The 103,728-nt window shown below is 71.3% G+C and carries 111 protein-coding genes and 2 pseudogenes; 40 read left to right on the top strand and 73 right to left on the bottom strand.

Going from position 1 to position 103,728, the window contains the following annotated elements:
• Nucleotides 1-451: 451 nt before the first annotated feature.
• A complete protein-coding gene (locus tag PV419_RS35100) occupies nt 452-901 on the top strand; it encodes a PTS glucose transporter subunit IIA (RefSeq protein ID WP_319695857.1) in 450 nt (149 codons plus the stop codon).
• Between the two features lie 97 nt (nt 902-998).
• Nucleotides 999-2,669, top strand: coding sequence for a phosphoenolpyruvate--protein phosphotransferase (gene ptsP, locus PV419_RS35095; RefSeq protein ID WP_319695855.1), 1,671 nt, complete (start codon nt 999-1,001; stop codon nt 2,667-2,669).
• 133 nt (nt 2,670-2,802) lie between these two features.
• Here ptsP and PV419_RS35090 read toward each other — a convergent pair whose 3' ends face one another.
• Both PV419_RS35090 and PV419_RS35085 read right to left on the bottom strand, forming a co-directional pair.
• Nucleotides 2,803-3,756 (bottom strand): hypothetical protein, encoded by a 954-nt coding sequence (locus tag PV419_RS35090; RefSeq protein WP_319695853.1) that lies wholly within the window; start codon nt 3,754-3,756, stop codon nt 2,803-2,805.
• A 22-nt stretch (nt 3,757-3,778) separates the two neighbouring features.
• Nucleotides 3,779-5,152 (bottom strand): MFS transporter, encoded by a 1,374-nt coding sequence (locus PV419_RS35085; RefSeq protein ID WP_319695851.1) that lies wholly within the window; start codon nt 5,150-5,152, stop codon nt 3,779-3,781.
• A 59-nt stretch (nt 5,153-5,211) separates the two neighbouring features.
• On the opposite strand from PV419_RS35085, the gene PV419_RS35080 reads away from it, so the two are divergent.
• The gene (locus PV419_RS35080) at nt 5,212-6,531 is read left to right on the top strand and encodes an aminotransferase class I/II-fold pyridoxal phosphate-dependent enzyme (protein WP_319695850.1); all 1,320 of its coding nucleotides are present in this window, start codon (nt 5,212-5,214) and stop codon (nt 6,529-6,531) included.
• An 82-nt stretch (nt 6,532-6,613) separates the two neighbouring features.
• Here PV419_RS35080 and PV419_RS35075 read toward each other — a convergent pair whose 3' ends face one another.
• Nucleotides 6,614-8,644 carry an acetoacetate--CoA ligase gene (locus PV419_RS35075; RefSeq protein ID WP_319695848.1) on the bottom strand — a complete coding sequence of 677 codons (2,031 nt, stop codon included), beginning with the start codon at nt 8,642-8,644 and terminating at the stop codon, nt 6,614-6,616.
• Nucleotides 8,645-8,835: 191 nt separating this feature from the next.
• Here PV419_RS35075 and PV419_RS35070 point away from each other — a divergent pair, with 191 nt between their 5' ends.
• Together PV419_RS35070 and PV419_RS35065 are read left to right on the top strand one after the other, a co-directional pair.
• Nucleotides 8,836-11,331, top strand: a complete 2,496-nt coding sequence (locus PV419_RS35070; RefSeq protein ID WP_319695847.1) for a glycoside hydrolase family 31 protein — start codon at nt 8,836-8,838, stop codon at nt 11,329-11,331.
• A gap of 96 nt (nt 11,332-11,427) precedes the next feature.
• Nucleotides 11,428-12,234, top strand: a complete 807-nt coding sequence (locus PV419_RS35065; protein ID WP_319695845.1) for a M15 family metallopeptidase — start codon at nt 11,428-11,430, stop codon at nt 12,232-12,234.
• A 52-nt stretch (nt 12,235-12,286) separates the two neighbouring features.
• Here PV419_RS35065 and PV419_RS35060 read toward each other — a convergent pair whose 3' ends face one another.
• From PV419_RS35060 to PV419_RS35045, 4 genes are all read right to left on the bottom strand, one after another.
• Nucleotides 12,287-13,099: an ABC transporter permease gene (locus PV419_RS35060; RefSeq protein ID WP_319695844.1), complete on the bottom strand. Its 813-nt coding sequence runs from the start codon at nt 13,097-13,099 to the stop codon at nt 12,287-12,289.
• Nucleotides 13,100-13,138: 39 nt separating this feature from the next.
• Nucleotides 13,139-14,005, bottom strand: coding sequence for an ABC transporter permease (locus PV419_RS35055; RefSeq protein ID WP_319695842.1), 867 nt, complete (start codon nt 14,003-14,005; stop codon nt 13,139-13,141).
• Nucleotide 14,006: 1 nt separating this feature from the next.
• Entirely contained in the window at nt 14,007-15,179 is a 1,173-nt protein-coding gene (locus PV419_RS35050) for an ABC transporter substrate-binding protein (RefSeq protein ID WP_319695840.1), read from the bottom strand.
• Nucleotides 15,180-15,296: 117 nt separating this feature from the next.
• Nucleotides 15,297-16,349 carry an ABC transporter ATP-binding protein gene (locus PV419_RS35045; protein ID WP_319695839.1) on the bottom strand — a complete coding sequence of 351 codons (1,053 nt, stop codon included), beginning with the start codon at nt 16,347-16,349 and terminating at the stop codon, nt 15,297-15,299.
• Between the two features lie 146 nt (nt 16,350-16,495).
• Here PV419_RS35045 and PV419_RS35040 point away from each other — a divergent pair, with 146 nt between their 5' ends.
• Nucleotides 16,496-16,945 carry a Zn-ribbon domain-containing OB-fold protein gene (locus PV419_RS35040; RefSeq protein ID WP_319695838.1) on the top strand — a complete coding sequence of 150 codons (450 nt, stop codon included), beginning with the start codon at nt 16,496-16,498 and terminating at the stop codon, nt 16,943-16,945.
• Nucleotides 16,942-18,144, top strand: a complete 1,203-nt coding sequence (locus tag PV419_RS35035; RefSeq protein ID WP_319695837.1) for a lipid-transfer protein — start codon at nt 16,942-16,944, stop codon at nt 18,142-18,144. Before PV419_RS35040 ends, PV419_RS35035 begins: the two co-directional genes overlap by 4 nt.
• A 13-nt stretch (nt 18,145-18,157) precedes the next feature.
• On the opposite strand, the gene PV419_RS35030 is transcribed toward PV419_RS35035, so the two are convergent.
• The 5 genes from PV419_RS35030 to PV419_RS35010 all read right to left on the bottom strand — a co-directional run bounded on the left by PV419_RS35030 (nt 18,158) and on the right by PV419_RS35010 (nt 22,890).
• Nucleotides 18,158-18,439, bottom strand: coding sequence for a metal-sensitive transcriptional regulator (locus tag PV419_RS35030; RefSeq protein ID WP_319695870.1), 282 nt, complete (start codon nt 18,437-18,439; stop codon nt 18,158-18,160).
• A 137-nt stretch (nt 18,440-18,576) separates the two neighbouring features.
• Nucleotides 18,577-19,170, bottom strand: a complete 594-nt coding sequence (locus tag PV419_RS35025) for a GTP-binding protein (protein ID WP_319695835.1) — start codon at nt 19,168-19,170, stop codon at nt 18,577-18,579.
• Complete coding sequence (locus tag PV419_RS35020) at nt 19,151-19,549, bottom strand: DUF742 domain-containing protein (RefSeq protein ID WP_319695833.1); 399 nt, start codon at nt 19,547-19,549, stop codon at nt 19,151-19,153. The genes PV419_RS35025 and PV419_RS35020 overlap by 20 nt, the downstream gene beginning before the upstream one ends.
• Before the next feature lie 15 nt (nt 19,550-19,564).
• Nucleotides 19,565-19,990 (bottom strand): roadblock/LC7 domain-containing protein, encoded by a 426-nt coding sequence (locus PV419_RS35015; RefSeq protein ID WP_311726776.1) that lies wholly within the window; start codon nt 19,988-19,990, stop codon nt 19,565-19,567.
• Nucleotides 19,987-22,890 (bottom strand): nitrate- and nitrite sensing domain-containing protein, encoded by a 2,904-nt coding sequence (locus PV419_RS35010; protein WP_319695831.1) that lies wholly within the window; start codon nt 22,888-22,890, stop codon nt 19,987-19,989. The genes PV419_RS35015 and PV419_RS35010 overlap by 4 nt, the downstream gene beginning before the upstream one ends.
• A 362-nt stretch (nt 22,891-23,252) precedes the next feature.
• On the opposite strand from PV419_RS35010, the gene PV419_RS35005 reads away from it, so the two are divergent.
• Entirely contained in the window at nt 23,253-23,672 is a 420-nt protein-coding gene (locus PV419_RS35005; protein WP_319695830.1) for a hypothetical protein, read from the top strand.
• A gap of 89 nt (nt 23,673-23,761) precedes the next feature.
• Here the strand turns inward: PV419_RS35005 and PV419_RS35000 are convergent, their stop codons facing one another.
• From PV419_RS35000 to PV419_RS34965, 8 genes and pseudogenes are all read right to left on the bottom strand, one after another.
• On the bottom strand, nt 23,762-29,281 hold the full coding sequence (locus tag PV419_RS35000) for a hypothetical protein (RefSeq protein WP_319695828.1): 5,520 nt from the start codon (nt 29,279-29,281) through the stop codon (nt 23,762-23,764).
• Nucleotides 29,282-29,377: 96 nt separating this feature from the next.
• Nucleotides 29,378-30,316 (bottom strand): hypothetical protein, encoded by a 939-nt coding sequence (locus PV419_RS34995; RefSeq protein WP_415925439.1) that lies wholly within the window; start codon nt 30,314-30,316, stop codon nt 29,378-29,380.
• A 349-nt stretch (nt 30,317-30,665) separates the two neighbouring features.
• Nucleotides 30,666-32,198 (bottom strand): hypothetical protein, encoded by a 1,533-nt coding sequence (locus tag PV419_RS34990; protein ID WP_319695826.1) that lies wholly within the window; start codon nt 32,196-32,198, stop codon nt 30,666-30,668.
• Between the two features lie 112 nt (nt 32,199-32,310).
• Nucleotides 32,311-32,544: pseudogene (locus tag PV419_RS34985) on the bottom strand (DUF2891 family protein); the annotation flags it as partial.
• A 46-nt stretch (nt 32,545-32,590) separates the two neighbouring features.
• Complete coding sequence (gene pcp, locus PV419_RS34980; RefSeq protein ID WP_319695867.1) at nt 32,591-33,235, bottom strand: pyroglutamyl-peptidase I; 645 nt, start codon at nt 33,233-33,235, stop codon at nt 32,591-32,593.
• Nucleotides 33,236-33,271: 36 nt separating this feature from the next.
• Complete coding sequence (locus PV419_RS34975) at nt 33,272-34,240, bottom strand: DUF979 domain-containing protein (protein WP_319695824.1); 969 nt, start codon at nt 34,238-34,240, stop codon at nt 33,272-33,274.
• The gene (locus PV419_RS34970) at nt 34,237-34,959 is read right to left on the bottom strand and encodes a DUF969 domain-containing protein (protein ID WP_319695822.1); all 723 of its coding nucleotides are present in this window, start codon (nt 34,957-34,959) and stop codon (nt 34,237-34,239) included. The genes PV419_RS34975 and PV419_RS34970 overlap by 4 nt, the downstream gene beginning before the upstream one ends.
• A 132-nt stretch (nt 34,960-35,091) precedes the next feature.
• Nucleotides 35,092-35,814 (bottom strand): GntR family transcriptional regulator, encoded by a 723-nt coding sequence (locus tag PV419_RS34965; RefSeq protein ID WP_319695820.1) that lies wholly within the window; start codon nt 35,812-35,814, stop codon nt 35,092-35,094.
• Nucleotides 35,815-35,941: 127 nt separating this feature from the next.
• On the opposite strand from PV419_RS34965, the gene PV419_RS34960 reads away from it, so the two are divergent.
• Genes PV419_RS34960 through PV419_RS34950 form a run of 3 tightly spaced genes read left to right on the top strand, consistent with a single transcriptional unit; the run spans nt 35,942 to nt 38,300 of the window.
• The gene (locus PV419_RS34960; RefSeq protein WP_319695818.1) at nt 35,942-36,709 is read left to right on the top strand and encodes a 5-oxoprolinase subunit PxpA; all 768 of its coding nucleotides are present in this window, start codon (nt 35,942-35,944) and stop codon (nt 36,707-36,709) included.
• Nucleotides 36,706-37,434: a 5-oxoprolinase subunit PxpB gene (gene pxpB / locus PV419_RS34955; RefSeq protein WP_319695816.1), complete on the top strand. Its 729-nt coding sequence runs from the start codon at nt 36,706-36,708 to the stop codon at nt 37,432-37,434. The genes PV419_RS34960 and pxpB overlap by 4 nt, the downstream gene beginning before the upstream one ends.
• Nucleotides 37,431-38,300, top strand: coding sequence for a biotin-dependent carboxyltransferase family protein (locus tag PV419_RS34950; RefSeq protein ID WP_319695814.1), 870 nt, complete (start codon nt 37,431-37,433; stop codon nt 38,298-38,300). The genes pxpB and PV419_RS34950 overlap by 4 nt, the downstream gene beginning before the upstream one ends.
• Before the next feature lie 34 nt (nt 38,301-38,334).
• On the opposite strand, the gene PV419_RS34945 is transcribed toward PV419_RS34950, so the two are convergent.
• Nucleotides 38,335-39,030, bottom strand: coding sequence for a TetR/AcrR family transcriptional regulator (locus tag PV419_RS34945; protein WP_319695812.1), 696 nt, complete (start codon nt 39,028-39,030; stop codon nt 38,335-38,337).
• Between the two features lie 131 nt (nt 39,031-39,161).
• On the opposite strand from PV419_RS34945, the gene PV419_RS34940 reads away from it, so the two are divergent.
• A complete protein-coding gene (locus tag PV419_RS34940; protein ID WP_319695810.1) occupies nt 39,162-39,614 on the top strand; it encodes a nitroreductase family deazaflavin-dependent oxidoreductase in 453 nt (150 codons plus the stop codon).
• 52 nt (nt 39,615-39,666) lie between these two features.
• Here PV419_RS34940 and PV419_RS34935 read toward each other — a convergent pair whose 3' ends face one another.
• Entirely contained in the window at nt 39,667-40,905 is a 1,239-nt protein-coding gene (locus tag PV419_RS34935) for a geranylgeranyl reductase family protein (RefSeq protein WP_415925438.1), read from the bottom strand.
• Nucleotides 40,906-41,085: 180 nt separating this feature from the next.
• Here PV419_RS34935 and PV419_RS34930 point away from each other — a divergent pair, with 180 nt between their 5' ends.
• Nucleotides 41,086-42,531, top strand: a complete 1,446-nt coding sequence (locus tag PV419_RS34930) for a dipeptidase (protein WP_415925442.1) — start codon at nt 41,086-41,088, stop codon at nt 42,529-42,531.
• 195 nt (nt 42,532-42,726) lie between these two features.
• Here the strand turns inward: PV419_RS34930 and PV419_RS34925 are convergent, their stop codons facing one another.
• The 3 genes from PV419_RS34925 to PV419_RS34915 form a co-directional block, all read right to left on the bottom strand.
• Nucleotides 42,727-43,761: an NUDIX hydrolase gene (locus tag PV419_RS34925; protein ID WP_319695806.1), complete on the bottom strand. Its 1,035-nt coding sequence runs from the start codon at nt 43,759-43,761 to the stop codon at nt 42,727-42,729.
• 384 nt (nt 43,762-44,145) lie between these two features.
• A complete protein-coding gene (locus PV419_RS34920) occupies nt 44,146-46,032 on the bottom strand; it encodes a serine/threonine-protein kinase (protein ID WP_319695804.1) in 1,887 nt (628 codons plus the stop codon).
• Between the two features lie 153 nt (nt 46,033-46,185).
• Nucleotides 46,186-47,142 carry an ROK family protein gene (locus PV419_RS34915; protein WP_319695803.1) on the bottom strand — a complete coding sequence of 319 codons (957 nt, stop codon included), beginning with the start codon at nt 47,140-47,142 and terminating at the stop codon, nt 46,186-46,188.
• A 153-nt stretch (nt 47,143-47,295) separates the two neighbouring features.
• Here PV419_RS34915 and PV419_RS34910 point away from each other — a divergent pair, with 153 nt between their 5' ends.
• A complete protein-coding gene (locus PV419_RS34910) occupies nt 47,296-48,342 on the top strand; it encodes a LacI family DNA-binding transcriptional regulator (protein WP_319695802.1) in 1,047 nt (348 codons plus the stop codon).
• 169 nt (nt 48,343-48,511) lie between these two features.
• Nucleotides 48,512-48,928: a hypothetical protein gene (locus PV419_RS34905; protein ID WP_319695801.1), complete on the top strand. Its 417-nt coding sequence runs from the start codon at nt 48,512-48,514 to the stop codon at nt 48,926-48,928.
• Nucleotides 48,929-48,972: 44 nt separating this feature from the next.
• On the opposite strand, the gene PV419_RS34900 is transcribed toward PV419_RS34905, so the two are convergent.
• The gene (locus PV419_RS34900; protein WP_319695799.1) at nt 48,973-49,359 is read right to left on the bottom strand and encodes an SHOCT domain-containing protein; all 387 of its coding nucleotides are present in this window, start codon (nt 49,357-49,359) and stop codon (nt 48,973-48,975) included.
• Between the two features lie 196 nt (nt 49,360-49,555).
• On the opposite strand from PV419_RS34900, the gene PV419_RS34895 reads away from it, so the two are divergent.
• Nucleotides 49,556-50,188, top strand: coding sequence for a GAP family protein (locus PV419_RS34895; RefSeq protein WP_319695797.1), 633 nt, complete (start codon nt 49,556-49,558; stop codon nt 50,186-50,188).
• 79 nt (nt 50,189-50,267) lie between these two features.
• Here PV419_RS34895 and PV419_RS34890 read toward each other — a convergent pair whose 3' ends face one another.
• From PV419_RS34890 to PV419_RS34870, 5 genes are all read right to left on the bottom strand, one after another.
• Nucleotides 50,268-51,659 carry a hypothetical protein gene (locus tag PV419_RS34890; RefSeq protein ID WP_319695795.1) on the bottom strand — a complete coding sequence of 464 codons (1,392 nt, stop codon included), beginning with the start codon at nt 51,657-51,659 and terminating at the stop codon, nt 50,268-50,270.
• A 120-nt stretch (nt 51,660-51,779) separates the two neighbouring features.
• Complete coding sequence (locus PV419_RS34885) at nt 51,780-53,072, bottom strand: DUF6986 family protein (protein ID WP_319695793.1); 1,293 nt, start codon at nt 53,070-53,072, stop codon at nt 51,780-51,782.
• A gap of 161 nt (nt 53,073-53,233) precedes the next feature.
• On the bottom strand, nt 53,234-54,196 hold the full coding sequence (locus PV419_RS34880) for an electron transfer flavoprotein subunit alpha/FixB family protein (RefSeq protein WP_319695791.1): 963 nt from the start codon (nt 54,194-54,196) through the stop codon (nt 53,234-53,236).
• Nucleotides 54,197-54,285: 89 nt separating this feature from the next.
• Complete coding sequence (locus PV419_RS34875; protein ID WP_319695790.1) at nt 54,286-55,083, bottom strand: electron transfer flavoprotein subunit beta/FixA family protein; 798 nt, start codon at nt 55,081-55,083, stop codon at nt 54,286-54,288.
• Nucleotides 55,084-55,281: 198 nt separating this feature from the next.
• The gene (locus tag PV419_RS34870; RefSeq protein ID WP_319695788.1) at nt 55,282-55,620 is read right to left on the bottom strand and encodes a thioredoxin family protein; all 339 of its coding nucleotides are present in this window, start codon (nt 55,618-55,620) and stop codon (nt 55,282-55,284) included.
• A 272-nt stretch (nt 55,621-55,892) separates the two neighbouring features.
• On the opposite strand from PV419_RS34870, the gene PV419_RS34865 reads away from it, so the two are divergent.
• Nucleotides 55,893-56,621, top strand: a complete 729-nt coding sequence (locus PV419_RS34865; protein ID WP_319695786.1) for a lysophospholipid acyltransferase family protein — start codon at nt 55,893-55,895, stop codon at nt 56,619-56,621.
• A gap of 90 nt (nt 56,622-56,711) precedes the next feature.
• On the opposite strand, the gene PV419_RS34860 is transcribed toward PV419_RS34865, so the two are convergent.
• From PV419_RS34860 to PV419_RS34850, 3 genes are read right to left on the bottom strand one after another with little or no spacing between them, the layout of a single operon-like run.
• Nucleotides 56,712-57,803 (bottom strand): threonine aldolase family protein, encoded by a 1,092-nt coding sequence (locus PV419_RS34860; protein ID WP_415925437.1) that lies wholly within the window; start codon nt 57,801-57,803, stop codon nt 56,712-56,714.
• A complete protein-coding gene (locus tag PV419_RS34855; protein WP_319695784.1) occupies nt 57,782-58,567 on the bottom strand; it encodes an SDR family oxidoreductase in 786 nt (261 codons plus the stop codon). Before PV419_RS34855 ends, PV419_RS34860 begins: the two co-directional genes overlap by 22 nt.
• 44 nt (nt 58,568-58,611) lie before the next feature.
• Nucleotides 58,612-60,018, bottom strand: coding sequence for a DUF6421 family protein (locus tag PV419_RS34850; RefSeq protein ID WP_319695782.1), 1,407 nt, complete (start codon nt 60,016-60,018; stop codon nt 58,612-58,614).
• A 262-nt stretch (nt 60,019-60,280) separates the two neighbouring features.
• On the opposite strand from PV419_RS34850, the gene PV419_RS34845 reads away from it, so the two are divergent.
• Nucleotides 60,281-60,964 carry a glycerophosphodiester phosphodiesterase gene (locus PV419_RS34845; RefSeq protein WP_319695780.1) on the top strand — a complete coding sequence of 228 codons (684 nt, stop codon included), beginning with the start codon at nt 60,281-60,283 and terminating at the stop codon, nt 60,962-60,964.
• 37 nt (nt 60,965-61,001) lie between these two features.
• Here PV419_RS34845 and PV419_RS34840 read toward each other — a convergent pair whose 3' ends face one another.
• Nucleotides 61,002-61,556 (bottom strand): GNAT family N-acetyltransferase, encoded by a 555-nt coding sequence (locus PV419_RS34840; protein WP_319695779.1) that lies wholly within the window; start codon nt 61,554-61,556, stop codon nt 61,002-61,004.
• Between the two features lie 99 nt (nt 61,557-61,655).
• Between PV419_RS34840 and PV419_RS34835 the strand changes: the two genes are divergently transcribed.
• A complete protein-coding gene (locus PV419_RS34835) occupies nt 61,656-62,048 on the top strand; it encodes a VOC family protein (protein ID WP_319695777.1) in 393 nt (130 codons plus the stop codon).
• 166 nt (nt 62,049-62,214) lie between these two features.
• A complete protein-coding gene (locus tag PV419_RS34830; protein ID WP_319695775.1) occupies nt 62,215-63,354 on the top strand; it encodes a winged helix DNA-binding domain-containing protein in 1,140 nt (379 codons plus the stop codon).
• Here the strand turns inward: PV419_RS34830 and PV419_RS34825 are convergent.
• On the bottom strand, nt 63,351-64,226 hold the full coding sequence (locus tag PV419_RS34825) for a hypothetical protein (protein ID WP_319695773.1): 876 nt from the start codon (nt 64,224-64,226) through the stop codon (nt 63,351-63,353). The two genes, PV419_RS34830 and PV419_RS34825, sit on opposite strands and share 4 nt — an antisense overlap.
• 134 nt (nt 64,227-64,360) lie before the next feature.
• Here PV419_RS34825 and PV419_RS34820 point away from each other — a divergent pair, with 134 nt between their 5' ends.
• Nucleotides 64,361-64,960, top strand: a complete 600-nt coding sequence (locus PV419_RS34820; RefSeq protein ID WP_319695771.1) for a GNAT family N-acetyltransferase — start codon at nt 64,361-64,363, stop codon at nt 64,958-64,960.
• On the opposite strand, the gene PV419_RS34815 is transcribed toward PV419_RS34820, so the two are convergent.
• Complete coding sequence (locus PV419_RS34815) at nt 64,919-65,044, bottom strand: hypothetical protein (RefSeq protein WP_319695770.1); 126 nt, start codon at nt 65,042-65,044, stop codon at nt 64,919-64,921. The genes PV419_RS34820 and PV419_RS34815 overlap by 42 nt on opposite strands.
• 59 nt (nt 65,045-65,103) lie before the next feature.
• Entirely contained in the window at nt 65,104-66,060 is a 957-nt protein-coding gene (locus PV419_RS34810; RefSeq protein WP_319695768.1) for an SDR family NAD(P)-dependent oxidoreductase, read from the bottom strand.
• A gap of 158 nt (nt 66,061-66,218) precedes the next feature.
• On the opposite strand from PV419_RS34810, the gene PV419_RS34805 reads away from it, so the two are divergent.
• Together PV419_RS34805 and PV419_RS34800 are read left to right on the top strand one after the other, a co-directional pair.
• On the top strand, nt 66,219-66,806 hold the full coding sequence (locus PV419_RS34805; protein WP_319695766.1) for a DUF5134 domain-containing protein: 588 nt from the start codon (nt 66,219-66,221) through the stop codon (nt 66,804-66,806).
• A gap of 354 nt (nt 66,807-67,160) precedes the next feature.
• A complete protein-coding gene (locus PV419_RS34800; RefSeq protein ID WP_319695764.1) occupies nt 67,161-67,808 on the top strand; it encodes a GntR family transcriptional regulator in 648 nt (215 codons plus the stop codon).
• A 133-nt stretch (nt 67,809-67,941) separates the two neighbouring features.
• On the opposite strand, the gene PV419_RS34795 is transcribed toward PV419_RS34800, so the two are convergent.
• Entirely contained in the window at nt 67,942-68,376 is a 435-nt protein-coding gene (locus PV419_RS34795; RefSeq protein WP_319695763.1) for a hypothetical protein, read from the bottom strand.
• Between the two features lie 157 nt (nt 68,377-68,533).
• Here PV419_RS34795 and PV419_RS34790 point away from each other — a divergent pair, with 157 nt between their 5' ends.
• The gene (locus PV419_RS34790; RefSeq protein ID WP_319695761.1) at nt 68,534-68,806 is read left to right on the top strand and encodes a winged helix-turn-helix domain-containing protein; all 273 of its coding nucleotides are present in this window, start codon (nt 68,534-68,536) and stop codon (nt 68,804-68,806) included.
• Nucleotides 68,807-68,836: 30 nt separating this feature from the next.
• Nucleotides 68,837-69,016, top strand: coding sequence for a hypothetical protein (locus tag PV419_RS34785; RefSeq protein ID WP_319695759.1), 180 nt, complete (start codon nt 68,837-68,839; stop codon nt 69,014-69,016).
• A gap of 34 nt (nt 69,017-69,050) precedes the next feature.
• Here the strand turns inward: PV419_RS34785 and PV419_RS34780 are convergent, their stop codons facing one another.
• Both PV419_RS34780 and PV419_RS34775 read right to left on the bottom strand, forming a co-directional pair.
• Nucleotides 69,051-69,272: a hypothetical protein gene (locus tag PV419_RS34780; RefSeq protein ID WP_319695757.1), complete on the bottom strand. Its 222-nt coding sequence runs from the start codon at nt 69,270-69,272 to the stop codon at nt 69,051-69,053.
• Between the two features lie 2 nt (nt 69,273-69,274).
• Nucleotides 69,275-69,529: a hypothetical protein gene (locus tag PV419_RS34775; RefSeq protein ID WP_319695756.1), complete on the bottom strand. Its 255-nt coding sequence runs from the start codon at nt 69,527-69,529 to the stop codon at nt 69,275-69,277.
• A gap of 138 nt (nt 69,530-69,667) precedes the next feature.
• Here PV419_RS34775 and PV419_RS34770 point away from each other — a divergent pair, with 138 nt between their 5' ends.
• Nucleotides 69,668-69,895 (top strand): hypothetical protein, encoded by a 228-nt coding sequence (locus tag PV419_RS34770; RefSeq protein ID WP_319695754.1) that lies wholly within the window; start codon nt 69,668-69,670, stop codon nt 69,893-69,895.
• On the opposite strand, the gene PV419_RS34765 is transcribed toward PV419_RS34770, so the two are convergent.
• The 4 genes from PV419_RS34765 to PV419_RS34750 form a co-directional block, all read right to left on the bottom strand.
• Nucleotides 69,807-70,487 (bottom strand): DUF6233 domain-containing protein, encoded by a 681-nt coding sequence (locus PV419_RS34765; protein WP_319695862.1) that lies wholly within the window; start codon nt 70,485-70,487, stop codon nt 69,807-69,809. The genes PV419_RS34770 and PV419_RS34765 overlap by 89 nt on opposite strands.
• Before the next feature lie 141 nt (nt 70,488-70,628).
• On the bottom strand, nt 70,629-71,078 hold the full coding sequence (locus PV419_RS34760; protein ID WP_319695861.1) for a lamin tail domain-containing protein: 450 nt from the start codon (nt 71,076-71,078) through the stop codon (nt 70,629-70,631).
• A 592-nt stretch (nt 71,079-71,670) separates the two neighbouring features.
• Nucleotides 71,671-72,708, bottom strand: coding sequence for a tyrosine-type recombinase/integrase (locus tag PV419_RS34755; protein WP_319695752.1), 1,038 nt, complete (start codon nt 72,706-72,708; stop codon nt 71,671-71,673).
• Nucleotides 72,705-72,980, bottom strand: a complete 276-nt coding sequence (locus tag PV419_RS34750; protein ID WP_319695751.1) for a hypothetical protein — start codon at nt 72,978-72,980, stop codon at nt 72,705-72,707. The genes PV419_RS34755 and PV419_RS34750 overlap by 4 nt, the downstream gene beginning before the upstream one ends.
• A gap of 157 nt (nt 72,981-73,137) precedes the next feature.
• Between PV419_RS34750 and PV419_RS34745 the strand changes: the two are divergent.
• The 3 genes and pseudogenes from PV419_RS34745 to PV419_RS34735 form a co-directional block, all read left to right on the top strand.
• Nucleotides 73,138-73,275: pseudogene (locus PV419_RS34745) on the top strand (DUF4236 domain-containing protein); the annotation flags it as partial.
• Nucleotides 73,276-73,380: 105 nt separating this feature from the next.
• Nucleotides 73,381-73,665 (top strand): hypothetical protein, encoded by a 285-nt coding sequence (locus PV419_RS34740; RefSeq protein ID WP_319695872.1) that lies wholly within the window; start codon nt 73,381-73,383, stop codon nt 73,663-73,665.
• Between the two features lie 2 nt (nt 73,666-73,667).
• Nucleotides 73,668-73,967 carry a hypothetical protein gene (locus PV419_RS34735; protein WP_319695750.1) on the top strand — a complete coding sequence of 100 codons (300 nt, stop codon included), beginning with the start codon at nt 73,668-73,670 and terminating at the stop codon, nt 73,965-73,967.
• Nucleotides 73,968-74,032: 65 nt separating this feature from the next.
• Here the strand turns inward: PV419_RS34735 and PV419_RS34730 are convergent, their stop codons facing one another.
• The 5 genes from PV419_RS34730 to PV419_RS34710 form a co-directional block, all read right to left on the bottom strand.
• Nucleotides 74,033-74,695, bottom strand: coding sequence for an HNH endonuclease family protein (locus PV419_RS34730; protein WP_319695748.1), 663 nt, complete (start codon nt 74,693-74,695; stop codon nt 74,033-74,035).
• 97 nt (nt 74,696-74,792) lie between these two features.
• Entirely contained in the window at nt 74,793-75,482 is a 690-nt protein-coding gene (locus tag PV419_RS34725; RefSeq protein ID WP_319695747.1) for a collagen-like protein, read from the bottom strand.
• Nucleotides 75,479-75,745, bottom strand: coding sequence for a hypothetical protein (locus PV419_RS34720; RefSeq protein WP_319695745.1), 267 nt, complete (start codon nt 75,743-75,745; stop codon nt 75,479-75,481). Before PV419_RS34720 ends, PV419_RS34725 begins: the two co-directional genes overlap by 4 nt.
• A 34-nt stretch (nt 75,746-75,779) precedes the next feature.
• The gene (locus PV419_RS34715) at nt 75,780-76,031 is read right to left on the bottom strand and encodes a hypothetical protein (RefSeq protein ID WP_319695743.1); all 252 of its coding nucleotides are present in this window, start codon (nt 76,029-76,031) and stop codon (nt 75,780-75,782) included.
• 14 nt (nt 76,032-76,045) lie between these two features.
• The gene (locus tag PV419_RS34710; RefSeq protein ID WP_319695742.1) at nt 76,046-76,840 is read right to left on the bottom strand and encodes an N-acetylmuramoyl-L-alanine amidase; all 795 of its coding nucleotides are present in this window, start codon (nt 76,838-76,840) and stop codon (nt 76,046-76,048) included.
• A gap of 183 nt (nt 76,841-77,023) precedes the next feature.
• Here PV419_RS34710 and PV419_RS34705 point away from each other — a divergent pair, with 183 nt between their 5' ends.
• Genes PV419_RS34705 through PV419_RS34665 form a run of 9 tightly spaced genes read left to right on the top strand, consistent with a single transcriptional unit; the run spans nt 77,024 to nt 82,081 of the window.
• Nucleotides 77,024-77,476, top strand: a complete 453-nt coding sequence (locus tag PV419_RS34705) for a hypothetical protein (protein WP_319695740.1) — start codon at nt 77,024-77,026, stop codon at nt 77,474-77,476.
• Nucleotides 77,473-77,664 carry a hypothetical protein gene (locus PV419_RS34700; protein ID WP_319695738.1) on the top strand — a complete coding sequence of 64 codons (192 nt, stop codon included), beginning with the start codon at nt 77,473-77,475 and terminating at the stop codon, nt 77,662-77,664. Before PV419_RS34705 ends, PV419_RS34700 begins: the two co-directional genes overlap by 4 nt.
• Entirely contained in the window at nt 77,657-78,649 is a 993-nt protein-coding gene (locus tag PV419_RS34695; RefSeq protein ID WP_319695736.1) for a glycosyltransferase family 4 protein, read from the top strand. Before PV419_RS34700 ends, PV419_RS34695 begins: the two co-directional genes overlap by 8 nt.
• Nucleotides 78,646-79,701 (top strand): NAD-dependent epimerase/dehydratase family protein, encoded by a 1,056-nt coding sequence (locus tag PV419_RS34690; RefSeq protein WP_319695734.1) that lies wholly within the window; start codon nt 78,646-78,648, stop codon nt 79,699-79,701. Before PV419_RS34695 ends, PV419_RS34690 begins: the two co-directional genes overlap by 4 nt.
• Nucleotides 79,702-79,748: 47 nt before the next feature.
• Complete coding sequence (locus PV419_RS34685; protein ID WP_319695732.1) at nt 79,749-80,390, top strand: hypothetical protein; 642 nt, start codon at nt 79,749-79,751, stop codon at nt 80,388-80,390.
• Nucleotides 80,390-80,914 carry a class I SAM-dependent methyltransferase gene (locus tag PV419_RS34680; RefSeq protein ID WP_319695730.1) on the top strand — a complete coding sequence of 175 codons (525 nt, stop codon included), beginning with the start codon at nt 80,390-80,392 and terminating at the stop codon, nt 80,912-80,914. The genes PV419_RS34685 and PV419_RS34680 overlap by 1 nt, the downstream gene beginning before the upstream one ends.
• Entirely contained in the window at nt 80,911-81,273 is a 363-nt protein-coding gene (locus tag PV419_RS34675; RefSeq protein ID WP_319695728.1) for a DUF6221 family protein, read from the top strand. Before PV419_RS34680 ends, PV419_RS34675 begins: the two co-directional genes overlap by 4 nt.
• Nucleotides 81,270-81,866 (top strand): glycosyltransferase family 2 protein, encoded by a 597-nt coding sequence (locus PV419_RS34670; protein ID WP_319695726.1) that lies wholly within the window; start codon nt 81,270-81,272, stop codon nt 81,864-81,866. Before PV419_RS34675 ends, PV419_RS34670 begins: the two co-directional genes overlap by 4 nt.
• Before the next feature lie 8 nt (nt 81,867-81,874).
• Entirely contained in the window at nt 81,875-82,081 is a 207-nt protein-coding gene (locus tag PV419_RS34665) for a hypothetical protein (protein ID WP_319695725.1), read from the top strand.
• A gap of 76 nt (nt 82,082-82,157) precedes the next feature.
• Here the strand turns inward: PV419_RS34665 and PV419_RS34660 are convergent, their stop codons facing one another.
• From PV419_RS34660 to PV419_RS34555, 22 genes are all read right to left on the bottom strand, one after another.
• Entirely contained in the window at nt 82,158-82,352 is a 195-nt protein-coding gene (locus tag PV419_RS34660) for a hypothetical protein (protein ID WP_319695723.1), read from the bottom strand.
• Nucleotides 82,353-82,364: 12 nt separating this feature from the next.
• On the bottom strand, nt 82,365-83,426 hold the full coding sequence (locus PV419_RS34655) for a hypothetical protein (protein WP_319695721.1): 1,062 nt from the start codon (nt 83,424-83,426) through the stop codon (nt 82,365-82,367).
• On the bottom strand, nt 83,419-83,937 hold the full coding sequence (locus tag PV419_RS34650; protein WP_319695720.1) for a hypothetical protein: 519 nt from the start codon (nt 83,935-83,937) through the stop codon (nt 83,419-83,421). Before PV419_RS34650 ends, PV419_RS34655 begins: the two co-directional genes overlap by 8 nt.
• Nucleotides 83,938-83,942: 5 nt before the next feature.
• Nucleotides 83,943-86,798 (bottom strand): hypothetical protein, encoded by a 2,856-nt coding sequence (locus tag PV419_RS34645; protein WP_319695718.1) that lies wholly within the window; start codon nt 86,796-86,798, stop codon nt 83,943-83,945.
• 2 nt (nt 86,799-86,800) lie between these two features.
• Nucleotides 86,801-87,997, bottom strand: coding sequence for a hypothetical protein (locus tag PV419_RS34640; RefSeq protein ID WP_319695716.1), 1,197 nt, complete (start codon nt 87,995-87,997; stop codon nt 86,801-86,803).
• On the bottom strand, nt 87,997-91,647 hold the full coding sequence (locus tag PV419_RS34635; RefSeq protein ID WP_319695715.1) for a phage tail protein: 3,651 nt from the start codon (nt 91,645-91,647) through the stop codon (nt 87,997-87,999). The genes PV419_RS34640 and PV419_RS34635 overlap by 1 nt, the downstream gene beginning before the upstream one ends.
• A 6-nt stretch (nt 91,648-91,653) precedes the next feature.
• Nucleotides 91,654-91,848 (bottom strand): hypothetical protein, encoded by a 195-nt coding sequence (locus PV419_RS34630; protein WP_319695714.1) that lies wholly within the window; start codon nt 91,846-91,848, stop codon nt 91,654-91,656.
• 95 nt (nt 91,849-91,943) lie between these two features.
• On the bottom strand, nt 91,944-92,339 hold the full coding sequence (locus PV419_RS34625; protein ID WP_319695712.1) for a hypothetical protein: 396 nt from the start codon (nt 92,337-92,339) through the stop codon (nt 91,944-91,946).
• A gap of 9 nt (nt 92,340-92,348) precedes the next feature.
• A complete protein-coding gene (locus tag PV419_RS34620) occupies nt 92,349-92,909 on the bottom strand; it encodes a hypothetical protein (protein WP_319695710.1) in 561 nt (186 codons plus the stop codon).
• A complete protein-coding gene (locus tag PV419_RS34615) occupies nt 92,906-93,079 on the bottom strand; it encodes a hypothetical protein (protein WP_319695708.1) in 174 nt (57 codons plus the stop codon). The genes PV419_RS34620 and PV419_RS34615 overlap by 4 nt, the downstream gene beginning before the upstream one ends.
• Before the next feature lie 7 nt (nt 93,080-93,086).
• The gene (locus tag PV419_RS34610) at nt 93,087-93,539 is read right to left on the bottom strand and encodes a hypothetical protein (protein WP_319695707.1); all 453 of its coding nucleotides are present in this window, start codon (nt 93,537-93,539) and stop codon (nt 93,087-93,089) included.
• Nucleotides 93,539-93,913, bottom strand: a complete 375-nt coding sequence (locus PV419_RS34605) for an HK97 gp10 family phage protein (RefSeq protein WP_319695706.1) — start codon at nt 93,911-93,913, stop codon at nt 93,539-93,541. Before PV419_RS34605 ends, PV419_RS34610 begins: the two co-directional genes overlap by 1 nt.
• A 101-nt stretch (nt 93,914-94,014) precedes the next feature.
• Nucleotides 94,015-94,350 (bottom strand): hypothetical protein, encoded by a 336-nt coding sequence (locus tag PV419_RS34600; protein ID WP_319695704.1) that lies wholly within the window; start codon nt 94,348-94,350, stop codon nt 94,015-94,017.
• On the bottom strand, nt 94,347-94,793 hold the full coding sequence (locus tag PV419_RS34595; protein ID WP_319695703.1) for a hypothetical protein: 447 nt from the start codon (nt 94,791-94,793) through the stop codon (nt 94,347-94,349). Before PV419_RS34595 ends, PV419_RS34600 begins: the two co-directional genes overlap by 4 nt.
• Nucleotide 94,794: 1 nt before the next feature.
• The gene (locus PV419_RS34590) at nt 94,795-95,166 is read right to left on the bottom strand and encodes a hypothetical protein (protein WP_319695702.1); all 372 of its coding nucleotides are present in this window, start codon (nt 95,164-95,166) and stop codon (nt 94,795-94,797) included.
• A 2-nt stretch (nt 95,167-95,168) separates the two neighbouring features.
• Nucleotides 95,169-96,086, bottom strand: coding sequence for a phage major capsid protein (locus PV419_RS34585; protein ID WP_319695700.1), 918 nt, complete (start codon nt 96,084-96,086; stop codon nt 95,169-95,171).
• Nucleotides 96,087-96,219: 133 nt separating this feature from the next.
• On the bottom strand, nt 96,220-96,978 hold the full coding sequence (locus tag PV419_RS34580; protein WP_319695698.1) for a phage scaffolding protein: 759 nt from the start codon (nt 96,976-96,978) through the stop codon (nt 96,220-96,222).
• A gap of 38 nt (nt 96,979-97,016) precedes the next feature.
• Nucleotides 97,017-98,054, bottom strand: a complete 1,038-nt coding sequence (locus tag PV419_RS34575) for a hypothetical protein (protein ID WP_319695696.1) — start codon at nt 98,052-98,054, stop codon at nt 97,017-97,019.
• A complete protein-coding gene (locus PV419_RS34570) occupies nt 98,054-99,598 on the bottom strand; it encodes a phage portal protein (protein ID WP_319695694.1) in 1,545 nt (514 codons plus the stop codon). Before PV419_RS34570 ends, PV419_RS34575 begins: the two co-directional genes overlap by 1 nt.
• 45 nt (nt 99,599-99,643) lie before the next feature.
• Nucleotides 99,644-101,194, bottom strand: coding sequence for a hypothetical protein (locus PV419_RS34565; RefSeq protein WP_319695693.1), 1,551 nt, complete (start codon nt 101,192-101,194; stop codon nt 99,644-99,646).
• Between the two features lie 2 nt (nt 101,195-101,196).
• Entirely contained in the window at nt 101,197-101,439 is a 243-nt protein-coding gene (locus PV419_RS34560; RefSeq protein ID WP_319695691.1) for a hypothetical protein, read from the bottom strand.
• Entirely contained in the window at nt 101,436-101,987 is a 552-nt protein-coding gene (locus PV419_RS34555) for a hypothetical protein (protein ID WP_319695689.1), read from the bottom strand. Before PV419_RS34555 ends, PV419_RS34560 begins: the two co-directional genes overlap by 4 nt.
• A gap of 117 nt (nt 101,988-102,104) precedes the next feature.
• Here PV419_RS34555 and PV419_RS34550 point away from each other — a divergent pair, with 117 nt between their 5' ends.
• Nucleotides 102,105-102,371, top strand: coding sequence for a hypothetical protein (locus PV419_RS34550; RefSeq protein ID WP_319695688.1), 267 nt, complete (start codon nt 102,105-102,107; stop codon nt 102,369-102,371).
• Nucleotides 102,372-102,393: 22 nt separating this feature from the next.
• On the opposite strand, the gene PV419_RS53490 is transcribed toward PV419_RS34550, so the two are convergent.
• Nucleotides 102,394-102,888 (bottom strand): HNH endonuclease, encoded by a 495-nt coding sequence (locus PV419_RS53490; RefSeq protein ID WP_415925441.1) that lies wholly within the window; start codon nt 102,886-102,888, stop codon nt 102,394-102,396.
• A 394-nt stretch (nt 102,889-103,282) separates the two neighbouring features.
• Between PV419_RS53490 and PV419_RS34545 the strand changes: the two genes are divergently transcribed.
• Complete coding sequence (locus tag PV419_RS34545; RefSeq protein ID WP_319695686.1) at nt 103,283-103,495, top strand: hypothetical protein; 213 nt, start codon at nt 103,283-103,285, stop codon at nt 103,493-103,495.
• Nucleotides 103,496-103,728: the final 233 nt, after the last annotated feature.

Raw genomic sequence — 103,728 nt, 5'->3', positions numbered from 1 at the left:
ACCGTACGGGGTATCAACATATCTGGCGTTGACTTTTAGCACGCTGTTGAGTTCTCAAGGAACGGACGCTTCCTTTGAAACCGTTTCACCGGTCTCTCCGGGCGCTTCCCTTCGGTGTTTCACACGCTATCAGACCGATTTCGTTTCTCCGAATCCGTGCTTTTCGCGGACATGCGAAAGCTGATCCGAAGATCTGTCGTCAGGTGACTGATGGCGCTGCCTCGACCTGGATGTGTCCGCAGTAGACTGAGGCGCTTCATCCGGGGCAGGGGTACGACAGTACAACCCTCGCGCAGCCGTGGCAAATCGATTCGGTGCCCCATAGGTGTCCTTCGGCCTGCACAGCTTGTGCGGAATCCGCAGTTCCTATGACTTACGCTTCTGGGCAGTGCGCTGCCCAGGACGGGCGGTGACAGCGCGTGACGATCTTTCCACCCCTGGGAGGCTTCCTATGACCACCGTGACCTCCCCGCTCGCCGGGCGTGTGATCGGACTCGCCGCGGTGCCCGATCCGGTGTTCTCCGGGGCGATGGTCGGTCCCGGCACCGCGGTCGACCCCGTACTCGAGCCGTCCGTGGCGGTGGCACCGGTCGACGGCATCGTCGTCTCTCTCCATCCCCACGCGTTCGTCGTCGTCGATGAGAAGGGGCACGGTGTGCTCACCCACCTCGGTATCGACACCGTTCAGCTGGGCGGCGAGGGATTCGAGCTGTTGATCAACAAGGGTGACACCGTGCGGCGCGGCGACCCCGTGGTGCGGTGGGACCCCGCGGCCGTGGTGGCCGCCGGGAAGTCGCCAGTCTGCCCGGTCGTGGCGCTTGAGGCCACCGCCGAGTCGCTGGCGGACGTCAGTGCGGATGTGGATGTGAAGTCGGGCGACACTCTCTTCAGCTGGACATGAGCTCAGCGCCGGTCGGAGCCGGTCTGATCGGCCGTTACGGCGAGTAGACAACCACCGCGGCGGGTGATCCCGTCGCATCGAACCGGAGACGGGTGTGATGGAGACAACGCTGCGAGGCGTCGGCGTGAGCCACGGGGTGGCGATCGGCGAGGTCCGGCACATGGGGACCGCGGTCCTGGAGCCGCCGGCGAAGCAGATTCCGTCGGACGAGGCGCCGCGCGAGCAGGGGCGTGCCCGCCAGGCGGTTGAGGCTGTGGCGGCCGATCTGATGGCGCGCGGCAATCTGGCGGGCGGCGAGGCGCAGGCCGTGCTCGAGGCACAGGCCATGATGGCGCAGGACCCGGAGCTGATCGCCGATGTCGAGCGGCGCATCGCGGTGGGCAGCACCGCCGAGCGCGCGGTGTACGACGCCTTCGCCGCCTACCGGGCTCTGCTGGCCGGGGCCGGTGAGTATCTGGCCGGGCGGGTGGCCGACCTGGACGATGTACGGAACCGGATCGTGGCCCGGCTGCTGGGGGTGCCGATGCCCGGTGTGCCCGACAGCGATGAGCCGTATGTGCTGATCGCGCGGGACCTGGCCCCCGCCGACACGGCGCTGCTCGACCCGACCCTGGTGCTCGGGTTCGTGACCGAGGAGGGCGGGCCGACGAGTCACAGCGCGATCCTCGCGCGCGCCTTGGGTGTGCCGGCGGTGGTGGCGCTGCCCGGCGCCGGTGAGCTGGTCGAGGGAACCCTGATCGCCGTCGACGGCAGCACGGGAGAGATCTTCGTGTCCCCGAGCGCGGAGAAGCAGGCCGAGCTGGCCCGGGCCGCGGAGGAGCGGAAGGCCGCGCTGGCCGCGTCCTCCGGGCCGGGGGCGACATCGGACGGGCACAAGGTGCCGCTGCTGGCGAACATCGGCGGCCCAGCGGATGTCGCGGCGGCCGTGGAGGCCGGTGCCGAGGGTGTGGGGCTGTTCCGCACGGAGTTCCTCTTCCTCGACGACAGCACCAAGGCACCGTCGGAGGAGAAGCAGGTCGAGGCGTACCGCAAGGTGCTGGAGGCCTTCCCCGAGGGCCGAGTCGTGGTGCGGGTCCTGGACGCGGGCGCCGACAAGCCGCTGGACTTCCTCACCCCGGCCGACGAGCCGAACCCGGCGCTGGGGGTGCGGGGGCTGCGAACCCTGCTCGACCACCCTGATGTGCTGCGGACGCAGCTGACGGCGCTGGCCGAGGCCGCGGCGGGGCTGCCGGTCTACCTGGAGGTCATGGCCCCGATGGTGGCCGACCGGATCGACGCCAAGGCGTTTGCCGACGCGTGCCGGGAGGCGGGGCTGCGGGCCAAGTTCGGCGCGATGGTGGAGATTCCGTCCGCCGCGCTGCGGGCGCGCTCGATCCTCCAGGAGGTGGAGTTCCTGTCGCTGGGCACCAATGACCTGGCGCAGTACACCTTCGCCGCTGACCGCCAGGTCGGCGCGGTGTCGCGGCTGCAGGACCCGTGGCAGCCCGCGCTGCTCGATCTGGTGGCCGCTTCGGCCGAGGCCGCGCAGGCCGAGGGCAAGAGCTGCGGTGTGTGCGGGGAGGCCGCGTCGGATCCGCTGCTCGCGTGCGTGCTGACCGGCCTGGGCGTCACCAGCCTCTCCATGGGCTCCGCGGCGATTCCGTATGTGCGCGCCACACTGGCCAAGCACACGCTCGCCCAGTGCGAGCGGGCGGCTGCCGCGGCCCGCGCGGCGGACACCGCCGAGGACGCGCGCGTCGCCGCGCAGGCGGTGCTGTCCGGCGAGTGAGCCGGTGATGTGAGGCCTGTCCCCCAGGGGGCGTCCCGCCGCGGGTATGTGCGGCGGGGCGCCCCCTGTGCGTCTGTGTGTGTCTGTGCGCCTCTGTCTCTGCGCCTGTGTCTGTGTGTCTGTGGCGTGTGGGTCATTCCCCTTCCGGGTCAGCGGGCTCCGGTTCCCTGGGGCCGCCGTCGTCCGAGCCGTCCGGGGCGTCCGGGCCGGGCAGCGGGATGCCCGGCCGGTACTCGACGCCGTGCTCGGGCGGCACGGGCTCACCGGTGTCCGCGTCCGTGCAGTACGCGCTGAAGACCTCCGCCTCGCTCAACGGCCGCAGCCAGCCCTGCTGCAGCGACCAGCCGCGGACCGTGTCCGGGGTGCCGGGCACGGTGGTGCGCAGCACGACGCCGCCAGGGCTGTCCGTGGCGATCCCGCAGGCCAGCACGGTGCTGAAGATCAGCGCCTCGGTGCCGTCGAGCTCCACCGGCCGCTCCCCCGTCGCTTCCGCGTGCACCACGGCCACGAGCGGGGCACCGCTCGCCGGAACGCTGCACACCACGTGGTGGCGGCCGGGCCCGGCCGCCGTGAGCAGTCGCCGCAGCGCGGTCCGGGCGCGGCGGAACGCGGCGTGGCCCGGGTCGTCGGAGCACCCGCAGCCACCCGCGCGGGACAGCAGGGCCGTGGCGTACTCCCAGGTGGCCTGCTGCTCGGCCGCGCCGATGAGCCGCTGGAGAAGCTGGTCGAGCGGCTGGCCCTCGTAGGTCACGGTCGGGCCCGCGGCGGCCACCTCGGCCGTATAGCGGGTGCGGGCGGCGGAGGTGTCGGGGTCGATGCCGGAGTCCGCGCAGAACTCCTCGTACTCGACCGGGTCGAACAACGCGATGGACGTATGCACGCCTTGTGACGCGAGCATCCGCAGCAGCCCCTCCGTCTGCCGCAGATACGCGGTGTGGTCGTCGAAGGCGAACGACACGTAACGCCGCATGGCCGCGAAGTCCTCCTCGTCGGCCAGCAGCGCCACGGTGCTGGGCGCTTCTCTGCGCAGCGCGCGCCGCGCGGTGCGCTCCCTCCGGTGCGTGCCGCCTTGTGTGGTGTGCGCCATGTTTCCCCCTGAGCGCAGTCGATCAGTGCTCACTCACCGTAACCGGGGGCACTGACAACGCTCCGTCGCCGCGGTCTTGGACCAGGTGGCGCTGGGCTCCGCAGACCACGGCGAGGCCCGCGCCGAAGCCGAGCCAGCCCAGTGGACCGGACGCGATCGCCGCGGTCACCACCAGCGGACCCGCGCTGCGCTGGGCGGCCTGGGCGAGGCCGTGCACGCCGAGGTACGCGCCTTGGGCGGTGGGCGGGGCGAGGGCGACGGACAGTTCCCAGGACACGGTGGCGTGCAGCATCTCCGCGACGGTGAACGCGGTGGCGGCGACGACCAGCGCCGCGGTGGCGGCCCAGGGCGCGTGGACCACCGACGCGGCCAGTGCGGCCCCGCCGGTCAGGAAGGCCACGGCCAGGGGCCGGAGGGTGTTGCGGGCGGCGTGCGGCGTGGCCCCGAAGCGTGCGAGGGGAACCTGGAAGAGCACGACGAGCACGTTGTTGAGGACCAGCAGCAGGGGCACCAGCTGGTGCGGGGCGCTGGTGGCGGTCACGGCCCACAGGGGGAGGCCGATCTTGAACACGGAGTCGTCGAGGAAGAGGACGATTTCGCTGGCGGTGTAGGCGAGGTAGCGGCGGTCCCGCCAAGGGTTGGGCGCGCGGGTGGGGGCGGCCGCCCGCGCGGGGGCAGGATCGGAGCCGGGGGCCGGATCGGAGCCGGGATCGGTATCGGGTTCGAAACCGGGCTCGGGTTCGGATTCGGGGTCGGTCTTCGGCGCGGGTGCGGTGTGGGTGACGACGCGTGAGTGCGAGGGCGGCTCCGCGCAGCGCAGGGTGAGCAGGGCGGAGGCGACGAAAGAGAGGGCGTCGCCGACCAGGAGCCAGCGGTAGACGGCGACGGTGCCCACGGTGAGCGCCGCGGCCGCCGCGAGCCCGCCGACGGCCCATCCGCTGTTGGAGACGGTGCGGTTGATGGCCTGGTAGCGGGCGCGGTCGGGGCCCGCGACGCGGGTCGCGTACAGCTTGGTGAGGACCGAGGACGCCCGGTCGCCGAGGCTGCCGACCGCCTGGATGACCAGGAGCAGGCGCAGATCCGCGGTAGTGAGGAGTGCGAGTGAGGCGGAAGCGCGCACGGCCTGTACGAAGACCAGGAGCGGGCGCAGCGGGACGCGGTCGGCGAGGAGGCCGCCGAGGGGCGGGCCCGCGATGCCGATGGCGCCGGAGACGGCGAGCAGAAGGCCGATCTGGGCGGTGGTGAGGCCTACCGCGTAGGTGAAGTAGAGGACGGCGGTGGCTGCCCACAGCCCTGAGCCGACCCGGTCGACGAAGGTGACCAGGAGCATGCGGCGGCCGTCCGGGCCGCCGGGTATGCGCTTGAGCAGATTGGTGAGACGGCGTTGCCCGGTCACCCTGTCCCCCCTTGTTTCAGACCTTGACCCGAGTTTTGTATTGGTACAGAATTCTTTATGTGGCGATACAATATGGGATCACGGGTGACACAGCCAAGGGGATTGCCGCGTCGATCGAGCAGGGAGTCGTGGAGGGCGCGCTGCCTCCAGGCACCGTTCTGCCCCCGGTACGCCGCCTCGCCGAGCGGCTCGGGGTCAGCCCGGGCACCGTCGCGACCACGTACAAGGAGCTGCGGCGGCGCGGGATCGTGGTGACGCAGGGGCGCGGCGGCACGGTCGTCGCCGAGGTGCCCGCGGTCGCCTCGCGCCGACCGCCGCCGGTGCCCGAGGGGCTGCGCGACCTGGCCGGCGGCCATCCCGACCCCGCCTTCCTGCCCACCCTCCCGGCGCCCGTCCGGCTTTCCCCCGGCGCCCGCTCGCACCGCTCGCGGCCCCGGCTGGCCGCCCTGGAGGAGCTCACCCGCGCCTGGTACGAGCGCGACGGAGTCCCGTCCGGGCAGGTCACCTTCGCGCACGGCGCGCTCGACTGTGTCGCCCGGCTGCTGTCGGTCGAGCTGCGACCCGGCGACGCGGTGGCGATGGAGGACCCCGGATACCATCATCTGCTCGACCTCGTCCCCGCCCTCGGGCTGCGGAGCGTGCCGGTGGCGGTGGACGACGAGGGGATGCGGCCGGAGGCGCTCCGGGCGGCGCTGCGGGCCGGGGTGCGCGCGGTGGTGTGCAGCCCGCGGTCGCAGAACCCGTACGCCGGGTGCTTCTCGGCGGAGCGGCGGGACGCGCTGCTGGAGGTGCTGGGCGCCGCGTCGGAGGTACTGGTGGTGGAGAACGACCACGCCTCCGAGGTCGCGGGCGCGCCGCTGCACACCCTGACCTCGGGCGGCCTGGCGCGGTGGGCTCAGGTGCGCACGGTCTCCAAGCACCTGGGCACGGACCTGCGGTGGGCCGCGCTCGCCTGCGACCGTACGACGCTGGCGCGCCACGACGGCCGGATGCTGCTGACCTCGGGCTGGGTGAGCCATGTCCTGCAGGAGACCGTGGCGCGGCTGATGACCGACCCGGCGACCGAGGATCTGGTCGTCGAGGCGCGCTCGGCCTACGCGCGGCGGCGCGCGGCCCTGGTCGCTGAGTTGAGCGGGCGCGCGATCGCCGTGCACGGGGCGAGCGGGCTGAATGTGTGGGTGCCGGTGCGGGACGAGGCGGCGGTGGTCAACGGGTTGCGGACGCGCGGGTGGTGGGTCGCGGCCGGGGCCCGGTTCCGACAGGCGTCGGGGGCCGGGGTACGGATCACCACGGCGGGGCTGGAGGCGGCCGAGGCCGCGCGGGTGGCGGCGGACTTCGCGGCCGTGCTGGGCGAGTCGCAGCCGACGTACGGCGGGTGAGGGGGCGGTGCCGGTACGGCCGGAGCCCGGCGGCACCCGTACCGTACCCGTACCCCCACTCACCCCGCGGCGTCCGGCGTCGTCAGGCGTCCGGCCGGGTCGGCCTCTCGTGCGCCAGGCGCTCGTAGAAGCGCAGCAGCTCCACGTTGTCGACGGAGCCCGGGTTGACGGCCTTGTCCAGGGTGGTGCCCTGCAGCAGGCGCTTGACCGGCACCTCGATCCGCTTGCCGGTGAGGGTGTGGGGCACGCCGGGCACCTCGATGATCTCGTCGGGGACATGGCGCGGGGAGAGCTGTTCGCGGATGGTGCGCTTGATGCGGTCGCACAGCCCCGCGTCGAGGGTGGCGCCCGGCGCGAGGTGGACGAACAGCGGCATCCAGTAGCCGCCGTCGGGCTGCTCGACGCCGATGACGAGGGATTCGCGGATCTCGGGGAGGCGCTCGACGGCCTCGTAGATGTCCGCGGACCCCATCCGTACGCCCTGCCGGTTGAGCGTGGAGTCGGAGCGGCCGTGGATGACGACCGTGCCGCGCGAGGTGAGGGTGATCCAGTCACCGTGCCGCCAGACCCCGGGGAACATGTCGAAGTAGCTGTCGCGGTAGCGGCTGCCGTCCGGGTCGTTCCAGAAGCGGACCGGCATGGACGGCATGGGTTGGGTGACGACCAGCTCGCCGACCTCGTCGAGCACCGGCTCGCCGCTCGGGTTCCAGGCCTGCAGATCCGTGCCGAGACCCGGGGCCTGCAGCTCCCCGATGTGGACCGGGAGGGTGGGGGCGGCGCCCGCGAAGCAGCTGCAGACGTCCGTGCCGCCGCTGACCGAGGCGATCCACATGTCGCCCGTACTGGCGGCGAACTCGTCGTGGATCCAGCGGAAGCCGTCCGGCGGCAGCGGGGAGCCGGTCGTGGCCACACAGGCGACGCGCGAGAGGTCGAAGTCGCGGGCCGGGCGGACTCCGGCCTTGCGGCAGGCCATGACATAGGCCGCCGAGGTGCCATAGAGCGTGGTCCGGGTGCGCTCGGCGATACGCCACTGGGCGGCGGTGTCCGGGTAGCCGGGGCTGCCGTCGTAGAGGACGACGGTGGTGCCCACCAGCAGGCCCGACACCAGGAAGTTCCACATCATCCAGCCGGTGGAGGTGTACCAGAAGAACCGGTCTCCGGGGCCCAGGTCACAGTGCAGGCCGAGCTGTTTGAGGTGCTCGATCAGGATGCCGCCCTGGGACTGGACGATCGCCTTGGGCAGTCCGGTGGTGCCCGAGGAGTAGAGCACCCACAGCGGGTGGTCGAACGGCACCCGCTCGAAGACCGGTTCCGCCGCCTCGCGCACCACGGTGTCCCACTCCAGCGCGCCCTCGGGGGCGGGCGTGCCCAGCAGCGGGATGTGGACGACGGCGCGCAGGGTGGGCAGTTCGCGGCGCAGCTCGGCGACGGTCTCGGTGCGGTCGTGTTCCTTGCCTCCGTAGCGGTAGCCGTCCACGGTGAACAGGACCACCGGCTCGACCTGCTGGAAGCGGTCCAGGACGCTGCGCGCGCCGAAGTCGGGGGCGCAGGAGGTCCATACGGCGCCGACGGCGGCGGTGGCCAGGAGCGCGACGACCGCCTGCGGGATGTTGGGGAGGTAGCCGCTGACCCGGTCTCCGGGGCGTACGCCCAGCCGGCGCAGCTCGGCGGCGACCGCGCCGACCTGGCCGCGCAGCGCGGCCCAGCCGACGGGGCGCGGCTCATGGCTCTCGTCGACGTGGAGCAGCGCGGGTTCGGCGGCGCGGGCGGGGTCCTCGGCGGCGCGCAGCGCGTGCTCGGCGTAGTTGAGGGTGGCGCCGGGGAACCACTGGGCGCCGGGCATGGCGGCGTCGGCGAGCACGGTGTCGTACGGGGTGGTGAAGCGCACCTCGAACCACTCGGCGACCGCCTGCCAGAAGCGCGTCAGCTCCGTCACGGACCATCGGTGCAGCGCCGCGTAGCTCGCCGCCTGGTCGCCGGGGTCGGGCGCGGGGGCGCCGTGCCGCTCGGCGGCCCAGGTGTGGAAGCGGGTGAGCTGGGCCCGGGCGATCCGCTCGGGGCCCGGCTGCCACAGGGGTCGCGGCAGGTGGTCTGGGTGCGCTGCGGTGGTCATCTGTCGGCTCCCGGCTCCCGGTGGTGCGTGCGGCTACGCGTGGTGTGTCCGTGCAGGACGATGCCATGTGATCGACTTGTACACCAGGGCCGCCACTCCACATCGGGGGTGGTGGGGATGTGTGGGGACCACGGGTGAACGGCAGTTGAACGCCGCACGCACGGGGCGTCATCAGTGGCAAGGTGATCATCATGGATGCGCGTGACCTGGTGCGGTCGGTGAAGGTGGTCGGTACGGCGCAGGGGCTCAGGTCGCTGCGCTCGGCGTGGCGGCGTCGGCGTTCCGACGCGGTCGGGCTGCCGCGGCGCGGACCGGAGCGCGCGCGGGTGCCGGGCCTGGTGCGCGGGGCGTATCCGGAGCCGGGCGGCGGGGTGGTGCGGTTCGCGCGGTCCTCGCTGCGGGTGCGGGTGACCGCGGGCGGCGCGGTGTTCTGCGGCTGGGACGGCGCCGAGCCGGAGCCCTCGTACGCGCTGGACGGGCCCTGCCCGGACGCGGACGAGCGGGTGCGGCTCGAACCGGACACGGACGGCGGCTGGCGGGTGGTCGCCGAGCGGGTGACGGTGGCGGTCTCGCGGAACGGGGCGGTGGAGGTGCGCACCCCGGGCGGGGTGGTGCTGCGGCGGGATCTGCCGCCGCGCTGGTGGGAGCCGGCGGGCGGCGACGCGCCGGGCGCGGACGCCCAGCGACAAGCGGACGCCACGGCACAAACCGATGGACAAACCGATGGACAAGCCGGTGCGCGAGCCGATGGTCACGGGGCGGGCGGCGAAGGGCCGGGCGCCGGCGGCGTGGCGGCGCGGTGGGAGCAGCGGTCGCAGGTCGCCGCGGACGCGCGGTTCTTCGGGCTCGGCGGGCGGGCGGCCGGGCCGCGGCTGCGGGACGGCTCGTACCGGCTGTGGAACACCGATCCGGGCGGCAGCTTCGGGCCGGGGGACGACCCGCTGTATCTGACCATGCCGGTGCAGCTGGTGGTGGCGGACGCGGGCACCCATCTGGTGTTCCACGACAACTCATGGGACGGCACCATCACCCTGCGGGAGGGCGAGGAGGGCGCGGGGTCCGGGCACGACCGGCCGGGCCGCTGCCGGACGCGGATGGAGGGCGGCCCGCTGCGCTCCTGGGTGATCGTGGGCCCGCCGGCCCGGGTGTTGCAGGGCTGGGCGGCGCTCACGGGCGCTGCCGCGGTACCGCCGAGCTGGGCGCTGGGCTACCACCACGCCCGCTGGGGGTTCGGCGACCAGGAGGAGGTGCGGCGGGTGGTGGCGGGCTACCGGGAGCGGGAGCTGCCGCTGTCGGCGCTGCACCTGGACATCGACCACCTCGCCGGGCACCGGGTGTTCACGGTGGATGCCGCGCGGTTCCCCGATCTGCCCGGGCTGGCGGCGGAGTTGCGGGAGGGCGGGACGCGGCTGGTGTCGATCGTCGATCCGGCGGTGAAGGCGGAGCCGGGCAACGCGGCGTACGACAGCGGCGCGGCGCAGGACGCGTTCGTGCGCGACACGCGCGGGCGCGAGGTGCGCGGGGTGGTCTGGCCGGGCGAGGCGGTGTTCCCCGACTTCACCGATCCGCGGGTGCGCAAGTGGTGGGGCGGGCTGTACGCGGAGCGGCTGGGGCAGGGCTTCTCCGGGGTGTGGCACGACATGAACGAGCCCGTGTCCTTCGCGGCCTTCGGCGACCCGACACTGCCGCGCTCGGCCCGGCACGCGCTGGAGGGGCGGGGCGGCGACCACCGCGAGGCGCACAACGTCTACGGCCTGGCCATGGCGCGGGCCGGCTACGAGGGGCTGCTGGAGCTGCAGCCCGAGGAGCGCCCGTTCCTGTTCTCCCGCTCGGGGTGGGCGGGGCTGCAGCGGTACGGGGGCAGCTGGTCCGGGGACGTGGCGACCAGCTGGCCGGGGCTGCGCGCCTCGCTGTCCCTGGTGCTGGGGCTCGGCCTGTCGGGGGTGCCGTACTCCGGTCCGGACGTCGGCGGGTTCACCGGCAGCCCGTCCCCCGAGCTGTATCTGCGCTGGTTCCAGCTGGCCTCGTATCTGCCGCTGTTCCGCACCCATTCGGCGATCTGGGCGGGGCGGCGGGAGCCGTGGGAGTTCGGGCAGCCGGTCCTGGAGCACGCGGCGGCCGCCCTGCGCGAACGGCAGCGGCTGCTGCCGTACTTCGTCACACTGGCCCACGAGGCCCGGCGCACCGGGGCGCCGTACGCGCGGCCGATGTGGTGGCGCTGGCCCAAGGACCGGGCGCTGCGCGACTGCGAGGACGCCTTTCTGCTGGGGGACGCGCTGCTGGTGGCGCCGGTGCTGGAGGAGGGCGCCGAGCGGCGGTCGGTGCGGCTGCCGCGCGGCCGCTGGTACGACACGGCGACCGGCCGGGCGTACGAGGGCCCCGGGCAGGTGGTGCTGGACGCCCCGCTGTCGCGCGTCCCGGTGCTGGCGCGGGCGGGTGCGGTGCTGCCGGTGGCGGGCGCGGGCGGCGGGGTGGAGCTGGAGGTGTGGCCCCCGGCGCAGGAGCGCGGGCGCGGCGGGACGCTGGTCGTGGACCCGGGCGACGGGTGGGACAAGCCGGAGGTGGTGCGGTTCACCTCGCGGCTGCGGGACGGCGAGGTGGTGGTCGAGCGGGACGGCGCGGCGGAGCCCGGGTATCCGGTGCGGGTGCGCGGTCAGGCGCCCGAGAAACGGCCGCGGGGGCGGTAGTGGCCGCGCGGGCGGTGAGCGGCGGGCTGAAGGAGGGCGGACCGGGGCCGGCCGGGGCTTGTTCCGGACCCCGTCGCCCTGGTATCTGAGGTGGGCATGCCGAGATTCACTGCCGCGCTGCGCGCGCTCGCCCTCCCCTTCGCCGCCCTCCTGGCCGTCTCCGCCTCCCCCGCCCCGGCGCAGGCGCGGGCCGAGCCCAAGGCCCCGAAGGAGTTCGTGGCGCTGAGCGACGTGGACCCCACGATCCTGCAAGAGATCCGCTACTACACCCCGCACAACTTCACCGGCCACCGCGTGGACGGCTACCGCCAGCCGCTGTGCATCCTGACCCGCCCGGCCGCCGAGGCGCTGCACCAGGCGCAGCGCTCCCTGCTGCGGCGCGGCTACACGCTCAAGGTGTACGACTGCTACCGGCCGCAGCGCGCGGTCAACGACTTCGTCGAGTGGGCGAAGGACCTCGACGACCAGTCGATGAAGGGGGAGTTCTACCCGGACGTCGACAAGACGCGGCTGTTCGAGGACGGTTATATAGCGGAGAAGTCCGGGCACAGCCGGGGCAGCACCATGGACCTGACCATCGTGAAGCTGCCCGCCCTGCCCACTCGTCCGTACGAGCCGGGTGAGCAGCTGGTGCCGTGCTACGCGCCGAAGGACGAGCGGTTCCCGGACAACTCGGTGGACATGGGCACCGGCTACGACTGCTTCGACACGCTCTCACACACGCTGGACCCGCGCATCCAGGGCGCGCAGCGGGCGAACCGGCTGTTGTTGAAGGACACACTGGAGGCTCTGGGCTTTGTGAATCTGGCCGAGGAGTGGTGGCACTACACCTACAAGCCGGAACTGTTCCCGGACACCTACTTCGACTTCCCCGTCTCGCGCAGGTCGCTGCACGGCCACTGAGGCCGCGGGCTCGTTGAGGGTCCCAGTGCCCGCGCCCGGTGGGCGGCACGGCTCACAGCCGTCCGCCCGCCGGGTCGGAGGAGAGCCGCTGCGCGATGTGGACCGGGAGCACGGACAGGGCTACCAGCAGCGCGGCGACGACGTTGACGACGGGGGCCTGGTGGGGCCGGGCCAGGTTTTCGTAGATCCAGATGGGCAGGGTGCTGGTCCCGGGCCCGGCGGTGAAGGTGGTCACCACGATCTCGTCGAAGGACAGTGCGAAGGCGAGCAGCCCGCCCGCGAAGAGCGCCGAGCGGACGGCCGGGAAGGTGACGTACCGGAAGGTCTGCCAGGGGCGAGCGCCGAGGTCGGCGGAGGCCTCGGCCATCGAGGGCGCGACGCGGCGCAGCCGGGCCCCGACGTTGTTGAAGACCACCACGACGCAGAAGGTGGCGTGCCCGACGACCACCGTGAAGAGGCCGAACCCGACGCCGAGGGGGTCCAGGACGGTGCGGAAGGCCGCGTTGAGGGCGATGCCGCTGACGATGCCGGGCAGCGCGATGGGCAGCACCAGCAGGAAGGACACGGTGCGCCGCCCGAAGAAGCGGTGGCGGTGGACGGCGAACGCGGCCATGGTGCCGAGCACGAGGGCGATGGCGGTCGCGGCGAGCCCGGCCCGTACGGAGGTGAGCAGCGCTTCCCGCGCGCCCTCGCTGTGCAGCGCGGCGCGCCACCACCGGCCGGTCAGGCCGCTGGGCGGCCAGCCGAAGGACCGGTCGGCGTTGACGGAGTTGAGCAGGACCAGCAGCAGGGGCGCGTAGACGATGGCGAGCCCGGCGGCGGTGACGCAGCCGAGGGCGATGCGGGCGGTGCGCGACAGCCGCACGGGCGGTACCTCCTTGAACAGGCTTGGCGGGCAGGGGCGTCAGAGGGAGTCGAGGGCGCCGGCCCGGCGTACGGCGGCCAGGTAGCAGACGATGAGGACGACGGGCACCGCGGAGAGCGCGGCGGCCATGGGCAGGTCGAGGGTGACCTGCGAGGCGATGACGTTCCCGATCAGCTGGGTCTTGCCGCCGACGATCTGCACGGTGATGTAGTCGCCGAGGCTGAGCGAGAAGGTGAAGACGGACCCGGCCAGCAGCGCGGGGCGCACGGCGGGCAGGACGACGGAGCGCAGCGTGCGCCAGGGCCCGGCGCCGAGGTCGGCGGAGGCCTCCAGCGCCCGTTCGGGGATCCGCTCCAGGGCGGCGTAGACCGGCAGGATCATGTACGGCAGCCACAGATACGCCAGCACGATGACGACTGCTGTGGTGCCGTATCCCGGTCCGTGCAGCCCGAGCGGTGCCAGGGCCGAGTTGACGACGCCGTCCTGGCCGAGCATGACCCGCCAGGCGTAGGCCTTGACCAGATAGCTGGCCCAGAGCGGGGTGAGGACGGCGACCAGTAGCGGCCGCCGCCACCGGCGGCCCGCGACGCGCGCCATGAAGAAGGCCACGGGCAGGGCGAGGAGCGCGTCGATGAGGGTGACGGCGACCGCGATGGACAGGGTGCGCAGCGCGACGGTGCGGTAGACGGGGGTGGTCAGCAGTTCGTGGAGGTTGTCGGTGTTCCAGGTGTGGACGACGTCCGAGGTGAAGGAGTCGGTGGTCCAGAAGGCGGAGATGAGCAGGACGCCGAGCGAGCCGAGGTAGGCCAGGGTCAGCCACAGCAGCGGCGGGCCGAGCAGGGCCGCGAGGCGCAGCCGGGCGGCGGCGCGGGGGCCGGGGGCGGTGCGGGCCGCGGGGGCTCGCATCTCAGCCCTTGATCTCGGTCCAGGCCCTGGTCCATTGGGCGTAGTCGGTGCAGGTGGTGTCCTTGCGGCCGTCGAGGCACTGCTTGATGGGGGTGGTCCAGAAGTGGACCCGCTGGTAGTAGCTCTCGTCGTGGGCGTGGTAGACGGCACAGTGGCGGGGGTCCGCGGTCCGGGCGCATGCCTTGGCGTTGGCGGGGGCCTCACCGAAGTACTCGGCGACCTGGGCGTTGACCTTCGGGGAGACGATCCAGTCGAGCCATTGGTACGCGCAGTTGGGGTGTTCCGCCTTGGCGGAGACCATCCAGGTGTCGGACCAGCCGGTGGCGCCCTCCTTGGGCAGCACGGCCTTGACGGGTGCCTTGTCGGCCTGGGCGAGGTTGGCGATGACCTGCCAGGTGGTGCCGATGACGCTGTCGCCGCCCTTGAAGGCGGTGATCTCCTTCTGGTAGTCGCTCCAGTACTCCCCGACCGCCTTGTGCTGCTTCTTGAGCAGGGCGACGGCGGCGTCGAGCTGGGTGCGGTCGAGGGCGTACGGGTCCTTGATGCCCAGGGACGGCTTGCTCTTCATCAGGTAGAGGGCGGCGTCGGCGATGTAGATGGGCGAGTCGTACGCGGTGACGTGCCCGCGGTAGGCGTCGGCGTCGTCGAAGACGGCACGCCAGGAGTCGGGGGCGGGCTTGACCTTGTCAGTGCGGTACATGAGGAGGTTGGCGCCGCGGCCGTGCGGAATGCCGTACATCTGGCCGTTCTTGGAGTTGAACGGGCGCATCTTGAGGCCTGGGAAGATGTCTTTGTAGTGGGGCACCAGCTTGGTGTTGACGGGGGCGGCGTCGCCGGAGGCGATGAGGCGCAGGGTCGCGTCGCCGGAGGCGGAGACGATGTCGTACTGTCCGGTCTTCATGAGCGAGACCATCTCGTCGGAGGTCCCGGCGACTTTGGTGTTGACCTGGCAGCCGGTCTTCTTCTCGAAGGGGTGGACCCAGTCGGTTTCCGGGTCGTTGGAGCCGTCCTCCGCATAGCCCGCCCACGCGATGATGTTGACCTTGCCCTCGCTCTTGCCGAGCTCCTCCGGGGCCTTCGCCTGTTCGCCACCGCCGTCCGAACCGCAGGCCGTGACGGCCAGCAGCAGGGCGCACACCGCGGCCGCGGACCTCCCCGCAGCTGTCTTCCGCATCTTGGTCCTCCCCTATGACATGGCTGTCCGGGATCTCGCCAGTATCGGCGGGGGGATTCCGCCTCGCCAGAGCGCCTCAGGTCATGTCCAGGTCCATTGCCTGATCGACCCGGCGGATCAACTCGGCACGGGGAAGGCGTCGTTGTCGTCCCACAGCAGCCGGATCTCGGCGTCCGGACGGACGGTGCGCGGCAGGTCGGCCAGGTTCTGCCGGATCACGGTCAGCCGGTCGCCGTCCGGAAGCGCGACGGTGAAGCGGGTGTGCGCCCCGGCGTGCACGATGTCCGCGATGCGCCCGGTCACGGTCCGCTCCCCGTCGGCGGGCGGTTCGGCGAGGCCGGCGAGGCGGATGCGCTCGGGCCGGATGCTGTAGGCGCCGGGGCGGCCCACCACCCGGACCGCCGCCGGACCGCGCAGCAGGTTGGTGGTGCCCATGAAGCCCGCGACAAAGGCGGTGGCGGGGCGTTCGTACACCTCGACGGGCGGGCCGACCTGTTCGATCCGGCCATCCGATACCACCGCGACCCGGTCGCTCATGGTCAGCGCCTCCTCCTGATCGTGGGTGACCAGGAGGAAGGTGATGCCGGTGGTGTGCTGGAGCTCCTTCAGCTCGGTCTGCATCTGTCGCCGCAGGCCGAGGTCGAGCGCGCCGAGGGGTTCGTCGAGCAGCAGCACGGCGGGCCGGTCGACCAGGGCGCGGGCCAGCGCGACGCGCTGCCGCTGGCCACCGGAGAGTTCGGCGGGGCGGCGCGGGCCGAAGCCGTCCAGACGGACCGTGGCGAGCGCGTCGCGGGCGCGGACGAGCCGCTCGGCCTTGCGCACGCCGCGCACCGTCAGGGCGTAGGCGACGTTCTGCTCGACGCTCATATGCGGGAAGAGGGCGTAGTCCTGGAAGACCGTGCGCACATCGCGGCGGTGGGGCGGCAGCGCGGTGACATCGCGGCCGGACAGCTCGACGCGGCCCCTCGTGGGCCGCTCGAAGCCGGCGACGAGGCGCAGCAGGGTGGTCTTGCCGGAGCCGGAGGGGCCGAGGAGGGAGAAGAACTCGCCCTGCGCGAGTAAGAGATCGACGCCGCCGACCGCCCGTACGGCGCCGAAGTCCTTGGTCACGGCCACCAGCCGGACCGCCGCTTCCGTCATGGCCACGGCTGCTCCCTTCATGGGGGTCATCGGGCTCTCCGGTCAATTGGTCGCGCGGGGTCTCCCCCAGCCACTGCCGGGAAGTGCCGCTGTACCGGGGTTACGTGCCCCGCGGCCGCTGTGCCACACTCCTGACGTTCCGTCAGTTGCGTTCATCTCGCCGTTTGGGAGGCGTCGTGCCGCGCACCCGTACACCGGTGGTCCCCGGGTGGTTCACCGCCGAGGGCGAGGAGTTCCGGCTGCTGGGGACGCGGTGCCGGGCCTGCGGCTCAATGTTCTTCCCGCGGGAGGACTCCTTCTGCCGCAGCCCCGGCTGCGCGGGCACCGAACTGGACGAGGTGCCGCTGTCCCGGCGCGGCCGCGTCTGGTCGTACACCGACGGGCGCTACCGGCCGCCCGCGCCGTACGTCAGCGACCCGGAGGCCGAGTGGCAGCCGTACACGCTGATCGCCGTGGAGCTGGCGGCCGAGCGGATGGTGGTGCTCGGGCAGGGCGCGCCCGGGGTGACCCTGGCCGACCTGGCCGTGGGAATGGAGGTCGAGGCCGTGCCCGGGGTGCTCAACGAGGACGCCGAGCACATCTGGACCACCTGGAACTGGCGGCCCGTCACCGGGAAGCGGTCATGACCGGCGAGGGCGGCGACGTGGCGGTGCTGGGTGCGGGGATGCACCCGTGGGGCAAGTGGGGCCGCGGCTTCGTCGAGTACGGCACGGTGGCCGCGCGCGCTGCGCTCGCCGACGCCGGACTGGACTGGCCGGCCATCGGCTCCGTGGTCGGCGCGAACACCTTGCGGTGCGGCTACCCCGGGCAGGTGGCGGGCGCGACCTTCGCGCGAGCGCTGGGCTGGCAGGGGGCGCGCGTGACCAGCGTGTACGCGGCCTGCGCCTCCGGTGCGCAGGCCATCAACACCGCCCGCACCCAGATCCTGGCCGGCCTGGCGGACACCGTGCTCGTCGTCGGCGCGGACGCGGCGCCCAAGGGATTCTTCGCCCCCGCGGGCGGCGACCGGCCCGACGACCCCGACTGGCTGCGCTTCCGGCTGCTGGGCGCGACCAACCCCGCGTACTTCGCGCTCTGGGCCCGCCGCCGGATGGCCGTATACGGCGACACGCCCGAGGACTTCGCGCGGGTCAAGGTGAAGAACGCGGCCGCGGGGGCCGCCAACCCCCACGCCCGCTACCGCACGGCCGTCAGCGCCGAGGACGTCGCCGCCTCCCCGGTCGTCGCCGACCCGCTGCGCCTGCTGGACATCTGCGCGACCTCCGACGGGGCGGCGGCGCTCGTGCTGAGCAGCGTGGACTTCGCCCGGCGGCAGGGCGTCCGGCAGCCGGTGCGGATCCGCGCGGTCTCCACCGTCACCCCGCGCTATCCGCGCACCGCGCTGGACCTGCCGGACATCGCGACCGACTCGGCGGCCGCCGCCCTGGACCCGGAACCCGACACCTTCCGCGCCGCCATCGCGCGGGCGGCGTACGAGGAGGCGGGGCTCGGGCCCGAGGACCTGTCGCTGGCGGAGGTGTACGACCTGTCCACCGCGCTGGAGCTGGAGTGGTACGAGGACCTCGGGCTGTGCGGGGCCGGGGAGGGCGCGAAGCTGCTGCGCGAGGGCGCCACCGCGCTGGGCGGGCGGCTCCCGGTCAACCCGAGCGGCGGCCTCGCGTCCTTCGGCGAGGCGGTCCCGGCGCAGGCCATCGCCCAGGTGTGCGAGCTGACCTGGCAGCTGCGGGGCCTGGCCGGGGAGCGGCAGGTGGACGGGGCACGGGCCGCAATCACCGCGAACCAGGGGCTGTTCGGGCACGGATCGTCGGTGATCGCCGTCCGCTGAGCCGCGCCGCTCGTCAGGCCAGCGACAGGAACAGCTTCTCCAGCCGCGCGCGGGTGCGCTCCCTGGCCTGCGGCCGAGCGCCGTTCTCCTCGGCGAGGCAGTGCTGCAGACCGCTGGCGATGATCGCGAACCCCGCCCGGTCCAGCGCCCTGGACACGGCCGCCAGCTGGGTGATCACCTCTTCGCAGTTCCGGCCGTCCTCGATCATCCTGACGACCCCGGCGATCTGCCCCTGGGCCCGGCGCAGCCGGTTCAGCACCGCGGTCAGCTCCTCGGCCGCCAACTCCAGCTCCAGTTCCGGCTCCACAGCCCCTCCATCCAGATACCCGGCGGGCGACCTGCCCGGCCGGAGAAGACCCGAGACACACCACGGCCCGCACCCCGGACGGCGGGGTACGGGCCGTATCACCGACGCAGCCCTGGCGGCGCCCTCTAGCGCCGGGCCGCGGAGGCCATCATCGCGTGCTCGACGACCGAGATGAGCACATCCTTGGCGGACTCCCGCTGCCGGGCGTCACACAGGATGACCGGCGTGCCCGGGTCGAGGTCGAGCGCGTCGCGCACCGCGTCCTCCGGGTAGCGGTTGGCGCCCTCGAAGCAGTTGACCGCGACCGTGAAGGCGATGCCGCGCCGCTCGAAGTAGTCGACCGCCGCGAAGCAGTCCTCCAGCCGCCGGGTGTCGGCGAGGACGACGGCACCCAGCGCGCCCGTCGCCAACTCGTCCCACAGGAACCAGAAGCGGTCCTGTCCCGGGGTGCCGAACAGATAGAGCACCAGGTCTTCGCGGAGCGTGATGCGCCCGAAGTCCATGGCCACGGTGGTGGTCGTCTTGGCCTCCACCCCCGCGATGTCGTCGACCGGCCGCCCCGCCTCGCTGAGCAGTTCCTCGGTGCGCAGCGGCTTGATCTCGCTCACCGCGCCCACCAGAGTCGTCTTGCCCGCGCCGAACCCGCCCGCCACCAGAATTTTCAGCGTGACCGGGTCGATGACATGAGATCGGCCCGGGTCAGAGTGCCCGTAGACCATTGATCACCTCGCGCAGAATCCTCTCGTCCGGCAGTTCCGCCGGAGGTACGGGCCGAGACACTCGGACGAGTGCCGCGTGCAACAGGTCTCCGATGAGCACCCGGACGACGCCGACCGGCAGGTCGAGTTCGGCCGCCAGTTCGGCGACGGACTGAGGGGAGTCCCGGCTCAGCTCGACGATGTCGATGTGCTCCGGGGACAACGTCTGGTCGGCAGCGACGGGCACGTGGGTGACGCTGTCGGCGACGACCACCGCGATGAGGTCGAGCTTTCCCTCGGCGGCGCTGCGGGTGCGGCCCCGTGTCATCGCGTAGGGTCTGACCACCGGTCCCGCCGCGTCGTCGAACCAGCGGGCGGCGCCTTCACCGTCTGCGGTCATCTCCCCTCTCCCCCGTCACCCGCCGGATCGCGGCGCGCTGCCCAGATGCACGCCCACCCGCTTGACCAGCAGCGTCATTTCGTAGGCCACCTGTCCGACGTCCGAGTCGGCGTCGGCGAGCACCGCCAGGCAGCTGCCGTCGCCGGCCGCGGTGACGAACAGGAAGGCGTCGTCGAGCTCGACGATGGTCTGGCGGACCCGCCCGACGTCGAAGTGACGGCCGACCCCCTTGGCGAGGGAGTGGAAGCCCGAGGCCACGGCCGCCAGGTGCTCGCCGTCCTCGCGGGACAGGTCACGGGAGCCGCCGGTGGGCAGGCCGTCCCCGGAGAGCACCAGCGCCTTGCGGATGCTGCCGACGCGTCCGACCAGTTCATCGAGCAGCCAGTTCAGCTCGCCCGATGCTCTCGGCGAGGCGTTCCGTGCTGCGTGCGGTGCGGTCATCGACCGTCCCCCTCATATGTCGTTCCAGGTGCTGTGTCCGCCCCGCTATTCCCGGTGGCCGTCTGGCGTCGGCCGCGCTGCCATCCCCGTTGGAGCGAGGCCATGGTGGCCCGCGCCTGTTCGGCTTCGCGTTCGGGGTCGGTCTCGGCAGGGTATCGGTCCGCCTCGGTCTGCGGAGCGGGGTCGTTCTTCAACTGGGGTGCCAAGCTGGCCTGCCGCACCCGCTTGGGGAGACCGGACGCCGACCGCTGGGCCGGCACGGTGCGCTCCGGTCTGGCGGGTTCCCCGTTCCAGGCCGTCGGAGCCTGCTGCTCGGGGGCGGGGGCGGCGGGACGGCCCGCGTTCCGGGGCCCGGACCTGCCCTGGCCGTCGGCCGGGCCCCGGCCGCCGGGGCGGCCTTCCCTCTGGGCCCAGGACGGCTGCGCACCGCCCTGCTGCGGACGGGCCGACTGCTCACCACCGCGGGGCTGCCCGCCGCCCTGCGGCCGGGGCGACTGCGCGCCGCCCTCCTGCGGACGGGCGTGCCGACCGCCGCCCGGGACGCCCTGCACCGGGCGGCCGTGGTCGGAGACCAGCACCGGCGGGACGCGGCGGGGCAGCGGCGCGGGACCCTGGTCCCGGGTGCCCGGCGCGCCGTCCCGCGTCTGCTGGTGCTGCGCCTCGGGCACCCGCTGGTGCGGCACGGGACCGGTGGGCCTGGCGGCCGCGGGCGGCGTCTGCGACAGGCCGCGGGCGCGGAAGATCGCGCCTGCTTCGTCGTCGTCCTCGATGTCGCCCTCGACGCCGGCCTGTGCGAGCGGCGCGGCGGACGGCTCGAGTTCGACCGGCCCGTCGACCACCGACACCTTGCGGCCCGCCCGGTCGGAGAAGGCGACCGGAGCCTCCTCGACGGCCTGCAGCCTGCTGTCCGGACCCAACCTGATGTCCGAGACGCCGCGCTCCCGGCCGCTCTCGTACGTGCCGCTCTCGTACATGCCGTCGGCCTCCTGGCCCGTCTCGCCGGTGTCGGTGAGCAGGGCCGAGGGGATGAGCACGATCGCGGTGGTGCCGCCGTACGGGGAGGGCTGCAGCGAGACCCGTACGCCCTGCCGCTGGGCGAGCCGGCTGACCACGAACAGGCCGAGCCGGTCGGTGTCGGACAGCTCGAACTCCGGGGTCTCGGCGAGCCGCTGGTTCGCCTCCAGCAGCGCGTCGGGCGTCATGCCCAGGCCCCGGTCGTGGATCTCCAGCGTGAACCCCTTGGCGACCCGCTCGCCGTGCACCTGGACGGCGGTGTGCGGGGGCGAGAAGACGGTGGCGTTCTCCAGGAGTTCGGCGATGAGGTGGGTGAGGTCGCCGACCGCCGGGCCGTTGACCGCGAGCCGCGGCATGCGCCGGACCTCGATCCGCTCGTAGTCCTCGACCTCGGCGACCGCGGCGCGGACGACGTCCATCAGCTGGATCGGCTTGCGCCACTGCCGGGAGGGGGCCGCGCCGGAGAGGATGACCAGACCCTCGGCGTGCCGCCGCATACGGGTGGTCATATGGTCCAGGCGGAACAGGTCGGCGAGCTCGTCGGTGTCCTCGGTGCGCCGCTCCATCGCGTCCAGCAGGGTCAGCTGGCGGTGCAGCAGCACCTGGCTGCGGCGGGCCAGGTTGACGAAGACCTCGGAGACGCCCTGGCGGAGCTCGGCCTGCTTGACGGCCCCCTCGACCGCGGCGCGCTGCAGGGTGTTGAGGGCCAGGCCGACCTGGCCCATCTCGTCCTGGCCGTACTCGAGGCGGGGCGCCTCGGTGTCCACGTCGATCTGCTCGCCCGCGCCCAGGCGGCGCAGCACGCTCGGCAGCCGCACGCTGGAGGCCTCCTGGGCGTCCTTGCGCAGCTGGGACAGGTCGCGGATCAGACCACGGCCGATCCTGAACGACACGAAGATCGAGACGATCAGGGCCAGCAGGCCGAGGATGCCCGCGGCACCGGCCCTGAGCATGACGTCGTCGGCCACCGGGTCGATGCGCTTCTGGAGGCGGTCGGTGGCCTCCTTGCCCAGCCGGTCGTAGTCGTTGAGCATCGGCTGGGCGGCGGCCTCCCAGTGCTTCCTGTCCAGGACCTGGAGCGCGTCGGACGGCTTGCTGGAGGCCATGAGCTTGCCCTCGGCCAGGCGCAGGGCGGCGGGCGCGGCGTTGTCGCGCCGGTAGTCCGAGAAGACCTTCTGCTCGGAGGCGGGCAGGATCGGCAGGTTCGTTTCGTACAGCAGGTTGCGCTCGGCGATGAGGTCGGAGATGGCGTGCAGGTCCTCCGGGGTCATCTTGCGCGCCGTCAGCGCCGAGACATACAGCGCGTCCTCGCGGGAGAGCGCCTCGCGGGCACGGATCATGGCGACCAGCGCGCGGCCCTGCTTGTCCAGGTCCGTGTCGGGCACGGCGTGCAGCGAGCTGCGGAAGGTGTAGCAGAGGTCGACGAGTTTGTTGTAATACTCATACGCCGCCGCGCGGTTGGTGCCGCGGTCCTCCACCTTGCGGCGCAGGGCGTCCAGGCCCTCGGCCGCCTTGAGGATGGCGGAGAGCTGATCCTCCGTTTCGGAGTTCATCATGTCGCGCACATCGCTGTCCGCGGCGGCGTCGCGGAGCACGCCCATGACCTCGTCGGTCTTGCGCTGCAGCGCGTGGAGCACGGGAAGTGCGTCGGCCTGGCGCGGATCGGCCAGGAGGACGAGGGTCTGCCGGCGCTCCTTCTGAATGGCGTGAACGGCCTCCTCGGCCGGCTGACCGGCCTTGTCGATGATGTCGGAGGCGTCCAGGAGCCGAATCGCCTCACGACTGGTGATCACTGTAGCGAAGGCCCAGATTGCCGTCAGCGAGACAAGTGGCACCAGCAACAGCGCCACGATCTTCCGGCGGATCGATTTCCCGCGAAAGCGCATGGCCTCCCCAACGTCAACCCCGTTATCCGGGGGCGGTGTTCGAGTTCCGACAACAAGCGGCGCGAGCCTACTACTGCCCGTTCGACAACTCGAAGGCATGTCCGCTTGATGCCGGGGACCGGCCACCTGGCGCCATCACGAGTTGTCCGGTGATGGACTGACTTACCCCCCGCCACCCTCCTTCTGTTGTCGGCCTCGGCAGGCTGGAATGAGTCAACCCTTGGCTGGATTTCCCCTCTCTGGGGGAACCTCCCGCCGCTGTCATTCGTGCACTGAGGGGGCACACTAGGGGGGAATACGACCCATGTCCCGCTTTTCGAAACCGCCGGACCTGGGCAGCCGCTGAAAGGTGTAGGGGCTTCATGGACGCCATGGACAAGGATCGCGACATCCCGCAGCGCGCGGTTCCGCCGCTGTGGACCGAGGAGTCGGCCCGAAGGCGCCGACTGCCCGATCCGGTCCGCACGGCGGCGGTGCGCGCGGTCATCATCGTGGCGGTGACCTTGGTGCAGGCCATGATCGCGGTGCTGAGCGCGCTGGCGGGTTCGTGGCTGGCGTTCCCCTCGGTGCTGACCACCGTGGCCAGCACGGTTCTGGCCACCTGGGGCGTGCTGGATGTATGGGTGACGCGGCAGGTGTGGAACCAGCGTTACGGGGTGGTGTCCCGGCCCAGCAGCTCGGCGCGGGAGCTGCGCCGGCAGCGCCGCCGGGCCCGGAAGGCGGGGCCGGGCGGCTCGCGGCGGACCGCGGAGCGCGGGCCGGCGCGCGGCGCGGCGGCGTGACGGGCCGGGCGGCTGACGGCGCCCGCGCCCGGCTGGGCGGGCGCCGTCAGCCACCCCGGGGAGGGCATGCACACTGACGGTGAGCGCGGCTATCCGCCCGGGGCCTCCGCCGGGGCCGGGGCGTCCGGGCGGCGGTACATCCGGGTCGCCGTGATCTGCCCGTGCACCTGGCCGTCCTCCGGGTTCCGCTCGGGCAGCCCCGGCCGCAGATGTTCCTCGACGCTGATGTACTTCAGCCCCGCGCGCAGGTCCGCGTCATTACGCAACCGGATGACCAGCGGGAACTCGGCGAGCGCCGTCGTATCGAACAAACCCGTGGTGTAGAGCAGCTGGACCCCCAGCGCATCCGCGACCGCTCGCTGCAGCTCCAGCAGATACGTCGCGTTGGCGCGCCCGATGGGGTTGTCGAGGAACAGCGTGCCCGCGTGGCGGTGCCGGTCCCGGCCCCGGTCGTTGCTGCGCAGCGCCGCCATCGTGCAGTACAGGGCGATGGCGGCGGTCAGCAGCTGGCCGCCGGAGAAGACATCGCCCATCTGCCCGACCGGCACCCGCTCGGCGCGGAGCACCGCGTCCGGCTTGAGGATCTCCACGGCCACGCCGCGCGGCTGGAGCGCCGCGTGCACACCGCGCAGCAGCAGCGACATGCCGTCGCGGCGCAGGTCGGAGTTCTTCCGCACGGCGGAGCGGGTCGCCTCGTCGATGACCTCGCCGAGCCGCTCGGCGAGCGTCGCCTGGTCCGGGTCCTCGAAGCGGATCCGCAGGAACTCCTGCCCCGACCACTCCCCCAGTCCTTCGGGGAGCCGGGACAGCCGCTGGGCCGAACGCAGCGTCGCCAGCGACGACTCGACCAAGCCGCGCAGCCGGTCCACGATGCTGTCCCGGTTGCGCTCCAACTGGGCCAGCTCGTCGGTCAGCACGCGCAGCCGGGGCGCGAACGCCTCGGCCCACGCCGCGGCGTGCTCCGGCAGGGCCGAAGCGGGCAGCTCGCGGATCTGCTGCCGGGCGGGGGTGCGCACCTGCTCGTAACGGGTCGCGTTGGCGTGCCGTACGAGCACATCGCTCGCCTCCCGGACGGCACCGTCGGCCGCCGACAGGTCGCCCGCGCAGCCGCGCAGCGAGCGGCGGGTCTCGGCGGCCGCCTGCCGGGCCTCGGCGAGGCTCCCGGCGTATGCCTCGGGCTGATCGTCTCCGTCCGTTCCGTCTGCGTTCTGGTGATCGCGGAGCAGGTCACGCAGCAGCGCGGCGGTCTCCTCGAAGCCGCCCGCCGCGTCCTCGGCGGCGCGGTGGGCGCGCAGCAGCTCGCTGTGGGTGGTGCGGGCGGTCTCCAGCGCGTCCGTACGGGTGCTGAGTTCGGCGTTCGCCGTGCGCAGCAGCTCCTTGGCCTGCTCGGCGTCCTGCGGGACCATCCCCTCCGGCAGCTCGGTGTGCGCGTCGCCGTCCGCGGGCGCCAGCCGCTCCGCCTCGCCGCGCAACCGGCCGAGCTGCTCGCTCGCCGCCGACGCGCGCGCCTCCAGCATGTGTACCAGCGACTCGGCGCGGGCGGCGGCCGCCTGGCGGGACGGGCCGTCCGCGCCGTCCGTGCTCTCCAGGAGCTGCGCGGCGCGGGTGCGGACCTTGTTGGTGAGCCGGTCCAGGGTGGCCAGCGCGGCGCTCTCGTCGCTCTCCGCGCGGGCCTGCTCGGCGCGCAGGTCGGCGCCGACCCCAACCTTCTCGTAGACCTGCGAGGCCGCGCGATACGCCTCGCGGAGCGCGGGCAGCGAGGCGGTGGGGGGCGCGCCGTCCGCCACGTCGTCGGGCGCGCCCGCGATCTCGGCGCGCTCGGCGCGCAGCGCGCGGGCGGTGCGGTGCGCGTCGTCGGCCGCGCGCTGGGCGGCACGCCGGTCCTCGTCCGCCGCGCGCGCCCGGTCCACGCACGCGGCGGCCCGCTCCTCGTACTCCGCGGCCTCGTCGGCCAGTTCCCGCAGCCTGGTCTGCCAGGCGGCGCGCTCCCGCAGCCGGAACGCGAGCCCCGCCAGCGCGTCGGCCGTCCGCCGGGCCCGCTGCGCCGCCTCCTGCCGCTCATCGCGCACCCGGGCCGCCTCGCCGGCCGCCTCGTCCGCCTCCGCCCTTGCCGTACGGGCCTCCGTCAGCTCCCGCTGCGCGGCGTCTGCCGCCTCGCGAGCCGCCTCGGCCGCCTCCGCCAGCTCCGCGAGCCGTCCCGGCGGGCAGCCCGTACGCCACGCCGACAGCCGCGCCGCCAGCGCCCGGTCCCCCGCCAGCCGGGCAGCGAGCGCCCGGATCTCCTCGTCCCGCGCGGTGGCCCGCGCCCGCAGCTCCCGCCGCTCGTCGTCGGCGGCCCGCTCGTCGTGCATCGCCGGGTTCGGCGGCACCAGGAACACCCCGCTGTCCTGCGCCCCGGGCGGCGGCGTCGGCGCGAGCAGCGCGGCCGCCGTCCCGACGGCCACGGCGGAGCGCGGCAGCAGCGACGCCGTGCCGAGCACCTCGCGCGCCCGCGCGTGCGTGTCGGGATCGGTGATGACCACGCCGTCGACCAGCTCCGGCCGTGCGGCCAGCACCGCGGCGTGGTCGACGGGGTCCACGGCCTGCGCCAGATACCGCCAGCCGGGCAGCGCGGGAATGCCGTGCTCGCCCAGGTACTCCACCGCCGCCAGCACGTCGGGGCTCGGCGGCAGCAGCCCGCCGTCGCCGAGCGCGCCGAGGATCCGCGCGTCGTCCGCCGCGGCCGTACGCAGGTCGAAGAGGTGCCGCTCGGCGGAGGCGACGCTCTCGTCGAGCAACTCCCGCAGCGCGTCGGCGTTCCGATCGAGCTCTTCGGCGCTCAGCGGCCCCTCCCCGATCGACCGCCGCGCGCCACCACTCCCGGGCCCACGGCCCGCGGCTTTCCCGCCCGCGTCGTCCCGTCGGGCCCCAGCGCGCGCTGCTCCCGAGCCCGGACGCGCGGCACCACCGTCGGCCGCGCCGTCGGCACCACCAGCCGCACGCCTCCTGGCGCCTTCGGCGGCCCCGGCCTGACGGACCGCAGCGCCGGTCCCGCCCCCGCGAGCCGCGCCGTCAGCCACGCCATCGCCATCCGCCGGGCGGACCGAGCCATCGGTCGCGCCGTCGGCCGCACCGTCCGCGCCGCCACCGATCGGGCTCCCCACCCCGCGAGCCGTGTCGCCGGTGCCCTCGGCCCCGCTGCCCACGCCGCCCGTTGCGTCCCCGGCCCGGCGGGCCGTAACGGCAGGCGCGTCAGCCGAGCCGGGTGCGCCGTCAGCCGAGCCGCCGTCGTGCTCGGCACGGCGAGCCGCGCCGCCGGTCCCGCGCCCGGCTCCGGGTGCTGCGCCGCCCGTCATGTCGGCGCCACGGCCAGCCGCAGCGCCATCACCCTGACGGACCATAGCGCCCGTTGCGTCCCCGGCCGCCTGGGCAGCACTGGCCGTCACGCCCTCGCCGTTGCCGGACGCGTCGGGCCGGTCATCGGCGGGGGCGGCGGCGTCGCCCGGTTCGGGGGCCCAGCAGTCCTCGGCCGAGTCGGCGGCCCGTGCGCTCTCGTCAGGGGTGCCGGCGGCCTCTTCCGGGCCGTTCTCCGGCTCGTCCACGCGGGCGGAGACGCCGCCGGGCGGATTGGCGCCGGCGGGCAGGGAGCGGGTGGGGCGTCCGGGGGCGTCGGCGGTGGGGGCGGCCTGCTCCAGTTCGTCGACGCGCATCGTCACCCGCCTCGGCTGCCCGGCCTCGGCCGCCGACGGCCGCCCGGCGCGCGGGGCCGGGACGGACGGGGTGGCCGCGGGAAGGCCGAGGAGTTCGACGAGGCGCTGTTCGGAGCCGAGCGACTCCGCCGCGCGACGCTCCGCGTCGTACGCCGCCACGGCCGCGCTGGACGCGTCGGCCGCGCGGGCGGCGGCGAGTTCGGTGCGGGAGTGCTCGGCGGCGGCTGCCTTGGCGGCATCGGCGGTGCGGCGGCCCGCCTCGCGTGCGGCGTCCCAGGCGGCGACGGCGGTCTTCTCGGCGTCGCTGGCGGCGAGGGCGGCACGGGCCGGGTCGGCGTCCGGGGCGGAGTCGTCCAGCCAGCCGGCGCGCACCGCCTCGGCGGTCTCCTGCTCGACCTCCGCGAGCCGCTGCCGCAGGTGCTCGGCCTCGCTGCGGGCGCGCTGGGCGGCCGTGGCGGCCGCCGTGGCGTCGCGGTGGGCGGCCTCGCCCGTCTCCTGGAGGGCGGCGGAGCGCTCCTCCTCCTCGTTGGCCAGGCGCTCGCCGTCCGCGGCCGCCGCGTGCAGGGCCCGTACGAGGTCGGCGGCGGCCTTGGCGCGGGCGGCCAGCGCGGGGGCGGCGTCCCGCTCGGCCTCGCGGATCGCGGCGGCGACGCGCGCCGAGCGGTCGGCGGCGGCGCGGTGGCGCAGCACCGTCTCGGCGGCCTGCCACGCGGAGTGCAGGGTGCGGGCGTCGTTGACCTCGCGGCGCTGCGCGGCCGCGCCCTTCTCCGCGGCGGCGAGTGCCAGCGAGGCGTGCCGGTAGGCGAGTTCCGCGGCGACCAGGGAGCTGCGTCCGCGCGCGTCCTCCGACTCGGTGACGGCGTGGGCCGCGGTGGCGACCTGCTGGGCGAACTCGGCGGCGCGCTCGCGCTCCTCGGCGCCGCGCGCGGACAGCCGCCTCGCGAGCGTGCGGGTGCGGCGCTCGGCGCCCGCGTGCACCCCACGGGCCTGCTCGCGCCGCTCCGCGGCGTCGGCGATGCGTGACAGCAGGTCCAGCGAGCCGGCCGTGAAGTCGCGCTCGGCCGTCAGCTCCGCGCGGCGGCCGAGCTTGTGGGCGAAGCCGTGCACGAGGTCGGCGAGCCCGTCCGTGTCGCGGGTGTCGGTGACGGCGCGCAGCAGCAGATCGGTGAAGTCGGAGTCGTTCTTGACGGCGAACAGGCCCGCGGCCTCGCCCTCGTCGGCGTTCATCTCCCGCTGGTAACGGAAGAGTTCGGGGTCGAGCCCGAGATCGCCGAGGTGTTCGTTCCAGCGCTCGTGGATCTCCACCCAGGACACGTCGAGGTGCGGATAGGCCTTGTCCGCCTCGGTGATGGCGTCGCGGAAGCCCTTCATGGTGCGGCGGCGGCCACGCGCGGTGGAGGTGCCCTCGGCGACGGGCCGCACGGCCGCGGACTCGGCCACCGGCAGGGAGTCGAGGCTCAGGCCCGGCCCGGGGCGGAAGGAGTACCACGCCTCGGCGAACTTCCGCGGGTCGTTCGACACCTGGCGGCCACGCCACTCGCTGACCTTGCCGACGACGACGGTCTCCCCGGTGACCGTGTGCTGCCACTCCAGCACGACGTGCCCGCAGTCGTCGGCGAGCAGGAACTTGCGCAGCACGCCGGAGCTGGCGCCGCCCAGGGTGTTGCGGTGGCCGGGCAGCATCACCGAGAAGATCAGCTTGAGCAGGACGGACTTGCCGCCGCCGTTCTCCAGGAAGAGCACGCCGGCGGGCGCGGGACGGCGCGGCGGGCCGACGGGCTCCTCCTCGAAGAACTCCGCCTGGGTGGGGGCGGGGCTGGGCACCGGCTCGCCGACTCCGCGCAGGTCCAGCACGGTGTCGGCATAGCGCGCACCGGCCGGCCCGATGGAGTAGAGGCGGACCCGGGACAGCTCGTACATGGCGGCGGACTTTCGTTGTCGTGAAAGCGGTCGGGAAGTCGGGGACGGAAAAAACGGAAAGCGGGGACGGTCGGGATGCGGTCAGGTGGTGCCTGGTCAGGGGGCGTGGAAGGGCAGCCCCGCGTCGGCGACCAGGTCCAGGTCGTCTCCGTCGTCCGGTGGCAACAGCGTCGCGCTGCCGTCGCTCATGGGCACGACGCCCAGGTCGAGCAGCTCGGCCATGGCGGCGCTGCCCGCCATGTCGCGCACCTGCAGCTGGTAGCGGGCGGTCGTGCGGTACGCGCCTCCGGCGTCGTCCCCGGTGCGCTGCAGAAAGCCGGAGTCGACGAGGAAGGCGACGGCCTTGCCGACGATGCCGGTCGTCGAACCGGCGAGCCGCCGCGCGTCCTTGGTGGCGCCGGTGGCGCTGCGCCGCGCGTACACCCGCCAGGCGGCCTCCAGGCCGGGCGCGTCGGTGGCCGGGTCGGTGTTCTCCCCCTGCTCCTCGGCCCGCTCCTCCAGGCGGCGGCAGGCCTGCCGTACGAAGGAGTCGATGCCGTTGACCGTGATCCGGCCGATGTAGCCGTCGTCGGCGAGATCCTCGGGGCGCGGGTAGGCCATGGCCGCGACGGCGAGATGGGCGAGGCCGTGCAGGAAGCGATCGGCGGAGTCGGAGGAGGCCCGGCGGGCGTAGTCGCCCATGCGGACGGCGAAGACGGAGTCCTCCGCGGCGGCCACGGCCATCCCGGCCCGGGTGGAGACCTCGAGCACGATCAGGCCGAGCCCGGCGGCCACGGCGTCGGCCAGCCGCGCGAACGCCGGGTCGTCGCGGTGGCGGCGCAGCAGCTCGGCGTACTCGACGTCACGGGCGGGCAGCAGCTTCGGCTGCAGCCCGAAGGCGACCAGGCGCGCCGCGTCGGCCGCGTCGGCGGGGGTGAGGGGCGCGCCTACCGCCGTACCTGACGCACCGCCCAACGCGCCCGCCGCGCCCGGCGTGCTCTGCGCCGAGGACGTCAGGTCCTGCTGCGCGGCGTCTTGGGGGTCGTACTCGCTCACGGGTCAAGCTCCTTGTGGGCCGCGGCCTGGTCGGGGCCGCGGGTCGCGGTGGGTCCGGTGGCGCCGGCCGGCGCCGACGCGGTGGCTCGCCGGCGCGGCGGAGGGTGCTGTCCGGCGCGGCGAGCGGCCGTCCTGCGGCAGGCGCCCACGCCGCTGCCCGCCCGCGCGCATGCGCGCGGAGGCTCCGGCGCCCGGCCGGCCGCCGGGCCGGTCGCGGCCGACGCGCTCGTCCCCACCGCCGCGCCCCGCCGAACGGCGCACCCGCCGCGGCGGAGAGCCGCCCCACGGCGCGGCTCCGCGGCGCTGTCACCGCCGCGGCCCGCCCCGCGGTGTCCGTACGACGCGCGCACTACGCCACCTCCGCGCGGTCCGCCGCCATCCCCGCCGCGTCCAGCAGCGCCATGCCCAGTATCAGGTCGGCGCCGCCGAACTCCGGGTCGTCCAGCTCGGTGCCGTCGTCGACGGCGAACAGCAGCCGCTCCTCGCCCTGGCGGTAGGCGGTGCCGACGGGCGGGCTCGCGGCGTGGACGGCCAGCAGGGCGACGAGGTACGGAAGTTCGGGGTCGCGGCGGCGGGCCTCGGCCAGGAGGCCGGAGAGCCGGCGGGGGGCGTCGGCCGGGAGGTCGAGCAGCTGCATGGCGGCCGCCAGCTGCTCCTCGCTGAAGCGGCTGTCGTCGGGGGTGGCGATCAGGTCCGGCTCGGGCATTTCCGCGCCCAGGTGCTCGCGCTCCACGGGCGGGGTCAGCAGCATGTCCACGAGGTCGCCGACGCGCACGGACGTCGGGGTGCGCAGCCCCGTGCCTCGGGCGAAGAAGGCGTCGGTGACGCGGAGGGCGCGGTCCATGGGGAGCGGCAGGAGGGGCGCGAGGAGCTGCCCGTACAGGTCGAGTCCGGCGTGTGCGGCCGGTGTGGCGAAGGCCTGGCGGTCCTGTTCGGCACGGAAGAGCGGCCCGGCCTCCAGCAGCCGGGACTGCAGCTGGGTGTGGCGGCGGATGCAGTCCTTGACTATGTCGACGAGCTCGGCGGCGCGGCGCTTGTTCTCGGCGCTCTCCGCCTCGTCCCGGGCCTTGCGGATGTTGGTCAGGATCGCGTTCTCATGGCGGTAGCGGTCGGCGACGTGGTCCAGGGCCTCGCTGATCAGGTCGGGGACCGTGCGCAGCCAGTCGACGGCGCGGACGTTGCGCCGGGTGGCGTCGAGGGTGCGGCGCAGCGTCTCGGAGTACTGCACGGTGCGGTAGCGGGCCTGTTCGGCGGCGAGTTGGGCGTCGGCGAGGCGGCCGCGGCTGACCAGCACCTCCAGCTTCACCTCGGCGGCGATCTGGGCGCTGGTCACGTCCGTGTCGAGCGCGCCGACCAGGACGTTGACCGCCTCGTCGGTGGTGCGCAGATAGACGCTGCCGCCGGGCCCCGGCACCTCCTCGACCAGCTTGAAGTCGTAATCACGGCGCACATAGACGCCGTCGGGGCCGAACGTGCCGTACGCGGCGCGGAAGCCGCGGTCCACACTGCCGACGTTGATCAGGTTTTCCAGCACCCAGCGGGCGACGCGCTCGTGCTCGGCGGTGGGCCGGCCCGGGGCCTGCGCGGCGATGCGGGGCAGCAGCCTGGCCACTATCTGGTCGTGGTCGGCGCCGGTGTCGAAGTCCATGTTGAGCGTGACCAGGTCGATGGCGGCGAGGGCGACCTCCGCCATCGCGTACACCGAGTACTCGCCCGCCAGGCTGCCCTTGCGCGCGTCGAGGTCGTGCAGCGGCGCGGTGCAGGCGAGCGCGCGCAGCCGCCGGGCCAGGCCTTCGTCGGCGGCCGGACCCGGGGCCGGGCGTGCGGCCCCGGCGTACCCGTTGAGCTGGGGCGCGGCGGCTCCAGACGGTGGAGAAGTCACGTCGCACAGATTAGGCGCTCGCACCGACAACGGACGAAACGGCGCGGAGCGGCCAGGCGCGCGGACCGATCCATCAGTCTACGACGCGTCGCCCCGCCGCCGTGCGGGCCCGTCAGCCGCCGTGCGGGCCGCCGTCCAGGGCGAGCGCCGCGAAGGTGGCGAGCCAGTGGTCGCCGGTGAAGTCTCCGGAGACCACGCGCGGCGGCCCGGCGGCGAGGTGGTCCTCGGCCGCCGACACCAGGACGGGGCCGCGCGGGTCGCCCTCGGGCAGCGCCGCGGCGAGCCGGCGCAGCGCGGCGGCCCTGCTGAGCGTGAGCCCGATGAGATGGCCGATCTGCGGGTCGGCTCGGCGAGTTCGGTGGAAGGATCGCCGAGCGGGGTGTACGGCGCGCTCAATGGGTGGCTCCCTCGGCGACTCGGAGGTCTTCGCGGGTGGTCACGGCCGTGGTGATGATCGCCCGCAGGGCCTGCGCCACCGTGTCGGCGGGCAGCGACGGCTCGGCGCGGTCGACGACCTGCTCCGGGGCGTACGGGACATGGACGAATCCGCCGCGCAGGGCGGGCCTGCGGGTGGCGATCAGGTGGGCGAGCCCGTAGAAGACGTGGTTGCACACGAAGGTGCCGGCCGTCTGGGACACGGAGGCGGGAATTCCGGCCGCCCGCACCGCCGCGACGCACGCCTTGACGGGCAGGGCTGCGAAGTACGCGGCGGGGCCGCCCGCGACGACCGGCTCGTCGACGGGCTGCCGGCCGGCGTTGTCGGGGATGCGGGCGTCGTCCACATTGATCGCGACGCGTTCCACGCTGATGCCGGTGCGGCTCCCGGACTGTCCCACGCACAGCACCAGGTCGGGGTCGGCCTGCTCCACCGCGGCGGCCAGCTCTTCGAGCGCCGTGCCGAAGACACAGCTCAGCCGGGCGGCGGTGACCTGGATGCCGGGCGGGGGTTTGGCGGCGACCAGCGAGACGGCCTGCCAGGAGGGATTGACGTCTTCGCCGCCGAAGGGCTCGAAGCCGGTGAGGAGCACGCGGGTCACGGGGATCACTGGGGTCACTGGGGTCACGCGGGCCCCTCAGAAGGCGAAGAGCGAGATGATGACGATGTTGCAGGCCAGCAGCGCCCCGGCGGTGGGGATCTGGGCCTTGATGGGCCCGTACTGGTCCTTGAGTTCGAGCAGCGCGGCGGGCACGAGGTTGAAGTTGGCGGCCATGGGGGTCACGAGGGTGCCGCAGAAGCCGGCCAGCATCCCGACGGCGAGGACGACCGCGGGTTCGCCGTGCATCTGCTGGATGAGCACGGGCCAGCCGATGGCGGCGGTCATCACCGGGAACGCGGCGAAGGCGTTGCCCATGATCGTGGTGAACAGGGCCATGCCGACGCAGTAGACGGCCACGGCGACGTACTTCTGGCCGTCCGGCAGCAGCTGTTCGGTGATCTTGCCGACCTGGGTGCCGACCCCGGCCACCTGGAAGATCGAGCCGAGCACGGCCAGCAGTTGGGGCAGCAGCAGCGCCCAGCCCATGGATTCCAGCAGACCGCGTCCGGCGTGCAGCGGCACGGCGGCGTTGCGCTCGCGGACCACGAGCATGGCGACCACGAGCCCGGCGACGGCGCCGAAGCCGAGGCCGAGGACGGTCTCACTGCCCGGCTCGAGGACCGGCTCGCCGCCGACGCGCCAGTGCTTGAGGGCGGAGGCGCAGACCACCGCGACGACGGGGATGGTGAGGGCGGGGATGAACAGCTTGCCGCGCAGCCGCGCGGCGAGCGCGGAGCGCTGCTCGGCGGTGGTGGTGCGCGGGGTGCCGCGCCCGGTGCGGCCGAAGCCCGCCAGGCAGACCATGACCAGCACGGCGACGCCCAGCGGCTCGGCCGGTGCCTGCTTCTTCACCACCCAGGTGCTGTAGAGGAAGCATCCGCCCAGCAGGCCCCAGAAGGCCGCGGAGCCAAGGCGCTTGGGGTTGCTGCGGTCGACCGCCATCTGTGCGGCCATGGCGAGGAAGACGGCGCCGACGAGCCAGTAGAACCACTCGACCTTGATCACTTGGCATCCTCCGGGGTGCGGCCGCCGGCCTCGGCGGAGCGGGAGGCCGCAGCCGCCAGGTCGCGGTCCAGGGTGCGGTCCAGGCGCAGCAGCCGTGCGCCGTGGATGAGGAAGGCGCACACGGCGGTGGGGATCGCCCACAGCGCCAGCTGCAGGGGCTCCAGGTGGGTGTGGTAGGTGGTGTTGACGAAGCCGGTGATCAGCAGGATCGAGCCGATGGCGAGAAAGCAGTCCTCGCCGAAGAAGAGGCCGACGGTGTCGGCGCTGGCGGCGTACGAGCGGACGCGCTCGCGCACCCGCTCGGGCAGCGGGCCGTGGCGGCGCTCGGCGGCCCCCTCGGCCATCGGCGCGACCATGGGCCGCACGCTCTGCGCGGGACCGCCGATGCTGGTGAGGCCGAAGGCCGCGGTGAGCTGACGGAGTCCCAGGTAGAGGGCGAGGAAGCGGCCGGCGGTGAGCTTGCCGAGCCGGCCGATGAGAACGCGGGCCTGCTCCTGGAGTCCGTTGCGCTCCAGGAGGCCGATGACCGGGAGGGTGATGACGAAGATCGTCACCGAACGGCTGGAGGCGAAGCCGTTGCCGAAGGCCGCGAGGACCTCTTGCGGCGAAAGCTTGCCCAGCAGCCCGGTGACGATGCCGGAGACCCCGACCACCAGCAACGGGTTGCGTCGGGTGGCGAATCCGAGGACCACCACCAGGACGCCGAGGAGAACGATCATGCGTCCCGCCTTCCGTGAGCAGGACCTCACGGGAGCCGTGAGGAAGAATGCACCGGAGGCTAGGCGATCGTTGAACGATCCGACAAGGCTTCGATACGCAGTTGTTCCTTGTCTTCGGGTCTCCGGGATCGTTTACGACGCGGAAACGCGCTGCGCGTAGGCCTCGGCCAACTGGAGCCGGGAGTCCTCGAGGTAGGAGGCGAGCAGCCGCTCGGCCTCGGCGGCGTCCCCGGACTGCAGCACCTCCAGGATCTGCCGGTTGCGGATCAGATACGGCGCGTGGAAGCGGCGCGGGTCGCCCATGACGTGAAAGACGAGGCGGAGTTCGGCCAGCACGCCGCGCATCAGCTCGTCGGCGCGCGGACTGCCCGCGAGCGCCACGACCCCCTGGTGGAAGCGGATGTTGGCGGTGGACAGGTCCTGCCAGGCCCGCGCCTGCGCGGCGCGCTCCCCGGCCAGGACGGCCGACTCGACCGCCTCCAGCGGGTACGGCGGCTCCCCGAGGCCGCGTACGGCGCCGCACTCCACCAGCGTGCGCACCCGGAAGATGTCGAGCAGGTCCTCCACCGTCACAACGCGGACGAACACGCCCCGGTTGAGCTCGTGCACCAGCAGCCGCTCGTGCGTGAGCAGACGGAACGCCTCCCTGAGGGTGTTGCGCGAGACGCCGAGCGCCCCTTTGACGCTGTCCTCGGACAGCCGGGTGCCGGGCGGGAAGAACCCTTCGGCGATGCGGTCGCGCAGGACGTCCGCGACGCGCTCGGCGGTGCTCGTCCGCCCCAGCAACGCCCGGTCGCCCTCCAACTCGGCCAGTGCGGACACCTCCGCGAGACGCCGATCCGCCCCGTTTTTCACCCTTACTCCTTTTGTTGGCTTATTCGCCTCTTGTGAATCCCGTATGGCGAGAAGTCAATCCCAGAGTCCACACCGGAACAACATTCTTCTTGTCGGATCGTTCAACGATCGCCTACGTTGTCATGCCATGGCGGACCTCACCATCGATCTCAACGCCGACCTCGGCGAAGGCTTCGGCCGCTGGCAGCTCACCGACGACGACGCCCTGCTGTCCGTCGTCACCAGCGCCAACGTCGCCTGCGGCTTCCACGCCGGCGACCCCTCGACCATGCGCCGGGTGTGCGAGCTGGCCGCCGCGCGCGGTGTACGCATCGGGGCCCAGGTCTCCTACCGGGACCTCGCGGGCTTCGGCCGCCGCACCATGGACGTGCCGCCGCGCGAGCTGACCGACGAGATCGCCTACCAGATCGGCGCCCTGCGGGTGTTCGCGCGGTCCGCGGGGGCGGACGTGGCCTACGTCAAGCCGCACGGCGCGCTGTACAACCGCTGCGTACACGACGAGGCCCAGGCCGCCGCCGTCGTCGAGGGCATACGGCTGGCCGCCGACGCGCCGCTGCCCGTCCTGGGGCTGCCCGGCTCCCGGCTGCACGAGGCGGCCGGCACGGCCGGACTGCCCGTGGTGCGCGAGGGGTTCGCCGACCGCGCCTACACCGCGGCCGGGACGCTGGTCCCCCGCGGCGAGCCCGGCGCCGTCGTCACCGACCCGGGCACCGTCGTCGAGCGCTCCCTCACCTTCGCCCGCGACCGATCGGTGACCTCGATCGACGGCCGGCCGGTCGCGGTGGACGTACGGTCGCTGTGCGTCCACGGCGACACCCCCGGGGCCGCCGACATCGCCCGCCGGGTCCGGGCCGAGCTGGAGGGCATCGGCGTGCGCGTGGAGCCGTTCGCATGACCGGCTCCGGCGGGCGAGTCCGCGTGCGCGGCCTGCCGGTCGGGGACCACGCGCTGCTCCTGGAAGTGGACTCCGGCGAGGCCGCCCTGGCCCTCCACGCCGAGCTGCTGCGCCGCGCCGAGGCCCGGACGCTGCCCGCGGTGCGGGAGATCGTGCCCGCGGCGCGCACCGTCCTCCTGGACGGGGTGGCCGACCCGCGCCGCCTCGCGGCCGAGGTGGCCCGGTGGGAGATCCCCCCGCCGGCCGGCGGTTACGGCACCACCGTCGAGATCGCGGTCCGCTACGACGGCCCGGACCTGGCCGATGTCGCCGAGCTGTGGGGGGTGGCCCCGCAGGAGGTGGCGCGCATCCACTCGGGCACCGAATTCCGGGTCGCCTTCTGCGGTTTCGCCCCCGGCTTCGGCTATCTGACCGGCCTGCCGGAGCGCTGCCACGTGCCGCGCCGCGCCACCCCGCGGACCAGGGTCCCGGCCGGCTCGGTCGCGCTCGCGGGCCCGTACACCGGCGTCTACCCGCGCTCCTCCCCCGGCGGCTGGCAGCTGATCGGCACCACCGACGCGGTGCTGTGGGACACCGCGCGCGCCCCGGCCGCGCTCCTGTCCCCCGGCACGCGCGTCCGCTTCGTACCGGAGCGACCCGCCGGAGCGGCGGAACAGCCCCAGGAGACAACGGAGCAGCCCATAGGGGCGTGGAAACAGTCCGCACGAAAGGGGACTTCCGCATGACGGACAGCGCCTTCGCGGTGGTGCGGGCCGGCGCGCTGACCACCGTCCAGGACCTCGGCCGGGTCGGCCACGCCCACCTCGGCGTGCCGCGCTCCGGGGCGCTCGACGAGCCCGCCCTGCGGCTCGCCAACCGCCTGGTGGGCAACCGCGAAGGGGCCGCGGCCCTGGAGACCACGCTCACCGGCTGCGCCGTACGGCTGCGCCGGGAGGCGACGGTGGCGGTCACCGGCGCGCCCTGCCCGGTCACCGTCGACGGCCACCCCGCCGCGTGGGGCGCGCCCGTGCGGGTGCGGGCGGGCGCGCTGGTGGAGGTGGCCGCGGCCGCCCACGGCGTACGCAGCTATCTGGCGTTCGGCGGCGGCGTGGCGGCCGAGCAGGTGCTCGGCAGCCGCTCCACGGACCTGCTCTCCGGGCTCGGCCCGCCCCCGCTCGCCGACGGTGCGGTGCTGCGACTGGGCGCGCCGTACGGCCCGGCACCGGCCGTGGACGCGGCGCCCTGCCCGGGGCCGCCGCGCGAGCTGGTCCTGCCGGTCGCGCTCGGCCCGCGCGACGACTGGTTCACCCCCGGGGCGCTGCGCACCCTGACGACCGGCGAGTTCCGGGTGTCGGCCGCGAGCAACCGCATCGGGCTGCGCACCGAGGGGCCCCCGCTGGAGCGTGCGAGGGACGGCGAACTGCCCAGCGAGGGCATGGTCCTGGGCGCGCTGCAGGTCCCGCCGGACGGCCTCCCGGTGCTGTTCCTGGCCGACCACCCCACGACCGGCGGCTACCCCGTCGTCGGCGTCGTCCCCGAGCCCCATCTCGCCGCGGCCGCCCAGGCCGTCCCGGGCACGGTGGTGCGCTTCGCGCCACGCCGGGCCCGGTAGACACCCGCACTGAGCAGTACTCGAAGCGGCACATCTAGGGGAGGCCGACCGTGCGGCCGAGGGTCGCCACCGATTGGGCGAAGAACTCCTCACGCGCCTCGACGATGCCCTTGAACTGGCCGAAGAGCTCAAAGCTGACCAGGCCGAACAGCTGCGCCCAAGCCGCGATGAGCCCCGCGAGCGCCGCGTCGGGCAGCTCGATCCCCAGGGTCCCGGCCAGCACTCGCGCGTCTTCCCGCACCGCCTCGGGCACCTCGGCCTCCCCGGGGACGCGCAGGGCGCCCGCGGCGTGCGCGTCGCCCGCGATGGCGAGCAGGGCGAGGCCCACGCGGGAGGCGGGCACGATGGTGTCCTGGGGCGCGGAGTAGCCGGGCACCGGGGAGCCGTAGATCAGCGCGTACTCGTGCGGATGGGCCAGCGCCCACTCCCGTACGGCCCGGCAGACCGCGCTCCACCGCTCCACGGGCTCCTGGCCGTCCGCCTTCGCCAGGGCCGCTTCGGCGGCGGCGCCGAGGGCGTCGTACGCGTCCACGATGAGCGCGGTCAGCAGGTCGTCGCGGCTCGGGAAGTAGCGGTAGAGGGCGGACGAGACCATGCCGAGCTCACGGGCGACGGCGCGCAGCGACAGCTTCGCCGCTCCCTCGCGGGCGAGCTGGCTGCGCGCCTCCTCTTTGATGGCGGCGGTCACTTCGGTACGGGCCCGTTCCCTGGCCCCTCGGATCGCACTCATGGCAGACAGTCTCTCATCTGGATGGAGCACCGGCCAATAACGAGAGCAGTGCTCTTGCGACGGCGCGCTGCTTCATGCACACTGATTTCAAGCGAGAGCACCGCTCTCGAAATGGAGCACAGGAGGACACCATGTCGGAGCACCACATCAAGCCCAGCCGGTTCGACGGCGCCATGAACGCCACCATGAGCTGGCTCGCACGGCGCGGGGTGAGCTTCTTCGGCACCGCCGAACTGTCCGTCGTCGGCCGGAAGTCCGGTGAATGGCGACGGGTGCCGGTCAACCCGCTGTCGCTGAACGACGAGCGCTATCTGGTCTCCCCCCGCGGCGCCTCCCAGTGGGTGCGCAACATGCGGGCGGCGGGCGGCGGCCGACTGCAGCTCGGGCGCCGCAAGCAGACCTTCACCGCCATCGAGCTGCCGGAGGGCGCGGAGAAGACCGAGGCGCTGCGCGCCTACCTCGACCGCTGGGGCTGGGAGGTGAAGAGCTTCTTCGACGGGGTGACCGCGAAGTCCTCGGACGACGAACTGGCGCGGATCTCCCCGCTCCACCCGGTGTTCCGCATCACCACCACCGACGCGTGAGCAGTCGGCGGCGGGAACGCGGGGCCACCCACGGGTCGGGCCGCCCGCGCCGCTATCCGCGGTCGAACGCGGTCAGCGCCCGCCGCGCCGCCGGGTGGGTGCGGACGATCTCGGCGAGCGTCGTCGTCCCGCGCGTGATCTTCGTGAACGCCCGCCACGCCGGCCTGAAGCCCGTGAGCGCCGCGTGGAACATTCCGGGGCGGCGCGCGAACACCGAGTACAGCCGTCGCCCGACCCCCATCTCCACCCCGAGCCCCGCCTTGATCGCGAAGGCGTAGTTCAGCGCCTGACGCCGGGCGTCGACCGCGTCGTGAGCCTCCGCGATCCGCACCGCCCACTCCCCCGCGAGCCGCCCCGAGCGCAGCGCGAAGGAGATGCCCTCCCGGGTCCACGGCTCCAGCAGCCCCGCCGCGTCCCCGCACACCAGCACCCGGCCGCGGGACAGCGGCGAGTCGTCGGAGCGGCAGCGGGTGAGATGGCCCGAGGAGATGCTCGGCTCGAAGCCGGCCAGCCCGAGCCGGGCGATGAAGTCCTCGAGATAACGCTTGGTCCCGGCGCCCTCGCCACGGGCCGAGATCACCCCGACCGTCAGGGTGTCGCCCTTGGGGAAGACCCAGCCGTAACTGCCCGGCAGGGGGCCCCAGTCGATGAGCACCCGGCCCGACCAGTCCTCGGCCACGGTCGGCGGCACCGGGATCTCCGCCTCCAGGCCGAGGTCGACCTGGTCGAGCTTGACCCCGACATGGGCGCCTATCCGGCTGGCGCTGCCGTCCGCGCCGACCACGGCCCGGGCCAGCACGGTCTCGCCGTCCGCGAGCACCACGGCCACAGTGCGCCGGTCGGGCACGGACGGGCCGTGCTGCTCGACGCGCGCCACCGCGGTGCCGGTGCGCACCCGGGCGCCCGCGTCCTTGGCGGCCTCGACCAGCCCGGCGTCGAACTCGGGCCGGTTGATCAGCCCGAACAGGGCCTGCTTGGAACGGCGGGTGCGGGTCAGCCTGCCGTTCAGCGAGAACGTTATGGCGTGTACGCGCTCACGGAGCGGGAGTTCGAAGCCCGGCGGCAGCGCGTCCCTCGAGGGGCCGATGATGCCGCCGCCGCACGTCTTGTAGCGCGGCAGCTCGGCCTTCTCCAGCAGCAGCACCCGGCGGCCCGCACAGGCGGCGGCGTAGGCGGCGGAGGCACCCGCCGGGCCCGCCCCCACCACGACGACGTCCCATACCGACTCGTCTGCCGGCTCTGCCGGCTCTGCCGGGGAGGCCCCGTTCCGGGCCGCGTTGTCGCTGCTCACGTGTGCTTCCGCTCCCACTCGACCGACCTGATCGCCCTGCGCCGCCACCGCCGCGGGCCACCGTCGCATCCTACGGCTCACCTGGGGGTGACCCCGCTATGGGATGATCGGCAGCACCACCATCAAGTCATGCAGTCGTACATCCGTGCCATCGCGCGCATCCCACAGGAGCGTCCCCTCATGGAGCAGGCACCGCACGCCCGGCCCGACGGCCCCGCGGCCACCGCCCCGGCCGACCGCCGGGCGATCGCCGCCACGGTCGCCGCGCTGCAGCCCCGCGCCAAGGCCGAACTGGCCGAACTCGTGGCCTTCAAGTCGGTCGCGGACCCGGCGCAGTTCCCTAAGAGCGAGTGCGAGGCCGCCGCGCGGTGGGTCGTCGACGCGCTGCGCGCCGAGGGGTTCACGGACGTGGCCCTGCTGGACACTCCCGACGGCACCCAGTCGGTGTACGGCTTTCTGCCCGGCCCGGCCGGGGCCCCGACGGTGCTGCTCTACGCGCATTACGACGTCCAGCCGCCGCTGGACGAGGCCGCCTGGATCTCCCCGCCCTTCGAGCTGACCGAGCGCGACGGGCGCTGGTACGGGCGCGGCGCCGCCGACTGCAAAGGTGGCTTGATCATGCACCTCACCGCGCTGCGCGCGCTGCGGGAGCACGGCGGGATCCCGGTGAACGTCAAGGTGATCGTGGAGGGCTCGGAGGAGCAGGGCACCGGGGGCCTGGAGCGCTACGCGGAGGCGCACCCCGAGCTGCTGGCCGCCGACGCGATCGTCATCGGCGACACCGGCAACTTCCGCGGCGGGCTGCCGACGGTCACCGCGATGCTGCGCGGCATGGCGCTGCTGCGGGTCCGGGTGGACACCCTGGAAGGCAATCTGCACTCCGGCCAGTTCGGCGGCGCCGCCCCGGACGCGCTCGCCGCGCTGATCCGCATCCTGGACTCACTGCGGGCCGAGGACGGCTCCACGACCGTCCGGGGCCTGACGGCGGACGCGACCTGGGACGGACTCCAGTATCCGGAAGAAGACTTCCGCAAGGACGCCAAGGTGCTGGACGGAGTCGAGTTGATCGGCTCGGGCACGGTCGCCGACCGAGTCTGGGCCCGTCCCGCGGTCACCGTCGTGGGCATCGACTGCCCTCCGGTCGTCGGCGCCACCCCCTCGGTGCAGGCGAGCGCGCGGGCGGCGGTGAGCCTGCGGGTACCGCCGGGCGTGGACGCGAGCCGGGCGGCGAAGCTGCTGACCGCCCACCTGCAGTCCGCCGCGCCATGGGGCGCGCGGGTCGCCGTCGAGCAGGTCGGCCAGGGCCAGCCGTTCCGTGCGGACACCGCCAGCCCGGCGTACGCGGCGATGGGGCGCGCCCTGAGCGCGGCGTACGACGGGCAGGCGATGGCGATCGCGGGCGCGGGCGGCTCGATCCCGCTGTGCAACACGCTCGCCGCGCTCTACCCGGAGGCGGAGATCCTGCTGATCGGGCTGAGCGAGCCGGACGCGCAGATCCACGCCGTCAACGAGAGCGTCTCGCCGGAGGAGCTGGAGCGGCTCTCGCTCGCGGAGGCGCTGTTCCTGCGGGGTTACGCAAACGAGGCTGCCGAAGCCGCGGAGGCGGTGACCGGCACAACGCGGTAGCCCCGCCCCTTCCCGAAACAGGGGCAAGCCCCCGGCCTCCGCGCGATGCCGTACGCCGGGCGTCTCCTGGGCCGGCGCCATGCCCCCGGCCCAGCGGGGCCATGGCCACCAGGCCCCGCCCGGCCCGGGGAACCGATCCAGCGCGGACCGAACCAGGCCGGGTCGCCGCCCCGAGCCGGCAAACGCTCCCGCTGCTCAGCCCGTCGGGGTGCCCGCCTCGAGGTACAGGAGGCGCCCCTGCTCCCGGGCCCGTAGCGCCCAGCGCAGTCGGCTCAGCCGTACCGGAGGCAACAGCTCAGCGGCCTCCCCCTCCGTGACGAAGCGCCAGCCGCGCAGCTCGGACGCCGGGAGCAGGACCTCGCGGGCCGCCTGGGCGGTCAGCCGTCCGCCGTCGAAGAGCAGCCGCAGGCCGCCGTAGCCGGGCGGGCAGGGCTGCTCCCAGTCGACGACCAGCAGCCGCAGCGGTTCGGCCAGCCGCAGGCCCAGCTCCTCGACCACCTCTCGGACGCCGGCCCGGGTGGGCGGCTCGCCGGTCTCGACAACGCCGCCGGGGAACTCCCAGCCGGGCTTGTACGTGGGGTCGACGAGCAGCACCCGGTCGTCCTCGTCGAAGAGCAGAACCCCGGCCGCCAGGGTCTCGGCCCTGGGCTCCGGGGTCTGCACGATGTCGCAGCTGCCGGCGCCGTCGCGAACGGCGTCGGCGATCTGCTCGGCGATCTGCCGCGGCGTGAGCCCGGTGGTGTCCACGACGTACGCGTCGTCGACGAGCCACGGCAGGGCCGAGCGATAGGGCGCCAGGTGGTCCAGGCACCAGCGGCGGACGGATTCGCCGGAGTCCGCGTCGCCAGGTATGGCCTCGCGCTGCGCTATTCGCTCGCGCAGTATCGTTTCATCGGTGTGCAGCAGCACATGCCGCACGGGGATGCGCCGGGCCGCGAAGCCGCCGAAGATCTCATCGCGGTACTCCTGCCTCAGGACTGTCATCGGCACCACCAGCGGTCCACCGACCTCGGCGATCAGCGCCGCGCCGGTGTCCACGACCAGCCGCCGCCAGGACGGCAGGTCCTGATAGTCGGACACCTCGTCAAGGCGCTTGCGCGGCAGCATCATGCGCAGGCCGTCGCCGACCAGCTCCGGGTCGTAGAACGTGCTGCCGGGCAAGAAGTCCACCAATTCGCGGGCCGCGGTGGTTTTGCCCGCGCCGAACGCACCGTTCAGCCAGACGATCACATTTCCCCCTATTCCATCGCCCCCTGTCAGTTGCCCGCATCACCCTGTCGCGAAAACGCCCGGGGGCCGGGGAGTGACGGATCGCGCCGCGCCCGGGGCGGCGGCGCAGGCCCTCAGCGCACCGCCGCGCGGGCCTTCAGCCCCTGCTCGCGCCGAGGGTGCGGCCCGCGAGGCATTGACCTCCTCCGTCGGCCTGAGGCCGAGGATTCCCCGTCTGACGGTGGATTCTCGGAGTGAGAGACCACCTGCTTTGGGCGGGTTCCTGCTTCGGCCGGATCGGTCCTAGGCGTTCACGGCCGCCCTCGGCTGCGCGACGACCGTCCGGCCGGTGACCACCGACGCCGGGACGGCGTGACCAGCGACCACGGGGCTGGGCGGAGCCCGTCAGCACACGGGCAGCCCGGGGAGGGGCTGGTCGTTGTCCCCGCCTTTGATGTAGACGTCGCTGATGAACACGTTGGTGTTGCCGCTGTCGTCGTCCGTCTTGGCCCACCACACGTTCGTCCACTCGCCATAGGTCTCCCGGCGGCCCAGGTTCTGCTGGCAGTAGAAGTAGTTCAGGCCCTGGTTGAGGGTGCCGACCGGCTCTCCGGCGGCCGTGTACGACGTGGCGGTGCGCCACACCTCGCAGTTGTACTTCCCGGCGCCGACGTCATGGCAGACCGGCGAGGGGTCGGGGTCCGCCGAGCCGCCACCGCCCGCGCCGGCGGAGCCGCCCTGGTCCCCGCCTCCGCCTCCATCCGAAGTCCCGTCGCTCCCGCCGTCCTTGCCATCGTCCGAGCCGCCGCCCGAGCCTCCGGACGCGCTGTTCTTGCTGCCGCCGGGCTCCTCCGAGGCGGACGGGGAACCGGAGCCCGAGGGCTCCACGGTCTTCTTCCCGCCCTTGTCGCCCTTGTCTTCCTTTCCGTCCTCGCCGTCCTTGCCGTCCGCGCCGCCCTTGTCCCCGGTCTTCCCGCCGTCCGGTGAAGCGGAGTGGGAAGGGGGCCCCGATGTGTCCTCCTGACGCCCGGCCGCGGTCTTGTCGCCGTCGCCGCCGACGAGCGCGTATGTCACGCCTCCCCCGGCGAGCAGAACGGCGACGACCATGGCCGCGATCAGCGCCTTCTTACGACCGGGCCGATGACCGGGCCGCGGCGGCGCCCCGCCGTCCGGAGCCCCGCCGCTCACCAGCGGCTCCTCGGGGGCCTGCGGCGGCCCGAAGCCGGGCGGGGCCGAGGACAGCAGGGGGGAGGACGGCGGAATGGGCGCCTGAGAGGCGGAAGGCTGCGAGTCGGAGGGCCGCGGGGTGGAGGGCTGCGGCTCGGCGGGCCCCGGGCCGAGCGGCGGGCCGGCGGACGGATCACCGGGCCGTATACGCGGCGGCGCCGCGGAGGCCAGCACATCCGGCGCCGTCGGCGTCCGCCCGGCCCACCCCGCGGCGGCCCGGGGATCCTCCCCCGCCGCGACGGCCTGCAGCATCGCCCCTGCCTGGGCCGCGGACGGCCGCGCCGCCGGGTCCTTGTCCATCATCGCGTGCAGGGCCGGCGTCAGCGGCCCGGCCCGCCTCGGCTCGGGAAGCGGTTCGGTGACGATCGCCGTCAGCGTCGACCACACCGACGTACGGCGGAACGGGGACGAGCCCTCCACCGCCGCGTACAGCGTCATGCCGAGCGCCCAGACGTCCGAGGCCGGGCCGGGCTCCTGGCCCTGGGCGCGCTCCGGCGCGAGATAGTCCAGCGAGCCGATCAGCTCGCCGCTGCGGGTCAGCTTGGTGGTCGCGTCGTCGCCCGGCGCCTCCATGCTCGCGATGCCGAAGTCGGTCAGGACGACCCGGCCGTCGTGGTCGAGCAGCACATTGCCCGGCTTCACGTCCCGGTGCAGCACGCCGACCTGATGGCCCGCGCGGAGGGCGTCGGCCACCTTCGCGCCGATCGCCGCGGCCTCCAGGGGCTCCACGACGCCCTGCTCGTCTATCAGGTTATCCAGCGACCGGCCGTCGACGAGCTCCATGACGATGACCGGAAGCCCGCTCTCCTCCGTCACGTCGTGCACCGTGATCACACCGGAGTGCCGGATCCGCGCCGCGGCCCGGGCCTCCCGCTGCATCCGGACGCGCAGATCGGCGAGCTCGGGCCCGGAGGAGTCGGTGTAGGCGCGCAGCACCTTGACCGCGACCTCCCGGCCCAGCACCTCGTCGACGGCCTTGCAGACCACGCCCATGCCGCCCCGGCCGAGCGTGCCGGTCACGCGGTACCGACCGCCCAGCAGCTTGCCGGTCAGGTCCCCGCTCATGTCCCCCGGTGACACCGTGCCTCAGTCCCCCTTGTAAGCCGTGGTCACGCAACAGCTTAGGGGCAAGCGCCGACAGTCCCGCTCAACTCCCGGGCGTGCAGGCCCAGTCGAATCGGCATTCGCGGGCTCGAAGCGCCCGGGAGGCGACGAGTCCTAAGAAGGGCTGCCAAAGCCGTCCAGTCGGGCGTGTTGGGCGGCCGCCGCGGCGGCGCCGACCAGTCCGGCGTCCGTGCCCATCTCCGCGGGGACGACCTCAAGGCCGGCCACGAACGACAGGGTCGCGTAGTCGCGCAGCGCACGCCGCAGGGGTGTGAAGAGCACGTCCCCGGCGCCCGCCACCCCGCCGCCGACCACGGCCACCTCGATCTCGACGAGCGTCGCGGTGGCCGCGATCCCCGCGGCCAGCGCCTGCGCGGCGCGCTCGAAGGAGGCCCGCGCGACCGGGTCGCCGGCCCGGGCCGAGGCGGCCACGGCCGCGGCGCTCGTGTCGCCGCCCGGGCCGGGGCGCCAGCCGCCCTCCAGAGCCCGGCGGGCGATGTTGGGGCCGCTGGCGATGCGCTCGACGCAGCCGCGCGCGCCACACGGGCACGGGTCGCCGTCGAGGTCCACGCTGATGTGGCCGATGTGCCCGGCGTTCCCCGTGGGGCCCGGGTACAGCCGGCCGTTCAGCACCAGGCCGCCGCCGACGCCCGTGGACACCACCATGCACAGCGCGCCCGTACGCCCGCGCGCCGCGCCCTGCCAGTGCTCGGCCGCCGTCATCGCCACCCCGTCGCCGACCAGCGTGAGCGGCAGTTCGCCGACCGTCTCCCGGACCCCGGCGACCAGGGGGAAGTCGCGCCAGCCGGGGATGTTGACGGGACTGACGGTGCCGACGGAGGCGTCGACCGGGCCCGCGCTGCCGATTCCGACCGCGGCGACCCGCGACCACTGCGCGGTGCCCGACAGCTCGTTGAGCACCGCCGTGACCTCACGCATCACGGTCTGACCGGACTCCTGGGCGGGGGTGGCGCGCCTGGCCCGTACGACCAGCTTGCCGCTGCCGTCCACCAGGGCACCCGCGATCTTGGTTCCGCCGATGTCCAGTGCGGCGATGAGGTCACGTGGCATATGAGTCGACTCCCCGGCAGACCTAGACGTATCGCTGTGAGGCCACAGTCTTCCCTGCCGTTGACAACGTTGTCCAGGGGCTATGCTCGGACACCCTTCCGCACGACCACCAGCGGACGGCCAGCGAAAGACCAGCGACGGGACAAGCGCACCGTGACCGATACCGCTCCGGGCACCGCCACCACTTCGCGCCGCTACGGCACCCGCCCCACCATGAAGGACGTCGCCGCGCGCGCCGGGGTCGGTCTGAAGACGGTCTCGCGAGTGGTCAACGGCGAGCCGGGGGTCACGCCCGACACCGAACGGCGCGTCCAGGAGGCCATCACCGCGCTCGGCTTCCGCCGCAACGACAGCGCCCGCATTCTGCGCAAGGGCCGCACCGCCAGCATCGGACTGGTCCTCGAAGACCTCGCCGACCCGTTCTACGGGCCCCTCAGCCGCGCCGTCGAGGAGGTCGCCCGCACGCACGGCGCCCTGCTGATCAACGGTTCGAGCGCCGAGGACCCCGAGCGCGAGCAGGAGCTCGTGCTCGCCCTGTGCGCCCGGCGGGTCGACGGCCTCGTCGTCATCCCGGCCGGGCGTGACCACCGCTACCTGGGCCCGGAGATAGCCGCGGGCGTCGCCACGGTGTTCGTGGACCGCCCGGCCGGCCGTATCGACGCCGACGCCGTGCTCTCCGACAGCTTCGGCGGCGCGCGGGACGGGGTCGCCCATCTGATCGCCCACGGCCACCGCCGGATCGGCTTCCTCGGCGACCAGCCGGGCATCCACACCGCTGAGGAGCGGCTGCGCGGCTACCGGGCGGCGATGGCCGAGGCCGGGCTGCCGGTCGACGACGCCTGGGTGTCCCGCGGCCCCACCGACCCCGAGCGGGTACGGGCGGCGGCCGGCGCGATGCTGGAGGCTCCGGAGCCGGTCACCGCCCTGTTCGCGGGCAACAACCGCGTGACGGTCACCGTCGTACGGGTCCTCGCCGGGCGCCCCGGACCGGTGGCCCTCGTCGGCTTCGACGACTTCGAGCTCGCCGATCTCCTCTCCCCCGGCATCACCGTGATCGCCCAGGACTCGGCCCAACTCGGCCATACCGCCGCGGACCTGCTCTTCCGCCGCCTCGACGGGTCGGGGGGCGAGCCGCAGCGGGTGGTTCTGCCGACCCGCCTGATCGCCCGCGGCTCCGGCGAGTCGCCGCCGGCCGCGTAACCGCCTTCCCGGCCCCGGCCCCCGGATGGACCATCCGGGTCGCCGCGGCGTCCTTCTGCCGTCAGGGTGGGTCCGACGGGAGCACTTTGTACGGTGCGGCACTCCGCGAGACGGTGCGGACGGGACGAGGTGAGGCACGATGGTCTGGTGCCGGGTACGGACGCTCTGTGTGGGAAGCCTGGTGGCGGCCACGGTGCTGGTGTCCGCCGGGTGTTCGAACGGCGGTGGCTCGTCCACGGCCTCCCGGGCTTCCAAGGCCATCGCCTCGGCGACCGCCTCCGCGAAGGCCGAGCTGGACAAGATCAAGAACGGTGTGAAAGCCAAGGGCGATGTGAAGGCCGGCACCGTCTCGATCGCCCATGACGGTCACGCCGTCGCACCGATCACCGTGACCAACAAGAAGGACAGCGCGGCGAAGTACGCCGTGGAGGTGAACTTCCGCGATGAGAAGGGGAGTCTGCTCGATGTGACCGTTCTGACGGTCTCCTCGGTCCAGCCCCGCTCGTCGAAGAAGGCCACCGCGCGCAGCCACCGCAAGCTCAGCGGCCACCCCACAGCGCAGATCGGCGCGGCGGTGCGGTACTGAGCGCCGCGGTGGCCACCCTCACGCCGCGAACGCGGGCCGCGAGCTCAGGCCGCGAGCACCTTGGCCTTGGCGCGCTCGTACTCCTCGGTGGTGATGTCGCCGTGGTCCTTCAGCTCCACGAGCTTGGTGAGCTCCGTGGCATGACCGGTCGCGGCGGTCTCGCGCACGAACTCCTTCAGATCCGCCTCCGCCTTCAGGGCCGCCTGCCCTTCGCGCTCGCCCATCCCGCGGCCCCGTGCGATCAGGTACACGAAGATGCCGAGGAAGGGCAGAACGACGACGAAGAAGCACCAGCCCGCCTTGGCCCAGCCGCTCATCGAGTCATCGCGGAAGAGGTCGCCGATCACGCGGAAGAGCAGTATGAACCACAGGATCCACAGAAAGACCCAGAGTGTGGTCATGAACACGTTCAGCAATGGATAGTCCATCATCCGCCTCCCATCGGACGCGCCCGGCGATGCCGACGAAGGCTCCCACCGGGGCCGACTAATCCAAGCGTACGGCGACCTCGGCCCCGGTCGGCGCAGCACCGGATGCCGTAGGGGCACAGGCGCGTACGAATGGAGGAAGTGAACTCGTCTGGGGAAAGCGAAGTCGTCGCGAGCCGGAGGCCGGAGAGGGCAGCCCATGGACCTGCAGATTCTGCCGCTCGCCGTCACCATGATGGCGGGGCCGCAGATCGTGTCCGCCGTCATCCTGGTGACGGCGCCGCGGCCCGTGCGGGTCTCCCTGGCGTTCCTCCTCGGGGTGGCGGTCGCGACGGCGGCGGGGGTCACGATCACCCGGGGGATCTTCGCGCTGCTGGGCAAGGTGGTCGAGCCGGGCAGCCCGTCCGAGCCCGGATCGGCCGGGACGGTCGTGCAGATCGTGCTGGTGGCGCTGCTGGCGTTCGCGGCGGTGAAGGCGTACGTGAAGCGGGAGACGGCCGAGCCGCCGAAGTGGCTGGGCTCGCTGATGGAGGCGGGGCCCGGGAAGGCCTTCACCGTCGGCCTCCTGGTCATCCTGGTCATGCCGTCCGACATCGTGGTCATGCTGACTGTGGGGGCGTCCCTGGAACAGCACGGCGCGGGTGTGGCGGCGGCGCTGCCGTTCATCGGCCTGACCGTACTGGTCGCGGCGCTGCCACTGCTGGTCTATGTCTTCGCCGGCGCGCGCGGGCGGCGGGCCATGCCCCGGGTCCGGGAGTGGCTGACCTCGCACAGCTGGGTGGTCACCATCGCCACCTGTCTGCTCTTCATCGTCCTCGTCCTCACCCCCTAGTAGGGCTTGTCCCCGCTGCCGAGCAGCGGCTGTGCTTCGGCCGTCCGGAATTACGGACGCTCGGAGGAGGCGGCCCTGGCTACCGGCTGCCCCGCCCGGTGGGTGCCCGGGGCCGGGGCGCGCGGCTCCGGGGCACGCGGCCGGTCGCGGCCAGCAGCGCGATCGCCGCGAGCGCGGCCACCAGGACCAGCATCAGGAACAGCACCGTCAGGACGGTGGGGTGGTTCCAGGCGCCGAACGCGGCGACCGTCGGCAGCAGCACCCCGAACGTCAGCCCCCGGCGGTGGCCCGCGGCCCAGGTGCCGGCCCGCCCGGTGCGCAGCCCGCGGGCCGCGCTCCAGCGCGCGGCGGCGTCGGCGGCGCGATCGGCGCCCTCGCGCGCCGCGCGGGGCAGTCGGCCCGGCCCCGCCAGGTAGGCGCCCGACGCGACGACGAGGCCGAGCACGCCCGTGGTGCGGACGGTGATCCACAATCCGCGCAGCAGCGTGTCGCAGACGGCCGCCGCGGCCGCCTGGGACAGCACGCTCGGCGGCAGGTGGTCGAGGCAGTACCGGCGGGCGACGGCCATGCCCGCGGCCAGGGCGAGAGAGATGACGGCGGTCCCCAGCGCGGCGCGGGCCAGGGCGCCACGGCGCCGGCGCGCGAGCAGGACGCCGGATGTGCCGAGCAGCGCGGTCAGCCCGGGCAGCCAGGCGCCGGCCAGGTCCAGCAGGCGCGCCCCGGATCTGACCCGGCCCAGTTGGGCGGAGTGGAACAGGACCATGCGCCGGTCGACGTCGGGGATGGCGCTCGCCGAGGGGAGTCCGGCGTTCAGCAGCTGCCGCTTGACCTTCTCGACGGCCGCGCCCATGTCCAGGGTCACGGTGTCGCCCTTCACTCCGACCGGCCCGTGCCCCTCTCCGGTGAGCACGTGGACGAGAGCGGAGTGGGCGGCCCGGTTGGCGCCGACCCACACCGCCGGGAACTGGTCGCCGCGCACGACGTGCGCCGCCACCCTCGTCAACGCCTGGTCGACGGCCGGGTCCAGCTTGGGCCCGAGCCCCTCGACGGCGTCGGCGGCCGTCGGCGGAAGCCCCTGGCGGCGCAGCCAGGAAGCGATGTCCGAGGTGAGGTCCCGGCCGCTGCGGCGGGCGTCCAGGGCCCGGCGGACATGCCGCAGCGCGGCGTCCTGGATGGCCGGGTCCTTCGCGAGCGGAGAGACCGTCGCGACGTAGCGGTCGGTGTCGAGGACGACGTCGTGGAGCCACACCGACACCAGGGACACCGGTACGAGCAGACAGGCGAGCGAGATCAGCAACCCCGACGCGGCGCTCCTGGCGACGCCTCCGAACCCCCGGGCCGCGGGATGGCGCACCCGGCCGCCGCCCGCCCCCGCGGCGGAGTGGTCGTGCGGTGGCTTCGGCGGATTCGGCGGATTCGGCGGATTCGGCGGCGGGGGGCTGCCCGGTGACTGGTCGGGGGCGCCGGTCATGACAACATCTCCCGCCTTCCCCGGCGGCAGCGCATCCCGGGTGAGGCGTCAGAGTGAACTCATGCGGCGTGAACCCGTGCGGCCGAGGTCGGCTCGTGGCGGGAGCCCGGCCCCGCGAGGTCAGCTCGTGGCGGGAGCCCGGCCCGACAAGGTGTCCAGAGTGGCGCGGTCCAGGCCGGTCAGCCGCTCCACCTCCTCGCCGTCCACCGCTCCGCAGTCCAGGCCGCGCAGCAGGTAGCCGCTGAGGGCCTTGGCCGTGGCCGGTTCGTCGGCGATGGCGCCCCCGGCGCCGTCCACGCGGTTGACGTACGCGGCCAGGCGGGCCGCGGCCTGGGGCAGGCCCTCCCGGTAGAAGGCGTAGACGGCGGCGTAACGGGTCGGCAGATGGCCGGGGTGCATGTCCCACCCCTGGTAGTACGCGCGCGCCAGCGACCGTCGCACCAGGCGGTGGTGGAGCCGCCAGGCCTCGTGGACCTGCTCGGCCGAGCCGACGGGCAGCACGTTGGTCGAGCCGTCGGAGAGCCTGACGCCGGTGCCGGCGGCGGCGACCTGCATGACGGCCTTGGCGTGGTCGGCGACGGGGTGGTCCATGGACTGGTGGGCGGCGCTGACCCCACAGGAGGCGCTGTAGTCGAAGGTTCCGTAGTGCAGCCCGGTGGCCCGGCCGTCGGCGGCGTCGATCATGCGGGCGACGGTGGCGCGGCCGTCAGGGCCGAGAACGGCCTGGGTGGTCTCGATCTGGATCTCGAAGCCGATCCGGCCCGCGGCCAGGCCGTGCGCCTGCTCGAACGCCTCGCACAGCCGGACCATGGCGGTGATCTGCTCGGCGTAGGTGACCTTCGGCAGGGTGAGGACGAGTCCGCCCGGCAGGCCTCCGGCGTCCATCAGCCCGGTGAGAAAGATGTCGAGGGTGCGGATGCCGCGGTCACGGACGGCGGATTCCATGCACTTCATGCGGATGCCGATGTACGGCGGCGCGGCGCCTTCCGCGACGGCGGCGGCGACCAGGGCGGCCGCGCGGGCGGCCGCGGCGTCCTCCTCGGCGTCGGGACGCGGGCCGTAGCCGTCCTCGAAGTCGACGCGCAGGTCCTCGATGGGCTCGCGCGCCAGCTTGGCGCGCACCCGCGCGTAAACCGGCTCGGCGAGGTCGTCCTGGATGCCGAGGACGGCGGCCAGCGCCGCGGGGGCGGGGGCGTATGCGTCGAGCGCGGCGAGCGCCTGGTCGCCCCAGTCGCGGACGGTGCCCGCGGTGAAGAGGTCGGCGGGGACGTAGACGGTGTGGACGGGCTGGCGGGTGCCGGGGTCGCCGGGGTAGCGGCGGGCGAGTTCGGCGTCGACGCCGGCGAGGGAGGCGGCGATCCCGTCACGTACGGCGCCGGGAAGACTGGTCGCGAACGTCTCTTGCTGCCCCATCCTCGTACCTTCCATCGCGCCGCCAACCTTTCCGCACTGCGGAATCCATAATCCGTAAAGTGAAGTTATCCGCGGCTCGATCGCAGGTCAACACCCCCGGACACGCACGCGGCCCCCGCGTGCGGCGCGTCGTCCGCACACGGGGGCCGTCCGGCGAGGTGTCAGCCCTTGCGGGTCTTGATCTCCTCGGTCAGCTGCGGGACCACCTCGAAGAGGTCGCCGACGACGCCGTAGTCGACGAGGTCGAAGATCGGGGCCTCGGCGTCCTTGTTGATGGCCACGATGGTCTTGGAGGTCTGCATGCCGGCCCGGTGCTGGATCGCACCGGAGATGCCGGTGGCGATGTACAGCTGCGGGGAGACCGACTTGCCGGTCTGGCCGACCTGGTTGGTGTGCGGGTACCAGCCCGCGTCCACCGCGGCGCGCGAGGCGCCCACGGCGGCGCCGAGCGAGTCGGCCAGCGCCTCGACGAGGGGGAAGTTCTCCGCGCCGCCGACGCCGCGGCCGCCGGAGACCACGATCGCGGCCTCGGTCAGCTCCGGGCGGCCGGTGGACTCGCGCGGGGTGCGCGAGGTGACCTTGGTGCCGCCGGCCTGGTCCGAGAAGGTCACGGACAGCGCCTCGACGGCACCGGCGGCCGGGGCGGCCTCCACGGCCGCGCTGTTGGGCTTGACGGTGATGACCGGGGTGCCGTTGGTGATCCGGGACTTGGTGGTGAACGCCGCCGCGAACACCGACTGGGTCGCGACCGGGCCCTCGTCACCGGCCTCCAGGTCGATGGCGTCGGTGATGATGCCCGAGTCGATCCGGACGGCCAGGCGGGCGGCGATCTCCTTGCCCTCGGCGGAGGAGGGCACCAGCACGGCGGCCGGGGAGACGGCCTTGTAGGCGGCCTGCAGCGCGTCCACCTTCGGTACGACGAGGTAGTCGGCGTACTCCGGGGCGTCGTGCGTGAGCACCTTCACCGCGCCGTGCTCGGCGAGCGTGGCGGCGGTGTCGGCGGCACCGTTGCCGAGAGCGACGGCCACCGGCTCGCCGATCCGGCGGGCCAGGGTCAGCAGCTCCAGGGTGGGCTTGCGGACGGCGCCGTCCACGTGGTCGACATAGACGAGGACTTCAGCCATGGGAATCGATCTCCTGCGGAAAAATGCGGGCGGTTGGCGGTGCGTCGGGCGCGGCCGGGTCAGATGAACTTCTGACCGGCCAGGCTGCATCAAACGAATTTGCGCTCCGCGAGAAAGGCGGCGAGCTGCTTGCCGCCCTCGCCCTCGTCCTTGACGATCGTGCCCGCGGTGCGGGCCGGGCGCTCCGCGGCGCTGTCGACCGCGGTCCAGGCGCCCTCCAGGCCGACCTCGTCCGCCTCGATCTCCAGGTCCTCCAGGTCCCAGGAGGTCACCGGCTTCTTCTTGGCGGCCATGATGCCCTTGAAGGAGGGGTAACGGGCCTCGCCCGACTGGTCCGTCACGGATACGACGGCGGGCAGCGACGCCTCCAGCTGCTCACTCGCGGTGTCCCCGTCCCGGCGGCCCTTCACGGTGCCGTCCTCGACCGAGACCTCCGACAGCAGCGTGACCTGCGGGACGCCCAGGCGCTCGGCCAGCAACGCGGGCAGCACGCCCATGGTGCCGTCGGTGGAGGCCATGCCACAGACGACCAGGTCGTAGCCGGTCTTCTCGATGGCCTTGGCCAGCACCAGCGAGGTGCCCAGCACATCCGTGCCGTGCAGGTCGTCGTCCTCGACGTGGACGGCCTTGTCGGCACCCATGGACAGCGCCTTGCGCAGCGCGTCCTTGGCGTCCTCGGGGCCGACGGTCAAGACGGTGATCTCGGCGTCAGCCCCTTCCCGCTGGCGCTCCTCGGCGATCTGGAGGGCCTGCTCGACCGCGTACTCGTCCAGCTCGGAGAGCAGGCCGTCCACGTCGTCGCGGTCGACGGTCAAGTCTTCGGCGAAGTGCCGGTCGCCGGTGGCGTCGGGCACGTACTTCACACAGACAACGATCCTCAAGCTCACGCCGGCTCTCCCACTGCATCGTCTCTTCGTCAGCTGCCTTGTGCAGGCAGCATAGGCGCCTTCGGGTGCGGATTCCGGCCGGTCGGCGACCGGGGCGGCCCCTGCACCGATCGAAATATTACTCGTCAGTACATCCAGCTCGTTCCCCGTAGGCAACCCGGTTGAACTGTGACCTTGCCAACGGACGCCGTCGGCGACTCAGACCGCCGCGCCGAGCGCCGCGATCACATCCGCCGTACGCGGCTGCCCGGCCGCGCGGCGCACGATGCGGCCCTGGGCGTCGAGCACCAGCACCGTGGGGGTCCGTACCACGTCCAGTCTGCGCACCAGGTCCAGACGCGCCTCGGCGTCGATCTCCACATGCGCCACGCCGTCCACCATCCGGGCGACGTCGGCCAGGACGCGCCGGGTGGCCCGGCAAGGCTGGCAGAACGCACTGGAGAACTGCACGAGCGTCGCCCGCTCCCCCAGCCGCGCACCGAGTTCCGCGGCATCCAGCCGCCCGCCGTGGTCCGGCTCGCCCTGCCCGCTTCGCACCCGCTGTCCTTCCAGTCGTCCCCGGTTCCGTCCCTCGCCGGGTGCAGCGCCGAAGCCCCCGCGGACATTCCGTGCCGCCACCCGCGCGGGTATCCCTCTTTGGGCCCGTTCGGCGTACGCCCGGGCCCGACGTGATGAGGATCTCCCGGCCCCACGGGTCCGCCCGGTAGGCAGAGGGGCGCGACATGGGGCACCATCTGCCAGAAGCCCGAACCTACGGCCGCGTAACTTCCGTCGGGAGAGCCCTCCCAGGAGAAGAGAAGGGTCCCCCCATGGCAGAGCTCGTCTACCCGCCCGTGATCGGTGCCGCCCGCACCATGTTCAAGGCGCTGGATCTGCGCTTCGACATCAAGGGCACCGAGAACATCCCCAAGCGGGGCGGCGCGGTTCTGGTGAGCAACCACATCGGCTATCTCGACTTCGTCTTCTGCGGGCTGACCGCGCGTCCGGCCAAGCGCCTGGTCCGCTTCATGGCCAAGGAGTCGGTCTTCCGGCACAAGGTCGCCGGGCCGCTGATGCGCGCGATGAAGCACATCCCGGTCGACCGCGCGGCGGGCATGGACGCGTACCGGCACGCGCTGCGGGCGCTGCGCTCGGGCGAGATCATCGGGGTGTTCCCCGAGGCGACGATCTCCGAGTCGTTCACCCTCAAGAACTTCAAGACGGGCGCGGCCCGGCTGGCCCAGGAGGCGGGCGTACCGCTGCTGCCGATGGCGCTGTGGGGCACCCAGCGGCTGTGGACCAAGGGCCAGAAGCGCGATCTGGGCCGCAACCACTTCCCGATCACGATGCGGGTGGGCGCGCCCATGGAGGCCGACCCGACCGAGCCGTCGGACACGCTCACCGAGCGTGTGCGCGCCCGGGTGCAGGAGCTGCTGGAGGCGGCGCAGCGGGCGTACCCGGTGCGGCCCAGGAACGCGGACGACACCTGGTGGGTCCCGGCCCACCTCGGCGGCACCGCGCCCACCCCGGCCCAGGCGGCCGGGCTCGACCGCCGCTGACCGCTCTCCGACGAGGCCCGCTCCGCCCTGGCCCTGCCCGGGCCCTGTCCGACCGGCTGTTCCGTCGGCTGGACAGGGCCCGGGGAAGCGCTACACCTTGCCCATCTCCTCCCGGAGCGCGGCGACGAAGCCGTCGACGTCCTCCTCCGTCGTGTCGAAGGAGCACATCCACCGCACGTCGCCCGCCGCCTCGTCCCAGAAGTAGAAGCGGTACCGCTTCTGCAGGCGTTCGGCCGCATCGTGCGGCAGCCGCGCGAAGACGGCGTTGGCCTGGACCGGGTGGAGGATCTCCACCCCCTCGACCGTACGGACCCCCCCGGCCAGCCGCCGGGCCATGGTGTTGGCGTGGCGGGCGTTGCGCAGCCACAGATCGCGGGCGAGCAGCGCCTCCAGCTGTACGGAGAGGAACCGCATCTTGGACGTCAGCTGCATGGACAGCTTGCGCAGGTGCTTCATGCCGCGGACGGCGTCCGGGTCGAGGACCACCACGGCCTCGCCGAAGAGCATGCCGTTCTTGGTGCCGCCGAAGGACAGCACGTCCACGCCCACCACATTGGTGAAGGCGCGCATCGGCACGTCCAGGGACGCGGCCGCGTTCGCTATCCGGGCCCCGTCGAGGTGCACCTTCATGCCGCGCTCGTGGGCGTGGTCGCAGATGGCGCGGATCTCGTCCACGGTGTAGACGGTGCCCAGCTCGGTGTTCTGGGCGATGGAGACGACCTGGGGCATGGCCCGGTGCTCGTCGTCCCAGCCGTACGCCTCGCGGTCGATGAGCTCGGGGGTGAGCTTGCCGTCCTCGGTGGGCACGGTGAGCAGCTTCAGCCCGCCCACGCGCTCGGGAGCGCCGCACTCGTCGACGTGGATGTGTGCGGTGTCGGCCGTGATGACCGCGCCCCATCGGTCGGTGAGCGCCTGGAGGGCGACCACATTGGCGCCGGTGCCGTTGAAGACCGGGAAGGTCTGCGCCGTGGCCCCGAAGTGGCTGCGCATCACCCGCTGCAGATGCTCGGTGTACTCGTCCTCGCCGTAGGCGACCTGGTGGCCGCCGTTGGCGAGGGCGAGCGCGGCGAGGATCTCCGGATGGGCTCCCGCGTAGTTGTCGCTGGCGAATCCGCGCAGCTCGGGGTCGTGGTGGCGGCGGGCGTCGGTACGCCCTGGGATCACGGCTTGGGGGTCAGCCACAGACGGGTTCCGTTCACTTCCCGGGCGGGCCGGTCCCAGACTCCGGCGATGGCCTCGGCCAGCTCCTTGACATCCGTGAAGCCCGCGAACTTCGCGTTGGGGCGCTCCGCTCGCATGGCGTCGTGCACCAGCGCCTTGACCACCAGGATGACAGCGGCCGCGGCCGGGCCGCCCTCGTCCCCCAGCTTCCGGAAGGAGTCGCCGAGCGCGAGCGTCCAGGCCTCGGCGGCGGCCTTGGCGGCGGCGTACGCGGCGTTCCCGGCGGTGGGCTGGGAGGCACCCGCCGCGCTGATCAGGACATAGCGCCCCTTGCCGCTGCGCAGCAGGGCGTCGTGGAAGGCCAGCGAGGTGTGCTGGGCGGTCCTGATCAGCAGGTTGTGCAGGGTGTCCCAGTCGGCGAGCGGGGCGTCAGCGAAGGTCTTGCTGCCGCGCCAGCCGCCGACCAGGTGCACCAGGCCGTCCACCCGGCCGAACTCCTTCTCGGTGCGGTCGGCCCATTCGCGGGCCGCGCGCAGGTCGAGCAGGTCGACGGTGTCGCCGGTGACGGTGGCCCCGCCGTGGGCGTAGCGGGCGGCATCCACGGCTTCGGCCAGCCGGGCGGGGTCCGCGTCGGAGGCGATGACGGTGGCCCCCGCCTCGGCGAGGCGGAGCAGCACGGCGCGGCCCGCCGGGCCCGCCGCGCCGGCCACCGCGACCACGGCTCCGTCCAGGAGCCCCTTGCCGTTCGGCTCGTTCGGGGTGGGGCTCGACGTCAGTGTGGTCATGGTCGTGGCCTCCTCGTGCCCTGCGCTCACCCCTGCCACCGGCTTCACGCCGCCGCCTGTGCGCTGCTGTCGGCCGTAATGCCCTTGGTGGAGGCGACCACGGCGCGCAGCTTCTTGGCGAGCGCCTCGTAGAACATGCTGAGCGGGAACTCGTCGGGGAGCACGTCGTCCACCAGCTTGCGCGGCGGCTGGGTGAGGTCAAGGGCGTCAGGGCCCTTGGCCCACACCGAGCCGGGGTGCGGGGCCAGGTAGGACGACACCAGCTCGTACGCCTTGAACCAGTGGACGAGCTTGGGGCGGTCGATGCCGTCCCGGTACAGCTTCTCGATCTCGCCGCACAGCTGGTTGGTGACCTGCGGGGCGCGGACCCAGTCGATGTGCAGGGTGTTGTCCGTCCAGCGTACGACGTCGTGCTGGTGCAGATAGGCGAAGAGCAGCTGGCCGCCGAGCCCGTCGTAGTTGCGTACGCGGTCGCCGGTGACGGGGAACCGGAACATCCGGTCGAAGATCACGGCGTACTGCACGTCGCGGGCCTGGGCGATCCCCTCGGCCTCCAGCTTCACGGCCTCCTTGAAGGCGGTGAGGTCACAGCGCAGCTCCTCCAGGCCGTACATCCAGAACGGCTGGCGCTGCTTGATCATGAAGGGGTCGAAGGGCAGGTCGCCATGGCTGTGGGTGCGGTCGTGGACCATGTCCCACAGGGCGAACGCCTCCTGGCAGCGCCGCTGGTCGGCGAGCATGCCCTGGACGTCCTCGGGGAGTTCGACGCGCAGCGCCTGGACGGCGGCCTCGCTCACCCGCCGGAAACGGGCGGCCTCGCGGTCACAGAAGATCCCTCCCCAGCTGAAGCGCTCCGGGACCTCGCGGACGGCGATGGTCTCGGGGAAGAGCACCGCGGAGTTGGTGTCGTAGCCGGAGGTGAAGTCCTCGAAGGCCAGGCCGATGAAGAGCGGGTTGTCGTAGCGGGTGCGCTCGAGCTCGGCCAGCCACTCCGGCCACACCACGCGCACCACCAGCGCTTCCAGGTTGCGGTCCGGGTTGCCGTTCTGCGTGTACATCGGGAAGACGACCAGGTGCTGCAGGCCGTCGGCGCGCCCGCGGGCGGGCTGGAAGGCGAGCAGCGAGTCGAGGAAGTCCGGCACCCCGAAGCCGCCCTCGGCCCAGCGGCGCAGATCGGCGACGAGTGCTCGGTGGTACGCGGCGTCGTGCGGCAGCAGCGGGGCCAGCTCCTCGACAGCCCGCACGACCCGGTCGACGGCGGCCCGGACCCCGGAGCGGGGTGGAGCGCCGTCGGCCTCGAAGTCGATCGAGCCGTCCTTGGACTGCCAGGGCCTGATGGTCTCCACGGCGTCCTTGAGTGCGGGCCAGGACGGGTGCTCCACTATGCGATCTCCACGCTCCGCAGACAGAATGACACCCTCCGCCACCATAGACGAAAGAATTTCCGTCATAACCACACCTCCACCGAAGAAACTCACGTCAAGACACCGTATCCATCAGTGCTTCTCCGGCTCAAGTGGTGGCGCCGGAAATTATCCTGCCCCACCCCCTCCACGCCGCTGTTTTTCCTGCGATACATGGGCCCGTAGCCGACCCGCGCACCTGCCGCGGCCCCGTCTTAACCCCCGCGTCGCGGTGGGCCGTTACGCTGATCGCCGGTCCGGGCAGCCGCCTCAGCCCGGCCGGCAGAGCCGACAGAAGAGCGAGACACCGTTGACCTTTCTCACCATCGGACACCGCGGAGTGATGGGCGTCGAGCCGGAGAACACCCTCCGGTCCTTCCTTCGGGCCGAGCACGAGGGCCTGGACGTCATCGAGCTGGACCTGCACCTGAGCAAGGACGGCGCACTCGTGGTGATGCACGACGCCGACGTGGACCGCACGACCGACGGCCAAGGGCCCATCATCGACTTCACCCTCGCGGAGCTGCGCGAGCTCGACGCCGGGCAGGGCGAGCGCATCCCGGTCTTCGAGGAGGTCGTGGACGCCGTGCGGGCGCCCCTCCAGGCGGAGATCAAGGACACCGCGGCCGCGCGGGCGCTCGCCGAGGTGATCACCCGCCGCAACCTGCTCGACCGCGTGGACGTGATCTCCTTCCACGACGAGGCCCTCGCCGAGATCCGCACCCTCCTGCCGACCGCCCGCACCGCGCTCGTCGCCAGCCGCTACGGCCTCGATGTGATCGACCGGGCGCGGGAGGTCGACGCCGGGATGCTGGTCCTCAACATCCGCCGGCTCACCCTGGAGCTCGTACAGCGCGCCCACGCGGCCGGCCTCAGGGTCATCGGATGGACGGTGAACACCCCGGACCATCTGAAGCTGGCCCGGGGGCTGGGCCTCGACGGCGGCACCACCGACTACCCCGAGATCAGGCGAGCGGCCCGCTACACGGCGTGACCGGGCCCGCGCCCGCTTCTGCGGTTTTCGGCGGGCCTCACCCCAGCGGCTTGACCAGCAGCTCGAACTCGAGATCGGCGCGGCGCGGGATACCGAAGCGCTCGTTCCCGTACGGGAACGGCGTCATCTCCCCCGTACGGCCGTAGCCGCGCCGCTCGTACCACGCGATCAGCTCCTCGCGGGCCGAGATCACCGTCATGCGCATCTCCCGCGCACCCCACTCGGCCCGCGCCAACCGCTCCGCCTCGGCGATGATCACCTTGCCCAGCCCGGCGCCCTGCAGCGCGGGCCGCACCGCGAACATCCCGAAGTAGACATGGTCGCCGCGGTGCTCCAGCTGGCAGCACGCCACCAGCTCACCACCCTGCTCGACCACCAGCATCCGCCCGTTCTCACCCTTCACCACGGCCGCGACCCCCTCGGGATCGGTCCGCTGCCCGCCCAGGATGTCGGCCTCCGTCGTCCAGCCCGCCCTGCTGGAGTCCCCCCGATAGGCCGACTCGATCAGCGCGACCAGCCCCGGCACATCGGCCTCGGTCGCGGCCCGGAAGGTCGGCTCGGCGGCGGGCCGGGCGGCGTCCACGGTCTCCATGGCGACGGATGTTCCTTTCCCTGCGATTCCCTGCGATATGCGACACCGCCCTGCGACGGCAGTCGACCTTAACCCGCCGCCCATGCGTAAGGTCGCGTCATGGTGCATGTACTGAGCAGCCGCACCCTGCTGCGGCCAACCGACCCCGAACGCTCCCGTGCCTTCTACGGCCAGGCCCTCGGCCTCGCGGTCTACCGGGAATTCGGCGAAGGCCCCGAGCGCGGCACGGTCTACTTCCTCGGCGGCGGCTTCCTCGAACTCTCCGGCCGCTCCGACACCCCTCCGGCTCCGGGCCTCCAGCTGTGGCTGCAGGTCGCCGACGTCGAAGCGGCGCACGAGGAACTCACGGCACGCGGCGTCGAGGTGCTGCGCCCACCGGTGAAGGAGCCCTGGGGGCTGATCGAGATGTGGATCGCCGATCCGGACGGCGTCAAGATCGCCGTCGTGGAGGTGCCGGGCGACCACCCGATGCGGTACCGACCAGGGATCTGACCCGAAGATGACGACGCCCCGCCCATGCGTCACGGGGAACGCACGAGCGGGGCGGCTCGCCTTCAGCCACCGCCCTCGAAGGACCCCGTGTTCTCGGTGAAACTGCCGTACAACCGGGCCGACAGCACTGGCGGCCGCGGGGCGTCGCACGGCACAATCCCCGGTTGTGGAGATCACCGCGCGCGCACTCAATCGAGCCACACTCAGCCGCCAACTGCTGCTGCGGCGCGAGTCGCTGGGTGTCCTCGACGCCGTCCGCCGCGTGGTCGCGCTGCAGGCGCAGTACGCCGCCTCGCCGTACCTCGCGTTGTGGAACCGGCTCGTCGGATTCGCTCCGGCGGATCTGGACGCCGCGTTCGCCGACCGCGCGGTCGTCAAGGCGACCTTGTTGCGGATCACGCTGCACGCGGTCCACGCCGACGACTACCAGGTCTTCCGCGAGGCGATGCAGCCGACGCTGTACGCCTCCCGGCTCGGCTACCGCTTCGCCGCCTCCGGCCTCACTCCGGCCGACGCCGACGAACTGGTGCCGGGGCTGCTGTCGTTCGCCGACCGGCCGCGAACGGCCGCCGAGATGGAGGCCTGGCTCGAGGAACGGCTCGGCCCCGAGAAGAAAGCCGGGGCGTGGTGGGGGCTGCGGGCGTATGCCCCACTGCTGCACGCGGCCACCGGCGGGCCGTGGTCCTTCGGCACCCGGCCGTCTTTCCGCGCGACGCGGACGGGCCCCACACTCATGGGGCGGGAGACGGACCCGGAGGCGCTGCGGAGACTCCTCCTGCGCTATCTGGAAGGGTTCGGGCCGGCATCCGTCGCGGACATGGCACAGTTCGCGCTGGTCCAGCGGGCGCCGATCCGCCAGGCGCTGCGCGAGCTCGACGGCGCGATCGAGGAGTTGCAAGGGCCCGACGGCACCACCCTGTTCGACCTCCCCGGCGCTCCGCGCCCTCCCGCGGACACCCCGGCCCCGCCCCGGCTCATGGCGATGTGGGACAGCATCCTGCTCGCCTACGCCGACCGCGGCCGCGTGATCCCCCCGGCCTACCGCCCACTGGTGACCCGCAGCAACGGCGACGTGCTGCCCACCCTGCTGGTCGACGGCTACGTCGCCGGCGTGTGGCGACCGGTCGACGGCGGCATCGAGGCGACGGCCTTCCACGAGCTCTCGCCCGCGGCGTGGGACGGACTCTCCGCGGAGGCCCGCTCCCTGACGACCCTGCTCGCCGACCGCGATCCCCGGGTCTACAGCCGCTACGACCACTGGTGGGCCAAACTCAGCGGCGCTCAGGTACGCATACTCCCGCGCTAGCCCCTTTGGGGAGATCCTTCGATTTCGGCCAGGGCGAGCTCAAAGATGCGGTGCTCGTCCTCGGTCACCGGCACGTCCGACCGCCCATCCTCCTCAGCGGCCTCCAGCCACTGGCGAATGACCACCTCGATGATGTCCGGCACCCCCGTGCCCACCAGCATCTCGGTCAACGGCCAGGCGTGCGTCGTGACGGGAAACCTCGCCGCCCGGTGATGCGCCCTGGCTTCCCGCCATATCTTCCGCGCCGCCTCCGGTCCGTCGACATGGGCCGCGTCATGCAGCAGACGGCACCAGCCGACATCGATGCGGTCCATGCAGCCGCTGAACTCACTGTCCCAGGGACTGATTTCCGCGACCCAACGGAACAACGCGAGTGCCGCGGCACGATCGCCGGCGGAGTAGAGGTCGTGCGCCTGCCCCAGCTTCGCTTCCAGCCGCCCCCGCGGTGTCGCCCCGTGCTCGGCCACGTAGGCGTCCATTTCCGCGATGTCATCGCGGAGCTCGGCTGCGAGGCTCCGTTTGTGTTCGGAATACCACCACAGCTCCGAGGTCTCGTCCTCGTCGATGCCGTGGGCTTCGGCTTCGTGCAGCAGCTCGACGGCCCGGTCGTTGTCCTCGTCCATGCCGTCCGGGTCCGTGCCGTCTTCCAGGGAGTCCAGGCGGCCGTACGCCCCGGCGAGCGCCAGGGCACCTCGCACGTTCTCGTCCAGACCTCCAGCCGCAGGATATCCGTCCACAGCTGACGCGACATCGGACCAGTCCGTCCCGTCGGTCAGCTCTCCGGCAGGGCTGAAAAACGCGGTGAATTCCGGCGGCAGCGTCCCAGAGGTGATCACTGTGGTGACACTGGCGGGAACCGACGGCAGGTCCATGATTCTCCCTCGACGCGGTCGATCAACTGTGGAGCCAGTTTCTCCTGTTCAGGAATGTCAGGGGTCGGTGCCAGAATTCCGCGATGGCGGGTAAGAGGGTTCGAAGGTCGGCCGATCGGCCGGTGAGGCTGGGCATGGTGACGGAGATACGGCTGACAGCGGAGGCCACACCAGGGGCGCCCGCTCTCCTCCTGCGCCCCTGGGTTCCTGCCGACGCCGTCGCCCTGGCCGAGCTGTATCGGGACGGCGCCCTGCGCCGCTGGGCGAGGGCGGCCGTGGACGACGAGGCGGGCGCGGCACGGTGGATCCAGGAGCAGCAACGGGGATGGCAGGCGGGGAGCCGCTTCACATTCGCTGTGGTCGAGAGCCGGACAGAGGCGCCCGGAGGGAGGCTGGCGGGCCATGTCGTGCTCAAGAACGTCGCCCCCGGCGCTCCCTCTGCGGAGGTCGGTTACTGGACCGCGGCGCACGCGCGCGGCCGGGAAGTGGCTCCCCGGGCGCTGCGCGCGCTGACCGACTGGGCCTTCACCACGTTCGCCGGTGACGGACTGACGCGTCTTGAGCTCCTGCATCAAGTGGACAACGCGGCGTCATGCCGTGTCGCGCAGAAATGCCGGTACGAACTGACCGCGCTGCTGCCCGCCGCGCCGCCCGCGTTCCCCCTCGACGGCCATCTGCACGTACGGTCTCGGTCAGCGCAGATACCCGCGCTCGTCGACGCGACGTGTCGGTGAGCCCAGGAAGACGTCCGGGGCGGCGGGGCCGTAGGCGACATTGAGGGTGTCGAGCCGGTAAAACCACTCCCCGCCGGCGTCCATGACGCCGATTATCGGCCACGGTCTCGCTCCATCGCCATCGCGACATCGCCCGGCAGTCCCTACGAGAACGAATCCAGCCCCGTCAGGTCGCTGGACAGCTCCCAGAGCCGGGCCGCCGAGGCGGGGTCCACGGCCCAGGGCTTGACGCCGCCGATCAGCATGTCGTCCGTCGTGGCGGGCTCGGCGATGTCGCAGTCCTGGCAGTACGCGCCGCCGTGGCCGTCCAGCAGGGGGGAGGTGGCGGCCCACACGGCCGTCGCCGCGCCCTGGGCCGGGGTCTTGAAGCCGTCCGCGTGCTTGCCGTCGGCGGTGATCCAGCCTTGGGCGATCTGCTCGTCACGGGGGATGTGCCGTTGGAGGGGGGTGAGGATGGAGCCCGGGTGCAGGGCGAAGGCGTGCACTCCGCTGTCCGCGCCCAGGGTGTCGAGGTGCAGGGCGAAGAGGGCGTTCGCGGTCTTGGACTGGGCGTAGGCCAGCCACCGGTCGTAGCCCGTGCGGAAATGGAGGTCGTCCCAGCGGATGTCGGAGAGGAAGTGGCCCGACGAGGCCACGGAGACCACCCGCGCCCCGCCGGCGGCCAGCGCCGGGCGGAGGCGGTTGACGAGGGCGAAGTGGCCGAGGTGGTTGATCGCGAAGTGCGCCTCCCAGCCGGGGCCGACGCGGGTCTCGGGGCAGGCCATGACGCCCGCGTTGTTGATGAGGATGTCGAGGGCTCGGCCGGTCGCCAGGAAGCGGTCGGCGAAGGCCCGTACGCTCTCCAGGTCGGACAGCTCCAGCTGCCACACCTCCGTCCCCGCGATGCCGCGCAGGGCCTCTTGTGCCGTGGCGGGCCTGCGGGCGGGGACGAGGACGCGGGCGCCGGCCCGGGTGAGGGCCCGGGTGGTCTCCAGGCCGAGGCCGGAGTAGCCGCCGGTGACCAGGGCGGTCCTGCCCGACAGGTCGATCCCGGTGAGTATGTCGTCCGCCGTGCTGTGCCCGCCGAAGCCGCTGCCGATCTTGTGTTGCTCGGTCGTCATGTCCCGGGACGCTATGACTTGGAGTGCACGCAAGGTCAAGATCGCAGCTTCGGGCCCGGCCACGCGGATCGCGCTCCCCCGTTGCCCCCGTGCGCTCCCGTGTGCCGGGCGCTCGCCGGGCAGCCTCCGGGGGATCCGTCCGTCCCGGGAGGTGCGCCGTGCACGGACCGCCGCTCGCCGGCTGGCTGCTGGTCGCGCTGTGCGCGGCCTCGGGGTCGTACTGCCTGCTGCGGATGCGCGGCGAGCCGCCCGGCCGGGTGCGGCGGGCCGCGGGGGCGGAGGCGCTGATGGGGTGGGGGATGGCGGTGATGGCGGTGCCCGCCGCGGCGCTGGACCCCCGGCCGTGGGGCCCTTCTCTGCTCGCGGCGGTGTTCGCCGTGGCGGCCGTACGGGCGCTGCTGCCCGCGGCGCGCGGCGGCGGCAGGGCGCTGGGGCATCATCTGCACCACGCCGTCGGGGCGTTGGCGATGGTCTACATGGCGCTCGCGATGGCGGTGGGCGCCCCGGCGGGGGGCGGCCACGCCGGGCACATGGCGCAGGGGCGGGCGCCGGGCGGGGTGCCGTTGCTCACGGGTGTGCTGCTCGTGTACTTCGCGGTGTATGTGGTGTGGTCGGCGACACGGCTGGCGCCGGCCGGGGCGTACGGCGGCACCGAGGGGCTCGCCGGGTCGCGGCGGCCCGAACTCGCGGACGCGTGCAGGCTGTCCATGGGGATCGGGATGCTGGCCATGCTCGTGACGCTCTGAGGGTGATAGCCACAACGAGGGATAACCACCCCTGACTAGGGCTTTGACCTGAGAAGACACCTCCGAAGTCAGTCATGGTCGGACACGGTTTCCCCTGGGTCAGACAAGATCATCTCCCATCTCTCTCCCATCTCCCACTCACGAAACACACAGAGACCGACCCCGGGGTGCACCTGGGGGTAAGCAGAGCCCGGGGTCGGCCGTTCACTGAGGGGGGTTGGAAAACGACTGGTTGATCACACGGCATGGGGCGCCCGTGACACCCACCCGTCGAGCGGGGCATCTGGATATATCAAGCGAGTTCCCAGATTCCTAGCCTGATCACTTCACCAGGGTGATCATCTAGGGGTCGGGATGGCGGAGCGGGCGCTGCATCGGCGCATCGCGGACGACCTCATCCGCCGCATCGACTCCGGCGAGTGGGCGCCCGGCGAACAGATCCCATCACGCGCCGCCCTCGCGGCGGAGTACGGCGTCCATGAACAGACCATCCGCCTCGCCGTCACTCTCCTCCGCAAGGATGGCGTTCTCGAGGGAGAGCAGCGCCAGCGCCTCTTTGTCGCCTACCCTCCGGCCGTGCGCGCACTCACCAACCCGGACGGCGACTGGCACCACGGCGGCGAAGTCCTCGACTCCGGCGCCTGCCGCGCCACCCCCGACCTGGCAGCCCGCCTCGACATCACTGTGGGCACTGCCGTCCAGTGGGAAACGCTGGAGTGCTGGGACCCAGGCGGCCGGTCGGCGCTGCTCGTCACCAGCTGGCGACGCGGCCGGCGGCGCAGGCACTCCTCCGCGGTCTTCGAGGTGGACGCCGTGCGTCTGGATGCGGGGCAGGCTCAGGCGCTGCGGCTGCCGATGGACACGGTGGTCTATCGGCTCGTGCGAACCCGTCTCGACGCTGCCGGACTTCCAGTTGAGACATCGGATTCGATCCTCCCGATGGATCGCTGGGTTCTGCGGTTCGGCCCCTACCCGCAAGGTCGGGGCCACACGGGCCGGTAGGGACTGATCAGTGAACCGCAGGTGGGCGCGTCTCGCTAGGTGTGCGGCGCAGATATATGCGATATCGACTTAACCCAGCGTTAACTCATCACGCCGCGTCGAAGTCGTGGCCAGAGCAGGTAACTCACTGCTGCTACAGGGGGCACAGAGGGCTGCAGACCATCAATTCCGCCGTCTCGCTCAACCGTTCGTTAAGCCCGCACGGGATCTGGACGGTGCCGAGGCGCCGGCACGTGTACAGGCGGGCGCCGCACCAGGCGCACGCCAGGCCCTGAAGCTGGCCCGAGGTCAGCGTTCGCGGGTCCGGGAGCGGCTTCCCGAGCTCGGCCCACACGTAGCCGCCCCCGTCGGTGGGCTCGTGCCCGTAGTGGTCGGCCCTCGCGAGGGCGGCGTACAGCATGTGGCGGCCGGCGTCGCTGATCCGGGGCGGGAGGTCTGCCTCGATGCGGGTGCGCCCGGCGCCTGTCGTGACGCGTGGGGTGCTGCCGGTGAGGGCGGCGAGCTGGGCGGCGATGCTTTCGGCTCGGGGGCTGCTGCTGGGACGCGGTCCGGCCGTAGGCTCGTGCATGTCTGCCTGCTCTCTCAGGTGGTCCATGCCCCCGGGCCGGTCGCACGGTCGCGGGGGTCCAGCATCGTACCGCTATGCAGTGCGGTGCGTAGCGGTGCACAGCGGTGCGCCGCTCCCTGAAGATGTGCCCTGCTCAGCACCGTTTTACGTTGCTGGCATGAGCGGTGATCGTGAGCCGGTGGTGGACACCTCGGCGGCTGCCTATGTGTACATGCAGGTCGCGGACCATGTCGCTTGGCAGATCCGGGTGGGCCGTTTGAAGCCTGGTGCGCGGCTGGCTGGTGAGCGGGATCTTGCGCAGGAGTACGGGGTGTCGGTGGCGTCGATACGGCGGGCTGTGCAGGAGCTGCGGGATCGGGGGATGGTGTTGACGTTGCCCGCGAAGGGCACATTCGTCGCCGAGCCAGGGCAGTCTGCCGACGAGGGCTGATTGTCCGACCCTGCCCGTAGTCTTGTTCGCATGCCCGAGATGCTCCCGCCCCCGGATGCCGCGCCTGCTGCTGCGGCGAACGAGGCGATCCGTAGGTTCATGGCGGCGCGTACCGGGCGGCCCCTGTGGCCGGCGGAGCGGGTGGAGTACGGGCGGCTGCTGGCGGCGTGGGTCGAGGCTCAGCGGGGCGGGCTCCCGGAGGCGGCATGAAGAAACCCCGCCCTCCGGTGGGCGGGGTCTCGGGTCAAGCGGTCTTGCGGTCGGTGCGGGCGCCTTGTCCAGGTCGTGCAGCGCGCGCGGATCGGACCTGTTCGGGGTCGTAGAGGGCTTGGGCCCGGTTGCTGTCCGGGTGGGGGCGGAAGGAGCGGGCTCGCACCCCCATGCGGGAGAGGGCGCCGCGTGCACTGCTCGGCTTGACCCCGAGGAAGTCGGCGACCTGGTCTATCGTCCAGAGTTCGTCGGCCATGGTCAGGCGTGCTCGACGGTGACGTAGTAGGAGTTGTCGCCGTCTTCCCAGTTGCCGGTGACCTTCCAGCCGTTGGCGCGCAGGATGCCTTCGGCTGCGTCGATGACCTGCTCGCGGGTGTGGTCGCCGTCGATGGGGAGCGGGGTGTCGGTGGATTCCATGCCCTGGCGGATGTCGTTGTCGGCGACGACGGTGACGGCGCACTTGTCGCCGAGGGCGACGGCGGAGCTGATGGTGATTTCGGCGGTGTAGCTCATGGTTCCCCCCTGGGATTGGGGCTTTGGGCTGTTCCCTCGGCCTCACAACTCAACTATGCAGCACGTGATGCGAGGTTGGCAAGCCCCTGAATGAAGCCTTCGATGAGACGGCGCGCCGAGGCGGCTTAGAATCCGGCCGTGAGTGATATCGACAGACTCGTTGACCTGCAAAAAGCCGCCGACACGGAGCATGCCACGCTCCGGGGACTGGACGGCGAGGAGCACCGCGAGCAGTGGGAGCGGTGGCGGACGGCGGCCGAGACCGTACAGGCTGCCATCACCGAGGCGGCGGGCGACGGTAACCGGTACGAGCTGGAAGCGAAGGTGAAGAAGGCCGCCCGGCATCCGGAGCCGTCCGAGGGCTGACATGCCGCCGCCCCGCCGTGTTGGCGGGGCGGTGCTCCGAGCAGCTGCGCAGCCCACGCAGTAAATCGGATAGATGCCTCAAGGGTACGCGGGGGTGCCGACAGCGCCGGGGCGTGAAGCGGCCCCCGCCGACGGGGGATGCAGCGGGGGCCGACCCCAGTGTGGCACGGCATAAGCGGCGAAGTGCCCGATCCGGTCGACATATGTCGCACACGGCGATGGCCCGGCGGGCGAGCCGGTCGACGGCGTCCTCGGTGGTGATGCGCTGGTGGGAGTCGCGGGCCTGCCAGCAGTCACGGCGGTGAAGACGGGCGGCCGGCGCATCCTCGGTGTAGTCGCGCAGCTTCTCCACGGTCCACTGGCGTCCTGCGATCGCGCCGTCCGTCGGCACGGCCGAGTAGTCCTCGCCGGGGATGGGGGTGATGTCGTCGGCGAGGACGCTGATCGGGGTGGGTGCCCCAGTCAGCCGGGTGCGGCCGTCGGCGTGCTCGTAGCGGGCGGGGAGGATCGCCTCGCACTCGGCCCACCAGCGGCCGTCGGGGGTTCGAGTCCACTGGGTGAGGATGACGTCGAGCTCCTGGGCGTCCGGCATGGTCGCCCGCGCCCACGGCCCGGCCTTCGCTCGCCACTCCTCCACACCCACCGTTCGATTCTAGTTCGATTCGTGGTCGGGGGGCTGACAGCACGGCGCCCCGCCTCAAAACGAGACGGGGCGCCGTGACGAGCGGCAGGCTCAGCACATCTTGTAGTCGTAGCGGGTCGAGTTGTACGAGCAGGAGTCCCGGAAGGCGCCGCTGGCCGTGCGGAGCGTCACGGTGTCCTTGTCGTTGTTCCACACGTAGGAGCCGCGGCCCCAGTAGACGTGCCCCGGGCTCTGGGTGCCCTTGCCGGTATGGACCTTCACCGTCTTCCCCGCGCTGATCTTGTACGAGGGGAACGTGTACGTGTAGCCGGTGTTGTCCCGGACCGTGTAGCCCTTGAGCTGCACGGCGCTGCTCGTCGAGTTCTTGATCTGAACGTACTCGGCGTTCAGGCTCGAGTTGGAGCGGGTGTCCGAGCCGGGCGAGTCGTAATAGACCTTGTACAGGTGGATGGAGCCGGCGGCCTGCGCCTGGGTGGGCAGCAGGGCGACAGTGGTAGCCGCGGCCGTGGCGACGGCGGCAGCGAGCATGCGGGTACGAATCAACGATCGTCCTCATGAGTCAGGCCGGGCACCCCCCATGGTCCCGGCGAGGACGATCACACTACGGGCGGAACCTCACGTACCGGTCGCCGTTACCGATCCGGGACCGAAGGTACGAGGCGTTCGAAAGCGACAGACAGCACGACGCCCCCTGCCTAAGGGAGCCGGGGCAATGCGCGCGTGAATCCGTGCTCTCCTGGCCTCATGGACAGACCGAAGAAGCGATACCACCTCTCACAAGCCCGTCGCCTCCGCGACCAGCCCTGCCCCGACTGCGGCCATCAGGGGCGCGTCGTCTACAGCGAGAACATCGGGTTCACCGACGAACTCAACCCAGAGGTCCCAGTCAGGTGGGATTGCACCAACAACGCCTGCCCAGGGGACGGCTACTTCTGGATCGATAACGAGTAGCCGTCGGCCCTCCCGTGGGGAGGACCGGGAGGGACGCTCCGAGCGTCCGCCCTGTCGCAGCTCAGGGACGGAACACCCGGACCCTGCCGCAGCAGGGACGCCGACAGTTTGCGCCCGGGGTGGGGCCACGGGCAAGGGTTCGGCGTCGCCCCTCTGCGGCGAGCTAGCGCATAACGTTCCCTTACCTGCTGCTCTCCTCGTCGGGTCGGAGCCGCTCGCCGAGCTTGGCGGCGAGAGCGTAGGCGGGGTGGTTGTCGAGCTGGCGGCGGCGTCGGTTGTACCGCTGAGTGGTGCGCGGGTCGGAGTGCGACACGGCGTCCTGAACATCCTGGAGTGGGACGCCGTTGGCGAGGTTGTCGGTGATGAACTGGTGCCGCAACGTATGGGGTTTGATGCTGGCGGCTTGCGGGATGCCGGCGCGGCGAGCGAGGACGCGGAGGTGCTTCCACACTTCGGGCTGGGTCCAGCGGCGTCCGGTCTCGGTGACGAACAGTGGGCCTTCGGCGCGGTCGCCGAGGTAGGCGAGGAGCGCGTCGAGGGCGAGCGGCGGCACGGGGGCGGGCCGCTTCTTGCCGCCCTTCTGCGTGAGGGGCAGAGTGCGGTGGCCTCGGTCGTAGCCGAGCTGGTCGGCGTTGAGGGAGAGGAGTTCGTCGACGCGGGCGCCGGTGAGGTAGAGGAGCATGACGAGGGCGTAGGAGCGGGGTGCCCAGTCGCGTGCGGTCTCGACCAGCCGGGTGGTCTCCTCGTCGGTCATGCCTTCGGTGGGGCTGTAGTCGGGGTCGACGTAGGGCCGGTTGACGGCGGCGAACGGGTCGGAGTCGACGGCTTGGAGCCGTGCGGCGTATGTGTAGAACGACCCGGCGGCGGCGAGAGCCTGCGCTTGGGTGGTCTCAGCAGGGGGTCGTCCGTTGCGGGTGGGGGTCTTGGCGAGGTGCTTGGCGTAGGCGTCGGCGAGCGGCAGCTTCGCCTGGAGCGGGTGGACGGTGGTGGAGCGGGCGTACTCCTCCCACGCCTTGAAGGTGCGGACGTAGGCCCGCCGGGTGTGGCGGCTCTTCTGGCGGGCGACCCATCCTCCGGCGATGGTTGGCAGCGGGTCGCGGTCGCCGTAGATGCCCGCGAGGTGGTCGGCGAGGGCGCGGGCTTCATCGGGCCAGTCGTCGCGGGGGTCATGCCGGTCGGTCGACAGCTCTACCGAGGGGCGCGGGACAAGGGCGGTCACGGCTTGCTCCGCGGGGCACCCGGCTTCTCGCCCCAGTAGCCGTTGTCCACACCGGTCTCCAGGTAGTGCTGTGCGTGAGCCAGGGATGCGCCGGGGTCGATCGCGGCGTGGAGGATCACGCTGAACTCCCGGTGCGCAGCAGCATCGGCCTCGCTGAGGCCCCTGCGGCACTTGCGATCCCAGTAGGCGTTCTCAGCTTCGATGCGGTCCTGAAGTTCTGCTCGGGTCAGGACATCGAGGTCCGACCGCTTGAGGCGCTTGAAGGCGGGCACTGGCCATCCCTTCTCAGTATTGGATAACTGTCATTATCAACCATAGAGTTGGTTGATCGCCACAGGCCGCGCGACCTCGCGGCTCCCTTCAGCGCCGTCCGGGGCGCGGTGGCACCGCTGCGCGCTACGGTCGAGCCTTCACGGCATAGGGGGTTCGATGAGGCTGCGGATCAACAAGTCCTTCAGGCTGGCGCCCGGCATCCGAGTCCGCCTAGGCAACAGGTCGTCAAGCGTGAGCGTCGGCGGCAAGGCCGGGCGGGTCACCTATAACAGCAAGGGTCGACGCACCAGTACAGTCCGACTGGCCCCTGGGGTCTCCGTAACGCAGACGACAGGCACCCGGCGGCGCCGGAAGGGCGGCGCTCTTCCCAAGGGAGTTCCTGCAGCGAAGACGCCGCCAATGCCGGCGCCCACGCTCAACGGCAACCGCCTGCCGACCGGCCCGCACTTCAAGCACTGCTACATCTACGAGGGTCAGCACTGCTCCTGCGGCGGCAACTATCAGGGGCCGAACCCCGGCCCGGAGCTGAACGCGGCCGACGTCGTTGCCGCCAACGAGGCCGTCCTGGACCGCACCCTGACCGAGGCCCACACCCGCATGGTCGACGACCTGGACGAGGTGCTCGACGTCGACGCCGGGCTCGCCGACATCATCAACCGCAGCAACGACGACAAGGAGAAGTGATCGTGGGATACGGCTACTACGAGGTCGTCCGCAACGGCGAGAAGATCGAAGCCGGGTACAGCGTCGAGGCCATGTGCGACAGGCCCGACTGCACGGCCAAGGTGTGGCGTGGGCTCGACGCCCTCTGCGGCCAGACGCCGGGCGGCGACGAGTATGGGTGCGGCGGATACTTCTGCGACCCGCACCTGTACGTGGCGCCCGACGGCCAGGACGGCTACCGCTGCTTCCTCTGCCGGGACCGCGGCACCGACCCGCTCGCCGACTCCCTCGATGCGATGACTGTGACGTTCTCCGACGTCTGAGCCCACGCAGCATGATGCCCCCGCCTGAGGTAAGCAGGCGGGGGCATCGCCGTCAGGCTACCTGGTCAGCGGGCGAGGACCACCGTCAGCTCCTCGTCCGGGCATCCGGCCGCCAGTTCGCGCAGCGCCTCTGCCTCGACGTCATCCACTGTGAGGCCCCAGCGGGTCTTGACCACGGTCCATTCGGTCACGTATCGGCAGCGGGCGCCGGGCGACGACGGTAGCCACTCGGCCGGGTCCTGGTCGGCCTTCTGCCGGTTCTCCCGCGCCGTCACCGCGACCAGCGCCCGCTCGTCGTCGAGGTCGTTCGCGTATGCCTGCCGCTCCGCCGCCGTCCACGCCGAGGCGCCCGAGTCCCAGGCCTCGGCGAGCGGAACCATGTGGTCGATGTCCAGCGAGCGGGCCACCGTCTGGTCCGCGTCGTCGTAGTACGAGTGCCACTGGCCGCCGGAGATGCTGCACCCGGCGCCCACCGTCGGCGGGGCGACCGCCTCCTCCAGTAGCACCTCGGCCCGGGTATTGCAGCCGTCATGGTCCGCGTCGATCCAGTGCTTGAACTTCGTGCGCTCGTAGCCAGCGCGATCCTCGTCCGCGACAGGCAGGTCCGCGACCGCCTGTCGCAGGGTCGTCGTCACCGTTTCGCCCGGATCCGCCGACGCCGGGGCAGCCGAGCCGGCCAGAGCCGCCGCCGCTGCGATACCGACCGCCAGGATCTTCAGCTTTCTCATGCCTCTCCTCCACGTAGGGGTCGGCACAGTCGTATCGGCGGCAGAGCGACCGGTGGTCGAGAACGGCAGGAAGGTCACTCAAGGGTGGGACCCGAAGCTACGGGTACTCGCGACGCTGCGGATCCAGGCCCAGAGACAGCAGACCAGACGGCGAGGACGGCGAAGGATCGGGTGCACCGTCACGGCGACAGACGAGAGCATCCGGATCCCAGCTTGGCGCCTGCAGGGAGTACCCGTCCGGGCAGGCCGGTCCAGCCGGACCGCGTTCACCCTGCGGCCCCTGCTCGCCTGTGTCCCCCTTCTCGCCCTTCTCTCCCGGGTCTCCCTTCTCGCCTTGGGCGCCGGGTGCTCCGTCTTGGCCGTCAGCTCCCGGGGACCCGTCCTTTCCGGGGGTACCCGCGGCGCCGTCTTGGCCGGGCTTACCCGTCTCGCCGTCGCTTCCATTGCGGCCGGGTGTACCCGGATCGCCCTTGTCACCCTTCGGTCCCGGAATGGGAACCGGCACCTCCGTGCGGGCCGGCAGATCCTCCACCGCTTGCGTCGGGTCTGGCGCCACTGGTGTTTTGCCTTCGGCCTTGAGCTGTGCCCGTAGTTGCCGCACGTCGGTGGCAAGAGTGCTGACCGCGTTGCCGCGCAGATCCGCCTCAGTGGCGAGCTGATCGCCCCGGTTCGACTCGTGCTCGATCTGCAGGAATGCGAGCGCGATCGCGCCGCCGAGGAACAGCAGGGCAGCGACAATCCACAGGAGGTGTCGACGGCGGTACAGCATGCGCTCGGTTCGGGTCATGCCTGCCCCCCGAGCTGCGACACCAGTGCCTTGAGTCGGGCCACTTCGGCTCGCTCCGCTGCCAGCTCGGCGCGGACCGTCGCCAGGTCGGCACGCAGTTCCTTGCGCTCCTCCTGGAGTTGATCCGTGAGGTTGTTGTAGCCGCCGATGACTCCGCCCTCCCGGGTTGCCCGGTTCGCGCCCTTGGTGCCGAACATGGCGGCCACCGCGGCCACGGGCGAGGCTGCCAGAGCGGCTATCGCTGTGACCATGGCGGCGTCCATGCGGCGCCCTCCGGGTCGCGCAACGTGGGCAGGATCAGACGCCAGGCGCGGTCGAGGCGGAGTTCTTGTCGCCGATGACGCGGGCGACGACACCCTTGAGGAGGCTGCCGGCGGCGGCTATCCCGGCGGTGCCGACGCCCTGCCAGAAGCTGACACGAAACATGTCGGCCGGGCCGGCGGCGACGGCGACACCAGCGGAGGCGGTGAGGAACGTCCAGACGACGCGCTCGGCGAGGTCCTTGGCGTAGGTCTGGGCGGTCTTGCCGAGGGTGGTGAGGTTCGACATGGCGGGTTTCTCCCCTACTTCTTGATCCGGAGCTTGTCGCCCGGGGTGATCAGAGACGGGTTGAGGTCGATGAGCTGTGTGAGCGTGAGGCCGTGGCTCTTGGCGATGCCGGACAGGGTGTCCTTCGCCTGCACCGTGTATGTGGAGGGAGACGGGGGTGTGGTCGGCGGCTTGGGCGGGGTCCGATCCCAGTCCGCCGAGTGCTTGAGTCGCTCCGCGATCCGGCTCCGCATGCTCGGCATGGTGAAGCCGCGCGGGTCGATCTTGTCCTGGCTCCATTCCAGGTGCCCGATCACGGAGCGAGCCGTCCACCCGTGGGTGCGGCAGATCGCGGCCCCTACACGCTCGATCGCGTCCAGTTGGGCCTCGGGCCACGGGTCCTTGCCGTTGCCGAGGTTGATGCACTCGAAGCCGTAGAAGTGGGCGTTGCCATCCACCCCGTTGGCGTTGCCCTTGGCCGGGGTTGGCGGCCGGTCGCCGTAGTCTTCGGCGATGACGTGCTCCAGCACGCGAGGATCCCCGCCGCCTGCGTGGTTGGCGCGCCCGTAGCCGACAAGGTGCACGGTTCCGTCCTTGGCGATGACGCCGTGGCATAGGGGGCCGGGCAGTGCCGAGTAGCCGTTGCGGCAGATGTCGACGCTGCCTTGCGTGCCGGAGGTGACGGTGTGGTGGATCATCACGCCGTTCACCGGGCCCCAGGGGCCCTTGGCGTTGCGGTTGTGGTGCGGCCAGTCGCCGACCTCGACGACCCGCACGCCCTCGGCGCGCAGAGCCGCGAGGAACTTGGCGGCGGTGAGTGGTGTGGCCATGCGGGTCTCCCTAACAGACGTCTCCTTTGAATCGTAGACCCGTGCAGGCATTTTTCCTATGAATCTAAGGTGTGGGGGTATATTTGGCGATGGGTCACGGTCCGACCCTGTGGCGGGGCATGGCCGTGCGGGTCCAAGCCCCGCCACACCAAAACCCGCACAACCCGCGCCAGGAGTCCTCCAATGCAAGACCCCCTGACTGTCGCCTTTGAGATTCCCCGCCCATGGCCCCGAATTGACGCCTACGGCACACGGCAGGCCGCCCGTAACGGGATCCGGTGGAGCTTCCGCCGCCACCACGACACGGTGATCGCCGGATACGCCATCCGCTGGCCCAGCCTCATCACCGTCTGGCATCGCGACCCGTCCGGAGTCGATGACAAGACCTGCTCGATCTACCCAGGCAACGCGTGGCGGTTCCACGTCCATCACTGGCGCCTTCAGGTCCACCCGCTCCAGCAGTTGCGCCGACTGCTGCTCACCCGCTGCGAGATCTGCGGAGGGCGCTCGGTGAAAGGGCGGGCCGTCAACTTCCGGAGTAAGTGGACACCCAAGGCGCCATGGTGGCGCGGCGAGGCAGGTTTGGCTCACATGGACTGCGCTGGCGTCCGCATCGCTCGGGAGGAGCGGCCGTGACCGTCCCCGGCGACTTCGCGATCGCGCTGCACGCCGACGACGGCACGCTGATCGTCGGCATCCGCCCCGACGGCAGCATCGTCCAGGGCCCCAACTATCAGCCCGACCAAGCCGCCCGCGAGTTCTGGGAAGCCGTCACCCGCGCCGCTCAAGCAGCCTCGCCGTGGAGAGGCGGCAGCGATGGCTGATCTGGATGTGTTCGGCTGGCAGGCGGACGAGACAGGCTGCGGCTTCTATCGAATAGCCCTCCCCGCGCAGGGCCTCAACGGGCTCGGTCACCGCGTCGCCCACAGCATGAAGATGCCGTCCGAGGCCCGCGACAACCCGGCCACCGTCATCGTCGGGCAACGCGTGTGCAAGCCCGGCCCCACCGAGCTGTGGCAGATGCTCGCCAAGCAGGGCCGCAAGCTCGTGCTTGAGATCGACGACGACCTGTGGAACGTGGACGCCTCGTCCCCCGTCGCGCACGAGTACTTCGCCCGCCCCGAGATCCGCACCAACCTCCAGCGCAACATCGAGGTCTCCGCTGCCGTCACCGTCACCACCGAGCCCCTCGCCGAACGGGTCTCCGCCTGGAACCCGAACGTGCACGTCGTCCCCAACGCCGTCCCCGACTGGCTCGTCGACCACCAGCCCGCACGGCGCGGCGACGGCACCCTCACCATCGGCTGGGGCGGATCCGCCACCCACCAGATGGACTTCGAGCAGGCCGCCGACCAACTGCGTCGATTCCTCACCCGCAACCCGAACACCGAGATGCACTGCATCGGCAACGACTACGCCACCTGGATGCGCATCCCCCAGGACCGGGCACGCTTCACGCCCTGGGTGCCCGGCGTCGAGGACTTCCTACGCACCATCGACTACCACATCGCCATAGCCCCGCTCCGGCCGCACCTGTTCAACTCGAGCAAGAGCTTTTTGAAGGCGCTCGAGGCCGGGGCTCTCGGCATCCCCATCGTCGCCTCCGCCGTCCGCCCCTACGAGGACTACGTCCAGCACGGCGAGACCGGGTTCCTCGTCCGCCGCGACCACGAATGGGCCCGCTACCTGCGGCAGCTCACCCAAGACCCTGGCCTGCGCGCCGCCATGGGCGCCGCCGCCCGCGAACAAGCCCGGCGGCACACCATCACCCAGACCGCACCACTGTGGGAGAAGGCGATCCTCGGATGACCAAGCACGTATTGCTCACCGGGGCCGGCGGGTTCGTCGGCTCCCACGTCCTCCGGCACCTGATGGTGAACACCGATTGGACCGTCTCTGCGCCCGTCACGTTCCGGCACAAGGGCGTGCCCAAGCGGATCGCATCCGCGCTGGAGACGAACCCCGAATGGTGGGAGCGGGTCGACGTCGTCTACTGCGACCTGTCCGCACCGATCGACTCAGTGACCGCGGCCCGTTTCGGCAAGGTCGACTACCTGCTGAATGTGGCCTCCGAGTCGCACGTCGATCGCAGCATCGAGACCCCGGGCCCCTTCATAGAGAACAACGTGCGGCTCATGACCAACGTCCTCGACTACGCCCGCCAGGCGCAACCCGAGATGGTGCTGCAGATGTCGACGGACGAGGTGTACGGGCCAGCGCCCGACGGCTACGAGCACCGCGAGTGGGACGCCATCGCCCCCTCCAACCCGTACAGCGCATCCAAGGCCGCCCAGGAGGCGATCTGCTTCACCTACTGGAGGACGTTCGGGGTTCCGGTGGTCATCACCAACACCATGAACATTCTTGGCGAGACCCAAGATCAGGAAAAGTTCCTGCCCAAGACCATGCGTGCCCTCCTCCGCGGCGAGCCGGCGACCGTGCACGTCTCCCCTGAAGGCCGTCCCGGCTCCCGCTTCTACCTGCACGCCAGGAACCTCGCCGACGCCTGGCTATGGCTCCTCCGCAACCACGCCCCTCAGATGTACGGGCATCACGATCGCCCGTCTCGCTTTCACATCGTCGGGGAACGGGAAGTCGACAACGTCGAGATGGTGCACCTGCTGGCCCGGTTCATGGGGATCGACGACCCGAAGCTCGACCTGGTCGACTTCCACTCAAGCCGGCCGGGGCATGACCTTCGCTATGGGCTCGACGGGCGGAAGCTGGCCACTGCTGGATGGGTGCCGCCACTGGCTCTAGAGGACTCGCTCCGCAAGACGGTCGAGTGGACGCTACGGCACCCCGAGTGGCTGGGGCTCGAAGCGGCGGGTTCTCACACGACGGTCTGGAGCGTCGCGTGAACCGGCCGTGGCGCGTCGCTGTCATCCCCACCAGGGATCGTCACGAGATGCTTGCCGACTGCGTCGATGCCATCGCTCCGCAGGTCGACACGGTGTGGATCCTCGACAACGAGTCGGACCCGCCGATCAGCTCGGGCCGCTGGCCGGTAGCCATGGATCGTGCGATGGTCGCGGCCAAGCGAGTAAAGATGGATCCGCCGAACATCAGCCGACTCTGGAACATCGGTATCCGCTTGGCGGATCAAGATGCCTGGTGCCGTAGCGCGCGAGAGTGGGATGTCATCGTCCTCAACTCCGACGTGGTCGTGCCGCCCTGTTGGGTCGAGACGCTGTCGTCGGCCATGCGGTCCACCCCGGCCGTGCTCGCGTACCCCGACCAGTGTGGCGGCGCCGAGCAGATCCTGCACACACGCCCTGAGCCTGTAGATCTGCGGCAGCGAATCACGGGCTACGCGTTCATGCTGCGGGGTGAGACCGGGCTGCGGCTGGACGAGTCGATGGCCTGGTGGTTCGGCGACGACGACATCGACTGGCGGGCGCGAGAGCAGGGCGGGGCGCTCCTCGTGCCCGGCCTGGCCGTCGAACACCGTTGCCCGAACGGATCCATGCAGGAACGCCCCGAGCTCGCCGAGCAGGCTGCCCGGGACCGGGAGACGTTCATCGCTCGTTGGGGAAGGGCTCCGCACTGATGCACCCTGAAGCGCGTGACGGGCTGGCCCGCATGCTGAAAGACTCCGGCCTTGCCCTCGGGGCGCCGTGGAGGGTCCTCGACCTCGGTGGGCGGGATATCAACGGCAGCATCCGCGACCTGCTGCCGCACGCCACCTGGACCGGCCTCGACGTCGAGCCGGGCCCCGGTGTGGACCTGGTGCACGATGCGACGCGGCCGTGGCCGATCGGCTGGGACCGGTACGACATCGTCGTCTGCACCGAGGTTCTGGAGCATGTGCAGCTGTGGCGGTGCATCCTCCAGACCGCGTCTGAGGCGCTGCGGCCGGGTGGCCCGCAGGTCCTGTTCGTGACCTGCGCGTCGGACGGCAGACACCCCCACGGGGCGGCTGGCGCCCCGTCTCCAGCCCCGGGCGAGTGGTACCGCAACGTGTCCCCCGGGCCGCTCCAAGACGAGCTGGAGCACCTGTTCCGGGAAGTCGCGGTCACCTACAACCCACGCCCCGGCGACGCCTACGCCTGGGCGCAAGGAGTGAAGCGATGAACGGCGACATCGAACAGTTCCTGCGGGAACGCCTTGATCACGACGAGCGGGAGATTCGACGGCGCTGGAATCGACACGGGGTGACATCCGAGAAGTTTCACGGGACACCCTTCGACCCGACCCGCGCTCTCGCCGAGGTCGGCGCGAAGCGGCAGATACTGGCGGAGGTGACCTCCGAGGCGCACTACTGGTGCGAGGACAACTGGTACGCCTGTGCCGCACACGTGGACTGTGCCGACGAGGATCGGGCTGGCGGATCCTGTGACTGCGGCCGGGAAGAGCGTGTCACCCGCAAGCTGCGCCTTCTCGCCCTGCCCTACGCCGACCATCCCGACTACCGCGAGGAGTGGCGGCCATGAGCGGCATCACGGTGGTCATCCCCACCCATCCGGCGCGGGTCCGCAACGGCATGACCAAGCGGGCTGTCGGCAGCGTCCTCGGCCAGACACTGCCCGCCGAGTCGATCGTCGTCGAGCACGACCTCACCCGCGCCGGCGCCCCCGCGACACGGGACCGCGGGCTGCGGAAGGTCACGACAGAGTGGGTGGCGTTCCTCGATTCCGACGACCAGCTCAAGCCGATTCATCTAAAGCGGCTGACGGACTGCGCTGAGGAGACAGGCACAGACTACGTGTACGCCTGGTACGAGCCGATCGGGTTCGGCGCGGATCCGCTCCCCCACTTCGGGCGCCGCTTCGATCCGGCCCGGCCGACGCAGACGACGATCACGATCCTGGTGCGCACCGAACTCGCCCAGGCCGTCGGGTTCCGCGAGCCGCCCGAGGGCGCGCTGATCAACGGGGAGAGGTACGGCGAGGATTACCAATTCACCGTGGAGTGCGTGAAGGCCGGCGCCCGCATAGAGCACCTGCCGGAGCGCACCTGGCTGTGGAACCTGCACGGCGCCAACACCTCCGGCGACCCCAACCGCGGCGACGCCCGCGTCCGATAGGAGCAACCATGGCCGGTCAGATCAGCATGCAGGCGGCGCTCGCCGCGTGCCGGGAGCGCATGGGCGAGCTCGTCTACGAGACGGTACTGCTCCGCACACAGATCAAGGAACTCGAGGCGGAGCTGGAGCACCTCCGCGTCGAGACTCCGTCCGGGCCCGAGAGGGACGTGCAGGCGCCTCCCGGGCCGCTCGCTGGGCTAGGGTCGACGGAGTAGGCCGATGAGGTAGGACAGGGCGATCACGCCGACCTCAATGGCGATGATCGTCTCGAACAGGGACATGGCGGCCTCCCTAGACCGGGTTGTTGACGGTGGTGAATGCCGTTGCGGTCACGTTGGTGATGCCGGGCAGCCCGGACACGTAGTCCTTCACCGCCCCGGCGAGACCCTCGTCGCTGGTGAGCTGCATCTCGTCGGCTGTGACTTTCACTTCGATGAGGATTCCGAGGTCGCTGCCGCTTCCCGAGATGCGCATGTAGTCGGCCATGGATAGCTCCTTCTAGGCGAGGCGTCGGATGTGCATGTATGAGCTGGCGAGGACGGTGACGGAGGATGCGGAGGATGCGGTCTGAGACCACTGGAAGGTGACGCTCCCCGCAGTGCCGCCGATGGTGATGATCGATTCTTCGAGGACGGCGACCGCGTTGGTCTCCGCCTGATAGTTGCCGGTGGTGGCGTACTGGCGGCCCGAGAATCGGCCTTTGGTGTTGTTGCTGGTGGAGAAGTCGGCGGCGGTGTCTCCGGGGCCGTGCATCATCTTGAGGCCGGTGGATCCGGCTGGCACATTCCAGCCTGTCTTGAGGTCGGTGCTGGTGGAGTCTGCTGTGGTGGCGAAGACGACGAAGCGCACCATGTAGATGCCGTTGGCGACGACGGTGGCGGTGAGGTGTGGGTCGTCCGCGACGGTCGTGGTGCTGGTGCGCGCGGTGTCGGAGGGTTTGGCGACGAAGCGCTCCTGGCCGATGCCGGAGGCTGACAGGTTTCCGGTGACGGTCAGGTTGAGTGCCACGCTGAGGCTGTCGTCGGTTGCCAGCGTGTTGGCGCCCGACCTGTACAGGTTGGTGTCGCGGGCGGAGTTGCCGGGTCCGAGTTCGAGTTTTCCGTCGGCGTAGATGCGTGCCCGGTCGAAGGTGTCGCCGGTGAGTAGTGCGCTGTAGGCGACATCAGTGGTGACGGAGCGCTGCGACTGGTAGTTGGTGTTCGTTGAGAGGGAGCCGCCGGAGGTCCGATTCAGGGTGGCGGCTCCGATGGCCAGAGTGCTGCTAGTGGACAGGGTGAGGTTGCCTCCGAATGTTCCGCTGCTGTTGGGGATCTCCACCCAGGAGCCGGATGCCGGGCTGGTGCCGTTAGAGAAATACGACCGGTAGGACGTATCGGTCTCCATGATCGACTTGCCGCTGTAGGGCGAGCTGGGGCGGGTCGTGGAGGTGCACGCCTGGAAGCCAACAGCCGTATCGATCTTGTCGAGGTTCTGGCCTATATCCTGCGTGTAGTTGACCAGCTCGGAGCCGTCGCTTAGCGACTTGTACAGGCCGAGCCTGCTGGTGGGCGTGTCAGGCATTCGAGGCCTCCTCTACGGGCACGGGGAGGCCCCCGTACAGCGTCTTCCAGCGGTGTGTGTCTACCTGCTCGCTTTTAGCGCGTAGGCCGTCGGGGGTGATGCCGTGGCGGCGGCGAATGTGGTCGAGCGGATCAGCCCCTTTGGGCGGGGCGATCTGGACGTGGTTGGCCTTGACGTCCGCGATGAGCTGGCGGTGCGCGTCTCTGGCCTGCGCGGTGGACTCTGCGGTGTACAAGGTGATGCGGGGCGTCGGCCGGAGCGCTGTCCTGGCTGGGGCGTCGATGAGGGACATGGGGGTCACTGGCTGCTCGGCTGGCGCGTAGGGCTCGTGGAGGATGATGTCGAGGATCTCGTCGACGTCGTCAAGTCCGTACTCGGCAGCCCGCCATTCCAGGGTCGCCTTGGGAAAGAGATGGTTCCGCGCCTCCCCCGCCTTGCTCTGATAGGTGACCTGCCATAGGTCTCGCTCGGCGTCTTCGGCTACATCGCTGATCGTGTATTCGATGGGCATGGTCATCACGTCCTGAAACACCAGAAGTTCAAGTCCCAGTTGCCACTGCCAGCGGGGTTGATATCGACACTGAAGCCGGTAGTGGACTGGGCGGAAACACGCACGTAGTGGTCGACGTTGTCGAAGACCGTGGCCATGACGCGGAGCGTTGTATCCATGGTCGGCCCGTAGGTGAGTACCGTGCCCGTGCCGCCGCTGGTTGTGACGTGGCCGGTGAACAGCCCTTCGTTGCTGTCGGCGGCAACAAAGTCGTACCAGCGGCCGATGTGGCGGGTCAGCCCCGACTGGAAGCGCATGGCGTTAACGTTGGCGCCGCCGTTGTCCCAACCGATGATGGTCTGGTTCGCGTCGGCGTAAAACCTGCCCCCGTCAGTTGCTGCCCGGTTGAATCCGGCAATAAGTGCGTTTGGATACGCATAGACGTAACCGCCGCGCCGCTGCTGATCGTCGCCGCGGATAACCTCCAGCTGGGCAGCGGTGGTGGTGAGGAAGGTGCGGGAGTTGCATTGGACACCTGTGCCGTCGTCATAGGGCGAACTGTTCATTCCCAGGTTGACGTCGACGCCACTGACGGAGGCGTTGATGAATCCGTAGTCGCTGCCGCTGGTGGGATACCAGCGAATCTCGGGCAGGTAGGAGCTCGTGGGGTTGATCTCGATGCGCTTCCCGGTCGTGCCGGATTTGAGCTGGCCGACGATGAAGACGTCGCCTGTGCTGGCGTCGGCGAAAAGGGTGCGGTCGCCGCCTGCGTTGTACAGCTCGATGCCGTCGGCGCTCATGCGGGTACGGGCCCCCGTGTCGGCGGTTTTGATCTCCCCAGCCATCACCCAGGATGCGGTGATCGTTCCTGCGGTGACTTTGGAGACGGTGAGGTCGGAGATGTGCGCGTCGTCGATCAGCAGCGCGGTGGCGGTCGCCGCGTCGGACGGACCGGACTTGTTGCCGGTGATATCGACGGCGACCACCCGCACGTAGCGGGCGGAGGTCTCCTCCACCGGCACGGTGACGACCGCGGGGATTCCGGCCTGAATCATGCCGCTCGTGGCGCTTGCCTTGGCTTTCAGGGTGCTGTCGGACGGCGTGAAGGTCGGCTCGTAGTCGACGTGGATCTCGAGGTGGTGCAGGTCGCTCTCGAGGTTGAACGTGCCGCCGCTCGACTTGCCGAGCGTGTGGGTGACCTGCACGGCGATCCGGCTGGCCGCGACTGTCGGGGCGGCAGGAGTCGACGGTGGAATGTTGTCCTCAGATGCGACGAACGTGGTGACCGCCGACCACGCCCCGATGTTGCCCGACTTGTCGACGGCCCGGATCTGCACGTCGTAGCCCACACCCGGCGACAGATCCTGCAGTTGCGCAGTGGACTCGCCCCAGGCAACGAACATCGTCTGCCAGTCGCCGTCCGGCGCGGCGAACGGCTGCGCCCACGTCTGCAGGTCCATCCACCGCACTTGCGAGACCTGCGACCAGGTGGCCGGATAGATCATGTCGGTGTCGATCGCCCACCGGATCTCGAAGTGATCGCCGTCCAGGACCGTAGAGCCGTCCACGTTGGTGGGGGCGTTCCAGGCGACGATGACGCGCGCCCTCGTGAAGCCCCTGCCGTCCAGGTAAGCGGAGCCGACGAACGGCTCCACGAACGTCGGCACCCCGGGCACGCTCGTGTCCGCGTTCGGCCGCGACCCGACCGGCTCCGTGCCGGCCGAAGTGAGCGCCCGCCCGAACTCGCCCACCGTGACTCGTACCTCGGACTGGGATTCGAACTGAACGTGGTCGGTGAGGTCCCACCACGTGCCGTCGTCGGCCCGATAGGCGACCGTGTAGCCGACTGTGACGGGCCATTGGGTCTCGGCGACCCGCAGCCGGATCGGGTTGATGCGCTCCCCGCGGAAGACGACCTCGTTGGCGGTGTCGACGAGGCCCTGGTCGGGGTCGTATACCCACACGTAGTCGCCGACCTCGAACGAGCCCTGCACGTCGTAGTCCGACGTGGAGAGCTCCAGCGAGTCCCGCGTCGAGGTGTACTGATTCAGGGCGACAGCGGCCCGTGTGTCGGCGTTCCCCGTGCTTGTATCCGACTCGGAGACCAGGCGGGTGAGCTTCACCGCGTTGCCGTGCAGGTCCTTGTACGGGGTCGCCGGGGAGATGTCCGCCGTGCCCGTGGCGATGCTCTCGCCCTGCCCCTCCGCGAGAAGCACCACGCGGGTCGAGTAGTCCTCCACGTCCCTGCTGACGCCGGTGGTGCCGGGGAGGGCGCGCAGGTGCATGTCCTCGCCAGCGTTCCGTTTGACGATGACGCACGTCGGGTCGGTGACGTACAGGTCCGCTTCGGGCCCCGCGTCGAGCGTGCCGTCGCCGTTGACGCGCCAGCCGACTGGGACGCTGGTGGTGGACATGGTGTCGCACACGTAGCTGATCGCTTTGCGGGGCGTCTCGTACAGGTGGCGGCCCGAGTAGGCGCCTGCGACCGGGTAGAGGGTGCCTGCGGTGACGGCGCCGGAGGCGGGCAGCAGCATGGTGACGGCCGTGGCGAAGGTGGCGGAGGCGGGCTCGACGGCGTTCTCGTACACCGAGCCCTTGTCATCCTCGTCGCCCAGCCAGAAGGCCATGCCGACTCCGCCGATCTTCGTGGCGTCCTCGACCCGCTTGGTGCGCCGGTCGTCATCGACGCGCCGGGAGCGGACGACGCCGACGTAGCGGGCCGCGGCGAGGAGTCCGTCCCCGTAGCCGGCGGGGTCCACGCGGCCAGGCACGATAGCGATGTGCCCGAAGTAGGCGATGGCGTCGAGGGTCTCGCGGGGCGTGGATGGCGACAGGTCAATTTCGAACGAGCCAAGAGCCTCGAGGATCTCCGTTACGGCCATAGCTACCGCCTCACCGCATAGACAGCCTCGGGCATCGCCGCAAGGTACTGGTTCCGCAGGTCCGTGGCCGCGTCACCGGATGCTGCTGAGCCCCCGCCCGCTGCGACGCCGATCCAGAAGTCCAAGCTCGTCGTGCTGGCCTTCTGCACGCCGCCGTTGGCGTGGCTGGTGAAGGTGCGGGCCGAACCGATGGCGAACCTGTTGCCGTCCGCGTCGTCGCCGGACGCGGTGACGTAGCCGGTGCCGCTGGTGCTGGCCTCCGACGCGGACCGGTAGGCCGCGAGCGTGACCGACGTGCCGGTCTGAAGGTAGCCCTCGACGAAGCGGGAGCCTCGGCGGAGCGCCAGGTCGAGAGTGGCCCGGCCCGGCGACAGGCTCTTGGTGAGGCGCAGGATGACGTGCTCCGGCTCGTTACGCAGCAGCGTCGCCCCGTCCCACGAGGTGATGCTCGAGGCCGACCCGGCAACTGAGACGTTCCACTCCTTGGAGTGCCAGGCGCCGCCCGTGTACGCCTGCACGTCCAGCGTCCCGGACGCGCCCGCCGTGACGTTGACGAGGCCGTTGGTGAGGGCCCAGCCGGTCGGGCTGAGGCTCTGGTCGGTGCCGCACAGCTCCGTGCCGCCGGAGGTGAGGCGGGCCCGGCCTGCGAGGTAGTTGGTGGGGGTGCAGCCCCAGCGCGGTGAGACGCCGGCGGGCACGCTGCGGTAGACGGTGATGGCCCCATCGGCGCCGGTACGGGTCATGGTGGTGGGGTTGCTGGCGCCGGTGTAGTAGCCATAGTGGCCGATGGGCGGGGCGTGCCAGCGCTCCCCCGTCAGGCTGAAGTCGTTGGCGCGCACGATGCCTGTGAGCCTGCTTTGGAGGTCGACTTCGGTGTCGCTGCCGAGTCGGGTGGCTTGGATCTTCCAGTCGGAGGTGACGGTGTCGCCGCGCCATTCGGTGTAGTCCGCCGTGATGGAGCCGATCGTGGCGTAGCAGTTGCGCTCAGGCTTGTCAGTCCACGTCAGCGGCACGACGCCGCCTTGGTCGAGCGCGGCTAGGTTGTCGTGCCGCCACACCAGCTCCGTGCGCGTGAGGGGCGGGCTGGACTCCTGGCCCTCGATGTCGATGCTGCGAGCGTCGCCGCTGGACTCGCTCGCTTTGAACGTCTCCCGGAGAAGGAGTCGGCCGATGCGGAGGTCTCCGTAGTCGCCTTGCATCAGCGCCTCTCTCTGTCGCGCTTGCGGAGGGCTTCACTGACCTCAGCAGCCAGGGCCTCAGCCACGCGGCGGCGCTCCGCTGGGGACGCCATGTCGTAGCTACCGTGCACGGTCACGTTGAGGTTCTGGATCGTGGTGGTCGGCGCCTGGGGCACGAATCCGCTCGGCGGAGTGGTCTGCACGCGCATGGTGCCGGGGGTGGTGATCAGGCTCTTGCGGGAGGCGAGCCCGACGTTGAAACCATCGGCGGTGTGCTGCCCGAGCTGCATCATCACCCGCGACGGGCTCTTGATGCCCAGCGCCTTCTTGATCGCCGCCTCCATCGACTTGGCGATCTTCATCATGGAGTCTTCGATCGCCTTCTGCTTCGCCGTCAGCCCCTTCACGAGGCCGTCGGCCGCCTTGATGCCAGCCCCGTACATGCTGTCGGCCACGGTGGTACCGGCCTTGTCCGCCGAGGCGGTGAGCTGGGCCTGGAGAGCGTTGATCTGCTTGATCTGCTCGGGTGTGGCGGTGAGCAGGGACTGAGCGGTCGCCATGCCCCCACCGGCCACCCCGGCTGCGGCGATGTCGGAGATGGCAGTCGCGTTGAGGCCACGCTTCTTCAGCTCCTCCAGCTGCGCCGAGAACTCGGTCGTGCGGGTGGTGTCGGACTTCAACTGGTTGATGAGCGTTGATGCAGACGTGCCGTACTTGCCGATCTTCGTGATGTTCGCGAAGCCGATCAAGCTGCTCTTGACCGACGACTTCAAGTTGTCGAACTGATCCTTCAGGCCACTGAGCTTGTCCTTCGCACTGTCGAGGGCCTTACTGTTGGCCTCGGCCGAGTCCCGCAGCTTGAACAGAGAACTCGCCGATCGGGTGAGCTGCGACAGCAGCCGATGCTCCGTCGCCCCCGTGAACGATCCCTTGATCTTCGTCTGAAGGCTGTACAGCGACGAGATCAACGCCGACTCATCAGCCGGCTTGGCGAGCATCCCACGAATCTCGGGGTTGCTGCGCCCGGCGATCAGCGACATGTTCCCGAGGGTCACGTCTCCACGCAGCAGCGACCGGGCCTCAGCCTGCTTCCGCGCGGCCTCCTTCTGTTTCTCCGTCAGGCCGCCCTTCGCGAAGCGGGGCAGGCGCCCAGAGTTGACCGCGTCCATGAACCGAACGCCGTACTTGGCCACCGCAGCGGCCTTCATCACGTACTCGGTGTTGCTGATCCGCCCCACCGCACCGCTGGGGAACAGACTCAGAATGCTGTCGGAGGTGCCCGTCCCGGGCCCGGTGACATACCCGCCGTCCGGGTACATCTGTACGTCCCCGCCGGACGCGTAGCCGCGCACTCGGCCGCCTCGCGCATACGGCAGCTGTCGCACGCCGCTGCCGGGCTTGCCCACGGAGTAGTAGCGGGTCGTGACGCTGATCGTCACGTTTTTCGACTGCAGAGAGTCGCGCGCCCGCTGGACGGCCGCAATGTTCGCCGCCGCCGAGCCGGTCTGAGCGGTGACCCGGAAGCTGCCGTCCTTCATGTGCGTGACCTTGAACCCCAAATTCTCCAGCGCCTGTACGGCGGAGGAGGTCAGGGCCTTCACGGTGACGCTCTTGCTGCCCGGCGTGGACTTCAGCTTGGCGATCACGGCGTCCAGTCCGGCGATGGCGTCCTCGCGGCGCATCTCGATCTGTGTGGACTTCTTGTCCGGGATCTTCAGGATCTGTGACGCCAGCTTGTTGGCCTCGGCGCTGGTCAAGCCCATCTGCATGGCCGAGTTGACGAGCTCCTGCCGGCCCCGGGAGTAGATGCCGTTGACGTGCTCCCACGATGAGCCGGACTCCCGCGCTTTCGTCGCCGCGTCATCGGTCTTCGTCGCGAGATCTTGCAGTGCGGTGGATGCGTCCCGGGCTTTCTGTGAGTTGAGGTCGAGTTCGCCGTGGACCATGCGCAGGCTTCCGGCGTTCGTCCGCGCGGCCTTCGCCGCATCGTCGATAGCCTGCTCGAAACCGATCATGCCGCCCAAACCAGCCCGGTTGACCTCGTTCAGGGCGACGATGCTCTGCCGCAGGCCGTCAGTCGAGCGTTTCTGCTCGTCCAGTTTCGCCTTCGTGCTCATGGCCTGCTGTCCGAACAGGCCCATCCCGGCGGCGGTGAGCTGCTGGTCAGCTTTGAGCGCGGCGAGGGATGCCTTGTACTCCGGGAACAATTTGTTGATCTCTTTGGTGCTGTACCCGGCAGCCGCCATGGCGCTCTTGATCTTCTCGAAGCCGCCTGCCGCCTGCTCGGCGTAGCCGCCGCTGACCATGTTGGCCATGGCCTTGTCGAGGCTGTCGAAGTCCTCCTTGAGTGCCTTGAGGCTCTTGTCGCCCATGGCCATGTCGTCCACTTTGCTGGACACCCATTGCGCCACGTCATCGAGCACGGGGACTTTGAAGCCGAGGACGGTTTCTTTTGCTGCGGCTGCCTTCTTGTCGAGCAACTTGACCTTTTCGATCAGGCCGTCCATGTCGCCGAAGGTCTTCTGGAGTTCCCCGGTGAACTGGCCGCTGCTGCTCAGGTTCTTGAGGCTCGTGGCCAACCGGTCCACGTCCGGTGGCGCCCCCCTCGCCTTCTCAGCGAGCTTCGAGATGCCGACGGCTACAACCCCGAGAATGCCGAGCCCGGCCGCGACCTTCTGCATGCGCGTCATCTGCTGCACGGTCCCGGTCAGCGCCCCGCCCAGACCGCCGAAGCGGGCCGCGCGCACAAAGTTCGCGAGGTTGGTTGCGGCGGATGCGGTGGTGACAGCGGTCAAGGCTGCCGCGCCCATCCGGGCCAGTTTGAACGCCGCGTACAACTGGAGGAACGTGGAGATCACGTCTGATGGCACGGCATTGACCAGCTTGGCCAGCCCGTTTGCAACGGTCAGCAGTGTCACGCCGAGGTCCCCGCCGGATTCCACCAGGTGCAGGGCGGCCTTGGCGATGTTCCCGAGCGTTTCGGCGATCAGCGGGCCCATCGTGCGGGCCTGCTCCATGAACCGGTCGAAGCCCCCACCCGCAGCGAAGCCGGCGAGCTTCTCCCCCAGGTGCACGACGCCATCCGACATCGCACGCAGCGTGCGGCCGGCGAACTCGTTGACCTTCACCATGAACGCATCGAACCCAGGGCTCGCGACCCCGCCCGCAATGCGTGTCACGAGCCGATCCAGCTCGGTGGATGCCGTCCGCACCAACGGTGTCATCTTCGGCAGCAGCGCCTGGAACAGTTGGAACGAGTGCGTGAACACAGGCATCGTGTCGTCGGCGAGGCTGTCCGACCACTGCTGATACGAGTCCTTCAGGGCAGCGAACGCGGCCGTGGCTTCCTTCGTGGCCCGCGGCATTTTCGACAGCGTCTGCTGGTACGCGTTCTCCGCCTTCGCTGCCTGTTCAGACGCCTTCCCCGAGGTCTGCACAGCGTCCTTGTACTTCTCCTGCGCCTTGACCGCGTCGCTCATCTTGGAGATCTGCGGCCCCACCGCCGCGCCGAACGCGACCATGGAGGCACCCGCAGCAGCGATCCCCGCGCCGGCCACGGCGGCAGCCGGCCCGAGAGCATTGAGGGCGCCGATGACCGCAGTGATGCGGGACATCGCCGTGTCGGTCTTCGCATCAACCTGCACGTGGCCGCTGGCAATGAGGAAGGACATCGGGGGCTACACCTCCACTCTCTCTATGAGGCCGGGCACGATCAGGTTCATCTGGTCGACGTCCACCTGCTGTGGCTCGTCTGGGCTGGTCTGGCGCTGGGCGGGCTGCTCCTTCTGCTGCTCGGCGGCCACCACGGCGGCCATGGACCCGTCGTAGGCCGGTGTGCGGGCTGCCAGGGCCAGGAAGCGCTTCGCTCCCACGACCTCGGCCTCCAGGTCGATGCCGTAGATGGCGAGGAAGTCGGCGTCGAGGTCCTCCCGGTGGGCGGCGATCCAGGAGTGGTCGTGAACATTGGCTACGAAGCGGGCGAAGCTTTTCCCACCGACTCGTCGTCGCCGTTGACCTGCTTGAAGAACAGGCCGTTGACGAGCTTCACGACCTGGTCGAAGTTCTCCTGAGTCAGGGCCTCCTGTTCGTAGAGATCGAGGAGTCGGGTGTACTGGGGCTTGCCGAGGACGAGCTCCAGGAGCCTCATGGAGGCAAAGACGGCACCGTCCTGGCGGAAGCTGTTCATGGCGAGGAACACCATGCGCTCGTCGATCACCTTGGGGGCGGTGAAGGTCTCGCCGTCGATGGAGAACAGGGGCTCGCGTGCTTCCTGGACCTGTGGCGCCTTCGAGGTGGTGATCTCCATGATGCCGGTGGGCTCTTCCGCCGGAGCGGTGCGGGTTCGGGGCGCTCTGGTGGCCATGGCTGGTCCTTACGAGGTGGCGTCGATGAGCTTGAACGGGGCGATGGACGACGTGACGAAAAAGCCGGACCACTTCACGGTGAACAGGGTCTGCGCGTCCTTCTTGTAGGTGGACTCGACCTTGTCGTTGGACAGGCACTTGCGAACGAGGAAGCGCCTGCGCAGCTGGTTGGGGCCATAACCGTCGAGGAGCACGGCCCGGTAGGTTGGCTGTGTCGCCGAGCTCGCATAGGTGGGCTCGAAGCTCTTGTAGCCGGAGCCGCTGGCCGGGGTGCCATCGTTGAGGATGTACTTGAGGTTCTCGAGCGTCGGCTCGGCGAGGCTCGTCTCGATGGTGAAAACCCGCTTGGTGAGCCGGCTTCCAGCGGTGTCGACGATCTGGTCGACCTCGAGATCCGTGTACGTCTGGTCCACGGTCAACTTCACGCCGTCCTGGGTGCCGCCGAGGTCGGTCCATGCCGAGGCGGCAGGGGCGGTGTTGACGTCGGTGTCGGCGGGCTCGGTGGCGCCGAAGTTGGCGATGTAGAGAGTTGCCGGTCCCATGATCAAATTGGTGGTCGAGACGCTCATCGGTCAGCCTCCTTGGCCTTAGCCGGGGTGGGGGTCTTGGCCGGTGCGGCGGCAGGAGTGGACGGGGACGGGGAGGCTACGAGGAGGCCCTGGCGCTCGAGGTCCAGGTACTCGGCGTCGGAGACCTCGACTTCGAGGTGGGGTTGGATGGTGGTTCGGACGGTCGGCATGGCGCTCCTAGAGGCTGATCCAGTGGAGCTGAAGGTCAGCCCCATAGCGGGCGTAGGAGGAGTCGTCACCAGGCATGCGGCGCGGCTCCGTCAGGAAATGGGCAGTGAGGACGCGGGCCTGCGGATAGCCCGGCAGAAGGGTCAGGGTGCGCTGCATGCGCGCCTCATCGAACGTCGCGTCAACCAGCAGCTCGAACAGGCTGGCGGCCTTACCCCACGGTGGCCTGCCCGAGTTCGGGTTGACGGCGAACGTCTCAACCTGCACCACCGGCTCGCGCAGCGCGTAGTGCAGCTGGGGCGAACCGCCCACGGCCATGGGCACCTGAACGAACCCGTTCGTCGCCCAGGTCGACACGTCCTTGGGGAGCGTCGTGGCAACCTGCCCCGGCTCGACTCCTGCGGCACCCTGAAGCCAGGCCACAGCAACCAGCTCGGTGTTCGCGCGGGGGGTAACGGCCATCAGAGCCTCCCCCGCCGCTTGAGGAGTGCTGGCCGCAGGAACGGCTGAGCGGGCGTGCCGGGGTGGTTGACCTTTGCGACGGGGTGCCGGGCGCCGGGCCAGTACAGGGCTTTGGCGTTCTTCGGGACGATGATGTGCGGGCCAGAGCCGTATTCGACGGTCATCCAGTAGGGCACGTCCCGCACGCCTACGCGGAGCTCGCCGCGGTTCACCTCGTGGTAGAGCGACGCGCGGAGCCGGCCGGTCTTGACGGGCGCGAGACGCTCAGCGTCGGTCTGGATCTCCCGCCCGAGCTTGTCGAGGTAGTGCGTGACCTGGTTGCGGAGCCAGCCTCGCCAGCCGTGGTTGACCACAACGTGGTAGTCCACGCCCATCGCCCTGCACCTCCTCTACGTCGGCGGGCTGTGCTGTGCCCCTGCTGGCTGGCCGTTTACGGGCCGTCGCGCCGTTGGGGCGAGGTATGTCGGAGCGCTGGTTAGGCGGCTCGTCCTGTGCGTTTCAGGTCCAGGCGCAGCGGCTGCGCCATGACCGGGTTGGCGTTGCGGGTGGCCGAGACGACGATGTAGATCTCGCCCGTCTGCTCGTCCTTGATCCGGTCGGTCTCGGTGGCGTCCGTGCCGGGCGGTACTCGGCAGACGTGCGTGCGGATGATCCGCGGCGTGCCGGTGACGGGCTCTTGCGCCTGGCGACTGGACTCGATCAGCGAGGCGGGGATGCCGGATGCGGCGACCGTGGCGAGGTCGGTCTCGTCGCCGAAGGCGTCGGTGCCGGTTCCCCGGAGGACGCTGACGGTGGTGGTGGCCAGGTTCATCGGCCACCATCCATGGGATGCCAGAACTGCGAGTCGTCGGAGGCGTCCGACAGCGGGTCCGCGCCCCACGAGCTGCCGTCCTCGAACGGTGACCGGACGTGCAGGGTTCGGGATCGCATCCACGAGATGCGGCGCAGCGCCCGCGCGGCCATCGGGGCAAGGACCATGGCGTGCTCGCCGAGCGAGGCGACGACCCCGTCCTGCTGCACCTGGCTGGAGTCGAGCCGGGTCGTGATGTCGTACTGCCCCTTCAACCACGCCGCTTGGAAGGCGACTGCCCGCCCGAGCCAGTACACGTCCCGGGGCCGGATCCGCTCCGTGTCGGCGTAGAGCCGGTTGCAGAACACCTCGACGGTGGCCTGCGCCTGGGCAAGCTGAGCATCGGTCACCGACACGCCCATGGCGTCCGTGACCTGCTGTGTTGTCGCCCAGGCGTCAACCATGTCAGCCCTCGATTACCTTGCGGGGCGTGGTGGTCTCCCCCGGCTGGTCATCGACCGCCGACGGCACCACGGCGACGCTGTACCTGTACGTGCGGGACACGCCGTCGTGATGTGCTTCGACGCTGTCGAGGCGGACGTCGCCGCGCGGGTGCAGGCCCCGCTGAATGGCCTCCTGTACCACCCCGGCCTTGTTCGCCTCGTGCTCCGGCCCGTCTGTGTCACCGAGTCCGTGGCCGAGCACGGCGTACTCCTTGACGTGCCGCATCCCGTCAGAGCCGTCCGCAGACCGCTCCTCAACCTCGACCTCGGGCTCGCCAGCCTTGGCAGGGCTCTGCGCCTGCCGGACGGCGGTCGCCTTCTTAGCCGCCGCCATGGTCAGCTGCCGCTGTCATTTACGAGGATGCTTGCGGCCCGAGGATGGCCGAGGGCGAATCCCCTGCGCGCCCGCATCTTGAGGATCGACTCGTCGGTCAACGCGCTCACGCCGTCGCGGCCGTCGATGAACACCGACTCGGGGCCGGAGCGGCGGCCGAGGCGCAGGTAGTCGCGGTTGACGATGGCGAGGAGCGGGTTACCTCCCGGCGCGTCGGTCGCGGTCGGGCTGGTCTTGGCGCCGAGGGACCAGCGGACCGGGTGCGTGAACAAGGTGTCCGGGGTGCCGGCGAGGCCCTGCACGAAGATGGGCAGGCCCTGGTCGTCCTTCACGCCACGAAATTTCGCACGGAAGCTGGGGTGGGCGATGACGACCACGGAGGACGGGTCGAAGTAGTCGCCGCCTTCCAGATCGCCGAGGGACGAGGAGAGGTTGTCGTAGGTGACGCCGCCGCTGCCGGTCAACGTGATGTTGTCGTTGGCGGTGTAGCCCAGGCCGGCCGCGGTCTGCGACAGGGTGTAGTACACCGACTCGAACGGCACGCCCGTGCCCACCGCCGCGGTGACGGCCAGGGTGGCGTTGTCGAGCAGCTTCGAGTAGCTGGTCGCCCAGTCCTTCATCTTGGTGGCGAGGATGTCGGCGAGCGAGTCGTCGATGTCCTCCTCCGCGATGCGGATGGCCTTGCCGAGCTTCTTCGCAGTCAGGACTATGTCGTCGTTGGTGGAGGTGTCCTCGCCGTAAGCGCTGCCCTTGTCCACCACGCCGACGCCCACGCCGGCGGACCGCGGGATGCTCTTGGTGTTGGACTTCATGGGCTCGGGGGAGGCGAGCGCCTCGACCGCCGAGACCTGCAGGACGCGCATGATGACCTCAGAGGAGTCCTCCTCCGGGATCCACGCCTCGAACGTATTCCGGGTCATGGGTGCCCTCCTGCGGGCGCGTGATGGGACTGCTGGTGGGCTCGGGCCCCATCACGGGCGCCTTCGCAAGAAAGGTCACCATCTCGTCAGATCACCTGACTTGAAGGCTTAATGACCAATATACATTCAGTTGTCAACCGGTGCGGCCGAGGACCCTCATGGCGTGCTGCTCGGCGCTGCTCTTCGGCTTCTCCTCGGCGGGCTTCCGGTCCGCCGCCGTCGGCCGCGTCTTCGCCTTCGGCCGTGCGGGGGCCTGGAAGAACTCCGGATACTCGGACTTGACCCGCTCGACCTCGGCATCGAGGCCGACGATGTCGCCGTCGTCATCCACAGACAGCGCCTCCATATCGACGAGCCGCAGTACGCGATCCGTCGCCCCGGACACGCCTGCCTCCGACAGAGCCACACGGGCCGCCGCCTTCACCAGCCGCGTGCGAAACGGCTTTGCACCCTCCTCGCGGGCCTCGCGCAGCGCCTTCTCGTGTTCGGTCTCCCCCGCCCGCGCCTTCTCTTCCAGCTCCTTGTTGCGAAGCCGGTGCCGCTTGCCGTCGTCGTTGGCCTTCTTCAGTGCGGCCTGAGTGCGCGCCCACTCGTCGCGGGAAGGCGGTGCCCAATCGTCGCTGTCGTCCTTCTTGGCGGCGGGCGGCTTGGGCTTGGGCGCCTCAACCCGACCGGTCTTCTCGTCGTCGTCGTCTTCGTCCGACTCGTCATCGGCGTCGTCGGCCGGGTCGTCGTCACCGCTGCCGCCGGAGTCGTCGTCGCCCTCACCGCTGCCTCCGGCGATGTTGTACACGGGGCGGCCGGCAACCACGCCTATCAGGGTGCGGGGCGGCAGGCTGATCCTGGCGGGCCGCGGGTCGAGGTGCTCGGTGAGGTCCAGGTGGTTGTTCACGAGGTGCTCCCATCTCGGGGTTGCGGGTTGGTGACCCATCACGGGCGTCCGGTCGGTACGGAGCGGGTGGTGAAACGGCCAGCCGCGACGGCGGTCGCGGCGTATGCCTCCACGGAGCGGGGCAGGTTGGCGCCGCGGCGGAGAAGTTCCCGGGCCGCCCTGATGCGGGCGGCATTGGACTCGGTCTGCAAGCTGAAGCCTCGGGCGATGCTGCGCCGGGCCTCACGACGGAGCGCCTCCGGGAACGGCAGCACGCCCGGCTCAACCCACTCGTCTTTCCAGGCGACGACGCGGCAACGGCAGTTCGGGTGGAGGGGCGGCGTGGGGAGAGGCTCGCCTCGGCCGCGCTGCTGCGGATCCCAGGAGAGGCCGCCAGGGAAGTCGTCGCCGACATCGGCGACCAGCCCGGCGTAGGCAGCGCAGTTCACGCACGCGTCCCGTTCGGCCACCCACAGCTTCTGCGCGCCGATCGCCCGGATGCCTGCTGTGAGCCCTTCGTTGACGGCCTGGCCGACCACCCACGTGATGTGGGAGCGGACGGCGGACAGGGCGCCGCGGGCGGTGCCGATGCCGGTGAGTACCTGGTTCCAGCGGCGAGCCACTGTGGGGCGGAGCATGGCCAGGGCGCGGTCACGGCGGTCTGTCACCAGGTCCCTGACGCGTGCGGCGGCGTCCCGCAGAGGTCGGCGCGGTCGGGGCGGAGGCGTGGCGGGGCGGAGGCCGGTGGCGTCGCGAACGAACGCCGCGTGCTGGCTGGCGCCCAGCATGACGGCGTCGGTGAGCGTGTCGTCGAGAGCCTGCTGTGCGCGAGGGCCGAGAGGAGCAAGGAGACGCCTCACGGCGGCGCGCACCGCTGCGAGGATGCGGCGCAGGGCCGGATCATGGGTCGCTTCACCACCGACGCTGCCGAACGCCGTGGTCCAGGCGGCGAGAGTGCGGCGGACCAGTGTGGTGAAGTCGTTGTCGAGGTTGCCGATGGCTCGCTGCGTGGCCCGGTCCTCAAGCCGGATGACCGCATCCGTCTGCTCGCCCTGAATCAGTTGGGCGAGGCGCTGGTTGAGGCTGCGGCGGGCCATCAGGTGCGGGCCTCCACGCCAGCCAGCAGCTCAATGTCCGACAGCGCGCCGGTCAGCAGCGCCTGTACCTGCTCGCTGGTGACCACGCCGAGGGCCGCGGCGGCGCCGAGCTTCTGGGCGGAGTCTGCGACGGTGGCAAGGATGTCAACACGGCGGGCGAGTTCGGCGTCGTCAACGCCCTCGAGCCATTCGTCGACCTGCTCCTCCCGGTAGCCAGACTCGAGCAGCACCTGGCGGCGGGGCACACCGTTCTTGACCTTCTCCGTAGCGGTCTGCCAGCCAGTCTGATCCTCCACAGTGGCGGCCGGCGCCCAGCGGACGTCGACGGTGGCGTCTCCGATGCCGAGGAGGTTGAGGGCGAAGACGAACACCTCGCGCCAGGTTGCGCCGAACGACATCTGCCTGTTGCGGATCTTCTTGACGAACGGGGCTTCCTTCGCCCGGATCGACTCGCCGGACGGCACCTCGCCTTGCGGGTCGAACAGGTGCAGGGGGGTGGTGGTGATCTGGGCCATGGCCCGCACCTCGAACATGACCGGGTCGAGGAACACCGAGGGGTTCGCCGCGTCGAACTGGCCGACCGCCTTGAAGCCCCTCAGCGTCCACACCTCGCCCGGCCCTGCTTTCAGGCTGGAGTCGTCGCCCGAATCCGTGGGGCCGGTGGCGTGGTCGTCCGGCGGGAAGTCGTCCCAGTCGCCCGGCTCGAGGTCGCTCGTGTCGGTGGTCGCGGCGTCCGTCAACGCGTAGCGCTGCGGGAAGCCCTGGTAGTCGACGGTGCCCATGTGGGTGATGCTGAGCTTGTTGATGGCGTTCTGCGGGCCGTAGCCGCCGATGTGCTCGGGTCGCCCGTAGGGGCGCCCGGTGCGGAAGTGGAAGACCGGGGGGCGCCCCCAATCATGGGTGATGATCCACGAATCCTCGTCCGGCTCCTGGCCGTCCTCAGGTTCGGCGAGCCAGTGGATCCAGTCGGATACCTGATCGCCCGTCGAGCCGGGCTTGGTGGTCCAGCGCTCGACCCGGTCGTCGTAGTACAGCTCGGCGCGATGCACTTTGCCGAGGGTGCGGGTCTCGCACCACCGCTTGATTACGTACTCGATCTCTCGGGGGTTCTCTTCCGAGTAGATCGCCCGCACCGTCTCCGGGCTGTTGTAGTGCATCTCGACGCCAATGACCTGCTCTCTGTCGTCCTCGACAGGGAGGACGATGAGGTAGGCGTCGCCGAGGGTGCAGGCGTGGCGGTGAATGTCGGGGGCCTCGAGGTCCATGCCGTTGTCGGCCCACATCGTGGAGATCAGCTTGGTGTGGGCGTCGTCGGCCCCCGTGATGGCCGCTATCTCGAGGCGGTCCACGACCGCATCCACGGGCGTTTTCGCGAAGTTCAGGCGGAAGTCGGTGCCGGTGTCTTCCAGGGCTCGGCGAAGGCGGGCGGAGGCGAAGATCTCGGGCACGTCGCCGTCGTAGAACTGCTGGGCCTTGCGGTAGTCGGGGCGCGCGGCGTCGAGCTCCTCGATGCCGTACATCAGGTCCATCGTGTCCGCGCCCACGGCCACCACCTCTCGTTAAGGCGATAATAACTCCTCACCTTTGAATCAAAGGTAGCTCGCGCTTGACGCCTTCGGAATGGCCTTTGGTTTGGGCGGGAAGAAGCGCTCGACCGCACTCACCACCGCATCCAGCACGTCGTCATGCGGCGCCTTCGGGAAGGCGCACATCTGCTCCTCCAAATCCCGCAGCCGCCGCGCATGCAGAACCCGGCCCCGCTGGTAGTGGTTCAACACCCGAGCCGCCCGCACCTCCTTCGGCGCCGACTGGTGCACCGTCCGCAGCTTCACCGGCAGGTTGTGCAGAATGTGCGGCCACACCTCCCCGCCCTGGTTGTCCTCCACCAACACGAGCCCGACCTCGGGGAACTCGTCCAGCATGGCCAGCACCTTCTCTCGCAGCGCGGCCGGCGGCAGCTTCACCTGGATCGCCTCGTGGACGGTGCAGCGCCGCCGCTCCGGGCAATGCGAGACGACCGCCAGGCCGGTGAAATCGGACGTCACCTTGGAGGTCACCGCAGGGTCGACCGACAGCATCATGCGGGGCGCCGGGTCCAAGCCGTCGCCCGGCTCCGGATAGCGGAAGTCGTCCGGCGACCAGTAGTCGCCATCCGCGCCGAGCGGCGAGTTGTCATAGTTTTTCGCGAAGCTGCGGGTGTGCCGGATGGACTGGAGGTACTCGATCGACCACTTGGCTGGCCAGATGGACCGCTCGGTGCCGTCGTTGCGTTTGATGATGGGCCGGTAGTGGCGGACCTGGAAGTTCTCGTCGCGGATCCAGTCGGCGGTCTCGATGCCCTGTGCGTGCTTGGACAGCTGGTGAACGATGCTTCCTGGCATCGTCACCGTGCCGACCAGGAGGACGCGGGCGAAGACGTTCAGGGGCAGCACGGCATCCTGCAAGGTCGTCAGTCGCTTCGCCGCCTGGTAGGGGCTGTAGCTGCTCTCATCCGGCTCCACGTCGTCCGCGAGCAGCAGGTCCGGGCGTTGCTCGCCGACCTTGAGGCCGAGGCTGGATGCGTCGATACCGCGAGCGGCGAAGACGAACCCCGACTTGGCGATGAACATGCTCTGCGTGTCGGCCAGGTTCGCGCCCGACGGCCGCTTCCCCGGCGCGCAGAGGTCCGGGAAGTCCTGACGCAGCAGTTCATTGGTATCGAGCTCTCGCTTGAACGTGGCCAGGTGCGTCTCGGCCTGTATGGCAGAGTCGGCGAAGGCGGCGATAAACCGGGCGAACCCGTGGGCCGCAGCCCATGCGGGCAGAGCAAGGAACGCCATGGTGCTCTTGCCGCAAGACCGGGGAGCGATCCACGCCATGCGGTCTTCGGCCGGGGCCTGCACGGGGCGCACCCACTGGCGGGCCTGCCGGAACCAGTCGAGGTGCGCGTCAGCGAAGGTGACGTCCCCGTCGCGGCCTTTGAGGTGGTGGCGGAGGTAGACCAAGCTGAACAGCATCGGGTCGAGCCGGGTGAGGGTGCGCCGGCCTTCCGAATCGGCGAGGAGCCGCGGATCCAGGGCGGCGAGGTGCCGGTCGAGATCGAAGGTCTCCGCGTCGAGCCCGTCAAGGTAGCCGCCGCGTGTGCGGGTCGCGGTGGCCACGGCTAGCCCTCGCCGACCTCGACGTCGAACTCCTCCACCACCGTCTCGACACGCAGCAGGAGCATGCCGACCGGGGGCGGCACAGGAGTCTCCCCTTGGCGTATCCGCACGGGCCCGGCCAGCTCGTAGCCCTGGACGGCGATCCGGTCCATCAGATGCTGTTGGAGGGCGTTGCGGTATCCGGTGTCGTGGAGCAGCCAGGAGGGGACGAGAGACTCGATCCAGCAGGGAGTGCGGGCGGTCATTCCCTGGCCTCGCCACGCAGGGCGGCTTCTTCGGCGGCGACTTTGGCTTTGGCCTCGGCGATAATCTCCTGCATCTCCAGGTCCTGCTGGGTGACTTCGGTGACCTGCGCTTCGATCTTCGTGACGTGGATGCCGAGGATTTTGGATTCCTGCTCGACGGTGCGTGAGATGCCGTTGAGGGCGCGATCCACGGCGAGTGCGGCGGTCACCTCGGGGGCTTTCTCGTCGGTGCCCATGGCGCGGTCCCAGTGGGCGTCGCGGAGCGCCTTGTGGTCGCGCAGTACGCCTTCGAGGCGCTCGATTTGGATGGCGCGCCACTCGTCGACGCGGGGGTCGACGCGGCGGGCGGCTTCGGCCTTGATGAGTTGGCAGACGCTGCTGGCTGCGATGCGCACGCCTCCGGTGGGCCCGTCGGGGGCGGCGGTGATGGCTTCGATGGCCCGGTAGCTGAGGCCCTGGAGTTTGAGGTCGAAGACCACGGCGGCTTGTTCGGCGGTGATGGCGACGTTCCTGCGCCGTGATGGGCTGGGTCCTGCCGTCATGGCCACACTCTCCCCACCTGTTCGAGGATTCGAAAGAATTACAGCATCTTCGCCTTCGAATCATAGGACATGTGCACCATATGAGGAGTGATGCACTATCGGAGCCGTTTCGGGGGGCGCACCATGGAAGGCAGCGGAAGGGAGAAGGTCGTGGCCAAGTCCTCCAAGATGACCGCCAAGAAGCGCCGCAGCCTGCCCAAGTCATCGTTCGGCGTGCCCTCGAAACGCAAGTACCCCCTCGACACACCGGGCAGGGCCCGCAACGCCCTCGCACGAGTCAGTCAGCACGGCTCGAGCAGCGAGAAAGCCCAAGTCCGAAGGGCCGTGCGCCGCCGCTATCCATCGATCACGGTCGGCGGCAAGAGGACCCGCAGGAAGGGGAAGCACTGATGGCGGCCGACCACGGAGGTCGCTACCGCACCTTCTTTGCAGCCGTGCGCGCCCGTTCTCGTGCAGCTCGGCATGCGCGACAGTGATACTTCCCCTTGTAGAGGTAGGTGTTTGCCTCGTCGAAGGCGTGGCCGTGCTTGCAGTGGGTGGGACGCACTCGCGGGAGAGGGCCGCGAGCCCGACGCTGCTCTTTTCGGCGGTCCTTGTCGGCCCGCTGGGTGGCAGAACGGCAAGTCCGACACACTCGCGCGCCCTTCGGCGAGCGGTAGGTGTTCTCTTCTGTGTACGGATGCCCACTGGGGCAGTGCGTCTTTGCTTCCGCAGCTCGCGCCTTGTTCACGGCAGCCGTAACCGGCTCAAGGTGGTACGGGTTGACGCACCCCGTGTTGCGACACAGGTGATCCAGTTGGAGAGCTTCGGGTATCTCTCCGACCATCAGGCCGTAGCTCACGCGGTAGGCCAGTCGCTGATCCCTGGTTGCGTACTGGAACCGCCCGTACCCCTTCGGATCCCTCATTGCCGTCCACATCCAGCAGCCGGCGCCAGAGTCCTCTACGACCTTCGCGAAGAACCTGGCCACAAGGCGAGGGTCCCAGTCGACGCTCTGCGACATCACCACTCCCAACACTTCACGAAATTCCCTCTATTGGAGGACACCATGGTATCGAATCGCGGTGGAAGATTCGGATTTGTCTACCGCTCACGCCAGGCCGCGTACCGTGCTCTGCGCCGCCAAGGGGCCAGCAAGAGCAAGGCGGCCCGCATCTCGAACGCCGGCCGGTACTTCGCCGGGCGTTCCCGTATGGCTCGCAAGGGTGCGAGGACGCGGCGCCGACGCGGCAGATAGGTCAAACCCCTCCCTGCGCATCTGTCCGTGCCGTACCTTTTGCGCATCAAGTTCAGGGGGGACTGTGCACGCCGACAACCGCAAGCTGTTGGGGATCGCAATCGGGATCGTCGTGTTCGTCGCGTGGACTGGTGCTGCGAGCGAGTGGGATGACAAGGGTTGCAGCCTGACGACGGGCTACGGGTACGTCATCGTCCATGGTGGGGCCCCGGACCGGAACGAGGGCTGTGAGGAGTACTTCGGGGACACTTCTTACACGGACGACTACGAGGGCTGACTATGGGCGTGACATGGACGGTGCTGGCGGAGTCGGAGCCTGAGGTTCGGGCCGAGTTGGAGCGCGCGTGCGAGGCGCTGGGGCTGGAGCCGTTGGGGCGTCCGTCGCGGGTGGTGGGCCGGGACCGGTGGATGGCCCGCGCGCGGCCAGCGCCTGTGTCGCAGCCTGCTGGCGCCGGGCACGAGTAGGCCCATAGGGACGCGGAAAGGCCCCCTGCTGGAGGGGGCCCGTTC

Origin of the sequence: Streptomyces sp. ME19-01-6, from assembly GCF_033793745.1 — a bacterium.
GTDB lineage: Bacteria > Actinomycetota > Actinomycetes > Streptomycetales > Streptomycetaceae > Streptomyces.
Note: the sequence above shows the minus strand (reverse complement) of the source record. Positions and strands in the feature narration are given on the sequence as shown.

Bases quoted from the DNA above. Each gene is read 5' to 3' on its own strand.
- PV419_RS35100 (WP_319695857.1), top strand. From the start codon at position 452: ATGACCACCGTGACCTCCCCGCTCGCCGGGCGTGTGATCGGACTCGCC.
- ptsP (WP_319695855.1), top strand. From the start codon at position 999: ATGGAGACAACGCTGCGAGGCGTCGGCGTGAGCCACGGGGTGGCGATC.
- PV419_RS35090 (WP_319695853.1), bottom strand. From the start codon at position 3,756: ATGGCGCACACCACACAAGGCGGCACGCACCGGAGGGAGCGCACCGCG.
- PV419_RS35075 (WP_319695848.1), bottom strand. From the start codon at position 8,644: ATGACCACCGCAGCGCACCCAGACCACCTGCCGCGACCCCTGTGGCAG.
- PV419_RS35070 (WP_319695847.1), top strand. From the start codon at position 8,836: ATGGATGCGCGTGACCTGGTGCGGTCGGTGAAGGTGGTCGGTACGGCG.
- PV419_RS35065 (WP_319695845.1), top strand. From the start codon at position 11,428: ATGCCGAGATTCACTGCCGCGCTGCGCGCGCTCGCCCTCCCCTTCGCC.
- PV419_RS35055 (WP_319695842.1), bottom strand. From the start codon at position 14,005: ATGCGAGCCCCCGCGGCCCGCACCGCCCCCGGCCCCCGCGCCGCCGCC.
- PV419_RS35050 (WP_319695840.1), bottom strand. From the start codon at position 15,179: ATGCGGAAGACAGCTGCGGGGAGGTCCGCGGCCGCGGTGTGCGCCCTG.
- PV419_RS35045 (WP_319695839.1), bottom strand. From the start codon at position 16,349: ATGACCCCCATGAAGGGAGCAGCCGTGGCCATGACGGAAGCGGCGGTC.
- PV419_RS35035 (WP_319695837.1), top strand. From the start codon at position 16,942: ATGACCGGCGAGGGCGGCGACGTGGCGGTGCTGGGTGCGGGGATGCAC.
- PV419_RS35025 (WP_319695835.1), bottom strand. From the start codon at position 19,170: ATGGTCTACGGGCACTCTGACCCGGGCCGATCTCATGTCATCGACCCG.
- PV419_RS35020 (WP_319695833.1), bottom strand. From the start codon at position 19,549: ATGACCGCAGACGGTGAAGGCGCCGCCCGCTGGTTCGACGACGCGGCG.
- PV419_RS35015 (WP_311726776.1), bottom strand. From the start codon at position 19,990: ATGACCGCACCGCACGCAGCACGGAACGCCTCGCCGAGAGCATCGGGC.
- PV419_RS35010 (WP_319695831.1), bottom strand. From the start codon at position 22,890: ATGCGCTTTCGCGGGAAATCGATCCGCCGGAAGATCGTGGCGCTGTTG.
- PV419_RS35005 (WP_319695830.1), top strand. From the start codon at position 23,253: ATGGACGCCATGGACAAGGATCGCGACATCCCGCAGCGCGCGGTTCCG.
- PV419_RS35000 (WP_319695828.1), bottom strand. From the start codon at position 29,281: ATGTACGAGCTGTCCCGGGTCCGCCTCTACTCCATCGGGCCGGCCGGT.
- PV419_RS34970 (WP_319695822.1), bottom strand. From the start codon at position 34,959: ATGATCGTTCTCCTCGGCGTCCTGGTGGTGGTCCTCGGATTCGCCACC.
- PV419_RS34960 (WP_319695818.1), top strand. From the start codon at position 35,942: ATGGCGGACCTCACCATCGATCTCAACGCCGACCTCGGCGAAGGCTTC.
- pxpB (WP_319695816.1), top strand. From the start codon at position 36,706: ATGACCGGCTCCGGCGGGCGAGTCCGCGTGCGCGGCCTGCCGGTCGGG.
- PV419_RS34950 (WP_319695814.1), top strand. From the start codon at position 37,431: ATGACGGACAGCGCCTTCGCGGTGGTGCGGGCCGGCGCGCTGACCACC.
- PV419_RS34945 (WP_319695812.1), bottom strand. From the start codon at position 39,030: ATGAGTGCGATCCGAGGGGCCAGGGAACGGGCCCGTACCGAAGTGACC.
- PV419_RS34940 (WP_319695810.1), top strand. From the start codon at position 39,162: ATGTCGGAGCACCACATCAAGCCCAGCCGGTTCGACGGCGCCATGAAC.
- PV419_RS34930 (WP_415925442.1), top strand. From the start codon at position 41,086: ATGGAGCAGGCACCGCACGCCCGGCCCGACGGCCCCGCGGCCACCGCC.
- PV419_RS34920 (WP_319695804.1), bottom strand. From the start codon at position 46,032: ATGAGCGGGGACCTGACCGGCAAGCTGCTGGGCGGTCGGTACCGCGTG.
- PV419_RS34915 (WP_319695803.1), bottom strand. From the start codon at position 47,142: ATGCCACGTGACCTCATCGCCGCACTGGACATCGGCGGAACCAAGATC.
- PV419_RS34900 (WP_319695799.1), bottom strand. From the start codon at position 49,359: ATGATGGACTATCCATTGCTGAACGTGTTCATGACCACACTCTGGGTC.
- PV419_RS34895 (WP_319695797.1), top strand. From the start codon at position 49,556: ATGGACCTGCAGATTCTGCCGCTCGCCGTCACCATGATGGCGGGGCCG.
- PV419_RS34890 (WP_319695795.1), bottom strand. From the start codon at position 51,659: ATGACCGGCGCCCCCGACCAGTCACCGGGCAGCCCCCCGCCGCCGAAT.
- PV419_RS34885 (WP_319695793.1), bottom strand. From the start codon at position 53,072: ATGGGGCAGCAAGAGACGTTCGCGACCAGTCTTCCCGGCGCCGTACGT.
- PV419_RS34880 (WP_319695791.1), bottom strand. From the start codon at position 54,196: ATGGCTGAAGTCCTCGTCTATGTCGACCACGTGGACGGCGCCGTCCGC.
- PV419_RS34865 (WP_319695786.1), top strand. From the start codon at position 55,893: ATGGCAGAGCTCGTCTACCCGCCCGTGATCGGTGCCGCCCGCACCATG.
- PV419_RS34855 (WP_319695784.1), bottom strand. From the start codon at position 58,567: ATGACCACACTGACGTCGAGCCCCACCCCGAACGAGCCGAACGGCAAG.
- PV419_RS34850 (WP_319695782.1), bottom strand. From the start codon at position 60,018: ATGACGGAAATTCTTTCGTCTATGGTGGCGGAGGGTGTCATTCTGTCT.
- PV419_RS34840 (WP_319695779.1), bottom strand. From the start codon at position 61,556: ATGGAGACCGTGGACGCCGCCCGGCCCGCCGCCGAGCCGACCTTCCGG.
- PV419_RS34835 (WP_319695777.1), top strand. From the start codon at position 61,656: ATGGTGCATGTACTGAGCAGCCGCACCCTGCTGCGGCCAACCGACCCC.
- PV419_RS34825 (WP_319695773.1), bottom strand. From the start codon at position 64,226: ATGGACCTGCCGTCGGTTCCCGCCAGTGTCACCACAGTGATCACCTCT.
- PV419_RS34820 (WP_319695771.1), top strand. From the start codon at position 64,361: ATGGTGACGGAGATACGGCTGACAGCGGAGGCCACACCAGGGGCGCCC.
- PV419_RS34815 (WP_319695770.1), bottom strand. From the start codon at position 65,044: ATGGACGCCGGCGGGGAGTGGTTTTACCGGCTCGACACCCTCAATGTC.
- PV419_RS34810 (WP_319695768.1), bottom strand. From the start codon at position 66,060: ATGACGACCGAGCAACACAAGATCGGCAGCGGCTTCGGCGGGCACAGC.
- PV419_RS34800 (WP_319695764.1), top strand. From the start codon at position 67,161: ATGGCGGAGCGGGCGCTGCATCGGCGCATCGCGGACGACCTCATCCGC.
- PV419_RS34795 (WP_319695763.1), bottom strand. From the start codon at position 68,376: ATGCACGAGCCTACGGCCGGACCGCGTCCCAGCAGCAGCCCCCGAGCC.
- PV419_RS34790 (WP_319695761.1), top strand. From the start codon at position 68,534: ATGAGCGGTGATCGTGAGCCGGTGGTGGACACCTCGGCGGCTGCCTAT.
- PV419_RS34785 (WP_319695759.1), top strand. From the start codon at position 68,837: ATGCCCGAGATGCTCCCGCCCCCGGATGCCGCGCCTGCTGCTGCGGCG.
- PV419_RS34780 (WP_319695757.1), bottom strand. From the start codon at position 69,272: ATGGCCGACGAACTCTGGACGATAGACCAGGTCGCCGACTTCCTCGGG.
- PV419_RS34775 (WP_319695756.1), bottom strand. From the start codon at position 69,529: ATGAGCTACACCGCCGAAATCACCATCAGCTCCGCCGTCGCCCTCGGC.
- PV419_RS34765 (WP_319695862.1), bottom strand. From the start codon at position 70,487: ATGCCGGACGCCCAGGAGCTCGACGTCATCCTCACCCAGTGGACTCGA.
- PV419_RS34740 (WP_319695872.1), top strand. From the start codon at position 73,381: ATGCCGGCGCCCACGCTCAACGGCAACCGCCTGCCGACCGGCCCGCAC.
- PV419_RS34730 (WP_319695748.1), bottom strand. From the start codon at position 74,695: ATGAGAAAGCTGAAGATCCTGGCGGTCGGTATCGCAGCGGCGGCGGCT.
- PV419_RS34725 (WP_319695747.1), bottom strand. From the start codon at position 75,482: ATGACCCGAACCGAGCGCATGCTGTACCGCCGTCGACACCTCCTGTGG.
- PV419_RS34720 (WP_319695745.1), bottom strand. From the start codon at position 75,745: ATGGACGCCGCCATGGTCACAGCGATAGCCGCTCTGGCAGCCTCGCCC.
- PV419_RS34715 (WP_319695743.1), bottom strand. From the start codon at position 76,031: ATGTCGAACCTCACCACCCTCGGCAAGACCGCCCAGACCTACGCCAAG.
- PV419_RS34710 (WP_319695742.1), bottom strand. From the start codon at position 76,840: ATGGCCACACCACTCACCGCCGCCAAGTTCCTCGCGGCTCTGCGCGCC.
- PV419_RS34705 (WP_319695740.1), top strand. From the start codon at position 77,024: ATGCAAGACCCCCTGACTGTCGCCTTTGAGATTCCCCGCCCATGGCCC.
- PV419_RS34695 (WP_319695736.1), top strand. From the start codon at position 77,657: ATGGCTGATCTGGATGTGTTCGGCTGGCAGGCGGACGAGACAGGCTGC.
- PV419_RS34690 (WP_319695734.1), top strand. From the start codon at position 78,646: ATGACCAAGCACGTATTGCTCACCGGGGCCGGCGGGTTCGTCGGCTCC.
- PV419_RS34685 (WP_319695732.1), top strand. From the start codon at position 79,749: ATGCTTGCCGACTGCGTCGATGCCATCGCTCCGCAGGTCGACACGGTG.
- PV419_RS34680 (WP_319695730.1), top strand. From the start codon at position 80,390: ATGCACCCTGAAGCGCGTGACGGGCTGGCCCGCATGCTGAAAGACTCC.
- PV419_RS34675 (WP_319695728.1), top strand. From the start codon at position 80,911: ATGAACGGCGACATCGAACAGTTCCTGCGGGAACGCCTTGATCACGAC.
- PV419_RS34670 (WP_319695726.1), top strand. From the start codon at position 81,270: ATGAGCGGCATCACGGTGGTCATCCCCACCCATCCGGCGCGGGTCCGC.
- PV419_RS34665 (WP_319695725.1), top strand. From the start codon at position 81,875: ATGGCCGGTCAGATCAGCATGCAGGCGGCGCTCGCCGCGTGCCGGGAG.
- PV419_RS34660 (WP_319695723.1), bottom strand. From the start codon at position 82,352: ATGGCCGACTACATGCGCATCTCGGGAAGCGGCAGCGACCTCGGAATC.
- PV419_RS34655 (WP_319695721.1), bottom strand. From the start codon at position 83,426: ATGCCTGACACGCCCACCAGCAGGCTCGGCCTGTACAAGTCGCTAAGC.
- PV419_RS34650 (WP_319695720.1), bottom strand. From the start codon at position 83,937: ATGCCCATCGAATACACGATCAGCGATGTAGCCGAAGACGCCGAGCGA.
- PV419_RS34645 (WP_319695718.1), bottom strand. From the start codon at position 86,798: ATGGCCGTAACGGAGATCCTCGAGGCTCTTGGCTCGTTCGAAATTGAC.
- PV419_RS34640 (WP_319695716.1), bottom strand. From the start codon at position 87,997: ATGCAAGGCGACTACGGAGACCTCCGCATCGGCCGACTCCTTCTCCGG.
- PV419_RS34635 (WP_319695715.1), bottom strand. From the start codon at position 91,647: ATGTCCTTCCTCATTGCCAGCGGCCACGTGCAGGTTGATGCGAAGACC.
- PV419_RS34625 (WP_319695712.1), bottom strand. From the start codon at position 92,339: ATGGCCACCAGAGCGCCCCGAACCCGCACCGCTCCGGCGGAAGAGCCC.
- PV419_RS34620 (WP_319695710.1), bottom strand. From the start codon at position 92,909: ATGAGCGTCTCGACCACCAATTTGATCATGGGACCGGCAACTCTCTAC.
- PV419_RS34615 (WP_319695708.1), bottom strand. From the start codon at position 93,079: ATGCCGACCGTCCGAACCACCATCCAACCCCACCTCGAAGTCGAGGTC.
- PV419_RS34610 (WP_319695707.1), bottom strand. From the start codon at position 93,539: ATGGCCGTTACCCCCCGCGCGAACACCGAGCTGGTTGCTGTGGCCTGG.
- PV419_RS34605 (WP_319695706.1), bottom strand. From the start codon at position 93,913: ATGGGCGTGGACTACCACGTTGTGGTCAACCACGGCTGGCGAGGCTGG.
- PV419_RS34600 (WP_319695704.1), bottom strand. From the start codon at position 94,350: ATGAACCTGGCCACCACCACCGTCAGCGTCCTCCGGGGAACCGGCACC.
- PV419_RS34595 (WP_319695703.1), bottom strand. From the start codon at position 94,793: ATGGTTGACGCCTGGGCGACAACACAGCAGGTCACGGACGCCATGGGC.
- PV419_RS34590 (WP_319695702.1), bottom strand. From the start codon at position 95,166: ATGGCGGCGGCTAAGAAGGCGACCGCCGTCCGGCAGGCGCAGAGCCCT.
- PV419_RS34585 (WP_319695700.1), bottom strand. From the start codon at position 96,086: ATGACCCGGAATACGTTCGAGGCGTGGATCCCGGAGGAGGACTCCTCT.
- PV419_RS34575 (WP_319695696.1), bottom strand. From the start codon at position 98,054: ATGGCCCGCCGCAGCCTCAACCAGCGCCTCGCCCAACTGATTCAGGGC.
- PV419_RS34560 (WP_319695691.1), bottom strand. From the start codon at position 101,439: ATGACCGCCCGCACTCCCTGCTGGATCGAGTCTCTCGTCCCCTCCTGG.
- PV419_RS34550 (WP_319695688.1), top strand. From the start codon at position 102,105: ATGGAAGGCAGCGGAAGGGAGAAGGTCGTGGCCAAGTCCTCCAAGATG.
- PV419_RS53490 (WP_415925441.1), bottom strand. From the start codon at position 102,888: ATGAGGGATCCGAAGGGGTACGGGCGGTTCCAGTACGCAACCAGGGAT.